Source organism: Providencia sp. PROV174, assembly GCF_028480685.1.
GTDB lineage: Bacteria > Pseudomonadota > Gammaproteobacteria > Enterobacterales > Enterobacteriaceae > Providencia > Providencia rettgeri.
On sequence record NZ_JAMPOT010000007.1, the window covers coordinates 230,686 to 343,939 of the forward strand.

The window sequence follows — 113,254 nt, forward strand, 5'->3', positions numbered from 1 at the left end:
TATACACCTATCAGCAATATGTATTTATATGTGAAATTTTATTAGGTTATATTTTATTCATGAGTCTTTGTATGTATCAAGCTGATTACAAATATCCATTTAAATCCGTGTTTTAACCAGATATAAATGAATTACTTATTAAATACTATCCAAATGAAAGAGTTATACCCTAAGAACCCCTCAAGACAAATTGTGACCAATATCACTATTGATAGGTAGTTTAATGCAACTGATGTAACGTGTTGTGACAGCGATCGTTTTAATTGACATAAAATTACGATAGCATTCGTATTATGAAAGATTTATGACAATTTAGAGTGATAAGTAATCAATTAAAAAAAACAGCAATTTAGTAGTTGTATTTTAAGTTAAATATTTAAATTTATTTGAGATGATTATTTCTCAGGGGCATCTTTTGTCATAAAAAAATGGATAAGAAATAGAGTGATAATTATTTTTTAATGGGTAAGTGCAGCGTCATTACTTAAACCTTAAGCTAAATAAACGCGTGATGTGGGTATCATGTCATTATCGATTAAATAATATATTTATGTGATCCCTATAAGGGATACCTCTATTCATAGAAATAAGTAAACACAAATGCAGACGAATACTGTATTAAATTTTTTAAAAAATGACTTATGTGTTTGAAATGGATGTATCTGTTTGTCTTTAAGTGAAATTATTTTATTAAGCTAAAAATAAAAATGGTGTTTTGTTGTTCATGGAAACATGGCACAGCATAAAATTAATTCAAATAATCATTAACTAGGTTAATTCCAATGAAAGTTAAAAATATTGCGTTATTAATGCTTTCTCCTTGCTATTTAGCTGTAGCAATGGCAAATGCCAGTAACTGGGAAGATTCTATCAAGGAAAATTCATTCATTGCGGATTCGGAGCTAGAGCTGTCAACCCGTAACATGTGGAAATACTTAAAAACAGAAAACCGTTTTGATAAAGACGAAAACCGTTATAGAAAACAAGTTGCGAATGCTTGGGGTCAAAACTTTCAAGCGGATTTCAAATCAGGTTATTTCGCTGATGTCATTGGTTTTGACGCTTCCTATTATGGTGGTATCAAGTTAGGCGCAAGTAAAGACTTCGCCTCCCGTGCAATTTTATATAATGATGATGGCCATGCGAAAGGGTACAATAAAATTGGTCAACGTTATGCAAAAGTGAAACTAGACCTTGAGCCAGTGAAATTTAATGCCAAAGCAGGTTGGTTTACACTGAAAAATACGGGTATTTTCACGAATTCACAGCGTTTATCATTGAACAGCTATAGCGGTTACTACACGAATACTGCGATCAGTGATTGGAGTTTGGATTTATTATATCTCGATAAAAAAGTTATGCGTCGTGATAGCCCAAATATTGATGCCATGTATTTTACTGATGCTAACGGTGTTCGACACAATGTTAATCATGTCATCACGGGTGGAATTAACTACAATACTAAGCCATTGAAAGTTTATTATTTCTATGGTCAAGCCGATGATTTATTCCGTCAACAAGGTTTAGAAGCGAAATATAAACTGACTTCAGATGTCACTTTAGGTACGCAGATTTATAACCATGAATATGGTAGTGACGGTAAGCGCACTGAGAAAAATGATGCCAAAGGAAAACGTAACTTTGATAAACGTGCTTGGCACTATGCAGGAACGGCAGAATGGCGTATCCCTGAATCGCCTTGGACGCTAAGCACAGGCTTAACTTACACCCAAGCGAAAAAAGCGAACGGTGTCGGACAATTTGCGCGTAACCCAATTGGTAACACGCGTGGCCGTTTTAACTCCCCAGCTTATGCAGATATCGACTACGTACGTGATGGCGAAACCATGATTGCAATGGCGGCTGAATATCGTATTAGCAAAGAACTGTCTGTTGGTGCCCGTACCAACTATTCAGAATTTAAATATGAAGGTGAAAGATTAAAACAAGGTCAATTTGGTCTGTTTAGCTATTGGAAACCAACTGAGAATCTATCCGTGTCATTAAGTGGCGGTCTGGGTTGGCACCACCAGCAAGAAAACGACTACACAACGCCAAAATTATATGATGGGCACTCACGTCGTGCACATTCGTTATCTGGATCAATGACAACGACTTACCGTTTTAAAATGTAGTCGATAGTTGAAAAAGATTAAAAAAGGTAGGATAAATGAAACATAAAATTGGATTACTCACACTGCTTATCTCTGGTGCACTCTTGGCGGGTTGTGCCCCCAAAAATACGGATACCGTAAAAGTACAAGTCATAGGTATTAATGATTTCCATGGTGCTTTACAAGCTCCGGGGGATGGTAAATTAGGTGGGATTGAGTCAATTGCAACACTGGTTAATCAATTAAGAGCGCAAAACGATAAAACTATCGTTGTTGGTGCTGGTGACTTAGTAGGGGCTAGCCCATTACTGTCATCAATGTTCTATGATGAACCCACAATTGAAGCACTAAGCGCGATTGGTATGGAAACTAGCGCAGTTGGTAACCATGAGTTTGATAAGGGTAAAGAAGAGCTGCTGAGAAAACAAAACGGTGGCTGCCACCCAACCGCAGGTTGTGTGGGTAAAGATTCCTTTGCGGGTGCTGACTTTAACTACTTAGCCGCTAACGTTATTGTTAAAGAAACAGGTGAAACTCTGTTCCCATCTTACTTTATTAAAGAGTTTGATGGCATTCCAATGGCGTTTATTGGTTTAACGTTAGAAGGTACACCAGCTATCGTAACGCCAAGTGGAACTGCAGGGTTAGAATTCAAAAATGAAGTTGAAACTATCAATAACCAAGTTAAGTTATTAAAAGCACAGGGTATTAATAGTATCGGTGTTTTGATCCATGAAGGCGCAACACAACAAGTTGACACTAAAGTTAAAGATATTAATCGTTGTGATAATATCAAAGGCCCAATTGTTGATATCGTTAAACAGTTAGATACTAATGTAGACTTTGTCGTTAGTGGTCATACACACCAAGCTTATAATTGTGAAATCAATGGAATGACAGTAATTTCTGCTCAATCTAATGGGACTTTATTGTCTCAATTAAATATTGAGATTGATAGAAATACGAAAGATATTGTTAGCATCAATGCAAAAAATATCCCTGTTGAAACTAGCCGTTATGAGAAAAACCCTGAGTTAACCACCTTCGTACAAAAATACGAAAAAATTGCCTTACCTATTTCACAGCAAGTGATGGGGTCTTTGACGGCTAACGTGGATAAAAAATTATTACCGGCAGGGGATTCTACCCTAGGTAAGATTATTGCAGATGGTCAATTATATGCAGCCTCCAGTAAAGAAGCGGGCGGTGCACAAATTGCATTTATGAACAGTGGCGGTATTCGCGCTGACATGAAAGCAGGGGAATTGACTTATGGTGATATCTTCACGGTACAACCGTTCTCTAATGTGGTTGTCACACAATCACTGACAGGTGCTCAAATCAAGCAAGCACTTGAACAACAATGGGATCGTGCTCGTCCACAAGTTATGCCTGTTTCTAAAGGTTTTTACTACGAGTGGGATGACAGCCGTCCAGTGGGTGACAAGGTTATTCAAAAATCAATGAAATTAAACGGTAAGCCGTTAGACATGAATAAAAGCTATCGTGTTGCTGCAAATGAATTCTTAGCAACTGGTGGTAGCCGCTTCTCTGCCTTTAATCAAGGTAAAGACCGTGTTTATAGCCTGCCAGACAACGAAGCGTTAATGCAATACTTTAAAGATAACTCACCAGTTTCAGTTCCAACTGATGTGCGTATCAAGAAAATTAAATAATAAAATTTAATATTTCATGAAAAACTCTGAGGGTGTTTATCATCCTTGGAGTTTTTTTTGTGCTTTATTTAGATGTATGCTGAAAATGAGTGGAGGGTAATTGATTATGCGCAACAAATAAAAAAATGATAGAATAATAATTCTCATTATCATTACGATTTTCATGGATTTAAACGATTGATTGATATAAATACCAAAAAGCTGACTCGATTCGTTTGGTAGAAAAAATGATTTGACGAATGTTATCGTAGTCATAATAATCAACTAAATTGATATGAATCAATATTTGGTATTACCAATAGACCACTCATGATATTCTAGTTGGTATGGAAGGAGCTGTGCCTAATTATTGTTATATAAGGCTTTTCTAGATGAGAAATCTTAAATAACATTAATATATTTTGTTTCGAGGGATTTATGACCTTATCTCAACCCAAAATCATCGTTGTAGGCGGTGGCGCTGGTGGATTAGAACTAGCAACGCGTTTAGGCCGTAAGTTGGGCCGCAAGAAACGCGCACAAATTACGTTGGTTGACCGCAACCCGAGCCATTTATGGAAACCGTTATTGCATGAAGTTGCGACAGGTTCGTTAGATGATGGCGTCGATGCGATAAGCTATCTGGCTCATGCTCGCCATAATGCGTTCAATTTCCAACTGGGTTCACTAACAAATATTGACCGTGAAAATAAAACAGTCGTTCTCGGTGAACTTTATGATAAGCATGGTGAATTATTAGTTCCTTTGCGTGAGCTTGAGTACGATATTTTAGTCATGGCATTAGGCAGTACTTCGAATGATTTTGGTACACCTGGTGTTAAAGAACATTGCATTTTCTTAGATAACCCACACCAAGCGCACCGTTTTCACGATGAAATGTTAAATCTATTTTTACGTTATTCAGTACGCGATAACGCAGAAGAGAGCGTTAATATTGCCATTGTTGGCGGTGGAGCTACGGGGGTTGAGTTATCAGCAGAACTCTATAATGCAGTTGAGCAACTAACGAGTTATGGTTTTAAAGGGTTAGATACGGATGCACTGAATGTCACATTAGTTGAAGCAGGCGAACGTATCCTACCCGCTTTACCTCCGCGAATTTCAAGTGCCGCACACCAAGAACTGAATAAGTTAGGTGTGAATGTATTGACGAAAACTATGGTAACCAGCGCTGATGCAGATGGCTTGAATACGAAAGAAGATGGTAAAATTCATGCAGACCTAATGGTTTGGGCGGCAGGAATTAAAGCACCTGATTTCATGAAGGATATCGCTGGGTTAGAAACAAACCGTATTAACCAATTAGTAGTAAAGCCGACATTACAAACATCTCGTGATGATATGATTTTTGCTATTGGCGATTGCGCATCTTGTGCTAAGCCGGAAGGGGGGGTTGTTCCACCAAGAGCACAATCAGCCCACCAAATGGCCAGCCTTTGTTATGACAATATTGTCGCTTTAATGAAAGGCAAACCTTTAAAAGAGTATGTATATAAAGACCATGGCTCATTAGTTTCACTATCTCGCTTTAGTACCGTTGGTAGCTTAATGGGAAATTTAATGCGTGGGGATATGATGGTCGAAGGGCGTATTGCGCGTTTTGTGTACATCTCTTTATACCGTATGCACCAAATTGCATTACATGGTTACATTAAAACAGGGCTAATGATGCTTGTTGGTAGTATTAACAGAATTATTCGACCAAAGTTAAAACTACATTAATCTACGAGTAGTTACTTGTTTAATCGGATTTTATTAGCGCCGTGCACCTGTGTATTCATATAACAGGTGCATTATTTTTTGTATTTTATAATGATAAATATGTATGCTAATAAAGTATATTAGCTAAATCTGTCAAGGCTTATTTATGTTAAATATTACTTGGAAAAACTATTTAGATCAAATTTAAGAGATTAAATATCGATTATATTGCCACTATTACTTATATATTGTATTTAAATGAAATTAAAGCCTAAAAATTAATATAAATTGAGTCAATATAATTTAGCTTACCTTAAGTTTAAAATAATTTAAGTATAAGTGTATTTATATAACGAAAAGTTACCATGGAAATTATATTTTCTATCTTATTGATTATTAATCATAAAACAATGCATTCAATTGAGGGGATATGTGAGGTTGCACTAATGGTGAAGTTTGTGGTTTCTAACACAGTTATAATAAATATTTGTTTTGATGATAAATTAAGATAATTCCAAAAAACAATACAAATAGTACGTAATTATCGAATTATTTTAGATTGTGGTTACAATAGATGCGGCATATTTTAATAAGGGTTAATACAATGAAGCTAAAATTTAAGTTGTTATTAGCAACTGTAGTGGCATTCATTATTGTATTGCTCGTGACTTTACTCAACCAAGAACCTGAAACGAAATTGGCGACAGTGTTATCTGTTGAGCCGATCAAAGCTAATCGCCTTGTTGAGTACCAAAATTGTACTGTAACAGGAGTTTTAGGCACGTTTAACCAACAATCTCTTTCTCGGTTTCATCCTGCACAAAGCGAATGCAAAATGATTTTCATGATTGAAGCATTACAAGGGAAAGGCTTTCCATCTCTGTTTGATATGCAAAATCAAACCTGTGTTAACACACAAAAAATGGAATTAGTTATTGTTGGATATGACGTCGTATATCAAATTGGCAAAACGATTGGAAAAGTTAGAACATCCTACGAGCCATCAATGTTTATTCCTTTGGATGACAAAGGACGCTTAGTGCTAACATCATCTAACTCAGTATGCGAAACCATACGCAGTGATATAAAAGAACTATTACCATTTTATTGTTTGCAGCAAAATGAATTACCAATCACCAGAAACTCATCAGCGGTCTTAGAGCTGCAACCGAATAAAAATACATTTGGTTTTATGGAATAATAATTATATAAAAATTATAGAGATAAAAGGCTACACGATAGTAGCCTTTTATCATTTTACAGCTTTAAACTTAGATAATTTGGTGTTCTTCAAACCCGATAAGTAATTGCTTAATAAATTCTAGTCGAGAGGCTCTTTCTGTTAAATCATGGAAAAATTTTAGTCGAACAGGGCCATCTAAGCGATAAGTTTGTGGCTGGTTTTGCAATAAGCTGATTAAAAAACTTGGGTCAACTTTATTTTTATCACCAAATTCAATAAAACCACCTTTTTCATGGGCTTCAATACGTTTAATGCCAAGGGATTGCGCTTGTAATCGAATAGCTGCGTTGGCTAACAGGAATTTACCTGCGTCAGGTAAACTACCAAAGCGGTCGATTAGCTCTGTCCGTAACTCGTCGAGTTCTTGACTGTTTTTTGCACTGGCTATTCGTTTATAGAAAGATAAGCGAATGTTCACATCGTGAATATAGTCGTCTGGCAGTAGAACAGGCATGCGTAATTCAACTTCAGTTTGTTGGCTAGTTAAATCTTCCAATGAAGGTTCGCGCCCCTCTTTTAGCGCATCAACAGCACTTTCTAGCAGTTCCATATAGAGGGTAAAACCAATCGTGGTCATTTGGCCACTTTGATCTTCACCAAGTAATTCACCTGCACCGCGAATTTCCAAATCGTGAGTTGCTAGAGCAAACCCAGCACCTAAATCTTCCAGTGAAGAAATGGCTTCAAGGCGTTTATGAGCATCAGTGGTCATCGCTTTTGGATGTGGTGTGAGCAAGTATGCATAAGCTTGGTGGTGAGAACGTCCTACTCGGCCACGCAGTTGGTGGAGTTGAGCTAACCCGAAATGGTCAGCACGCTCAATAATAATAGTATTCGCTGTTGGTATATCAATACCCGTTTCAATAATTGTAGTGCATATCAATACATTAAAACGTTGATGATGGAAATCCGTCATGACGCGCTCTAATTCACGTTCACGCATTTGACCATGTCCAACAACAAAACGTGCCTCAGGGACTAATTCTTCGAGGCGTGCTTTTGCCTTTTCAATATTTTCAACATCATTGTAGAGGTAATAAACTTGGCCACCACGTAAGGTTTCCCGTAAAATTGCTTCACGGACAACTAAGTCATCATATTGGCGAACAAAGGTTTTCACAGCCAAACGGCGAGCAGGTGGTGTGGCGATAATCGATAAATCACGCATGCCACTCATGGCCATGTTGAGAGTACGAGGGATCGGTGTGGCTGTCAGTGTTAAGATATCAACGTCTGCACGCATGGCTTTGATGCGTTCTTTATGACGGACACCAAAGCGGTGCTCTTCATCGACGACGAGTAAGCCTAAATCTTTCCATACTAAGTCGCTTTGCAGTAACTTATGGGTACCAATTAGAATATCAACTTTACCTTCAGCAGTTTGTGCAATAATTTGTTGTTGCTCTTTCGCTGTTTTAAAGCGTGATAACATTTCGATGCGGACAGGCCAGTTAGCAAACCTATCTTTAAAATTATCGTAATGCTGTTGGGCAAGTAGTGTCGTAGGCACTAAAACGGCAACTTGCTTGTTATTATTAATCGCTAGGAATGCGGCTCGCATTGCCACTTCGGTTTTACCAAAGCCTACATCGCCACAAACCAATCGGTCCATGGCTAAGGGTTGGCACATATCGCTGAGAACGGCATTGATAGCGACTTCTTGGTCAGGTGTCGTTTCGAAAGGAAAGCCTTGGCAAAATTCTTGGTATTGCTGTTTATCATGCTTGAATGCAAAGCCAGCTTTAGCCGCACGTTGTGCATAGATATCAAGAAGTTCAGCCGCGACATCGCGCACTTTTTCTGCAGCTTTCTGACGGGCTCGCCCCCAGCTATCACTACCTAATTTATGCAATGGGGCGTTTTCATCAGCCCCACCCGCATAACGGCTAATTAAATGGAGTGAAGAAACTGGAACATACAGTTTATCATTGCCCGCATAGGTTAAAATTAAATATTCAGCTTTAATACCACCTGCTTCTAACGTAATCAAACCTTGATAACGACCTACACCATGTTCAATATGAACAACGGGCTGCCCAGGGCGTAATTCAGCTAAATTGCGAATGAGGGTATCGGTATTAATGGTGCGGCGACTATCTGTTCGGCGGCGAACAACACGCTCCCCAAGTAAATCGCTTTCGCAAATTAATACCCTATGGATATCGGATTGAATAAAACCATGTTCAGCGGGCCCAATTGTGATGGCAAATCGGCTGTCAGTAGGGTGAGTATAGCTTTGAATAATATCAGGGCGAATTTTTAAACGTGCTAAGAGCTCGGTAACAGTTTCACGCCGGCCTTCACTTTCCACAGAAAAAACAATGGTTCCATCAAATTGTTCAGTAAACTGCCGCAATTTTTCGAGCGGTGTTTTACTTTGCCCCTGTGTGCTGATATCTGGCAATGGCAGGTAATCTAAATTGGTATTTGCCGCTTTTTTGGGCAGAGACTCGGGTGATAATTGAATACGAGGCCATTTTTTTAACGATTGATTAAGTTGTTCAACAGTTAGCCATAGCTCTGAAGGTGGGAGCAATGGGCGCATTGGGTCGACACCGCGGCTTTCATACCGCTGCTGAGTATCAACCTGAAAGCGTTCAGCCGCTTCTTGTAAGCTCTGCGAAACAATTAAACTTGATGGCGGTAAATACTCAAATAACGATGGTAGTGGCTGCGGGAAGAATAAAGGCTGCCAATACTCTATACCTGTCGGTAAGGTATTCTTACTGACCTGCTGATAAATATGCTCTGGATCACGGCGAACCTCAAAGCGCTCGCGCCATTGGCTGCGAAAACGTTCAATAGCGTCTTTATCGGTCGGAAACTCATGAGCTGGCAGTAAATTGATTTGTTCTACTTCTTCGAGTGTTCGTTGCGAGTCAACGTCAAAAGTTCGCAAGCTATCAATTTCATCATCGAAGAAATCAATACGAAATGGCAATGAGCTTCCCATAGGAAATAAATCGAGTAAAGCGCCACGAGTGGCATATTCACCATGCTCTAAAACTTGTTCTACATGGCGATAACCAGCGTTATCGAGCTCATTACGTAAGTTATCTCGAGAAAGTTTGTCACCTTTTGCCATCACTAAGGCATGACTAGTTAAAAAGTCAGCAGGACAGACTTTTTGCATCAGTGTATTGACAGGAAGAATTAACGCGCCTTTTTGTAAACTGGATAAGCGGTATAGTGTCGATAAACGATGAGAAATAATTTCCTGATGAGGGGAGAAATTGTCATATGGCAATGTTTCCCAGTCAGAAAGTGTCTCTATAGGGTGTTTTGTAAACTGTTGAATTTCATCTCTTAAACGTAATGCATTTTGCATATCACGTGTCACGATGATAACAGGCCCTTGATGACGTTGTATTATTTCTCCACATTCAAGTGCACCAGCCGCCCCGATAAGGCAACCTAAATGGCGAACATCGCCACTACGACTAGGGAGTTCATAACGAAATTTTGACAACATAGAAATCTTCGGTATCTCACAGCGGTTAGTAAGCAGTTAAACAAGAGTTAGCACAAATATAGCCAATTTTTGCACGAAAAATAGTTAAGTTAATTAATGGATAGTTAAACTACAAAATTCGTAACAAAACAATCTGTTTTAACTCGTAATTCGTCTGAAAGTCAGACAAAAAGGCATTCAAAGCAGAAAAAAAACCATCGAGTGGTTCCATTCATCAATCGTACCCTTTATTATCGCTGAACACTTCGCTTTGGCAACAGGGGCATCATAGATTTCATGCACCAATCTGTCTCATTATTTATAGGCCTACGCTATTTACGTGGGCGTGCTGCGGATAAATTTGGTCGTTTCGTTTCCAGTTTATCTGCTATTGGTATCACACTGGGGGTGACGGCATTAATAACCGTCACATCAGTGATGAATGGGTTCGAGCGATCGTTACAAGATAGCATACTTGCTTATATGCCGCAGGCAATTTTAACATCTGCCTCCGGAAATATAGACCCAGCAAAGTATCCAATAACCGATCTACAGCATTTAAACGGTGTCAGCCATATCGCACCTATTGTGCAATCTGACGTGGTATTACAAAGCCGAACCAATGTTGGCGTTGGTGTCATGGGGGGGATTGAACCTGAAGAACCTTCTTTGTTATTGGATAAACTGGTTGTTGGGGAGCGCAGTGACCTTAAAGAAGGCAGTTATAATGTTTTTCTGGGGAATAAACTTGCAGAAACGCTCGGGGTAAAACGTGGTGATGAAGTTCGCTTAATTATACCTGGAGTGAGTCAATTAACGCCAATGGGGCGTATTCCTAGTCAGCGCCTATTTACGGTGGCGGGTATTTTCCAAACAAATGGGGAAGCGGATACAAGTGAACTCGTCGTGGCACAGCAAGATGCCGCACGTATGTTACGTTACCCTACAGGGCATATTACTGGGTGGCGTTTATATTTGGATGAGCCCCTAAATGTTGATGTTCTAAGTCAGCAAGTGTTGCCGAATGGCCTAGTATGGAAAGATTGGCGAGAGCGTAAAGGGGAGTTTTTCCAAGCCGTTCGCATGGAAAAAAATATGATGGGCTTATTGCTCAGTTTAATTATTGCGGTGGCGGCCTTCAATATTATTACTTCACTATCATTGTTAGTGATGGAAAAACAAGGTGAAGTTGCTATTTTAAAAACCCTTGGCCTCAAACGTTGGCGAATTTTAATGATTTTTATGATCCAAGGCGCTGGAGCGGGGGTGATTGGTTCACTCATTGGTACAATATTAGGTACGATACTTTCTAGCCAGCTGAATGTCATTATGCCGCTGATTGGTTTATTACCTAAAGGTGTCTCTTTACCGATTGTGCTTGATTACTCTGGTATTTTAATTATTGCACTTAGTGCAATGCTGATTTCTCTGCTGGCAACGCTTTATCCTTCTTGGCGTGCAGCCGCGGTTCAACCTGCTGAGGCGTTACGTTATGAATAAACAACCACTTCTGGTCTGTGAAAATTTAAGTAAAACATATCAGGAAGGGACATTGTCGACGCAAGTGTTGAAAAATGTCAGTTTTTCCATGGGGCTAGGGGAAATGATGGCCATCGTGGGAAGTTCTGGTTCGGGGAAAAGTACCTTATTACATTTACTGGGCGGGTTAGATACCCCTTCAGAAGGGAATGTTATCTTTCGTGGCCAACATATTAATCAGTTATCTTCAGATGAGCGAGCTGCTATTCGTAATAAAGATTTAGGTTTTATTTATCAATTTCATCACCTTTTACCGGATTTTACCGCACTTGAAAATGTGGCGATGCCTTTATTAATCGGTGGTATTGCGAAAGAAACTGCATTTTCGAAAGCAACTGAAATGCTAGAAGCGGTTGGACTAGCGCATCGGGCTGGGCATCGTCCTTCTGAATTATCGGGAGGAGAGCGCCAGCGTGTTGCTATTGCAAGGGCGTTAGTGAATGAGCCTGCACTGGTTTTAGCGGATGAGCCTACGGGTAACCTTGATTTACGTAATGCAGATGCCATTTTTGAATTGTTGGGGGAATTAAACCGAACACAGCGGACCGCATTTTTAGTGGTTACCCATGATATGACACTGGCTCGCCGGTTATCTCGCCAACTGGAAATGCGTGATGGGCATTTGCAGCAGAATATTACCTTGGAGGCTCGGTAATGTCTAAGTTGCCTCTTTCATTACTCACAGCGCTGCGTTTCAGCCGTGGTCGCCGCCGAACCGGGATGGTTTCATTAGTTTCGATAGTTTCAACGTTGGGTATTGTTCTTGGGGTTGCGGTGTTAATTATTGGTTTAAGCGCAATGAATGGCTTTGAACGCGAATTAAATAACCGTGTGTTATCTGTTGTTCCCCATGGGCAAATTTATGCTGTTAAACCACCCTATAAGGATTTGGAATTTGCTGAACAAGTTATCCGGAAAACGCCAGGGGTTGAAGGCGTTAGCCCTTACATCAATTTTACGGGGTTACTTGAGCGTGGTGCAAATTTAAAAGCAATCCAAGTGATGGGGGTTTCACGAGAAACTCAGCCACAAGTCAGTGCATTACCACAATTCATTCTTAATGATGCTTGGCAGCATTTTGAAGCGGGCAAACAATCGATTATTTTAGGCCAAGGTGTGGCTGATGCATTGAATGTGAAAGTTGGGGATTGGGTGACAATTATGATCCCAAATACCGATGCCAGCTTAAAAATTCAGCAACCTAAACGTATTCGCGTACAAGTGACGGGTATTTTTAAGCTTAGTGGCTTGCTAGATCACCAACTAGCACTCGTTCCTCTCGCAGATGCACAAGAATATCTCGACTATGGTGATGGCGTGACAGGGTTTGAAATCAAAGCCACAGACCCATTTATTGCCGATCAAGTTGTTTATGATGCAGGCTTGAAAACCATGCATCATGTTGTTGTAAAAAGTTGGATAGGTGATTATGGCTATATGTACAATGATATTCAAATGGTTAGAAGTATCATGTACTTAGCTATGATATTAGTGATTGGCGTCGCGTGTTTTAATATTGTTTCTACTCTTGTTATGGCGGTTAAAGATAAAAGTAGTGATATCGCGGTATTGCGCACTCTAGGGGCAAAAGATAGGCAGATTCGTGCTATTTTCTTATGGTATGGTTTGTTGGGTGGCCTTGTTGGTTCTCTGATTGGTGCTGTACTTGGGGTCGTCATATCTTTAAATTTAACACCAATGATTAAGGTTATAGAGGCCATTGTTGGCCATCCCATTTTATCGGGTGATGTCTATTTTATTGACTTTTTACCTTCTGAATTGCATGTCATGGATGTGGTTTATGTTTTAATTACAACCATTGTATTGAGCTTACTTGCCAGTTGGTATCCTGCTCGCCGCGCTAGTAAGTTAGACCCTGCACGTATTCTCAGTGGGCAATAGCTTTTAGGGGTAGAGAGCCAATGATTTTTAGGGTACAAATCCAAAAATTTATTGGCTCTTTATATAATCACTGTGCTGCTAAAAACATTTGTTTATAACTACGAGTTTCTACCATTGCTTCTGTAAAACCATACTGTTTGGCGGTCGCCATCAACGTTTGATATAAACTATCCAGCAAATTCTGCTCATCAGTCATAATGGCAAATTCAGCAAACCAACCGATCCCACTCAAGTGATCAATTGTGATGTGGATATCATTCAGAAAATAAATGCTTCTTATTTTAGTTGTGGTTAAGTAGCAATGATATCCCAGTGTCGTTAACATATTTTGCACATGATTGCAGTCATCAATATTAATGGCTTTGCATTCAGAAGCTCCAGGGCCTTTGACTATCCATAACTTTATGCCTGATGGCACCATTTCACGTACACACATACTGACGTTCTTGCCAGCTAGTGGTGAATGTAGGCTTTCATAGAAATAATCTGTCTCTGTATTATTTTCCGTAAATGGTTCAGCCAAATCAGCTTTTATTTTGTGCAAAAAGGTGTCGGGGTCCGGCAATTGAAATTTAATTTCAGCTTCATATTTACCGACGAAATGTTGGCTCATGTAGAGTTCCTTGGTACAGGTATTTCAGACTATTGATGGTAACACAAAGCGGAAACTGGTGAGGGAGATAAAGATGAGATTAGCGAATAGATAAGTGCCTAGATGTTTAAATTAGGCACTTTGAGTATAAATTTTACCGTTTATTTCTTGGTCATTTTATCTAGATAGCCCATCACAAATGCAGATAATACAAAGGTCAAGTGGATGACGACATACCACATCAGTTTGTCATTTGAGACGCTTTTTAAGTCCATGAAGATTTTTAATAGGTGAATAGAGGAAATTGCCACAATGGAAGCCGCGACTTTATTTTTTAATGATGAGGCGTCCATTTTACCTAGCCAGCCTAGTTTTTCACTACTGTCAGGGATATCCATTTGGGAGACAAAGTTCTCGTAACCTGAAAACATTACCATCACCAATAAACCACCGACTAATGCCATATCAATCAATGATAATAGCGTCAAAATTAGGTCCGCTTCAGGAATTGAAAGGATATTTGGCAAAATATGGTATAGCTCTTGAAAGAACTTAATGGTTAAAGCCAATAGTGTCAGTGAAAGCCCAAAATAGATAGGCGCTAAAATCCAACGTGAAGCATACATTGCTCTTTCAAAAAACTTTTCCATGAAATCCCTTGTAGTGGTGAGTTAATAACACAGTAAAATCTGCGAGGCGTATTTTAGCGGTAGCGAGAGTGAAGGTGAAAGGTTTTTTTATTGTTTTACCATTGTGGATGTTTTGTGGCGTATTTATGAAATAACAATGTCATTTTTATGAATAAAAAGTGACAAAATCGATACCTTCGATATTTTTATTTGCATTCAGCAAGATGATGCGTTTTAGTATGTTAACATTTAGATAATGTCATCAGTTATGGTAAGGAAATAGTTAGTTTGCCAATAAAATAAACACTTGGAGCTTGATTATTTTAATAATTTCACACAATCAGCATTTCTAAATTCATGTCATAATGACATGATAAAAAGCAATTAATATTTAATATGATATAAATTTATTGGTTATATGGATGAAAGGAAGCTTTGATGTTGCGATTTCGTTATAGGTTAAAAAAAGCTCGTAAGAATAAATGTATACGCCGCCAGCGACTTCGTAACCGGTCTTTTTATATAGATAATAGATTGGATAACATGAAAAATATCAATATTGTCGTCTTAACAGGAGCGGGTATTTCAGCTGAATCTGGGATCCAAACATTCCGTTCTGCGGATGGATTATGGGAAGAGCATCGCGTTGAAGATGTGGCAACGCCTGAAGGTTTCGAACGTAACCCTAAATTAGTACAGCGTTTTTATAATGAGCGACGTCGACAGTTACAGCAAGAAAATATTAAGCCTAACGCTGCTCACTATGCACTTGCTCAGCTTGAAGAGCTTTTTGGTGACCGTTTTTTGTTAATTACGCAAAATATAGATAATTTACATGAAAGAGCGGGAAGTCAGCGAGTTATCCATATGCATGGTGAATTACTAAAAGTTCGCTGCAACTGGTCAAATCAAGTATTGGAGTGGAAAGGGGATTTATCTGTAGATGACCGTTGTCATTGTTGCCAATTTCCTCAGCCGCTCAGGCCCCATATTGTTTGGTTTGGTGAGATGCCAATTGGAATGGATTATATCTATCAATCCCTTGAATCTGCGGCTATTTTTATTTCTATTGGGACGTCTGGTCATGTATACCCTGCGGCGGGTTTTGTTCACGAGGCTAAATTGCATGGGGCACATACGGTCGAACTTAATTTAGAGCCTAGCCAAGTGGAAAGTGAGTTTGATGAGAAACACTATGGTTTAGCCAGCAAAGTTGTTGTTGAATATATCAATAAGCTTATTACGGAGTTACAGGTTAAAAATACCGCGCAATAAGCTTTCAATACATAATAATATAAGGGGAAACGTATTGTTTTCTCTTATAGGTTAGACATTTGTATCCATCATAGCTGGCATCGTAATTTCTTTGACACAGGTTGCATTGCTTGTGCTAGCGATAAAGCGTACGGCATTGACAACATCTTGTAATGGGATTAGCTGCCCATTACTTTTTTCAATGACTTCGTCAGCCGGAACGGCTAATGGGTATTCAGTTGCTAGATAACCTAAATTTATGACTGATATGGCTATTTTATCTTCACGTAGTGTTTCTCTTAACGACTGTGCTATACCCCTGAGGGCATATTTAGTGGCGGAAAAGGTGACTTCTTTACCATTATGGTTATCTAAACCCCATGTAGAACCGATCAATATAATCTTGCTATTTTTTGCTAAACGTAAATTGGGTAATAGCGCTTTTAAATTTAATAAACAGGCACTGATATTGGTTTGAATCATATTGAGTAACTCTATGTCATCAGTCGATTCAAATTGGTATTCTTCACTAAAAGCCAGTTTCTCCCAAATACCCACATTATAAATTAAGGTATGAATAGGTTGGTCCTGAATAATCTGCTTAATGGCATTCGCGCTATGAATATCATTTAAATCAGCAGGAATCCACGTAAAGTTAGTATGTTCAAAAGGAGGTTTTGAGCGAGACACTCCATAAATATGGTCTGCTTTTTCAGGGAATCCTTCGACCAATGCTTTACCTAAGCCTTTGCTAACACCATAAATTAAACATGTTTTTGACATGAGTTTTCCTGTTAACGAGTAAAATTTCGTTTTATTTATTAATCAGCTAATAAATAAAATAATAAGACTTCATATATAGCATACTATTTCAATTTAATGATTGATGATTCGTGTAGTAGGTGAGTGATATTTAACCAAATGAGAGGTATTTAAGTAACAAATAAATAATAACCTACTAATTAATACAATTTGATTATTACCCTTATTTATTATAGGTATTGATTGCCAGTGTAATAGGTAGCCTATAAAAATTACGCTAAAAAATAAATTTCACTAACGATTTCCTGCAAAAAATAGAGAGCATTAACAGGAAAGCTGATTTGAAACAATAATTGAATCTGTGATCTTTCCCATAATATGGACATTGATATTTTAGGGGGAAGGGTATGGACAAACTCTTAGAGCGGTTTTTTGAATATACCGCTTTCGATACACAATCAAAACCAAACGCCAAGACAGTGCCTAGCAGCGCAGGACAGCTAAAGTTTGCTCGTGCATTAGTTAGCGAGCTGAATGAATTAGGTTTTGAAAAAATAACGCTTAGTGATCAAGGTTGTGTGATGGCTTATTTACCGTCAAACGTTGATTGGGATGTTCCTACTATTGGGTTTATTTCACATTTAGACACAGCACCTGATTTTTCAGGTAAAAATGTGAGTCCACAAGTCCTCGAAAATTATCGGGGGGGGGATATCGCGTTAGGTATTGGTGATGAAGTGCTATCCCCAGTGATGTTTCCGGTGCTGCATGAAATGATTGGCAAAACCCTCATCATGACCGATGGTAAAACCTTACTCGGTGCCGATGATAAAGCGGGTATCGCAGAAATAATTACAGCTCTAGTGCGTTTAAAGGGTAAGAACATTCCTCATGGTAAAATCTGTCTTGCATTTACCCCTGATGAAGAGATAGGTCGTGGGGCTCGACATATCGATTTTAAACAATTTGATGCATTGTGGGCCTATACCGTCGATGGTGGTGGGGTTGGTGAGTTAGAGTATGAAAATTTTAATGCAGCTAATGTTTCTATTAAAATTGTTGGCAATAACACGCATCCCGGCACAGCTAAAGGCGTAATGGTGAATGCATTAGGGCTAGCGAACCGTATTCATTCGATGTTACCACCTGATGAAACACCTGAAAACACCGAAGGTTATGAAGGTTTTTATCATTTAACATCGTTAAAAGGGACAGTAGAAAAGGCAGAATTGAATTATATTATTCGTGATTTTGACTTAGCAGGCTTTGAAGCTAGGAAGAAAAATATCATTCGAATTGCTGAAAAAATTGGTGAAGGGTTACATCCGAGCTGTTATATCGAACTGACGCTTGATGATACCTATTATAACATGCATAAAGAAGTCATGAAGTACCCACATGTTATTGAATTAGCTAAACAAGCCATGCTTGATTGTGGTATTGAACCAATTATCCAACCCGTCCGTGGTGGTACTGACGGTGCGCAGCTTTCACATCGTGGTTTACCGTGCCCAAATATTTTCACTGGTGGCTATAACTTTCATAGTAAACATGAATTTATAACACAAGAGGGTATGGAGCAGGCGGTTAGTGTGATCATGCGTATTGCGGAACTAACGGCTATTCACGCAAGGCAATCGTGATATTTTATGATAAATAAGCGTGCTTATAACAATAAGCGCGCTTACATTTGCTATTGAAATAATACAGAAACACCACTAAGTGCCAGTAAAACTCCCATGACTAAATTAAAACGTTTTAATGTCTTAGGTTGTTTTAGTTTTTCTCTTAATTTACTGCCAAACATCGCCCAAATAGCAACACATGGCCAGTTGATGGCCGCAAATATAACGGCAACCTGTACCATTGATAAATAGGGGGCATTTATATTGGTATACATCGCCATTCCAGAGATAGCCATCATCAATGCTTTAGGGTTTATCCATTGAAATAATGTCGCTTCTAACAAAGTTAGCGGTTTAGTTTCTTGGTTACTTGTCTGTGCAACTGAATGGCTAATAGTCGTTTTCCATGCAAGCCAGAACAAATAAATAATTCCAAAATATTTTAATATTGAATAAATTATAGGGGATGTTTGAATCAAAGCTCCCACTCCAAGTCCGACAGCAATCAGCATAATAAAAAAACCAATTGATACTCCAAATGAATGCGGTAGTGTTTTGCTAAATCCAAAGTTAATACCTGAAGCAAGTAACATAATATTATTTGGACCTGGAGTTATGGATGTCACAAAGGAAAACAATGATAAAGCCAAAAGTGTTTCTATGTTCATGTTGTTATCATCTTTAAGGGGGTAATTAGTACTGTGTGAGATTGATAATGGTGAAGTAAAAACAGTTTAGAGTTGAATCAAATAATGTGCTTTATCTTTGCGTGCTTACGGGCAAGTAAGGATCATAATATGAGTATGTAAATGAAAAATAAAATATATAAAAAAATAAATAATTTAGTCATTAATAAGGATATTTTAATTGCAATCAGCGGCTTTTATTAATGGGTAATAGGGCGGGGTTATATTATGCCGATAATATTATTTTTAATAAAAGGCTCATAATTAATGAGCCTTTTTATCAAGTACCAATTTAATATTATAAGTACTGATTAATCATCAAAATACCAATAACCATTATTGACGAGTGCGGTAAGCAGTGCGATAAAGTTAACATCATCAATGGCATCAGCTAAAATTTGACTATTAACGGCATCATAACGACACAAACTATCAGCAGCCTCATAACACTCAGTTTCTAAGCATTCTCCATTAACAAAAAATTGGTCGCCAACGCGTAATGCTCTGAGACCATTTAATTTGTATAAGGTTTCTTGCTGAGTTTTCAGTAAATCATAAATTTCTTCTTGCTCATAAGGTGGTTCAGGTGGGGCAATGTCTAATTCGTGGCGTGATTGTGAGATAAACTCACCTAGCCATTTACGAAATAGCTCAGGGTCATTAATCAGTGATTCCATCATCTCGCGTAGTTTAATTTGTTCACCTTGCAAGATCTCAGCAGGGTTATCACGGAATGATAAATCAGGATCGCTATAACGATAACTGCCTAAGTCATTAGAAATTAAGTGGTCTGCAAAGCTACTGAGCAGCTCACGAGTATTTGGGGCACGGAAACCAACTGAGTAATTTAATGAAGGCTCAATGGCGTAACCTTCATGTGGAAACCCAGGTGGAATATATAAAATATCGCCGGATTCCATTTCTTCGTCGATGATGGCGTCAAAAGGTTGAACTTGTAGTAAGTCAGGGTGCGGGGAATGTTGTTTCATTGGGATTTTTTCACCCACTCGCCAATGACGACGGCCTTCACCTTGAATAATAAACACATCGTATTGGTCGAGGTGAGGACCTACACCACCGCCGGGGACAGAGTAGGAAATCATTAAGTCGTCCATTCGCCAGTCCGAAAGCACGCGAAATGGTTTCATCAATGCAGAACTTGGATGATGCCAATGGTCAACTGCTTGAACTAAAATAGACCAATTCTCTTCGCCAAGGTGGTCATAGCTTTCAAATGGCCCGTGACCAACCTGCCAAATCCCTTCTTTATGGCTAACCAAACGGCTATCAACCTCATCTTCCATCGCCAAACCTGCAAGTTCATCAGGCGAGATAGGATCAATAAAATTTGCAAACCCTTTTTTGATAAGCAGTGGGCGCTTCTGCCAGTGACTGCCGAGGAAACTTTGCCAGTCGAGATTTAGTTTGTAATCCATCTTATTGTCCCTTGGAGCTGCTAAGTATTGCTAATCAGTTTATTACAATATACCCGGTCCCAATACTGCAAAATGACCTTATGTGTGTAATGGTATGCTGTTAAATAAACTTTCTGAGAAACTGGTATTAAAGGTTTATCTTGAGAGGAACCAAGTACATTACCCTAAATTACTTTTTATAAAACACTTCATAAATAGTATACCGGAAATGGTTTGTAAAATAGGGGACAAGCGGACGCATATCACAGATTAACTATCTTCAATCATAGATTGCTGCTTAAATGTGACGGATAAACGAGCGCCACCAAGCGGGCTGTCACTAATTGTGATATCTCCATCATATTGATCGATAATATCCACTGCAATGGATAAGCCCAAACCTTGACCAGGGCGAAGGGTGTCTGCACGTTGCCCACGAACGAAAATCAAACTACGTTTGCTTTCAGGCACACCCGGGCCATCATCATCAACAACCAGTGTTAAGCTATCAATTCCAGCAATAGCGCTAACCTCGACGAATTCAAGGCAATATTTACACGCGTTTTCCATGATATTACCCATCACTTCCATAAAGTCATTTGGTTGACCCAGCCAAGTTGTTTCAGGAGAAACATTCACCGTAATAGAAACGCCTTTGTGCTGGTAAACTTTGTGGAGAGCACTCGCAAGGCTGTCTAATATTGATGGAACAGATGAAATTTCGCGTAGCATCATATTTTCATCACCTTGCGTTGATGCGCGGTGCAAATAATAACCCACCTGTTGAGATATACGGCCAATTTGTTCGAGCATGATGGGTTCAGCCTGCTCAATATTCATTTGCTTACCTGAACGAAGTAGCCGCAGCGTTGACTGTAAAACGGCTAAAGGCGTCTTTAAACTGTGTGTTAAATCAGAAAGTGTCGTGCGGTATTTACTGTATCGCTTACGTTCATTCGTTAATAAAATATTAAGATTACGTACTAGCCCACGAAGCTCATACGGAGGGTTCTCATCTAGAGTATCTCGTTCACCTTTTTCTAGGCTACTGAGTTGTGATACTAATGATTTAATTGGCCGTAGGCTCCAATAGGCCGCTAACCATAATAGTGGGATAACTAAGATTAAGTTAGCCAGTAACACATAACCGAACCATTCCCAAACTAAACCCGTATTTTGTAAGTCTTGCGGTAGTGTATCAACAACGACAATGGTGAGCGGAGGCAAGTTTTCACTAGCTGCATATTGGTTGACGGACACGGAGTGAGTAAGCGGTTCATCGTCGTTATCCATGTCATCTAATTTTGTATTGAATTCGGGGTTGTCATCTAGGAGTTGACGAGTTTCGCGAATGTCTGTATCAATTTCATATAATCCTTCTTTTTTAAGCCAGTCATTACGGATCAGCCGTTCAACGCTAGGTACATCACGTTGGCGCCATAACACAAGCCCTTGTTCATCATAAATAATGACCAAAGTCGGGTTGTTTAACGTGAAATTTGGGGGGACGCGAATGTCAATTTTCTGGTTTTGCCATTGGGCTAGGCTATAAATTAAATTACTTTGGCTACGTAATAGGGTGTAAGTGGTTTTATCGAAACTAATCAAATACCCCAAAATCGCGACGATACCGTAGGATAAGGTGAGTGCCAAGATCACCGCTGATGTTGCACAGAGAAAACGTGCTCGTAGCGAAAGGGGTTTGAACTTAAATTTACGTAGCTTCATATTAGCCATTCACATCAAAACGGTAGCCTTGACCACGTACTGTGACAATTACATCATCACTATGAAACTGTTGAATTTTTTTGCGTAAACGACCCATTAGAACATCAATAGTATGACTTTCTCTGAGTTCTGCATCTGGATAAAGCTGGCGCATTAACGAGTCTTTGCTAACCACTTTCCCGTTGTTGCGCAGTAGCGTCTCGATGATAGTGTATTCAAAAGCAGTTAATTTGACGGCTTCGCCATTAACGGTAAATTCTTTGCGCGATAGGTCAATCACGAAATTGCCTAATTCGAGTACTTGTGAGGCAAGACCACTGTTTCTGCGCATCAAAGCTTGCATACGGGCGACCAGTTCTTCTAGCTGGAAAGGTTTAGTCACGTAGTCATCAGCACCACTGTTTAGCGCTTGTACTTTTTCTTGCCAACTTTCCCGAGCGGTTAATACTAAAAGTGGAATATTGACGTGCTCACTACGCCAGCGTTTGATCATAGAAAGTCCGTCTTCATCAGGTAGGCCCAAATCGACAACTGCGATATCTGGACAGCTTTCGTGTAAAAAGTAATCAGCTTCTTTTGCGTCTTCAGCTGAATCAACCTGATGGCCAAGCTCTTTAAGCTGTACGGTTAAATGGTGACGAAGTAACGCGTTGTCTTCGACAATAAGAATTCGCATCGGAAACCCTCATATTGAAAAGAGATAGCTACAACTTATCGGATAGTAGCACTAGATACGCTATGGTAAAAAGAGTTCTGAATAACGACAAGGGATTAAGTAAATATAAATCAAACGAAGCGGAAATATAATTTATCTATATTTAGCTTTGAATAGTTTAGTATGAGGGATAGAACAGGGAATTCAGAATGGTAATTAAAAAAGGCGACTTATAAGCCGCCTAATTTGAAAGCATGAAAGCTATTTTAGCTCATCGATAAAAGTGACAGCGTAACCGATGTAGTTAGCAGGCGTCATTTCCTTCAAACGCGTTTTTTCGTGCTCTGGTAATTCTAAACTATCAATAAATTGTTTCATACCTTCAGCAGTAACACGTTTACCTCGGGTCAATTCTTTGAGTTTTTCGTACGGTTTTTCAATACCATAACGGCGCATTACAGTTTGAATTGGCTCTGCTAATACTTCCCAGTTTTGGTCTAATTCATCCAGTAAATGTTGTTCATTAACTTCTAATTTATTCAAACCTTTCATGGTTGATTGATAAGCAATCAATGCATAACCTAAGCCGACACCGAGATTACGTAATACTGTCGAGTCAGTTAAGTCACGCTGCCAGCGAGAAACGGGGAGTTTGCTAGCTAAATGGCCTAAGACGGCATTGGCTAAGCCTAAATTGCCTTCAGAGTTTTCGAAATCAATCGGGTTGACTTTGTGTGGCATGGTCGAGGAACCAATTTCACCTGCGATTGTTTTTTGTTTGAAGTGATTTAATGCGATATAGCCCCAAATATCACGGTCGAAGTCTAACACGATAGTGTTAAAGCGAGCGACGCAATCAAATAACTCAGCAATATAGTCATGAGGTTCAATTTGCGTAGTGAATGGGTTCCATTGAATGCCTAACGATGTGACGAAGGTTTCGCTGAATTCGTGCCAGTTAACTTCAGGATAAGCGACCATATGTGCATTATAGTTACCGACTGCGCCATTGATTTTACCTAGAATTTCAACTTGTTGTAGCTGGCGGAATTGGCGCTCTAAACGATAAGCAACGTTCGCAAACTCTTTACCAATGGTGGATGGGGTTGCAGGTTGGCCGTGTGTACGTGACAGTAACGGTAAATTGCGGTACTCATGAGCCATTGTTTTGATTTTATCAATGATTTGACGCCATTGTGGCAGCAAAACTTCTTCACGAGCGGTTTTCAGCATTAATGCGTGAGAGAGGTTATTGATATCTTCTGAAGTACAAGCAAAGTGAATAAATTCAGAAACTGCATGAAGAGCAGGGATGTCCGCTACCTTTTCTTTTAGGAAGTATTCTACAGCTTTCACATCATGGTTAGTTGTGCGTTCAATTTCTTTGATACGCATTGCGTCTTTTTCACAGAAGTTCGCGACAATTTCATCCAAGTAAGCGATTGCGTCAGCGTCAAATGCAGGAACTTCTTTGATTTGAGCGGTTGCAGCCAGTTTTTGTAGCCAGCGAACTTCAACTTGTACGCGAAATTTCAGTAAACCAAACTCACTAAAAATAGTGCGTAACGTGCTGACTTTATCACCGTAACGGCCGTCAATCGGGGATACAGCGGTCAGTGAGGATAATTCCATTGGTAGCAACTCCAGATTTAAAGGTGAGACAAAATATCTTTCGCCTGATTAGCCAGACGATTGCGAGAGAACATGAGTTGGATACGACTTCCACCAACTTGTTGCCAAAGCACTGCACAGCGAATACCTGCGAGCAAGGTGGCTCTAACTTTTGCTTGAACGAGTGTGTTTTTTAGGATGTCAGGGGAACCAGTGACTTGAATTCGCGGTCCAGCTGGGCTGACTACATCTACATAAATACCCGCTAGTGCGTTAAACACGCCTTCAGAAAGTGGCTCAAAATAACCCGCTTGGCGCTCAAATTGTTCAATACGTTGGCCTAACTGGTTCATCGCTTCTTGATTTTTATTGAGGCGACGTTCAAGTGTCATAATACTTAACATATATCGCGTCATTTCAGCGGATAAACCACTGTTACCGCCAGTCAGCATACCTAGCATGGCACTGAGACCCGTCTTTAAATTTTCGGCATCATTACCAAATACATCCAAAGTGGATTTTGGATTCATATTGGTGAGGCTATTGACCATGGTTTCAGTGTCTTTCTCAAGACAAACACCTTCATGTGCGAGTTTTTGAACCATCGCGCTTGCTTGGCAGATACCCGCTAAAGCAAGCGTAATGTCATAATAGTTTTTTGCCACATTTACTCCTGAATACGGGCTTCAATAATACCGCCACCGAGACAAACTTCATCGATATAAAATACAGCGGATTGACCTGGAGTGACAGCCGCGACTGGGTAGTCAAAAGTAACTTCAATGCGATCATCACTTAGTGGGGTAATCGTACAAGGGATATCCGCTTGACGATAACGTGTTTTTACTACGCAACGTAGTGGCTCAGTCATGGTTTTTCGGTCAACCCAATGTAATTGCTGGGCAATTAACCCAACAGACATTAAACGAGGGTGTTCATGGCCTTGAGCTACGATAAGGATGTTGTTTTCGACGTCTTTATCGACAACATACCAAGGTTCTTCGGAGCCTTCTTTTGTACCACCGATGCCGAGACCTTTTCGTTGTCCTAAAGTGTGGTACATCAAACCTTCATGCTGACCAATTGTTTCGCCATCAACAGTGACGATAGGGCCCGGTTGAGCGGGTAAGTAGCGGCCTAAAAAGTCGCGGAACTTACGCTCACCAATGAAACAGATCCCCGTGGAGTCTTTTTTCTTTGCAGTAATTAAGCCAATTTCTTCTGCAATACGGCGTACTTCAGGTTTTTCGAGTTCGCCAACTGGGAAAAGGCTTTTAGCTACTTGTTCGTGGCTCAGAGTATATAAAAAATAGCTTTGGTCTTTGTTGTTATCTAAACCACGTAATAATTGGCTTTTACCATTGATGTCACGGCGGCGCACATAGTGACCAGTAGCAATGTAATCTGCGCCTAAATCTTCAGCCGCAAATTCTAAGAAAGCTTTAAACTTGATTTCTTTGTTGCAGAGAATATCTGGGTTCGGTGTGCGGCCTGCTTTGTATTCAGTTAAGAAATGTTCGAAAACATTGTCCCAATATTCAGCAGCGAAATTAATGGTATGAAGTTCAATACCCAATTTGTCACACACAGCTTGTGCATCGGCAAGGTCAGTAGCAGCTGAACAATATTCTGTGTCGTCATCTTCTTCCCAGTTCTTCATAAACAGACCAGCAACCTGATACCCTTGTTGCTGTAGCAAATAAGCGGATACAGAGGAGTCAACACCACCGGACATCCCGACGATGACTTTTTTTTGGCTGTTATCTGACATGGTACTATTATTTGACATGGAAATATCTCACTGCGGAAAAATCAAGCCCCATACTTTAGCATGTTGTTCCCGCATTACACCAGAGTTACGGGGGAATATTATTGCTTGGTGAAATCTTCACCAAGCAGAAGTTGAGTGCTTAAAGATAATGATCGCCGTAAGCTGTTAAGATATCGAGAGGATAATGCTTTCCTGTGAGAAAACAGCGCAGACTTTCCGCCACTAATGGCGAACGCAGACAGTTGCTGTTTAGAATTTCTTGGGCAGTCAGCCAATGACAGTCGCTAATATCACTGTCTTGTGGCTGTGTCTCACAAATGGATTCAAGTTCTACGGCAAATAAAAAGCGGATAAACTGGGTTTTATCTGGGGCAATCCATTGATGAATCTTAATTAATTGTGTGGGTGTTGCTTTGATTCCCGTTTCTTCTAATAATTCGCGTTCAGCGGCTTGCAAAATAGTCTCATCAGCTTCTAAATGCCCAGCAGGTTGATTCCAAGTGGGTTTGTCATTTATCCACTCTTCCACGACTAAAAATTTGCCTTGTGCATGCACGACAGTTGCTACAGTCACATTGGGTTTAAACAACAGTTACCTCCTTCCATTCGCCAACTGAAAGATTTCCCAAATTAAATTCACCAATTTGATAACGAATTAGCCTAAGTGTTGGGAAACCTATATTTGCCGTCATACGACGGACTTGCCGATTACGTCCTTCATATAATGTAATTTTTAACCAGCTAGTCGGGATATTTTTGCGTTCCCGTATTGGCGGGGTTCTTTGCCATAGCCATTCTGGTTCGCCAACTAACTCGACTCCCGCAGGGAGTGTTGGACCATCATTTAATGTTAACCCCCGCCGAAATTTTAGTAGTGCGTCTTCATCGGGAATACCTTCTACCTGAGCATAGTATATTTTCCCTGTTTTTTTCTGTGGTTGAGTTAAACGTGCCTGTAGTTTTCCATCATTGGTTAATATTAATAGCCCTTCACTGTCTCTATCAAGACGTCCAGCGGCGTATACATCATTGATTGGAATATATTTTTTTAGTGTATCGCGACCTTGTTCATCAGTAAATTGAGGAAGAACATCAAATGGCTTGTTAAATAAGATGATTTTAGTTGATGCTTGCGAATGCCCCGAAACCCGTTTAGTCCTATGCTTTAAAGTAGTAGGGGGGGGCGAGTAACGATTTTTCTTCGCAACTGATTTTTTGTTCGGTCTGTTCATGGTCATTCAATGAGAATTTATGAGTTTTAATTTACGGCGATTTATTCCATCTAGTGTAGGAGATTTAACGGTTTGATCCTAGAACGGATTTTTCATGGCGATGTAATATTTAATTAACAACTTTAAAAACATTTAAATCAATAAAAACAATTTTCCATTTAAAAATAAGTACATATGAATTTGTTTGGATGGTGATAGTGTGAGCAAAACGTATTTTTAATTTGAGTTAACTTGCTAATATTATTTTTTGTTAGGGAAGTATTTTAACAAAAGTTGTGTCGTTCGCTCAAATGAGTCGTTGACAACTTTTCATCGCAGTTTGATTTATTTCTAATAATGGAATGCTTAAATTAATTTATTGATTTAACAGTGTTTATAAATAGATATTCGATTAACTTACAAGGTAAAACAGTACGTTAAATGCGATCGGCATTGAAGCTTAGATGAGTAATCATTGGCGTTCGACGCAGATTGAAGTAGTATTGACACGTCTCTTACAAAAAATTAACAAGCAAAATACGCAAGTGAAAGGAGAGGTTAATGGAAAGCAAAGTAGTAGTTCCGGCAGAAGGCGCTAAAATTACCATTGATGCAAAAGGCAAACTAAACGTTCCGAACAACCCAATTATCCCTTTTATCGAAGGTGACGGCATTGGTATCGATGTCACACCAGCAATGTTGAAAGTGGTTGATGCGGCAGTGAAAAAAGCCTACAACGGTGAGCGCAAAATTTCTTGGATGGAAGTTTACACCGGTGAAAAATCTACACAAATTTATGGTAAAGATGTTTGGTTACCAGAAGAAACTCTCGATTTAATCCGTGATTACCGTGTTTCAATTAAAGGCCCTTTAACAACTCCTGTTGGTGGTGGTATTCGTTCTCTGAACGTTGCATTGCGTCAACAACTTGACCTGTATATCTGTTTACGTCCTGTTCGCTACTACAAAGGCACTCCAAGCCCAGTTAAACAACCTGAACTGACTGATATGGTTATTTTCCGTGAAAACTCTGAAGATATCTATGCGGGTATTGAGTGGAAAGCGGGTAGTGCAGAAGCAGATAAAGTTATTAAATTCCTGAAAGATGAAATGGGTGTGACTAAAATCCGTTTCCCACAAGACTGTGGTATTGGTATCAAGCCTTGTTCAGAAGAAGGCACAAAACGTTTAGTTCGTGCTGCTATTGAATATGCTATTGATAATGGCCGTGATTCAGTGACTTTAGTTCATAAAGGTAACATTATGAAATTCACTGAAGGTGCATTTAAAGATTGGGGATACCAATTAGCACAAGAGGAATTTGGCGGCGAATTATTAGATGGCGGCCCATGGGTTAAAATTAAAAACCCTAAAACTGGCAAAGATATTATCGTTAAAGATGTTATCGCAGATGCTTTCTTACAACAAATCCTGCTGCGCCCAGCAGAATACGATGTTATCGCTTGTATGAACCTAAATGGTGACTACATTTCTGATGCATTAGCAGCGCAAGTTGGTGGTATTGGTATCGCTCCAGGTGCAAATATTGGTTCTGAGTGCGCCTTGTTCGAAGCAACGCATGGTACTGCACCAAAATATGCAGGCCAAGATAAAGTTAACCCTGGCTCTATTATCCTTTCTGCTGAGATGATGCTGCGCCATATGGGCTGGACTGAAGCGGCTGACCTAATCGTTAAAGGTATGGAAGGCGCAATCGAAGCTAAGACTGTAACGTATGACTTCGAACGTCAATTAGAAGGCGCTAAATTACTGAAATGTAGCGAATTCGGTGACGCAATCATTAAACACATGTAATTTATTACGTGATGTGATTAACAACGGGAGCTTAATAGTTCCCGTTTTTTATTGTCACATTTGAAACGGTTATCAAAAAGTTATCAAAACGAATTATCAAAACATCCTTGCTAACTATATAAAATTATATGAAATTTTGTCGATGTAAAGATTAAATGAATGTCATAAGGTGAGGTGAAAAATGAATTTTTTTTGGGTTAATGTTGGTACAAGTTTTAAAGAGATTAAAGAGTATAATTTTCTATGGGCTCCTCAATTTGGCACAAAAAAAAATGGAACAAAATATGTGTCTAAAGGGTGGGAAACAGTAAAAGAGGTAAAAAAAGGCGATCTAATATTTTGTCATAAAGATGGTGAAGTTATATATTTAGCAACAGCTATAACAAATGCATATGAATCACCAAGACCTGAAAGTAGAACATTTAAAGAGTGGAAGCATGATGGAACACAGATCGATGTAGATTTGTATATTTTTGACAGGCCTATCCCTGTGGACAATTTTCGTTCAATATTTATTGCTCATTATAATAAGCATTGCGAACCTATCGTATTCAATAGCAATGGTGCATGTCATCAGAATTATATGAGCAAAATTCCACAAGATGCAGCTAAGATGATTGCAACCTTCATCAATGAAGATGTTTTCTTAGATTTCAATGATAAAAACTCTAGCTTGATAGCACCAAAAGGAAGTAATAAAGAGGTAATGATACAAGCTAGAATTGGCCAGGGACGATATAGAAAAAGTCTACTTAAGTTATGGGGAAATAAGTGTGCAGTTACGGGAGTTGAGGATTCTGAGTTGCTAATTGCATCTCATATTGTGGCTTGGACCATTTCTAGTCCAAAGGAAAAAGTAGATCCATATAATGGGTTTCCATTAACCCCAAATTTGGATAAATTATTTGACCTTGGTTTGATCAGTTTTGATGATAACGGACAAATTTTGGTTAAAAAGAAAATTGAAAAATCTTTAAAAATATTGAATTTAAGTAAGGAATTAAAATTACGACATGTTTTTGAACAAAATATACGTTATTTAAAAAAGCATCGAGAACTTTTTAAGTTTGATTGACTGCTATAAATTAATTTTTATAAGAAGCCGTTATTAAATTTGAAATTGAAAGTGCCTAAAGATCTATTTACCAGGGAATTTAATAGTATACTCAGGTCAGCGATAGACAAAATTTTAACCTAAAATAAAGAGATATTAAAATACCTCTTTATTTTGCTAATTCAGTTAGGCTAGTTTCTTTAAATTGATATAACTAGCCAATCTTTACCCCGGTCATCATTATATTTGTCTGTCATTTTTTGTGATTTATGGCCCAGTAAATCTTTAGTATTTATCCCTTGCTCACGATACAGCCTTTCAGACAAAGAACGCTGTTCATGAAATGAAGCTGGTGTTCCTTCTCCCCAATCAATATCAGTTTTGTTTCGTGCCTTCTTGAAATTTGTTGTTATTGTATTTGCTGTAACTTGCTCGCCTCTATTTGCTTGAGAAGTCGTACGGAAGTAATGGATCAGATAAGGACTGAGAACACGGTCACGACATCTAGAAACAACATCCCTCAACGACATGTTTAACGCATCAGATCTTAATGCTAGTGGAATAGCCAGTTTACTTCCTGTTTTTTCTTGTGTTACATGCAAGTGGTCATCCCAAATATCACTAAATTTCATTGCTGAAATATCGCCAAGTCGCTGCCCGGTAATTATGGCTAATAACATCGCATTGCCTAAATACTTATGTTGCTTATCTGCTACTTCAAATATTTTTTGCCACTCATCTAAATTAAGGCGCTGGCGGGTAATTCGTCTTTTTGGTTGTTTAGTTGCGAGTGCAGGGTTATATCCTGGAGGGACTTCACCAGCATGCTGCGCCTCTTTGAACACATCGATTAATACAGATCGAATAACCTGAGCCATGCGATGTTGGCCATTAGATTTATATTCATCAAGTATTGATGCGATATCTCTCGCATCAACTGCAGGTAAAGGCTTCATTGCGAGAGAGTGGCGCATTAGGTCCACAGGTTTTCTTTTTTGCTTATATGTATTTTGTTTTATATCACCGTCAGCAAGGCGTTCCTCTTGTATTACCCAGTAGCGATCCAGCCAAGTATTTACGGTGATCTCTTTACCTTTAATTCTTGCTACTCTATCGCTGATCGCCATGACTTGACGGCTACGTTGTTCAGCTAACCGGTTATTAGCTTCAATCGCAATTTCACGAGCTTCAGCCTCATTGTCACCGAGGGCATGATATTTTCCAGTTATAGGGTGACGATAACGCCAATAAACCTTGTTAGCTTTTCTGCTAAATAGTGGGTAGAGATTAGGGATGTTGACGTTATTTTTACGTGGTCGGGCAGCCATCGTTTAAAATCCTTTGTAATTTTGGGTTATCACTCTTATTGATAACCGGTGATGTCAAATTACCGACTAAGTCGGCATCTTCTCTCACGCGCCAAATACCACCTTCTTTTTGTGCTGGTGGATAGAACAAGCCATTCCTAGCATAGCGTTGTAATGTCCCCAGGCGAGGAGGGCGACTTCTATAACGTTCGCTCGCCCATTCCTCCAAAGTTAGCATTTGCATAATTACCTCCACATTCTGCCGCATACAGACTTTTAATTTTTGACTATACTTATTAAGTAACACGCGATACTTGCTATTATTTGCCGGCATATTATATGTCGGTTTTTTTTGCTAATTTCTTGTTTATTTATATCTTTGGACTAAGCTTAAGTAATTCTACAGTTACTTATATTCCTATAGAATGAGCTGATCCCTGTGTGTTAATTATTTACCGCTGAATTTATTGGCGGTATTTTTTTATTTATTGATTTGGTTTTAATTTAAATACAATAAATAACTATCACTCAGACTTATTATTATCAGCAAAAATTAGTTTATAAATTTCTTCACGATGGACACTAATATCTTTTGGGGTATCAATACCAATCCGCACTTGGTTACCCTTTACTCCTAAAATTGTAACTTTAATATCATCACCAATAACCACAACTTCGGTTGGCTTTCGAGTAAGAATAAGCATTCCCATACTAAGCACTCCACACAGTTAATAAGGTTGCCTGAACTAACTTATCCACATCAGGCGGCTGTGGTTCCTGCTATTCCCCAACAGAAGGAACTTTGTTATATTCGAACGCCCCAACAATTTAGGATAAGTTAAATGTCTAATTACGCATCTTTATGGTTGTCTATAAGAAATTCGCTTTGCGACCACCATGACATCGCAACCAGCTCTTTTGACCATAATGACATTAAAGCCCAGCCAATAAGAAAAAAAGCATACCTAATATTTCTTATTGAAGTCGTAACATTTGAGTACAGAAAAAATGAAATAAATATATGGTTTAAGCAATCATTTGATGGAACATTAGGTTCGTTCATTTTCAACAAAATAGGTTTGCTTCCTGACCAATACGACAAATTATCTGATAGTGATAGAGTTGCCATTTTACAGAAGTACCTTACCGAATATCCTCTTCCCGAAGCGGTTCAAACTTACTTACAAAATCTTTTAAGGCCATCAGCTTCTGATAATTTTGATGTAGATCTTGCTGGAGGATGGACCCTTGGTAGTGGTTGGCAATATCTATAGCTGCATTAGCTGATATCTCCGCTGTTTCTATTGCTCTTTTCAAAGATTCAACACAAGAATTAACCCAAGCAGCACCTTGATGAAAGCTCACAAATGGGTAAAAAGTATTATTTACTGAACGGTGCAAATCAGAGCCTGTAAGCTCACCAGGGTCAATTTTGCTTAAATCGAATTGACCTTTTTTCTCGCCATTTTCGCCAATTACTCCACACATACCTAATACCCCACACATTATTCAGTTAAGCACTAACAGTAAGCGCACACATATCCAAGCACTCTGCAATTTCTTCGTCGAGTTTTTCGAGTTTAGATTGCAGCTCATCACGCTCGTTACGCAGTTTTTGCAGGTCATTAATTTGTTTGGCTTTTTCTAGTATCCACTCGCGCACATCATCCTGCGACATTGGCACACTAAAAGTAACGATTGGTTCATTTGAATTGGTTTGCATGACTTTTCTCCAACATGTTCGTTGGATTAATATTAGTTTACTTACATTTTAAGTCAAGAGAAAAATGTAAGTAAACTTAATTTACTTTTTGGCGGGGATTGTAGGGGCTAATCTAAGTTGATTATTACTTGTTTGACTCTACCAGCAATAACGCAGTCACCGTTAATTTGTATAGGGTGAAATTGAGGATTTAGAGGTGCTAGATATTTATTTGGGCCATCTATGATTAGTTTTTTGATGGTTGCTTCGCTACTCCCTTTTTGTTGAGCGACAACAATTTTACCATTGATATCATCAAGGTATCCGTATTCAGGTTCAACAATAACAACGGCACCCTCTGGTATACTTAAGTCTCCATTGGTAGTGGTCATTGACTGGCCCTTAACAACTAGAGCAAAGGCTTTTTCAGAGACATTTAAAGGAGTGTCAATGTATTCATGATCCCCTTTAGATGATTCATAAAAGTTATCAGCCCAATCACCAGCTTGAACCCAGCTAATTATAGGAACACTACTAAATCCAATAAGACTAGGCGTAACACCTTCTTCAGGAGTTCCTGTTCCGAGTAATAACCAACTTGGATTGCACCTAAGGATTGACGATAGTTTCAGCAGGTTTTCAGCGGATAGACCTGTGTTGTCATTTTCCCATTGAGTTACAGCTGACGCAGAGATACCTACTCGTTCAGCAACATCTTTTTGTGTCATCTTTAACTGACGTCGACGAAATTTAACTCTGCTGCCTACCGTTTCCATATTTAAATCCAGTTATTTTGCATGTAAGCAATCTTACATTTTATTGACATAAGTATCATGTGAGTCTAAATTGTAAGTATACTTACTTTATCGGAGAGTGAAATGTACAAAGCATCAGTTCTTAATCATTTTGGCGGAACAGTAAAAACAGCAGGAGCATTAGGTATTTCACATAGTGCGGTTTGCCAATGGGTCGAAATAGTACCTGAGAAGCAAGCCTTGCGTATTGAAAGGATAACGAAAGGACATCTCAAGTATGACCCAAGTCTTTATATCCAAAATAACAAAACTATTTAACTAAATTAACTACCAGTAACGTAACGAGATTGTAGGTATGCACAACATAAATGAATTAACGGTGCCTTATAAGACGCAGAAGATTATTTATCTTTGGGATCATATATTCAGGATTTTTGATTACAGGAAAAATCCAATCATCTTCGTAAAGTTCATTTTCTTTAAGAGCCTGAAAAAAATCATGTACGGCTGCATTGTAATTTGCACATTCTCTTTTTGTCAGGTGAAGGCGGAGAGCTCGAAAGTCGTCTTTATTGATTTTAGGCATATCCCTTATTCCTTCACTGCAGTCGTCGAGGAATTTATCCAATATCAAAAACAGAGGATCAGCAATAGCGTTGAATTCTTTGCGTTTATCCCGCGATCTGGCGAGATAATGGCCGAGCCAAGTACCCAAGAAAAAAGAAAAGACAGCCCAAAAGAAAGTAATAAAGCTGAGGCTGGACTTGAAAAACAAGGTGAGATTACTCAAGAGAACATCGAACATTTTAAATCATCCCTTATCGGTATGTTATTGGCGTCTTTAGTTATGGTCCCGCTAGGGATTATTTTTAGTTCACATATTAGCCCCCGCATATTAGCAAAGCGTAAGCGTTGGATGAAGCTACACAGACTCAGGGCTGAGAGGTTTCATAGAAATAATCCAAATAAGTATTACATCATCCCGCGTAAAACGCTTTGTCAGTGGCTTTGGTTTTAATAGGAAATTTAGATATGTGCAAACAAACATTAAAAGAAGTCGTGAAAGAAATGTGTAAGGCATACCCCGGTGGACGTTCCGCGATGGCAGGTGCATTGGGTATGACAGAAACTACGTTCAATAACAACTTGTACGAGAAAAACGGCTGTCGTTTTTTTGAGCGTGAAGAGCTTGAGGCAATGGAGGATTTATCTAACATATCATTTCTTGCAGGGTATTACGCAAACAGAAGAAATTTATTGCTGGTGGAAAAGATAAGCCCAGAGGATTTGGACGAACCAGAATTATTCAAATTACAAACTCGAGCATCAACAACTCGCGGTGAGTTAGTTGTATTCATTGGGAAAGCATTGGAAGACGGTGTTGTTGATAGGCATGAAGAAAAGCAAATTATGACAATGTTGGATAGAGCAATCGCAAGCACTAGAGGAGCTATCAATGCGCTCATCAAATTACATAAGAAAGGTTGACGCCCCAGATATGCGGTCCGAGGCGTCGGGTGCTAATAACAACTTGTGTGGAGTAACTAGCATGAGCAGTGTAACGAATTTACGCGGTAGAACGCAAGTGAGAGTTTCTATCCGTGATGGTCGTTTTGTCTATGAACTAAAGGTACCAGAAGGGCGGCAGGAGACCAACTACAAGTTTGTTGAGTGGTTGGTAGATGATTTTAATGCAAGTTGCGGGAGAGGGGAGCATGTCCAATGAAGACGCCAATAATCTCAATCGCATTTATCTGGATAAGCGCGGTATTCGTGTTCGCGTCATACGTTATGACCGAATCAAACAGTGGGTCATATTCATGCGTGACGGTTATGAACATGAATGCTTTGCCCCTTTGTACAAATTTAAAGCCGAATTCACAAGGGTGATGGAATGAGCAGCTTATTACTACTTAAAACACGCCCACAAATTGTTATACCTGAACTGGCGGTACGCTTGGGCTTGAATGAGGCTTTATTGCTTCAGCAAGTTCAGTATTGGCTATCTGAAACCTCGTCGGGCGTTGACCATGAGGGGCACCGCTGGATTTATAACACTATTGAAGAATGGCGTGAACAATTCCCATATTTTTCTGAATCCACAATTAAGCGTGCATTTAACAATTTAAAAAAGTTGGGTGTCTTAAATATTGAGCAAATCAATAAACGAACTCATGACCGTACTAATTATTACTCTATAAATTATGAACATGTGTTGTTATCCGATGAGGTCAAATTGAACCCATCGAATAGTTCAGCCGAGCGCATTCGAACAGGTCAAAATGACCATATCGATAAGCGCAAAATGAAGCGTTCGAATAATATCAAAATGACCCCATCGAACGGGGCAAATTGCCCTGATCTTACAGAGAGTACTACAGAGAATACTCAAGAGATTACAACAGAGAGTAACTCTTTTTGTCCGGCTCATGCTGAGCCAGACCAAGCGCAAATTGTTTTAGAACATTTCAATAAAGTCACGAATTCAAGTTATCGGGATGGGAAAACCACTATGGGCCACATCAGAGCCCGTCTATCTGAAAACTATACCTCGGATGATTTAATTCTGGTAACTGACTACATCACAGCCAAGTGGCTAAATGACTCAAAAATGTGTGATTACCTGCGGCCAAAAACATTATTTAGCCCTGAAAACTGTATGGAGTACTTCGAAAAGGCTCAGAAATGGAATGAGGCTGGTCGCCCTAAATGCGCCAACGGTAAATGGCTAAAGCCGGGTGAGGCGGCTATGAGTATCGACACTGTTGAACGTGACACTGTATTCACTCAAATTTTCTCAACGGGCTGGAAGCCAGCTAATAGGCTCCAAGAAATTGCCAAAGAAATGGCCAGCAAAAGCGGCTTAGGTCGACTTAATGAATTTGCGGGCCGTGCTGCATGGAAAGGCATTTGGCAGCAAGCAGCAGAACAAGCAGCAAAGGAGATGACAGTATGATTTCTTCACAGAAACGTCGGTATATCGAGTTCACAACTCACTTCAAAGGCCGACCGTTTAGTCGTGATGATTTGTTCAATGAGTTTAATATGAAAAAGCACTCTGGGGCGACAACTATCATCAAATCTCTAATCAACTATGGCTTGGTGTATCAAGGCAAAGATGGTCTTTATCACGTATCTGATGATTGTGAAAAAATGCTAAGGGATGGGAAGTTTCGTTCTCATGATACTTCAGCGAGTTCAAATGGGATTGTTGCTGAGACAGCTTTGTCCGCTTTAGTTCAACAGTTTGATGCATTATTGGCAGGGGTAAGAGCATGAGCATATTACTTGTATTGCCATTTCCACCAAGTGTTAATGCATGTTGGCGTAATGTGAATGGCAGAACGCTAATTAGCCAGAAAGGCCGTAAATTTCGTGGCAGTGCGATTGTCGCCATTTATGAGCAATTAAGGCGTAAACCGATAGCGATAACAGAGCCCGTTACAGTAAAAGTAAAAATGTACCCGCCAACAAACCACAAGCGGGACATAGATAACTATTTAAAAGCACCATTCGACGCATTAACGCATGCCAACATTTGGAAGGATGACGGCCAAGTTAAGCGAGTTGAAATGGAGTGGTGTGAAGTAGTCAAGGGTGGGCGCTTTGAAATAACAATCAGTATGCATGAAAGCGCAAGTAAGGTTGCGTAAATGTGGGGAATAGAATGAGTTACCAATGGATATTAACACCAATACTGGTACCAGAAATTGGAGCCATAATATTTAAGCCTGGTGCACATATGCATACATTCAACGGCAGAATGCTACTGATGACTTTGCCACAAGAGCTAAAGCACAAAGCATCGGGCCTTATCTCTCTTTCTGATCAATACCTCAACGACATAGCGAGTGGTGAGCGGGTATCAAAACCTGTGTTAAATTTAACCGTCGAACCCGAACCACCAGCTAGCTTGATGTTAAAGCCAAAATTACAGCGCTGGATTAATGATAACTACCTGCAGTGGGTTAAATCACAGCCATGTTGTGTTTGTAACTCTATCGCGCACGATGCACATCACCTAATCGGTCATGGTCAGGGCGGAATGGGCACTAAGGCCCATGATTTGTTCACTATTCCATTATGTCGCATTCACCACAGCGAGTTGCATAAAGATCCAAATGAGTGGGAGCGCGAGCACGGAAGCCAGTTGGTTTTGTTATTTCGATTCCTAGACCGTTCTGCGTCACTGGGTGTTTTTGGTTAATGCGTTATGCGGAACGCAGGAGACTTTTTGCATGAGAGATATTCAGTTAGTTTTACAAAAATGGGCTGGTTGGGCGAGTGATAATCCGGGGGTTGATTATTCTCATATTGCAGCAGGTTTTAAAGGTTTAATCGTAAATAAAGAGCCGTCAAGGGAATCATGCAGCGATGACGATGGAATAACCATCGACAGTGTTATAGCTAAGCTGAGACAAGTTCGAAAAGAAGAAGAATTAAATTTGATAGTATTGCATTACCTTTACGGTGTATCTAAGCGCAGTATTGCCAAGGAATGGAAAATGAGCGAAGGGCGAATTCGGCAAATGATGCAAGTCGCTGAGGGCTTTGTTGATGGCTGTCTGGCTATGTTGGGTGTAGCCCTAGAAATGGATTCTGATGTTATTAATAAAGTAAAAGTGATAGATAGTAAAAAAGTATTAGTGCGCTACGCAAATTCGATGCTATTGTGATAAGAGTAAATACGTTGTAATCGAACTTATAGAATGAAACCTCGCAATGCGGGGTTTTTTTTATGTCTGAAACAAACATAAGACTTGCTGTTATGATTGGTCAGAGTTACATGTGTAGTTATAAAGTAAGCTAGAAAATAAAATTTGCTATCGCTTAGGATGTGTGGCTTAATGGATTCATCGGTTTGGAAGTACAGGCCTATTTATGCTAGTCAGTTTAAAGTTGTTCACCATTTAGCGTTATCTAAGATACCTCTTCATTGCGAATTCCTTCTAATTAATTCCCATAAGTAAAAATAAAAAACAAACCTTACCTATGCCTTATGGCAAACTTAAAAATTAAAGGAAATTCTATGTCTAATTCAATGATTGGTTTAGTAAAATGGTTTAACGAATCTAAAGGTTTTGGTTTTATCTCTCCTGAAGACGGAAGCAAAGATGTTTTTGTGCATTTTTCAGCTATCCAAAGTGATGATTTTAAAACTTTATATGATGGGCAAAAAGTAAGCTTCTCATTAGAGACTGGCGCAAAAGGCCCAGCAGCAGCTAACGTAGTGGCGCTTTAAAAACATTATAAAAATTCGCTTCTATTACAAGTGCCCATGTTGTAACGGATCCCAGTATCGGACATCGCAGTTTGATATTTCGGTTAGCAATCCACATGGCGCCACATGTATATTTTGTAAAAATATAATGAATGCTCGCGCTATCTAGTATTTTAAACCTCGCAATGTCGAGGTTTTATTATATATAAGGGTGTATTTTTTTAACGTTTCGTATTTGCAACATTTTATTTGAAAAGTAGATGCAGATTTTTAAGAGAAACACCCCAAGGAGTAAACTATGAATTGGCTTGTTATTTACGACCGAATAATTAGTTATACCCAGAATATTATGTTTATAGCTATTATGTCCTTAATGGCTTTTGCAATACTAAACTGGCTTAAATAAGCCTTCTCCGCCATTAACTCAACTGGAAGAGTATTTAGCCTTATTAAGGCTAAGAGTCGAGGTTCGATGCCTCGATGGCGGACCACTCCACTAACTATGTTTAAAGGTTAAGATCATGAGGGGGGGGGATGTCTGGATTGAGTCAATCAAAGCTAATTAGTAGAGTATTGCAATGGATTAGTAGCGCTGCATTGCTTCTACTTGCAGTTATATTAATTATCTTTTTAATCAAAGAAACTATAGTATTGGCCGCACTTTTATTTGCGGTTAGCAATTCAACTTCAATTTACTCCCTAATTGATGGTCTTATCATTTATTTTTTATATTTTGAATTTATTGCATTGATTATCAAGTATTTTCAGTCTGATTATCATTTTCCATTACAATATTTTATCTATATTGCGATCACTGCGGTAATTCGGCTTATTGTTGTTGAGCACAACAGTCCTCAGTTGTTTATCATATATTCGGTCACCATACTGATATTAGTTATCGCATTATACTTTGCAAACTCCGAAAGATTAAAGCCGAATGAATAAGAATACCTTTTAGCAAGTGCCTTTATAATGACAACTCTATTTGCCAGCTTCTATCTTTCACATAGCGGCATTAAAGCGAGTAGGGTTTTCATTGTGGAGAATGCCAAGGCTGATTGGCTAACTCGCATGAGTTATCTGTACTTATCAGGATAGAAGCACACACGCCATGGGAACCTGAACGCATACACTCTCAGCGTATGCCTCCACAATACTTCTAATGTTATTAACGTTTAGATTTAGTTTAGTTACTTAACTGAACTTACAAGCCTCGACAGGTCTAAAACCTAACATAAATATGATTATGAGGTATGACATGAGGCCGTTTATATTAGTTTTTGCGGTAATACTTTCTGCTTGCACATCTTCTGGACAGGATATCAGCAAGGAAAAACCTAAAGATGATCCCTATGCTGAGAGTACGTTAAACAGCATTAAAGCTAGCCAGAAAGTGCAAATAGACCGACAAATATATAAAAGAGGTTATTAATTCAGTAGTTGATAATTACTCAAGGGCTGCGCATTGCGTGGGCTTTTTCTATTTAAGAGAGGTAGTTATGAAATTTGAAGACTTACCCGCTGATATTCAATTGGTTGCTGCTAATTGTTTATCTCGATTAATTATGGATAGATCTCATATGGAAAAAGAGCCAATGGAGAGATTGGCTCGGGATGTTAAGAATGCCTTTATTGAGTTGTTCGGCTCTGAGTCAGAATCAATTGACCATACTAAATCTACTCAAGTTGTCTGCCGCGTTAAAGATAAGGGCGGTTCGCTTGAAGTGTGCTCAGATGGGATTAGTCGTTTTCATTCAATAGCTTTGTGACCGTCTTATTCTAACTCTAGCGCTTCTATTCCAAGATAGAATGCAAGCCTAGACATTAAAAATGCAAAACAGATGAATAGTTTCACCCTGTTTGGTGTATTCTTATCGTTAATTGAATACTCATTAACAGCCAATCCATCCTGGTCTCTTACAAGCAAGGGGGCGTCTATGTTCCATTTATCTGACTGGTTTTCCAATTGAAACCCTTTTAATAAATTAACGAGTTTATTTATTGATTCGTCAGAAACTAAATTATGCCCACTTCCATGTGCTAAATTATTTCTTAGTGAGTTAATCATTTTAAGGCTGCTATATAATTCATCTGGAACACCTAAATTTCGAGCTAACTTAAATTTATCGCTGCAATTAATTCTTACTGAATAATTACCTTCTCCGAAGAAATTATCGGCATCACAAGCTGCGCAAATCCAAGCTTCAGCCAGTTGTTCACTTAATAAGTGAACGCGCAAAACCGCACCAATATCATCTTCTGTTCGAATGGCTTGCATCAATAGTTTATTGACGCCAATTTCATTAACTTTGTCTATAAATATCTGCTTGTTCATATCAGTTCCTTAGGAGGAAGCGTGGACCTTAAAAATATTATGATGATTAATATATCAGACACGGGCGTTTCGTTAACCTTTAATGGTGGAATGGCGAGCTATGATAAAAATGGGCATCTTGAAGGCTCCATAGGTAAACAATCTGTTATTCCAACTCATGTAAGCTTTGTTGATTCTCGCTCTAATCCACAAAACTCAAATCAATCTACTAAAACAACAAATAAAATCTAGCTGCTATTGCTGGTGGCTTTCTATTAACTAAATTTCGGGCACTCCGTAGGGGGTGGTATATGCGTATGGACAAATTAACAACTGGCGCCTCCTATGCTGCCTCTACGGGTTCAACATTCTATTGGCTAAAACAATTGTTAGATGGTTTCTCATCTGAGCAGTGGGCAGCGATAGGGGTGTTGGGAAGCCTGCTTTTAGGTGTAGCTACATTTTTGACAAATTTATATTTCAAACGAAAAGAAGATAAGCGCAAAGAGGCGGCTCATGCCAAAGATACCAAATAAAATAAAGATGGCCGCTGCAGCTGGTGGATTGATGACATTAACTGTTGCAATGGTTACTGAGTTTGAGGGGTATGACCCTAACCCTTATCTTGACCCCATTGGAGTACTCACGGTGTGTTATGGGCACACAGGCTCTGACATTATTCCCACAAAAACTTATACGAAAGCCGAGTGTGAAGCGCTGTTAGAAAAAGACTTGGCAATTGTCGCTAAAGCAGTGAATCCCTTAATTAAGGTCAATATTCCTGACTACACCAGAGCTGCACTTTACTCATTCACTTATAACGTAGGAACAGGGGCATTCTCACGTTCTACGCTACTAAAAAAACTCAACGCTGGTGACCAAGCTGGCGCATGTAATGAACTTAAACGCTGGATATATGCTGGGGGCATCAAATGGAAAGGGTTAATGACAAGACGGGAAGTGGAAAAAGCCGTATGCCTTGGCGAGTTCGCTTATGCATATCCGTTTTCATTATCGGATTCCCCATCTACTTGGCAACTGGCGTATATGTACTCAGAGACGATACCTGCAGTATTGATAAGGTAAGTTTAGAAAAGCGATGTCAAAAAGCCCTAGATCACTACCGAGGTAAGCAGGTGAACTTATGAAAGTAGATAATTCATTCTGGTTATTTTTGGCGCTATTTGCTGTGAGCTGGTGGGCTACAACGCTTTATGACAGCAATGTTTTAGTAAAAAAAGATATTGAGCGATTAGAAAATGAGGCGACTGCAAATCAATTCATATTATCCACCGTTTTAGAACTTTCGGTAACGTTTAATGAAATCTCACGAAATAACCTTAGGGAACGTGATGCGGCGGCAGTGGCTTCTGAAAAGGTCAAAACCATTATCAAAACTGTTCTTGTGGGTAATGAATGCGCTCCCCTTGATGCTCCTAGTGGCGCTACTATCGAGCTGCACAACCACGCGAATAGAATACGTTCAAACGCCATCAGTACCCATTCCAGCCCATCTACTCAATGATTGTTTGCCTGAGTACATCCCTGAGACATTTTCTTGGGGTGACTCTTTATTGATAAATGAGTTGCTACTCACAGTTATCGAGCAATGTAATTTAGATAAAAAGGCCATTAGAGAGATTGAAGCGGCTAGACATAGTAAATAACAAGGTGGGAATTATGTTTAATAATTTACCCGGACCAGGAACATTTCTTTCCCTTGGGCTTGTGTGTGCAGTTCTTGGTTGGGGAGTAATTGAAGGTCTGATTTATATCTGCAAGTGGATGTTTTAGACAAGAAGCCATTTGAGAAGTAGAAACGGTTAGAAGTAATTTAAAATTACATTGAGGTGAATGGCTTATCAATACCAACCCGTATGCGCTCTTGCAAAAAAAACTAAATTAATTAAGACAAGAACGCTTAATAAGTAGATAGAGAATTTTACAAAAATTGTTATTGTATTTGGTTCTCTTTTGTCTTTAAAAACAACAAGTAGAATGCATACAAGAATAGGAATGAGTATGAGTAAGACTTTAATTGGTTGATTATGCATGTGCATGGGTTCTTAAATTGGGCAATAGGGAATTTTCCAACTAGTTAAAGACAATCTTGACAAAAAAGCAATACAGAAAATTGAAGGGAAAAGGGTAAAAAAATAGCCCATACCACCGCCTAGTGGAATACGGGCATAACTATATGCACATCTATGTTTATTATTATCTGTATTTAAGAATAGTATATCAACAGATAAATAAGTGTAAAAAATCTTAACAAAGTATGTCTGTCTCGCAATAGTGGGGATTGTTGATATTAACAGGAGAAATACTATGGCAGCACAAGGCTTCGATAAACCAGCTCAATTCCGTGAAGAGTTAGATAAAAGCATTCTGAAAGAATAAAAAAAGCCCCTCGTTGGCGTGGGGCATAAAAATTCGGAATGGTTATTACTAGTTTTGTGAATGCCCAAATGTCAAATGGGGGTGCGCATCGTACCAACATAGGTTAAATAATCTAGGTATAAATTGTTCCGAAATACGGAAAAGAATATTGAAAAACGCGTATGCAAATAAAAAAAGCCTACACAGCGGTAGGCTAAAGTGTTGCTTTACGATGAATATCAGCGTTAAGCCTAGCAGGTTATTTCAAATGCGCAATTATATTTGGTGATTATTAAATGGCATAAAAAAGCCCCTCTACAGAAGGGCATATCTAATGGAAATGTAACTTTATAATTATTGTAGTAAGGCCAGCCATCCTTGACCAGCGGCGAGATATTATCACTACTTATTACTTAATCCAAATCGGGGTATTTATTAAATCTATTTTAGGGGCATGTAAAAGGATGGCTTAAGATCTGTGAGATTTCTGAGAAGGGGTGAAAATAAATACAAGCTTATTAAGTTTTATAGCTATTTTTTAATACCAACGAAAAAAGTAAATCGACTCATTGGATTTTGGTTATCTTCTTCAATAGTTTCATGAATTGTAACAATATTACCTCGTTTAAGGATTAGCTTTGGATCGTCTACTGATAAAGGTTGTCGATATTTTCTAGTTATATATTGATGGCATCCTTTATCAGCACGACCAGAAGGTTTTGCATTAATAATTTCTCCACTCACTAGAATAGATATTTCTTTTTTGTTGCAAACATTTCCACTCACCTCAAGACAAGACGTTTGTGCAGAGACATTCTCTAAAATATTAATATCTAGATTGCATGAGTTAATATAAGAAGCCCATGATAATTGAGGTGTTGATATTAAAAGTAACAGTAGAAGCTTGGGCATCATATACGTTCCTATAGTAGCTTATATTTATAACGGATTATGGTGATTAGTCAGTTTTTGGTCACTTTTATTGTAATTAGAAGTAACTCAGGGCGTTGAAATGGGAAGGATAAAAAAATAGCCCATCAATGATGAGCAAACAACACAGTATCTTCACTATATCCTTGTCACGGGATAGTAAACAATGAGTTAGCATAAATCTTATTGTTATTCCCAATGACACTGGGTGTACTGCATGAGGTCAATGACAGTACGTGTTTATTCAAACAATAGCCATCTTATATTTGTAAAGGTTCATAGCCATCAGCTAATCACTGGTGGCTTTTTCATTTATGGAGACAGACATGTCAGATAAAAAAGAAATAGCCACCCTATCTATAAAGATATCAGTTGATAGCACTGACTTAGATAAGCTGGAAGCACAATTAAAACGTATTGAAGGGCTGATGATTAGCACGGGACTGAAGCAGCCAGCAAGTGTTGGATTTAGCGCTGATAAGTTCTTTATTACAAATGGTCAGGTATTTATTGATAGCTCTTATATAACACCGGCACCCATTCCGAGCTTAAAGATAAAAGGCATAGCAATAGATAGTGCTATGCGACAGGCAGCAAAGGAGGGCGCTGAAGGCGGATTTTTAACGACTACAACTAAAACAGAAACAGACGAACAGCGTAGAATCAAAGGGTTGGAAACTAAATTTAGCCTATTGCAGTCATCTATGACATCAATACAACAGACCATAGCTGATTCAGATAGAGCATTTGCAGCTTCCCTAGAGCGAGTTCATGCCGATATTCAATCAGCTAAGTCTGGATGGCAATTATGAGCAACTCACAGCCAAGACAATCGGTTTGCAACAGTGAATCGAAGGGATTCAATGAGGTGCTCAAACTCATTGCTCTTCATTTAATAAAGACGGCTATCACAATGTTTGGTGATAAAGAGTTACCACCTGAAGTGGAAAAGCAAAGAGCAACTATTGATTCTGATATCAAAGAGCAGCAGATGATGGTTGATAGATTGCTGAATGCCGCACCACAACAAGCGACTGTAGGAGTTACCGATGCCGCCACGTATCCCTCGTGCTTGCCGAAAGCGCGGATGTACCAAGACAACGACTGACCGTAGTGGTTACTGCCAAGAACATATGAGTACAGGGTGGGAGAGCCACCAGCCCGGCAAGAGCCGACATGAGCGAGGTTACGGTTCTAAGTGGGATAAGATACGACCTCGAATCTTTCAGCGTGATAAATATCTTTGTCAAAACTGCTTACCTCGGGCTGTAGAAGCCAAGACTGTCGACCACATCATACCTAAAGCACATGGTGGTACTGATGATGATGGTAACTTGCAATCACTCTGCTGGCCTTGCCATAAAAGGAAGACAGCAACAGAGAGATTACGCAAATAGATGTTATATATGAATATTTATATTAATGATGATAATTATCATCTATGGGGAGGGGCGGGTAAAATCTCTACCCCTCTCGCCCTTTAGGACTGCCGCTTCAGGTAAATTTTTACGGACGCGAATTAAGGATTATTTTTTTCGAAACTTTTTAACATTTTTTAGGAGGCTAAATGGCAACTGGTATCCGTGCCTCGGGTGGCGGTCGACGCAAAAATTTACCTGCTAAAAACGGAAAAAGCAGTATTACTCGAATCGCCCCACCCGATGAATTGATGGGTGATGCGGCAATAAAATTGTGGAAAACACAAAGTAAGATTTTAATTGATCGCGGCACGTTCGAACTTGAAGATGCCCCATTACTTGTTGCTTATTGTAACGCTTTTCAACTAATGCTTACGGCTGAACAGGTTATTTTAAAGCACGCCAAAATGGACTTGGAAAGTGGTGGTATTACTGAAATGAGCGGATCTGGTGGGCTTAAAAAGCACCCAGCTGTTGCTGTTCGAAATGACAGCGTTTCGCAAATAGCACGATTGGGATCATTGCTCGGCCTAGACCCGTTGAGTCGAATGAGAAGCACTGGCGCAAAAGAGAAAGATGATGATGGAAACGAATTCGATGAGTTTTAATTATGGCTACTTATCCGAGCGTCAACGCGGCAAATCAATATGCTAGAGATATTGTTAGCGGAAAAATTCCATCATGTATCTATGTCAAACAGTCATGTCAACGGCATTTAGGCGACCTCCAGAAAGCGAAAGATAAAAACTGGCCATATCGATTTGATAAAGATAAGGCTGAGAGGTTTTGTCGTTTTGCTCAGCTTATGCCGCACACAAAAGGTGATTGGGCAAAGCGAAAGCTACGGATCACACTGGAGCCATGGCAGCTATTTATTTTCTGTGTGGTTTTTGGTTGGGTAAAAAAGAAGTGTGGCAATCGTCGATTTACAGAAATGTATGTCGAAGTACCCCGTAAAAATGGTAAATCACTCATTGCGGCTGCGGTCGGTAATTATATGTTTTGTGCTGATGGTGAGTACGGCGCTGAGGTGTATTGCGGTGCAACCACCGAAAAACAAGCATGGAAAGTCTTTGAACCTGCTTTAGCGATGGTCAAAAAGCTTCCATCATTAAGAAAACGCTTTCAAATCAAGCCATGGGCAGAAAAAATGACTCGCCCAGATGGTTCTGTATTTGCGCCCTTAATTGGTGATCCTGGTGATGGTGATAACCCAACGTGCGCGATTATCGACGAGTATCACGAGCATTCAACGGACGCGCTGTATACGACAATGACAACGGGGATGGGAGCGCGTGAGCAACCGCTTACACTCATTATCACGACAGCAGGTTTTGATATTCAAAGCCCTTGTTATGATAAACGCAGCCAAGTAACTGAAATTCTTGAGGGGATTCGTACTGGTGGGGCTAACGATCAAATCTTTGGCATCATCTACACGATAGATAAAGAGGATGACTGGAAAGCACCTGAAGCAGTCATTAAATCGAATCCTAACTGTGGCGTCTCTGTCAAATATGACTACCTGTTAGCAAAGCAAGAGCTAGGGATAACAACCCCCAGGCAGACCAATCAAATCAAAACGAAGCATTTCAATATTTGGGTAACCGCTAAATCAGCGTTCTATAACATGGACCACTGGCGAAAAGCGGAGGACAAGAGCCTAAAAATTGAAGATTTCTACGGCGAGGATGTTTATTTAGGGATCGACTTAGCGACAAAGCTAGATTTGAACTGTGTCGCACCAATCTTTAAGCGCGAAATTAACGGTAAAAAGCATTATTTTTCAGTGTCACCATTATTTTTTGCACCTGAAGATACTATTTATTCAACGGATACTGACAAATTACGAACAGCTGAACGCTATCAAAGCTTTGTCAATCAAGGTGCTCTCATTCCGAGCGATGGCGCAGAAGTTGATTATCGACTCATTGAGGACTCAATTTTAAAATTGAGAGCGCATTTCAACATCGTTTCAAGTCCTATCGACCCCTCGGGGGCTATTGCGCTTTCGCATCGATTGCAGGATGAAGGGCTGGAGCCTATTTCGATTACGCAAAACTACACAAATATGAGTGATCCCATGAAAGAGATTGAAGCCGCACTTGCTGCAGGTCGATTCCATCATGATGGAAATCCTATCATGACATGGTGCTTTCAAAATGTGGTCGGTAAATATTTGCCGGGTAGTGATGATGTTGTTAGGCCAACCAAAGATGGCAATGAAAATAAAATTGATGGTGCGGTTTCGACAATGATGGCGGTCGGAAGAGCGATGCTGCATGAAGATAAGCCTGATTACTCAGGATTCATAAATAACCCAATCATAGTAGGTATCTGATGAAGCATAACAAGAAGCCGGGGCGCGTTAAGAGCGCGCTTCTTAATTGGTTGGGCGTCCCAATATCGCTAACCAATGGAGAATTTTGGCAAGAATGGAGTGGCGTGAGCACTAGCGGAAAGCTTGTGACTGCGGATAAAGCAATGCAGCTCTCAACCGTATGGGCCTGTGTGAGGCTACTAAGTGAATCTATTTCAACTTTACCTATAAAAATCTACCAAAGCAGAAGTGACGGTTCGCGTACTTTAGCTAAAGAGCATCCCGTTTATAGGTTGCTATGCAAGCAACCTAATATAGAGATGACGCCATCAAGATTCATGCTAATGGTAGTAGCTAGTTTATGTTTGCGCGGGAATAGCTTTATTGAAAAAAAATACATCGGCCCAAAGCTTGTTGCGTTGGTTCCGCTACTTCCTCAAAACATGGTCGTAAAGCGTGATGAAGCTAGTGGAATGCTTGAATATAAATACACAGACCCTTTCACCAAAGAAGAGAGAATAGTACCCATTAAAAATATGATGCATATCCGTGGTTTTGGTATGGATGGCATATGTGGAATGATCCCCATTCAAACTGGGCGAAATGTCATTGGTTCAGCTTTATCAGTTGAAGAATCAGCCGCTAAAATATTCGAAAATGGGCTGCAGAGCTCTGGTTTTATTTCTTCAGAACTTCCTTTGAATGACGAGCAGCGAGAGCGCATTAGAAGTTATTTATTAAGCTTTGTCGGTTCAAAGAATGCTGGAAAAATGATGGTGCTTGAGGGGGGGATGAAATACAACAATGTCACTATGAACCCTGAAGCAGCGCAAATGTTAGAAAGTAGGGCTTTTAGTATAGAGGAAATTTGCCGCTGGTTTCGTGTTCCTCCGTTTATGGTTGGCCATATGGATAAACAAAGCAGTTGGGCATCCAGTGTGGAAGGCATGAACATGCAGTTTTTAACGAACACATTGAGGCCATTACTTGTCAATATCGAGCAAGAAATCAGTCGTTGTTTATTGAGTGGTGATGATGATTATTATGCAGAGTTTTCTGTCGAGGGATTACTTCGAGCAGATAGCGCAGGTCGAGCAGCTTACTATACAACATCATTGCAAAATGGTTGGATGAGCCGTAATGATGTGAGGCGCCTTGAAAACCTTCCGCCTATTGATGGTGGTGATATTTACACTGTTCAACTCAACTTAACCCCGATTGACCAGTTAGGAAAAGATATTTCTGGCAGTGAGGCTGAAAAGCTTAAGGCTCAAATCACCAACTGGCTATTCCCAGAAGGTGACCCAACAACTCAACCCCAAAAACCTCATTCCGAGGAGTAAATTTAATGAAAAGAAACAATTTGCCAGTTGCGCTGGAGGATCGCCCCTGCGCATCGATTAGCTATGAACTCAAACCAAGAGCACTTGATAAGTGGAATAGCAGCATCCGTGCCGCTAGCTCTGCCAACACGATTTCTGTTTTAGATGTTATTGGTGAGGATTATTGGGGGGAGGGAGTAACCGCTAAGCGTATTTCTGGTGCACTTCGCGCTATTGGGAACAATGATGTCGTCGTCAATATCAATAGCCCAGGTGGTGACATGTTTGAAGGGTTGGCTATCTATAACTTGCTTCGTGCTCACAGTGGCAAAGTCACCGTTAATATCTTGGGCATTGCCGCTTCAGCCGCATCCATTATTGCGATGGCAGGCGATGAAATTCATATGGGGCGCGGTGCGTTTTTGATGATCCACAACTGCTGGTCAATAGGGGTTGGTAACCGGCACGACTTTGCAAAATTAGCGGCAGACTTAGAGCCTTTTGATAAATCAATGGCCGATATCTATGTTGCTAGAAGTGGTCAGTCTGAAAGTGTTGTCAGCAAAATGATGGATGATGAAACCTATATCGCATCAAGTGATGCAATAGCAAAAGGTTTTGCTGACGGGGTGCTTGCGGCTGATGAAATTAATGATGGTGATGAAAGTCCCCAAGCCGCTATACGTAAGCTCGATGCAGCATTGGCTAAAGCGGAAATGCCGCGTTCCGAGCGACGAAAACTAATTAGTGCCTTAACGGGAAGTATGCCGGGCGCTACTTCCGATCCTAATGGTATGCCAAGCGCTACCAACGAAATAAACCCAAAAACCTTATCTGATTTGCAAGAGGCTGTAAGGGCCTTTGCAAAAACTAATTAATTATTGGAGACACTATGTCTGATACAAATGAATTATTGAAAACCTTGTCAGCAACAATCAAAGAAGCCAATGAAAAATTTACTGCTAAAGCGGAGGAGGCTTTAAAAGAAGCGAAAGCGGCTGGTAGCTTAAGTGCTTCAACTAAAGACACTGTTGATAAAATGGCATCTGATTTAAACGCTTTAAAAGCTGCTGAGACAACTTTAAAGGCTGCATTAGGTGATCTGGAGCAACATGTCGCTCAGATGCCGCTTAATAATGCGTTACAAACAGTGAAAAGTGTCGGTCAGCAATTTGTTTCTGCTGAAGTATTAAAAGATATCAACTCCAGTATTCAGGGAAATAAACGGATTTCAGTGCCGGTTAATGCCGCATTAATTTCTACCGATGTTCCAGAAGGTATAGTTCCTCCTCAACGATTACCAGGAGTCGATGTCGCACCAAAGCAACGTTTGTTTATCCGTGAACTTATCGCGCCGGGCAAAACACAATCACCTGCAATTTTCTGGGTTCAGCAAACTGGATTTACTAACAATGCTGCTGTTGTGCCTGAAAATACAGCTAAACCCTACAGTGATATTAAATTCGAGCCAAAAATTACCGCAGTAACTACCATTGCACATTTGTTTAAAGCATCTAAGCAAATCTTAGATGACTTTTCACAGTTGCAGTCACTGGTTGACGCAGAAATGCGCTACGGGTTGAAGTTTGTGGAAGAGCAGGAAATCTTATTTGGTGATGGTTCTGGAGCGCACTTACACGGCATCATTCCACAGGCGTCTAAATTTAAAGCGGAGTTTGAGGTAGAGAAACAAAATGGCATTGATGATCTGCGACTTGCCATGTTGCAGGCTCAGTTAGCACGATTCCCAGCCTCTGGTCATGTGTTGCATTTTGTTGATTGGGCGAAAATTGAGTTAATGAAAGATACCTTAGGCCGTTATATTTTAGCGAATCCAGCGGCACTAACGGGACCTACTCTGTGGGGATTACCTGTTGTTGCCACTGAAACTGCCGCTTTCAAAGGTAAGTTTTTAACTGGGGCATTCAATGCAGGGGCTCAGTTATTTGACCGTGAGGAAACTAACGTTGTCATTTCTACTGAGAATACTGATGACTTCGAGAAAAACATGATTTCCATTCGTTGCGAGGAACGATTGGCATTAGCGGTAAAACGACCTGAAGCCTTTATTTATGGTGATTTTACGGCACCAAAAACAGGTGAATAATCCATGAAAGCGGTCAATAGGCCGCTTTTTCTTTTTGGGGTGATCTATGAAACTAAAGATATTACGTGCAATTTATTTTGGTAATAAGGTAGTTGTAGAAGGTGAAGAAATAGAAACACTGGAGCAACATGGCCGTGAACTCGTTTTAAAAGGCTATGCAGTTGAAATTGAAGGTGAACAGAATCTTGTAGAGCCAGAGCCAGAGCCAGAGCCAGAGCCAGAGCCAGAGCCAGAGCCAGAGCCAAAAAAAGAAACTAAAGGCAAAAAGGAGAAATAATGCTTTCTCTTGAACTTATCAAACAACAACTCAGATTAGAGATTGATTATGTTGAAGAAGATGATTTGTTAACACTTTATTCAGCAGCGGCGCTTCGTTTGATTGAAAGCCATACAAGGCGGACATTAGTTCAAGAGTCTGAGGCAGATATCGACCCTGAGTTGAATTTGGTTTTTAGTGGTGACGTACGCCTTGCGGCACTGCTGATCATTGGTCATTGGTATGCTAATCGAGAATCTGTTGTTGTTGGCGCGTCTGGCGCTCAACTTCCGCTGGGGTTTGATGCTTTATTACAACCTTATGTGAGGTATGGGATATGACATCGATTCAAGCCGGCGAACTCAATAAACGTATTGCGTTATCACGCCCAGAAGAAATCAGGGACGATTTTGGTGAACCTAAAACAGAGTTAGTAAAAGTCACTGACGTATGGGCCAAAGTGGAGGCGATGTCTAATCGCAAAATTCGCACTGCAGATCAGCAACAAGTTATCGAAACCTACCATTTCACCATTCGACCCCGTAGCGATATTGATGATGGATGGATAATTGCTTATCAAAAGCGCAATTTCACGGTGCGCGCATTAGATAGAAACCAGTCAGACCGTTTAATTATTACAGCGGAGGTCGACAGTCGACATGATAGAAACTGATATCAAGGCAGACTTAGAGCGACTAACGGGATTGAACGCTTACCCTGTCGCGCTTCCTTCAAATGTGCTTGAGGGGGTGACTTATCAGAAAATAAGTGACCCCAAAATGATAACCGGCCTAGCTAAAACATCTCTTGTTCAAGCGCGATTTCAAATTACCTTTCAGATCCCTAATGACTATTCAAAAGCCTTAAAGCTTGAAAAAGTAGTGCTCAATGCATGGGAAAACATCATTCATGGTCACATTGGTCGTTATCCCGTTCAAACAGTTCAGCGAGGTAATTTCATGCAAAACAGAGAAGAACAGACGGATAAACGGGTTATTTGGCGTGTGATGCGTGATTTTATTATCACTTATCCAGAGGGGGCTGAATGAGGGCAACTGTTGAGATAAAAGGCCTTAAAGAATTGGAGTATGAGTTAAACCGTTTAGGGGAGGACATAACGACAAAAGTGCTACGGCAAGCTGGACGTGAAGCGATGGTACCTGTGCTGGAGGATATGAAACAACACGCAGGCTATGATGCAACCAGCGAATCAGAGCACATGCGCGACAGTATCAAGATCCGCACAACGAGCCGCATGAAAGACCAAAAAACGCTCTCTGTCATGACCGTTCGTGTAGGGCCAAGCAAAGCTCACGCAATGAAAGCCAAAGCACAAGAGTTTGGCACAGTAAAACAAATCCCTAATCCCTTCATCCGTCCAGCATTGGACTATAACCGCCAATTTATTTTAAACACGCTAGCCGCTGAGATACGCGCCAGCATCGAAAAATATCGTTAATTCATTTATTTGGAGTAAAAATATGGCTGATAAATCTTCGCCAGAATACGCCATGCTTCCAGCTGGGACTATCGTTAAATGGGGTAAAGTGGGTGATTTACCAACTGCTTTGAAGCCGCTGGAAAACTGTAAAGCCATTGGTGCTACAGGTCTAACAGGTAGCTTTGTGGATTGCACCACGCTAAAGGATAAAAATAAGCAATTTATTTCTGATATGCCAGAAGGCCCTGAAAAAACACTGGGCTTTATCGATGATCCTGAAAATGCAGATTTTGCGGCTTTTTTGAATGCGGCACAGGCGCGTGAAACGGTGCAGTTCTTCATTGAACTTCCTAATAAACGTACCGCGACGATGATCTTAGCGTTATCAGGTTGGGAAATGGCAGATATTAGTGCGCCAGCAAGTGAAGTTATCCAGATCTCAGTCAAAGGTAAGCAAAACAACCTAACTTGGGGTGTGGTAGCGTCAGGAGATACAAAATAATGTCATTGAAAGCCTCACTGTTGAAAGCGTCCCCACATGTTGAAGAACATCCTATTTTAGGGGTAACAGTTTTTATTCGTCGTTTGACTATCGCTGAACTCGATGAGTATGAGCATGATTTACAAGAAGCTCAGAAAACGGGATTCAGTTCTGATGCGAGTAAAGCGGGTGCCAAACTTATCTTAAAGGCCATTTGCGATAAAGATGGTCAGCCTCTTTCGAGTGAAGAGCTACCTACCGCGGATGAGCTTATTCAGGCACACGACACACCGACCCTGCTATCAGCAATGTCATTCGTGCAAAAATTTAGTTATGGCTCCGTTGAGGAAGCGCAAAAAAACTAACCAACTCACCCTATCTTAAGTTTATTTTCCAATTGGCTGACCGATGGGGTGAGCCAGATCCGAGAAAAATTGCTCAATTGCCTGCCGACATTATCACTCACTGGCAGGCATTTTTTATGCCTGGGCAAGGAAATACCACCGAAAACCAACAAGCAACTGCATCAATAGCGAGTGTTCGCACTGATTTTGAATCGCAGTGTCATGATGTTATGAGGGCAATAAATGGCTGACGTTGCAAGTTTAGCGGTTGCGTTACACCTCAACGCAGCCTCTTTTAAATCCCAAGTGTTTGATGCCTATGATTCTGCCAGTAAAGAATCGAAAAAGTTTGCACAAGCTGCCTCTAAAGATGCAGGACAGACTGCGACTAAATTATTGGAAGTTTCGGCTAATGCACGAAAAGCGGGGGCGGATTTATCCGCTTCTGGCCAGTTAGCACGCCATTCTCAAATGGGGTTTGCTCAACTCCGTACGGCATTAACCAATGTTTCAGCTGGCTCTAATGTGGCTACCAGTAGCTTAATTGGCGGTTTCATTCCTGCGCTTGAGCGCTCTTTAGAAAATGTGAACAACGTTAAGTTTTCTTTAGCAGAGCAACAACGTGTAGCACAAGAAGCCGCACGTGAGGCTATTAATTTATCACGCGCGCAGATTGAGGGGGCGCAAGCCGATAGAAAAAGCGCACAAGAAAAAATTAACCTTGCCGCAAAAATGCGAGATGAAGCTATTGCGAGGCGGGAGCAAGCTTTCTCACTCGATGAATATTTAGAGCGACAGGTCGAAGTTAATAAACAACACGGTATTTCTGTCAGTTATGCAGAAGAACATGCCAAGAATGCGCGAGTTATCCGAGAAGCTAATATTGCTGAGGCTGAAGCCAAAAAACGGATGCAAAGCGCATCCATTGAGGTTATTTCAGCAAATAAAAGTGAGATTGATGGCAAGAAAAACCTTACCACGGCAACCAATCAATTATCCGAAGCCAGCAAGGAACTGACGTTCTCACAACGCGCCGCGGCCAATAGTGCAAGTTTGTTTAAAAGCGCATGGGGGATGATGGGGGGCGCTGTTGGCATTGGAATTATGGCATCAGCGGGAGCTTTCACTTATCTCTATTCGCAGTACCAGCAGGCCGAAGAACGCCAAAAGGCCTTTAATGCTGCGCTGCAAAAAGGCGGATTAGGGCTAACAACAACGGCCTACGATCTGCGTAATCTTGCCAATGAATTAGGGGGTACCGCGGAAGCCTATAAATCAGTTACCGCAGCTGCCTCAGCAGGTTTTTCTGGTGATTTGCTACATCAAGTATCAGAACTTGGCATCCAGATGGAAAAGTCTGGTGGCAGTGTTGACTTGCTTATTAGTAAATTAGTTTCCATAGGTGAGCAACCATTAACAGGGATAAAAAAATTAATTGACGAAGGCGTTATTGTTGAATCGGGTATAGTGCAACGAATCGCTCAACTTGAAAGGGAAGGAAAGGCAAGAGAAGCTTCTGAGTTAGCTCAGATATCGACATTGCAAGCTAAGACAAAAGCAGAAAACACTCAAAGCGAAGCGCTGAAAGTACAAAAAGGAGAAGTAGAATCTCTTAGGCGCAGCTATCAAGGGTTATATGACATAACCAATGGTAGTAATTATGCAAAAATAAATACTCAGATGAATAACGCCTTCTTAGAGGAGGCAATAAGACTCAAAAAAGAGCAGTCTCAAGTACAGGAAAAACAGTTATTAGAGCAAAAAGAAGCTGCATATAAACAACTTGAGATAACGACGAATTTTAACTCGGCATTCAAAGCAGGAACAGATCAGCAAAAAGAACGCTCTGAAAGACAGAAGCAATTTAAGGACATGCTCGATAAAGGCACTATTTCGGCAACGGAGTATCAACAAGCATTAAAGGGATTGGATAAGCTATTTACGACGCCCAAAAAAATGGGGGGTAGTGCTGTTGTTGATGAAGGGAAGCAACGAATAGAACAGCTTTTACAACAAGGTGCGGCGTTACGTGCTCAGTTAGAGGAAACCGAGGGGTTAACAGCGTCTGAACGTAAGCTTGCTTCATTTGAGCAAGAGTTAATTGGATTACAGGGGCAGCATTTAAACGCTCGGCAAAAAACCATTCAAGCCCATTCATCCGAAATTCGTGCACAGTTAATAAAAAATGCAGAACTAGAAAAGGAAATAAAATACAAGGAACTACGGAAAAAGTTTGATGACCAGAATTTTGAAGTGATGCAACGAACATCAAAATTAAGTCAGGATTCATCAAATCAAATGTTACAAATGACCATGAGCCAACCTGCATATGAGCTTATGCTGGAGGAACAAAGGGTTCGTGATGATTTTCGCCAGCGTCGTTATCAGTTAGATAAAGAAGTATCGGATAAAACCACTCAACTCTATGCAGATCAAACGCTCTTTTTATCTCAAGAAGAACAAAGGCAATTAGATATTGTTAGGCAATCTTCTCGCGATAAATTAGCGATGAATCGAAATGCAACAACTGGCATGGCGAAAGGTATTCAGGATTTTGGTAATTCTGCTGAGAATGTGTATGACCAAATGCGCACAATCAGCAATGGCGCACTAAGTGATATGTCTGGAATGCTAGCTAATTTTGTCGCCACTGGAAAACTAAACTTTGCAGATTTTGCGCAATCTATTGTGACTGAAATTACAAAAATGATTTTTCAGATGATGATATTTAATGCGTTAAAGGCTGGGTTTGCGGGTACTGCATTTGGTGATGCTATTGGTGCAGGGGCGGCTCCTACCCCAAATGCTAAAGGTGGTACATACAACTCACCAGGGCTAAGTGCATATAGTAACACTATCGTAAAATCACCCACATTATTTCCGTTTGCAAAGGGCGGAGCACCTAAAATGGGATTGATGGGAGAAGCTGGTGCGGAAGCAATTATGCCATTAACCCGTGCGCGTGATGGTTCTTTGGGGGTAAGGGTGCTTGGTTTAGATACACAACAGCAAACCCCGAATATTATCATCCAACAAACTTTCCATTTAACAGGAAATGGCGATCAGGCTTTGCAAGAGGCCATTCAGCAGGCGGCAGAAATGGGAGCAAAGCAAGGTTCACAGGATGCTTTAACTAAGATTCAGCGGGACTTTCAAAATAATGGCACATTAAGAAAAAGCCTTGGGAGGTAAAACAATGGTACTTGAATGGCCTGAGAATGTCGTACCTTCCTCAATGAACTGGCAGTTAATCAGTAACAGTAAAACATTTACCTCGGCATTTACAGGGAGTAGTCAAACGGTGAGGTTTTCTGGAAGCCGCTGGCGCTGCACTTTAACGTTCAATAATCTCACTGAAGCCATATCTAGAGAGTTAGAGGTTTTAATGGCACAACTGGACGGCGAAAGCGGGCGAGTGAAAATTAGCAATTGGATCAGGCAGGGATTACAAGGCAAGGGCTCACCACTTGTTAGTATAGGAAACCAAATGGGAAAATCGCTACAAACAAAGGGATGGCTAAAGAATTCAGTTGTAGTGCGCAAAGGGGATTACATTACGGTGAGTAATGAGCTAAAAATGGTCACTGAAAATGTGATAAGTGATAAAGATGGGAATGCAATTATTCCTATCTCACCCATGCTTAGGTTGTCACCACAAGTTAATGAGAAAATAGAATCCGTGAAGCCATTTGGAATTTTTAAATTAACAAGTAATGATCAAGGAAGTTTTCAATATCGCCCTGGTGTATTCTCCAATGTCACCATCACATTTGAGGAGGCTTTATACTGATGTTGTATCATCCTTTTTCAAACGCAATGGTAAAGGCCATTAATGATGGTTTCGAACTGGTTATTGCAGCCAAACTGGATCTCAAATCAGGCGTGACAAGAGCTCATACCGGGCTTGGTAATTTAATTATTGCGGGTGAGGTGTATCAAGGTGTTGGATCTTTGGGAAGTATAGAGCCAGTTACCGAAAGTAACTCAACCAGTCCACAGCAATTAATATTATCGCTTTCTGGTTTTGACTCTCTCCTTATTGCAGATGTTATGAATGAAAGAAGTCGTGGGCGCAATGTTAGCTTGATGCTGGTGGCTTTAGATTTCGACGGCAAGCCAGCATTGGCTGAAATTATTTTTGCTGGGCAAATTTCCAATATTGGCGTTACCACGGGTAATAATAATGAGGTTGCAGTCACGGTTTCTAATCGTTTTGAAAGATGGTCTCAGGGACTACCGGATAGGTTTACGGACGAGTCATGGACAAAGCGCCATAAAGGGGATCGTATTTTTCGGTATGTAGCACAAATGGCTGAGCGTGCTATATACTGGGGTAGCAAAAAAGATGCGCCAACGTTTATTTATAAGTGATTTATCGTTACTCTTAAAAAAACTGTATAGGGTAGTCTAGTGAATAAGCAATTGATTATTAGTTTTGCTGTAGTGGTCGGCATAGTTGCAGCTATTTTCATTTATCGAGAGGCATCAGTATCTCAGTCATCTATATTTAATGCAGTAGAGAAGAAAGTTTCAAGTAAAATGAAAGATCCTTCCTCGGCAATTTTTAGGGATCTAGAGTCTCATCCGGCTGAGTCTAATGATAAATTAACGAATACCACCGTATGTGGATATGTGAATTCTAAAAATACATATGGTGCATATGCTGGCAGCAGGATGTTCATATCTACAGTCACAATTGATGGATACAATATAGAGGTTGGCTCCGTAACCATTTCTAATAGTGTGGAGCAAGATAAGATCATTCTAGAAATGTGTAAAAAATAAATTTATCAATCTTTAAGACCCGCTTCGGCGGGTTTTTTTACGCCCGGAGATCAGCAAATGCGACACCCAAATTGGACAACTCAACTTCCTGAAACCTTACGCCAAGCCATGCAAAAGCCGTTTGTTTGGGGGGAGCATGATTGCTGCTTGTTTGCTGCTGATTGCGCGATTGCGGTGTGCGGTGTTGATATCGCAGAAAAGGCGCGCGGTAGGTATAAAACCAAATCAGGGGCTATGCGAGTTTTAAAATCTGAGTTCGGGGATCTGGAAACTGGCCTCTCGGATTTCTTTCAAGAAATAGCCCCTAATGCCGCGATACGTGGTGATCTTGTTATGTTTGATGGTGACGATGGCAAAACCCTTGGTGTGTTATGGGCTAATAAAATATGGGCTGTCACTGAGAATGGCGCGCGACCAGTTAATCATAAACCTATTAAAGCGTGGAGAGTTGAGTAATGGGTAAAGTTGTCTCTAATGTCGTCTCTGCGGGTTTAATGATCGCAGGTGTAATGGCAACCGGCGGGTTGGGTACCGCTTTGATAGTTGCCGGAATTGCTGTTCAAGCGGCTAGCACGTTTATTTTCCAAGAAAAAATGCCATCGATGCGTTATCGGGACCAGTCAGAGCGCAAACAGATGTTACGTTCAGCAGTGGCGCCAGAGACCATTGTTGTCGGTAAAACAGTTCAGTCAGGTTTGCTGTTTTTCGCCGAAGAAGAAAAGGGCGATCAAACAGATGGCGAACGTTTATTTATGGCCATTGCACTTGCGGCCCACCCGATTCATAAAATTGGCCGCATTTGGTTAAATGATGATTTGATAGAAACCTTTGGCGACAAGGTCAGTTACGAGTTTCATAACGGCCGCACCACAAGTGACCCGTATTTATTGAAGCATGCCCCGTCATGGAAAGATGACATGATCGGCGAAAATTTAGCGTGGTTGCGGTTAACACTGAAATACGATGCGGAAAAATTCCCTTATGGTGTGCCTAATGTCAAAGTTGAAATGTGGGGCAAAGAGGTTTTCGATCCGCGCATTGGTAAAGATGCTTGGACTGACAACGGAGTATTGATTGCGCTTGATTACTATCGCAGTTATCTCAATGTGCCTGATTTAGAACTAAATTTTGATGAATTTAAAACGGCAGCAGATTTAAGCTATGAACCAGTTGTAACCCCAGAAGGGAATACTGAACCCCGCCATACTATCAATGGCGCTTATGAGCTTTCTGAATCACCATCATCACTACTTGATCACATGCACCGGTGCATTGCTGCTGAGCCGACTTATGTTGCAGGCAAGCATGGTATTTTAATGCAGGCTTATAATGGCCCTGCAGTATTACGCATTGAACCGAATCAAATCATCGACACAGTTAACATCACACCTGAACTTGCGCTACGTGATGCAACTAATGCGATTTACGGTACCTTCGTCGATGCCGAGCAGCAATATGTTAAAACTGATTTTGAACCAGTCATTGTTGATGAATGGATTGAGGAAGATGGGTTAGAGATTAAAGAAAATATCGATTACCGCTTTGTCACTAGCCCATACCAAGCAGCACGCCTTTCTAATTTATATCTACGCAAAAAACGCGCAGGTCGTCGCATTCAATTAAAAATGGACATGGATGGTTATGCGTATCGACCAGGGGATGTTTGCTTGCTGAACTTACCACATATTGGCATACAGAACTTTGAGTGTCGCGTTGCTGAGTGGAAGTTTCACCCACAAGAAGGTGTTGATATTCTCCTCGAGGAAGACGGCGCCTATATCTATGAGGATATAATTGGCAAACCTTTTGTTAGACCGCCATTCACTGTTTTACCGACTGGCGGGGTAGCACCACCACTTAACCTTGTATTTGTGGCCACCAATATTGGTGAGGTCGTTCAGGGTTATTTGAGTTGGCAATCCGCTGCTGCGGATGTTCGCTATAACACAGTAAACATCATTGAAAGCGGCAAAGTAATTCAGTCTATTCAGGTACCACAAGATAGAGTAGATTTATCAGGCCTTGTGCGCGGTTCATATCGTGCCGAAGTCCGTTCTATTAATGCGGCTGGCGCAATGTCAGCCCCTGCCATTGTTGATTTTGATATCCAAGCCCCACCTAAACCAGTTAGCGTTGAAATGGTTGGCGGTATGTTCTCTCTGACTTGCATTCCGCACGGTGGCGAAACCGCACAGCATGGCTATACATTTGAGTTTTGGTTCAGCGACAAAAAACTGGCCAGCACGAATGACACCGAAGTGACAACAAAAGCCAATCGCCAAGGTCAGGGACAATTCTGGACTAAGGAGAATTTAAAAGCCGGTACTGATTATTGGTTTTATGTTCGAACAGTTAACAGCTATGGCAAGTCTCCGTTTGTTGAAGCAGTAGGCCAAGCGAATGCGACAACGGAAGAAATGATGGAAGAGTTAAAAAACAACTTCCTATCAACAGAAGCCGGCCAAGAGTTACAAGAACAAATCGAATTCAACAAAGACAATCTCTCCGACTTACAAATCGACAATGACGACTTCAAGCAAAAAGTTATCAGTATTGATCGCGAGATAGAAGCTGTTAACGAAGCCGTAATGATGAACACCAAGTTTACGACTGAAGTTCACTTTAGCTTAAAAGAAGAAGTTGCAGACCGTAGAGCTGAGATATTCCGCATTGAGCAAGTGCAGGTTACTGACAGAGAAGCTGCTGCACGCTGGCAAGAACAAATCACCGCAAAAGTTGACTTCAACGCATCTGAAATTCTGAATATTAAAGATGCACAGGCGACTTATGAGAAAGCGACAGCGCAGCAAATCAGCCAAGTCAAAGCAGATCTAGGGGAAACAAACAAAGAAGTCGGTACCATCAAAGGCCGTGTCACTACTGTCGAAACGGCAACAGCAGATTTAAAACAAGCGCAAGCGAAGTTTGAACAATCGACGACAGCCCAGTTCGGTGAAATGACCGGTTATATCACTAACATTAATCAAACTATCACTAACCTTGAATTTTCTTTCTCTGAAGCACTAATGCAAACCAATGCACAAGTGAATGAAACTAATTCAGAGCTATTGAAAACAAAAGCAGAAGTGACTCGATTAGCAACGGCAACCGCAACCAATGAAAAGGCCACATCTGAATTAGCTGAGAATGTAAAAGCGCAGCATGAACAATCTGAAGCTGAATTTGTTGATGTGCGTAAATCAATCGCGGAGAAAGATAAAGCCCAATCTGAGCGCACAGAACAAGTACGTGCAGAGCTTGGCAAAGATATCAATGCTAACAAAGAAGAGTTATCTAACATCAATGCGGTAGTGACTCAGCACACCGAGTCTATTGCGACACTTGAGGAAACGACAACTCGGGTTGAACAGACGCAACAGAGTCAGCACGAAGAGACCCAAGCAAACATCGGCAAGTTAACTGAAACGACTGCAAATACGGATAAAGCATTAACGGAGGCAAAGGAACGGTCAAAAGCACGCTTTGACGATAATGAGGCATCAATTAATCATATCGAACAGACGATGGCAAACACTGAGGGCTCACAAGTTGAAGCTATCGGACAGTTAACAGCTCAGCAGAATGTTCAAGGCACGGAAATCTTACGCACTAAAGCGTCAATCACTCGTATTGATAAAGTTGTTGCTGATAACAATCATGCGTTTGCACAGTCGATAGAAAAGTTAGAAACACAGTTTGATGATGTTAATGCGAGTATAACAACTCTCAAGAAAACGGTATCTGATAATGAGAAATCACAAGCGGAGGTTAACGAACTCATTAAATCAGAAATTGGCGATAACAAGGCAGCAATTGAGAAACGAGCAGAAACTTCTGTAGATCAGCAAGGAAACTCTCGGGCTTACTTCAGCATTAAAGCGGGTGTATTGCATAACGGGCAATACTACGATGTTAAAATGATGATGAGTGCACAGGTTAAAAACGGGCAAGTTGTCACTCAAATCGCTTTTGCCGCTGATGAGTTTATTATTCTTAATAACGCTAATGGTCAACTTGTTACTCCATTTGCAATAAAAAATAATCAAGTGTTTTTAGGTCCAACGTATATCGAAGATGGCTCAATAACCAATGCGAAAATTGGCAATGTTATTCAGTCTAATAGCTATAAAGCAGGGGATGATGGCTGGAAAATTGATAAAGATGGCGATGTTGAGCTTAACAATGCAATATTCCGCGGTCGGATTGAGGGTGCTGACGGTTATTTTAGTGGTACCGTTGATGCAAAAGAAATTTTGGGTGATGTGTATTATTCAACAGCAACGAAAATCACAGGAACAATTCATCGAGCAACATTAAATGTTGGAACTCTAAACACTGGCTGGATAAAAGCAGTTGAAATCAACTCTGAAATTTTTAGCAGAGTATTTGATGCAGATTTAGCGTGTAACTTGAAAATGACCAGGGTAGAAGGTGGCTGGCAATACTCCGCATATGTTCGAATTCAGGTTGGTGTTGATGATGGTAATGGAGGTGTAGCGACTGCGTACAGTGAAACGGGTAAATATACAGGAAATGGTGGATTAGATTTAACTGTCAATGCAGGCCCTATTCAGTTGCCTGTTTCACCCCGAGGCGGTAAGAGTTATATCTATATTCGTGCAGTATCCACAGAAAGCGACCCAAATACGAATGCAACAGCAAGCGTTATTTTGAGTTACTCAAATCTGAAGAGGGTGGAAGTTTTCAAAGTTGGCACATCGACAGTAAAAGCACTAACCATTTAAACCTCAGAATAATTAACAGGCCGCTTAATTGCGGTTTTTTTGTATCTAAATTTCGGAGAATCAATCATATGTACAACACAGGCACAGTTACCACTACAGCAAATAGCACTAAATTAATCGGTACCGGCACTAAATGGCTCAATAACATTAACCGTGTTTCAGCAGAGCAAGCGATTCAAATTCAAATTGGTACCACGGTTCACAACAATAGTATTCAGTCGATTCAATCAGATACTGAACTCACGTTAAATTTCCCATTACCAGCTGCAGCAACAGGGGCGAAGTACGTCATTCTCACGACAATGGTTCATTCTGTTTCAGATGCGATGAATAAAATAGTGTCAATGAACGTCTCGAACGTTCAGTTCAGCGACATATTAACGCGCTGGATGACAGAGCAGGGCATTATTACTGTTACATTGCCAGACCAAACAACACAGCAGCTGCGCACAACAAAAGAAATGGATAAGCAGCTAGATGGGAAGTTTGATAAAAATGGGGGAGAGGTTGTTGGAAATGTCACAGTCAAAGGGTTGCTTACTGCGATTGACAGTAATGGCAAAGCAATACAAGTAACTCCAGCGGCAATTAGAACAAAAACAGGAACGGTTTGGATTGACCATGTTATTCCAGGATCTGGAGGCACGCTAATGCAAGTTGGTGATTTTGGGGTAGGATCATTGAATCCGAGAACAACTGGGGCGCAACTTAAGAGTAACACGCCCTCTGGTTTCTTTGGGCAGGGTGGTGGGGCTTCAGATGACACAAGTACATTCGGTACGTGGGGGGCTGGATTAACAGCATCATATGATTCGACTCGCAGCTATGGTTTATTTTTCCGCGGTGATCGCAAACAAATAATGCATTACTCTTGCGTCAATGGAGATCTAAAAGCAGATGTTATTTACTCAACAGTAAATACAACAAAAGACTCAAACGGCAACTTAAAAGCAGCATCACCGATTATTCGGGTATTCGCTGACCATGTCGATCCAAACGATGAGGCAGAAGGTGTAACACTCAAAAAACTACATACAGGTATTTACCAGTTGCATGGCGTTCTTGGCTTGCACTCTGATGCGAGTTGGGGTGGTATCAATGGCGGCATCACAATTCCATGCGGTATTAACCAGCTTCCACTTGTTTTCGTTAAATATGATGTGCTAGAAAAAGGAACGCCGCACCCTTTCGATCTTCATATCGTTGAACCGGACGAAGACGGTGATATTGTTCTGTATACGTCGTATAGGCCGCACGAACTACCACAAGACATTCAATATGAGCGCTTTAAGCTTTATCCTGAGTTTTTACGTGATGCAGGAGAAGATGAAGAACCGCTGCCGTTATTTGACGGCAAAGTAGAATTAACACCAGGAGCGCTCTGTGACATTCCACGTGGCCACTGGATTGACGTTCGTGTAAACATGCCATCCAACTCTATCTACAATCAAAAGCAAGCTGAAGCTGAGAGACTCGCTAAGATAGAAGCAGAGCGATTAGCGCAAGAAGAAGCTAAAAGTGCAGCAGAGGAAGCGGAAAGGGCAGAGCAGGAAGCTACGGAACAGGTAGAGCAGCAATAAAAACTAATGCGCCAACTCGAGTGGTTGGCGCATTTATGCCACCACCCAATCAGACCTGTTTGCGATATCAGAGCGTAAAAGATGTTCGTATATTATGATTTTTACTACTAGGTCTAATTCATGCCAATGAACAAGTTTGATACCAACAGATTGATAAGTCGAATTTTTAGCAATAAGCTGTTCATTTTCTATTGTTGTAGTAATATTTACTGAAGAAAACTCAATAATTTTCTTCTCAAATAGATGATAATTCCACTGATTTGTTTCCCTCATGTTTCCAATTAAAGCTGTAATACTTTTATGGATTTTTTGGTGGTGTTCTCTGACTACTTTATTTTTTTGGTAAATCCCGTTCATTTCTTTAATTGCTGCCACAGCGTTTTCTGAGACATAACCCGTGAATGTTGTGTGATTCTTTAAAACTCGATTAAACACTTTAGTTACTAGACAGCGTAAATCACGGTTAGTTACTTGAGGTTTTGTGTCAGCACAAATTTGGATTAATTCAAAAACATCTTTGAGAGTAATACTCATTTTTATACCTGATAATATGAAGTATTTGATTATTCTTTATTATACTCATACCCCTGCGGAAACCGCTTGCTCAATTCTCTGTAATGAACTAAACGCTCACGAAAGTACTCGCGCAAGTATTCGGGTTGTTGATTTTCGACTTCGATATCAATAATTGCCTTGCCGAGTCTTTCTTTGTATGCGACACCAGAAGCAGCTAAATCGACATTTACTTTGTCTTTATCCTCTTTTGGTAGCTCTGCGAGATTGTACATGATGGTTTTCTGTGTGGGGGGATGATGAAACGAGTATAGCATGGAGGGAAAATCACTGTGACGAGCTGTGCCGAAATTGTGACACAAAAATGAGAGGGCAAGCAAAAGGCCAAGCAATTTGGCCTAATCAATGTATTTTTCTATCAAGGTTGATTCTTTCACTGATAACATACCTGCGATACTCTTCAAATCATCTACGTAGATAGATACCTCGCCATTTTCACACTTTATATATTCAGCTTCAGAAATCGTGAGGTTCTTTGCTATTTCTGAAGTTGATATATTTTGTGAGATACGCAAATGTTTAATAAATTCACCAATAGTTTTATTCGACATGTTTTCTATCTTTAGCCTTTTCCGATGACAGATGAAGATACGTTTCAATAAAGCTCATCACTTTACGAATCCTTTTCTCGTCAACGAGTTGCCAATTTTGATTCAGCATAAACTCGTCAATTGAAATACCTTTGTAATCTATCTCAGTTCTATAAAAAACGTAAATCTTTGACAGCTCCGTGTGAGATGGCTCTCTATTTTCGTTGATACAGTTTAGTGCAAGTAAAAGTAATTGATTGTTGTTCATGTAACCTCCGATTATGAGGTCGTATGATATGTGAGCCACAGGGTGGATTATATCAAGAACAGTCGGAAAAATATAAATCTTGCTTACTAGTATGATGTAGAGGCATGTAAAAATAGGGCTTTACATACGCATAAAATGATCAAATAATACTGTTTATACATACAGTATTATTGGTGTCGTATGAAACTAAGATTAATTGAAACAGATGATTTACTAGCAAGCTTCCCTCTCTTTCTTGACCGAGTGCCAGCAGGTTTTCCATCACCCGCTGCGGACTATGTTGAAGACCGCATAAATTTAAATAGCGCCCTCATTAAGCACCCTGAAAGCACATATATGCTCAGGGTCGAAGGCAATTCAATGATTGATGCGAATATCAATGATGGTGATGTTGTTATTGTTGACAGCGCGGTCAAAGCAAAAGAGGGAGATATCGTTATAGCTAGCTTCGAGGGCGAGTTTACGGTCAAGAAACTACATCTCAACCCGCCTATGCTACTGCCTATGAATCCCACTTATTCGCCGATCATTATCAGCGATGAGCAGGATTTTCAAATATTTGGTGTTGTTACCTACATTATTCATCGGGCGCAATAATGTTTGCGCTTGTTGATGTAAATAGTTTTTATGCAAGTTGTGAGAAAGTCTTTAGGCCAGATCTGGCAGGGAAGCCGGTAATTGTTTTAAGTAATAACGATGGCTGTGTGATTGCACGTTCATCAGAAGCGAAAAAACTTGGCGTAAAGATGGGGGAACTGTATTACGAGCGCCACAGTTTTTATAGACAAAACAACATTAATATATTTAGTTCTAACTACGTACTTTATGCTGACATGAGTAATAGAGTCATGTCACTATTATCAACATTCGCGCCCCGTTTAGAAATCTATTCAATCGATGAGGCCTTTCTTGATTTTGCAGGTATGAATAATACTTTTAATCTTGAGGAATACGGCCGTGAAATTCAATCAACTATCCTCCAAAACACTCACCTCCCTGTAGGTATAGGCATTGGCCCTACAAAAACTTTAGCTAAATTAGCCAACCATGCGGCAAAAACATGGAAAAAAACAGGTGGTGTCGTCGAGCTCTCCAGCGAGCAACGGCAGCGAAAATTATTATCTCTTATTCCAATCGAAGAGGTGTGGGGTATTGGCCGTAGAATATCGGCAAAATTAAGGATCATGGGTGTAAATACCGCTTTGGATTTAGCAAATACGCCAGTAGCAACCATCCGTAAAACGTTTGGGGTTACATTAGAAAGGACATTGAGAGAGCTCAATGGTGAGCCGTGTATTGAATTAGAAGAAGTCCGAAAAATAAAACAACAAATTCTTTGTTCACGTTCATTTGGGCAGAAAGTTTTAGATATAGAAACAATGCGCAAGGCGGTGTGTGATTATGCTGAACGCGCAGCAGAAAAATTAAGAGAAGAAAAGCAACACTGCAAAATTATTGGGTTATTTATTCAAACCAGCCGCCACGCATCAGGCGAAGATTACTCGAATAGTATCAATATAAAACTCGAATACCCCAGCAGTGATACCAGAGATATTATCAATGCAGCAATGCGTGGGTTAAATACTATTTGGCGTGACGGTTACCGGTATTATAAAGCAGGCATCATACTATCTGATTTTACTGATTCAGATATTGCTCAGCTTGATATGTTTTCAACACAAAAGCCATTTCGTAATAGCGATGAGTTAATGAAAACATTAGACGCGATTAATAAGAGCGGACAGGGTAAAGTTTGGTTTGCAAGTAAGGGCGGTGATAGTGGATACAAAATGAAAAGAGAAATGTTATCACCTGCTTACACGACAAATTTTGATGAATTGCCAGTGGTTAAAAGCTAGGACATGGGTTGGATGCTTTAAACGTAGGAAGAAGAGCTGTGAAACACAAACAATATGGACTTTGTTTTTTGGCCTGACACTGCTGGGACACAGAGCCAAATTGAATCTAACGGACAACTCTGTGTCAAAGCAGGAGTTAATGTCAGCATCTTTAGACAAGGTAGAACATGATGACATGCGTAAAATTGTACCTTATTAGCCATAAGGTACTAGAAGTATTATCAGAACAATACAAGGTGCAAACCTGACTTAAATCTCGGTACTATTTTTCTCATATCCATATAAATTAATCCTACCCGACAAATACTCACCTAAATATACTTCACTAATTTTACTGAAACCTTGTTTCGATATATTGTCTTCTAACCACTCAATATCTTTGTTGATAATTTCGAGTAGGTCATGGTTAGCTAAGCCATCAACAATAATTGGATAACGTATATTTTCATCACCGCTTTGGATGATTGTTAATTGTCCATTTTGTTCGAGAACAACGCGTTTTAGCTGCTCTATTTCGTAAATGCCATTTGATCTTAGTTTGAACATCAAATCATTAGCGGAAACGCCATTTTTTAGACACTCTTTAACATTAACACTGCCATTATGTATCAAGGTTATAGGTTTACCATCAATAATTCGCTTAATGAAAGGATTATTCTCTTTTAAAAATTTAAGGGCGAAAACAAGCAAAGTCCAGATGATTAGCACGAGTATAAATTGCAGTACTGTTATTGATTCATTGTAAATGACACCACCAATAATACCGCCTAGAACATAGTTTTGAACCTGATCCATTGCTGATGAGGGGGCTAAATTGCCTTTGCCCATGAGGTTTATTTGAACAATCAAACATAGGATTCCCAATCCAAGTTTGATAATAATAGGTGTATAAATAATCATTTTATGCCTTATTTTTTTATGATTGTTATTTTGGGATTTGTTAACCAAACTTTTTCTAAGCTGTAAGTTTGTTGATCTAAGCTTAAGTGAATACGGTAATACCGGTCATCAATTTTAATGATGATGCCATCAGATAATTGTACCGAGTTAGAAAATATAGAATTGACATCTACACCTTTCTCTTTTGATAATAACCTTACGAAATTAACCATTTGTGATGATTTTGAGTGTATATTTTGGCTATCAGTATAATCTTCATACTGAATACCTGAAATGAAGAGTAAAAATAAGAAGGCGATAATCGTTAAATCCCGATATTTAGTTTGTAGGCGGTGACGCATATACAAGATAAAAAAAACTATTAAAACAAACAAAGTTCCAAAAATAACAATATATTTTAAATAATCATTTATATTAGACTGCGTTTGCAAGTAATCTATCCCATAAAAATTCATATAGACATCATTCCTGATTGTTTACGATATTCATCTTCATTATAGTGATTTATTGCCATTTTAACTCTGGAATTAAAAAATAATTAAGAGTTGTTATACCTTATCCAGGGTTTGTTGGTGATTTCTTTAGCTGGAGTTAAATCACAAAGCATGAATAATATCTATCCATTACTTAAACTATCTCTTTGTGTTCTCTGCATGCTGGCGGTTGAATGCCAATATTGGACTTTGCTATTAGGCAGGTACAATGAGTAGCGCGATACAGCACTGTTACTATCGATGTAAATAAAAACATGTTTTAAAAAACAGTATTGACCTTAAATCTCAAATGAGTAAATTAATAACCAGCAGCACAATAAAAGTAGTTAGAAAATGGAAAGAAGTTCTGGGAAAGCCATTTTGCTTTACAGGCCACGAAGTTTGTTATTTGGGATCTAGTTGCTTTCAGGCCTTGTAGTGATTGTGCTGATCTGCAAAATGGTAGTATTAGTGCGACGATGTAAGGCCTTGTTTTTAGTTGATGCTGACGGTTTTTTATTTATGGTAACCGTATGAGCAAAGGGCAACGCATCAAAGAGTATATGTCGCGAGGGGGATGTGCTTGTTTAGATTGCCAGGCTTAGGTTCTGAAAGCGCAGGCAGATGTATGATGAGATAAATAGAGGGAGGATTTTAGTATTAATGCCTAATATTATCTATAGTAAACGGGTACATTTGAAAGCAGTATAAACGTAGTATTATTTTTTTAAGTTCATTAATGTTAAATTTGAAGTCTGAAGTACCTTAAAAGCCCTAACCGCAATGGTTAGGGCTTTTTAATATTACTTCCTCGTCTTAATTGTAAGTTCTCCCAACAAATCAATAAAACTAACTTTGATAATTTTCTCAGATGGCTCCTTGATACCTTATAGGTTTGGCTAGGTTTAATTAAGATAAGCAAGCTGTAACAGCCTACTCATTGGTTATATTTCCTAAATGTTAATCTTGCGGTTACAGTTGCTAGAAGAACTGTGAACGTCTGTTCTTCGCTCAAATCAGACTGTCGACTTTAGTTAACTGATAATACAGTAAAGAGATTTTGAGCAACTATATAAGACGATTGTTGTAAGAGGGTTTTAATCCTAGTTTTGTCCTACTTGAAATTTAGACAAAAACGGAAGTGAATATCTGCTCTTCTTTTTGAAGGTTGGCTGACATGGCAGGATTTGAATCTATAGAAATCGACTAATTTGCGGTCAATGTTTGATAATTAGTAGTTATCAAAACTAAGTTAATCATTTGTGTTATCAATAATTTAAAAGTCGCTATTTTTACTATGAGAAAGATAAAGTATTAATGATAATATTATAAATATCAGATGATTATGATTAATGCAGCTATATACTGCTGCGCCATATGGGTTGGACTGAAGCAGCTGACTTAATCGTTAAAGGTATGGAAGGCGCAATCGAAGCTAAGACTGTAACGTATGACTTCGAACGTCAATTAGAAGGCGCTAAATTACTGAAATGTAGCGAATTCGGTGACGCTATCATTAAACACATGTAATTTATTACGTGGTGTAATTAATAACGGGAGCCTAATGGTTCCCGTTTTATTATGGTTTGATAACTTGGTACGGGCGCTTCAAACTCTTACTACACCCAAGTTTTCAATGTTTTTGTCTGTGTCACAGAAAATACTGCCACACATCTGTCTCATACAGATTTAAAATTAAATAATATCGCTATCAGGTTTAATTAAATTTGGTGGATAATATCTACCAGCACGTGGGTATATTTCATTTTATTCTCCCTCCATGTTTATTTAGAAAAAAGTAAATTCATAAATCGTGCGAATTCCTCTAAATCACAATCAATAAAATTAGCGCTATATGCGCTGATTGAATGATTTCGTGCAAATAGAACGCCAAATTTCATTTGTTTTTTTGTTGTATAACGAGTCACTACTAACAGTGATAGAACAATGTGATGTAGATAAAAAGGCCATTCGAGAGATTGAAGTGGGAAGGCATAAAATTGAATTATCTTAGAATGGAGTAACAGTATTTTTTAGTGTTTATATTAAACATGATATAAAATAGCTATACAGTTTGTTTAATAAAAAATGTTTTCTGGCTAACAAGTTTATTCACTGAATATAATGGGTGTTATGTCACCCTTTTGAGAGCGATAAATGAAATTTTTTGTTTTTTTTAAAAGGATACTACTAGTAGTCTTCATTGCTCATCTATCATCTTGTGCTACTTTCAAAGGCGGTGATCCTATAGATGGAGGGGTAATCGATTATTTGGAGACTCAATATCCCGAAGATTCACATATCAGAACGATAGTGGCTAAAGGGGTCATCGAGTTAGATTTAGCTCAGATCCGATTTTTGGCACTAAGAGAATTTTGTGAGAGCAATGGCGGAAATTTTCAGCAATCTTATATTTCTTTGGCTTGGTGCTTGAATAAGAACAATGAACCTACATTCATAGTGCACTCTTCTAGGCACGACTATATGATCGCAGTGGTTGAAAGAAATAAAGGGATTAGCGTTAATGAATGGATAGATTCCGCTAAAGATATTTTCCCAGCTATATGGAAGAATCCTAATGAAAATAATTAAAAATAAATTGCTTCATTATTTATTTCTAATAACGACTATATTCATTGTTTCTGGTTGCTCAAATGGTAAATTGCGCCTAGGGGAGCCAAGAAATAATGGCACTATACAATACATTGAGAAAAACTTACCAGGCGCAGCTGGTGGGATGACAGACAGCGGCCCAATTTCAATACTTAATCTTCGTGAGGATATTTTTTTAAAACTAAAAGAATATTGTGAAGAAAAAAATTACACATTTGAAAACCCATTATTATCTATGGGATGGTGTATTGATAAGGGTAGCATACCTGTGTTTGTTTTTTATGATAGTTTGTATGGGATGAGCATTTATGAGCGTTCAGCGGAAGGTACTGAAGAAGAATGGATAGCCTATACTAAAAACAGATTCGGTATACTTTGGGTTATGTCAAATGTAATGAATTCAAATTAATTATTGGCTCTGGTGAATATGATGAGATGAAATAACGGGGGAAATAATTCGTCAAAGTGGAACTATGCTACTGAGAGCATTTATACTGTATCTAATTAATGCTCTCAAGGTAGCGATATGAGTGATTTTATGATTTTTATTTTAGTTTTGTTTATTTGCGTGGCTATGATGCGCCATCAAGTAAAATCAATGGCCACATATAAACACTTTTTGTTATTTTTTATTGGCATATCAATAGTAATGGTTGTCTACATTGTAAATGCTATATATATGTGGCTGAAATTTGACCTTACTCTAGATTATTGGTTAGTTCTTACTTTATCTATAGTGCTTATAACTTCTGTATTTTCCCTCATTAGAATACTTAGAGATTGATTATATTTAATTCTACAAATGCTATTCATTGAGTAGAATTTGGTATACCAGATTAACTACCTATGACTGCTTTCATTGCTTCGTTTTGTTTCGCAACTGCACTCAGGTAGGCGGGACTCGATTTTAAATTATCATGATGGTTAATAACATTTTGAGGTATTTTGAATCCTAAATTCAAAACCCATTGAGTCGTTTGGAAAAGGAAAATATCGGCGATAGAAAATTTATTATTAGCGATGAATACATTCCTGTTTAATGCTGAGGAAAGAACTTCAATCGATGAAAGGTATTCTTCTTTAGCTATAGGGATTATATCAACAACTCTCTTTGACTCGGGAAGAAACATTGAATGCTTTAAGATGGTCCATAGTGGGGATTCAAGTTCGTTAATGATAAAAGCAAGCCATTGGTTTATTAAAGCTTTTTCATTGATATCAATTGGAGATAAAAGGTTGCTTCCATACTTCTCAGATAAATAAGTACAAATAGCGGAAGATTCAAAAAATACTAAATCGCCATCGACAAGAGTAGGAACTTTCATTGTAATGCTTGGATTATCTTTATTTTTGTTCATCACATCAAAAAAGATGCATTTGTATTCTAAACCAAGAGCTTCAGCTGTCCACGTTACACGAATAGATCTAGATTTAGGGTAAGTATAGATTTCCATCATTAGCATCCTTTTAGTTGATTTTTTACTCTAGTATATAATCAACTTATCTCAAATTAGACCAGTAGTGTTTATAGAAAGCTCTTGGGAAGACGACAGATAGAAAAGAATTCTGTTTCTCGCTATTTCTAGATAACAGATATAATCAAATCTCTTGTGATGTAGAGATTTAATTATGATTGTTATTTTGAAAGTGCTGCAAAGATTGCCGTTTCCATTTTTTCAGGGGGTGTATTGGGTGCAAAGCGCTTGAGCGGGGCGCCGTCACGACCAATTAGAAACTTAGTAAAATTCCACTTAATCCTCTTACCTAACAAACCGGGCAGCGCGTTCTTAAGATAGTGAAACACTGGATGTGTAGCGGCTCCATTGACTTCTATTTTCTCGAACATCGGGAAACTTACACCATAGTTAATGTAGCAGGTTTGTGCGATTTCATCAGCGTTGCCAGGTTCCTGCTTCCCAAACTGATTGCAAGGGAAACCTAGCACCACCAAACCTTGGGCGGCGTATTTCTTGTAGAGTGATTCAAGTCCACCGTATTGTGGAGTAAAACCGCAATGACTGGCTGTATTAACGACTAGAACCACCTTACCTGTGTAGTCTGCCATAGAGACAAGCTGACCACTAAGACTTCTAGCTGTTAGTTGGTAAAAGGTATTCATATTCTAGTCCTCAAATGTGTGCGATGTAGCATTGAAGATATTGATGATACAGTTTAGTGCTTTAATTTTATTATTTACATAAATAATTATTCGCAATTGCCATCTCGATTTTTGTCATAAAGCTTAAGAAATTACAGCTTGTGATAATCATAACCTCTATGAACTTAATCAGCTCCAGCGAGAATTTGACGATCTTTCTTTCAGGAACAGGGGCAACTTTGAGCAATATTTTCCCTTCCAGTTTTATGGGGGAATAAGTTCGGCTTACTGCAGCAACGGATTGCTGGAGCGTGGACTTATAATCTTCGTTATGCTTTTTTGATTTAAATCAAAGTTGCATGCTATTTGCAATTTATTAATTGACCATTAATTACCCTTTAAATTATAAATGATAATGATACTAATTATTATTATCATAAAGGTTAACTATGCGTACGGATATTAATGGAACATTTTTACTCAGCTCATTAGCGCTTTTTGTTAGTCAAGGCGCCTTCGCTGCATCAACGCCTTCACCGCGTGCCCATATTGATGCCAGTGAAACGATGGTTGTCACATCAACACGAAGTGAAAGTAGTTTATGGAATAGCCCAGTAACAATGCAAGTCATTGATAAACAACAGCTTGACAGTTCGACAAACATAGCGTTAGCAGATGATTTACGCGATATTCCAGGTGTTGAAATTACCGATAATGCCTTAGCGGGACGTAAACAAATTCGCATTCGTGGGGAAGCCTCTTCCCGAGTATTGATCTTAATTGATGGGCAAGAAGTCACTTATCAACGGGCAGGGCAAGACTATGGTGCTGGCTTGCTTATTGATGAATCCGCATTGGAACGAATTGAAGTGGTGAAAGGCCCCTATTCAGTACTTTACGGCTCTCAAGCTATTGGTGGTATCGTTAATTTCATAACCAAAAAAGGTGGCAATAAGCCATTGGGAGGCACTGTTAAAGCGGTATATAACTCCGCAACGACAGGGTGGGAAGAGTCAGCAGCGGCATGGGGGAGCATAGGCAAGTTTGATTATCGGCTCAACGGAAGTTACTCCGATCAAGGTGACAGAGATACTCCTGAGGGGCGCCTAAAAAATACAAACCATCGCAATAATAGCCAAGGTATGTGGTTAGGTTACACCGAAGGTAAACATAAATTTGGTCTTTCCCTTGATAGATATAAATTGTCGACACAAACATGGCATGAAGACCCAAGCTATGAACACTTCAGTGTCAAAATTCCTGATTTAACTCGTGAAAAAATTGGTCTTTTTTATGATTATCAAGCGGATGGTGAATATATTAAAAATATTCATTTAGATGCTTATGAACAAACTATTGAGCGTGATTTTGAAAATAAGCTGGCGGTTGTGACACCAACAGGGAGCCCAATGATTGGCGATTTACGGGTGGCTAATCAGACTCAATCGAATGACAAACAATATACTCAAGGGATCACACTACAAACAGATATTACATTACCCGCGAATAATCAACTGGTTGTGGGAGCTCAGCTTCAGCGCGACCGTGTAAAGCAGTCTTCAAAAAGTTCAACAGAATCCCAAAGCTCAACGCAGTTCCCTCCTGCCGTCAATTATACAAAAACCAGTGATTCACATAATCGAACAGAGCAAACAAACTGGTCGATATTCGCTCAAAATCAATATGCTTTTGCAGATGATTGGAAATGGACATTAGGGGCGCGGCAGTATTGGTTAAGTTCGGAGTTGTTAAGTGGTTTTGAAAATACAAATCACTCAACAACGGGGAACACTTATCATAACCTTAAAAGCTCAAAAACTCATGATAATCAATTTATTACATCAACAAGCTTACGATATTCAGGGTTTGAGAATACAGAGCTGCGTATCGCATTCGCTCAAGGTTATGTATTTCCAACATTGAGCCAGTTATTTATGCAAACCTCAGCGGGGGGAAGTATCAATTATGGAAATGAGGGACTGAAAGCTGAGCGTTCTAATAACTATGAAATCGGTGCGCGTTATAACGGTAATCAATGGTATATCGATAGCGCTTTATATTATTCCGAAGCGAAGGATTATATCGCCTTAGTCACATGTTCAGGGCAGTCAATATGCAGTGGAAACAGTAATTCTTCACGAACACGATATCACTATTATGACAATATCAATCGTGCAAAAACATACGGACTAGAGATGACCGTCGAATACCAAGGATGGGATATCACTCCCTATGCCACAGGGAATTATTTACGTCGTCAATTTGATGGTGTGAATATAAAAACTTGGGATACCGGAGAGCCTAATATTAGTGGGCGCTTTGGGGCTAAACATCAACTGATTTTAGACCAAGTGAACTTAACCTCAGATTTATATCTTCGAGCCGCTGCAAAAGCACAGGATAAAACGGGTGAAAAGCCAACAAGCACAGCAGGCTGGGCCACTCTTAACCTTGCGTTTAATACAGAATTTGGCTCAGACGATCAGTACCAAATTAACTTATCGTTAAATAACTTAACCAATAAAAAATACCAAACTGCCCACGAATCAATCCCTGCTTCTGGTTTTAGCGCTGCAACAGGCTTTGTATGGAAATTCTAAAAATGAAAAAAATGATAGCTGCACTATTTGTACTCAGTTTTTCAATGGTGAGTGCTGCGAGTGAAAGAATTGTTGTGGCAGGAGGCTCTCTCACTGAGTTGGTATACGCTTTAGGTGCTGGAAACCAAGTGGTTGGTGTTGACGAAACAACCACTTGGCCAGTAGAAACAGCAAAATTACCTCATATTGGTTATTGGAAACAGTTAAGTACTGAAGGGATTTTATCTTTGCATCCAACGTTGTTTATCACTTGGCAAGATGCAAGCCCTCAACTGGTTTTTGAACAGCTAAAACTGCAAAAAGTCAGTGTATTAACGTTACCTCGAATACCAGCCACAGTTGAACAAATGTATCTCAATATTCATACCTTATCGGAGGTGTTAGATAAACCGGAACAGGGGAATGCGTTGGTTAATCAGTTACGTAGCCGGTTGGATAATATTGCTCAACTGAATGAAAAGAAAGGCAAAAAAATCAATGTGTTATTTATTCTTTCCGCGGGTAGTAGTGCGCCACAAATTGCAGGGAAAGGTAGCGTTGCCGATATCATTTTGACACTGGCGGGTGCGAACAATCTTGCGCAACACACACAGTACAAAAGTTATAGTGCAGAAGCTCTGATTGCGGCAAACCCTGAAGTGATCATAGTAACCAGCCAGATGGCAGAAAAGGGACTTAACCAACTAGAACAAGTTCCCGGACTTACCCGAACTTCTGCTTGGAAAAATAAACGTATTGTGAATATCGATCAGGCACTCATTTTAGGTATGGGGCCTCGAATTGCGGATGCCGTCGAGATTTTACACCACAATCTTTGGCCAGATGAAACGGATAGTGAGTGATAATATGAAATATGATATTGATTTATCGCCTTATTTTGCATTAGAAGGCCATCAACCATTTAAAGATAGGCATGCAACAATGCCTTGGCGCGGGGCGGTACCAATTAGTGCTGATAAACGCCAAGACACATGGCAGAAAATAACCAATTCGACGTTTGAACCACGTAAGCGATTGGTGTACCTGCATATTCCTTTTTGTGCAACACATTGTACTTTCTGTGGTTTCTACCAAAATCGCTATGATGCCTCTGAAAGCCATATTTATACAGAGTATTTGATCCGGGAAATTGAAACGGAAGCTGACAACGTATTACACCAGTCTGCCCCGATCCATGCTGTTTATTTTGGCGGTGGAACCCCCTCTGCACTTTCTGCTAATGATTTAGCGCGTATTATTAATGTGTTACGCCTTCGTTTACCATTAGCCCCTGATTGTGAAATAACCATTGAAGGGAGAGTTCTTAATTTTGATGATGCACGTATTGATGCATGTTTAGATGCAGGAGCAAATCGTTTTTCAATTGGTATTCAGTCATTTAATAGCAAAATTCGTAAAAAAATGGCCCGGACATCAAATGGTGAGGAAGCTCGGAAATTTATGGAAAAATTGTGCCATCGAGATAGAGCAGCGGTGGTTTGTGATTTGTTATTTGGTTTACCAGAGCAGACAACAGCGTTTTGGGGTGAAGACCTGAGAATTGCAAGCGAGATTGGCCTAGATGGTGTCGACCTTTATGCACTTAACTTGATCCCAAGTACGCCACTTGGCAAAGCGGTTGAAAATAATCGAGTCACAGTTCCTGATCCTGCCAAGCGTCGTGACTTGTATTTACAAGGCTGCGAATTTATGGATAAACAAGGCTGGCATTGCATCAGTAATAGCCACTGGGCGCGGACAACACGGGAACGCAATTTATATAATTTGTTGATTAAACAGGGGGCTGATTGCTTGGCGTTTGGCTCTGGTGCAGGGGGCTCTCTCAATGGATATTCATGGATGGGAGAGAGGAATCTGACCTCATACTATGAAGCAATCAATGCGAAAAAAAAGCCACTCATGATGATGATGCAGACGACCGATCCGCAGTATCAATGGCGCCATCGCTTACAGGCTGGTATTGAAACAGCGCGAGTTGTACTTGAACAATTTACCCCTCATGCACAAATGCTGTCTCCACTCTTACAGCAGTGGCATCAATCAGGATTAACACAAGATACTTCGACGGATTTAAGACTAACGAATGAAGGCCGTTTTTGGGCAAGTAATATTCTTCAATCACTTCAAGAGATTATCGTGAATCTTAATTCTATCCAATTCACGCAAGAAAAAATATCGTAAAGGAACATTTAATGAGTAATGTAGCGTTAGCTGATTTTTTGAAAACAGAGCCCGATGGAACATTAGAAACTATTGCAAAACAATATGATACCACCTTATTGGATGTAGTAAGACATTTGCCCGATATGGCTTTGACGACAGGAAAACATTTTGACTTGGTTTGGGATGCTGTCCATACATGGGGCAATGTCACCACGCTGGTTCATACGCAGGATGTTATTTTAGAATTTTCAGGTGAATTACCTTCAGGTTTTCATCGCCATGGCTATTTCAATTTACGCGGCAAAAAAGGCATGACAGGGCATATCAAAGCTGAAAATTGTACATATATTGCACTAGTTGAACGAAAATTTATGGGAATGGATACCGCCTCGATTTTATTTTTTAATCAATCAGGGGATGCCATGTTTAAAATTTTCTTAGGGCGTGATGAACATCGCCAATTATTACAGGAACAACTTGAAGCTTTTCGTTTATTAGTTAAGCAACTTAAAGAGAATAATTAATGGCAAAATGGTTAGTTTTTGGCGCTGGTGGGCAGGGTGTTGGCAACATGATTGCTCAACTGGCAATCGCGGATAAGCAGTCAGTGGTTGCGGTCGTTCGTAATGCAGGAGCCGCCGATAAACTATTAGCGATGGGTATACAGGTATTTGTCGGGGATGCTTGTGACAACCAGGTGGTCACGGAGGCATGCCAAGCTGCAGGTACTCAGGCGACTGTAGTTTCTACCATAGGTGGGGCGCAGGATTATTTAGCTCATCGCACAATCATTGATAATGCTGAGCAAACGGGTATTACTCGCATGGTTTTAGTGACATCGTTAGGGTGTGGGGATTCATGGCCTTATTTGTCATTGCGCGCTCGGGCTGCATTTGGTCAAGCTGTTCGTGAAAAAACGTTAGCTGAATCATGGCTGCAAACGAGCGCTCTCGATTATGCCATCATTCGTCCTGGTGGCTTACTCAATGGAGATGCAACTGGAAAAGCAATTCTACAACAAGGTATTGAGGTGCATGGCTTAGTGATGCGAGCCGATGTTGCTGCGTTAGTATACCAAGTTGGCCAACAGCCAGAGCTGAAAAAACAAATTTACAGTGTTATTCAACCAGATTTAGTACCTGCTTGAATTAATTGCGGCCAATTTGGTTAAGGCCGCCTTATTTGTCGTGAGTTAATGGAATATGAATGAGTTACGTGCATCTTCTTCTGTATTGTTAGGGTTGACTGTCGTTTTAGGAATATTAGTTTTTATTGCATCAGGACAAGGCGCAATTAAGCTCTCATTTGCCTCTTTGCAAGATGAACAATACCGTGATATTTGGCTTAATATTCGTCTTCCACGGGTATTGCTGGCGGTTTTAGTGGGTGGGGCACTTGCCGCATCAGGTGTAATTATGCAAGGCTTATTTCGTAATCCTATGGCAGACCCTGCTTTACTCGGCGTCAGTAGTGGGTCGGCACTAATGGTTGGCATTGCGATTGTCATTCCATTCTCTTTTCCAGCGATTTTAATTCTTTATGAGCAAATGATTTATGCCATCACTGGTAGTTTGATTGTTTGCGCTATTATTTATCTGATTAGCCGTCGTTACACGCATGGTGGCGTGATGCAGTTATTATTAGCAGGGATCGCAATCAATGCATTATGTGGTGCCGCAATTGGTGTATTGAGTTATGTAGGAGATGAGCAGCAATTACGCCAACTCACTTTATGGATGATGGGTAATTTAGGACAAGCGCAATGGCCGACCTTGTTGGTTTGTGTTTCATTTATTTTCCCTGCCTTAATCGCTGCAAGTTACCTGAGCCAGCGGCTCAATCTTCTGCAACTTGGTGATGAGGAAGCTCATTATTTAGGTGTGAACGTAAAACGAACTCGCCAGCAATTGTTGTTAATTAGCTCATTATTAGTAGGAGCAAGCGTTGCTGTTAGCGGAGTAATTGGCTTCGTCGGGTTAGTTATCCCCCATTTAGTGCGCATGACGATAGGTGCAGATCACCGTTGGTTATTACCATGTTCAGCGCTTGCAGGGGCTTGTTTATTATTAGGAGCAGATACATTAGCGAGAACAGTGGTTCAACCAGCGGAAATGCCAGTAGGATTACTAACCAGTTTAATTGGCGGGCCTTATTTTCTTTGGTTAATTTTACGTGTACGGAGAATGGCATGATTGTCGCGAAAAATTTGAACTATAGCGTGGGCAATAAAAAATTAACCGATAACGTCTCGTTAGTTTTACCTGACGGTGAAATTGTCGCAATTTTAGGCCCTAACGGAGCCGGTAAGTCGACACTTTTACGCCAATTAACAGGTTTTTTACCTTCAGATAGTGGTGAGTGTATGTTGTTGGGGAAATCTCTTAAAGAGTGGCAACCCGAGGCATTAGCTTGTGTTCGAGCCGTTATGCAGCAAAATAGCAATATGGCTTTTTCTTTTCGTGTGCGGGAAATTGTTCTAATGGGATGCTATTTGTCTCCTTCATTAAAAAAGAAGGATAATGCTCAATATATTATGGAATTGTGTGACTGTGCGAGTTTAGCTCACCGTGACTATATGAGCTTGTCAGGAGGAGAGCAGCAACGGGTGCAATTGGCTCGGTTATTGGCTCAGCTTTGGGAGGATGAACCTGTATCTAAATGGTTATTTTTGGATGAACCGACATCAGCGCTCGATATTCACCACCAACAACATCTTTTTCGCTTGCTACGGCAACTAGTCAATACACGAAAAATAAATGTGTGCTGTGTATTACACGATTTAAATCTTGCAGCTCGCTTTGCTGATCGCATTATTTTAATGCATCAAGGGCAAATTATTGCTAATGGATCCCCTAAAGAAATTTTAACCCAGCAGCAAGTGAATACATTGTACCAAGCCGATATTTCAGTTATTGATGACCCTCATTGCGGAGTGCCTTTCATTATATTAAATCCTTAGTCCTCTAGCTAACAAGGAGCGGCCTTTTTACTGGAACTACCCAAATTATTGCGCTTCATGCAGCCAGCCGCTAGCTTTTTTGCATTTCTTGTTCGCTTGATTTAGGTAAAACAATTGTTTTCTTCAAGTTTAAGTATGAGGCAAATCAGGGTCAGAAGGTTAAAAGGCTAGTAGGAGCCAAGCCTTCTGACACAAGTGGTATTATCTAGTTTTTCAAATAAACATTTAATAATACATTTATATTGATATTAAAAATTTTAGATATGGATATTAAATGGTCTGCATAAATTGAAGTGTCCCCATGCTCATACTCTATGTAATGATTTTCTGTAATATTCAGATGGCTTGCCATTTAATGAGTTGATATCGTACTTTTTACTCTTATAGTTTTTATATATTCACCAAGGTTCTTATTCCTTTGTGTGATTTCTTTCATTATTATTTTTTTATCTGGCATATTGGTGTTGTGCAGTATTTTTTATTTGAGAATAAATATCTTCATAAATAAAGATATTGGTTTCTATTTGGTGATGAGTTAGAGTATAATTTTAATCCTAAATCAATAATCTCACCTTCACTCTCCAATTCTTTTAATAAAGAAACAAAGAAGGATTCTACACTAATATTTAATTGTATTAAAAATAGTAGAATTAGACTGAATGATATAGTATTAACACCATTTTCGTAACGTGAAACCTGTTGTTGGCTGACATGAAGTAATTTGCTTATATCTTCACCGGTCAGGTCATTTTCAATTCGTTTCTGTCTTAAATAATTTCCAATTAAGATGTTTACTTTGCTATTTAAAATAGCACGATCCATATTAACTCCTATAATGAGTAAGAACTTTCTGAGATAAAAAATTAGTCAAATAATAATACTAAGTACAATCGTTTAAAACGCTCAATGGTATATTTTTCATAGGTACAATCGATTGAAATGGAATAATCAATCGTTTGATTTTAATCTTCATTTTGTTATAAATGGATGATAAATAAAAATTAAATTGGTTTTTGTTGTTTTTTTAATATTGCGACATAAATGAATTGACAATCGCAAATACTCGCATAAAGAGTATTTACGATTTCATTTTTGTATGATACTTTGAATATTAATTTTAATGATTAAATTATGCTTATTGTTTAGTGTTTTATTTATTCTACTTTTTATTCTATATTTCCATTTAATTTATACATATATAAATATTCTTATTTACAATGTCATATCATGTTTGTAATAAAATATTACCAATTGAAATATTTTGTTACAAATTAATTGATTGGATAATAATAAATCAGCCCGAGAAATTTTATTATGTACGGATTTTACTGTAAGTAATAACGAACCTATATTAAATCTAGTCGTGATTATTTAGAATATCGGCAGTGGTTTTGCATACTTGAGTAAATTAATCGTGAAGGGTGAAATTTTCCTGTCTCGTTTCAATATGGAACGATGCGTTTGTTATTCATTTTCTGCTGAAAAATAAAACGGTATAACCATTCATGTTTTCAAAGGTAAAGATTATCTTTAGTGTTTATTGTTATATTCTTTAAATAATTACTTCCTATGTGAATTGAATTGGTGCGTTTTTAACTAAATGTAAAAATCAGCACACTCAAATATTAACTTTCTTATAAAATAATGGGTAAATATACATATTAAAGATTGATTAAATACACATAATTGATGTTTTATCAGTTGTAATTTCTGTATCAGATTTTATCTGCCATGATAGATACAACATCGAATGATAATAGCGAATTTTAACCGAAAAGGGGTCATGTAAGTGCAAAACAGATATGGTTTTCTTCAAAGGATAAGCAAATCACACGCTAAATAGGGGTTATGATTGCCCTAAACGTATATTAGGAATACATTACAAGCAATTAATTTCAGGAGTGGTAGCTTGCTGTGTACACCAAAATTTTGCGAGTTTTATGTGTTTTATTGTTGATATTATTAGCCTTTATCATAGGTGTTTCAATAAACTTTAGTAAAAAACCAACCCTTATTGATGGCGCTAAACAAACAGTAGTGGATTTTATGCACCAACCGAAAGCTGCTGACATGAGAAATGTTAAATTCTATTCACATGGTTCAATGATGGGTCATAAGGTTGTTGGAGATGTATGTGGTGAAGTATTTACATTTAAAGATGATTTACCATATAAGTATAAGCGGTTTATTGTTGAAGTTGCTGCTAATCATGAAGGCCAGTGCGTGTTTTCCATTCCTTTATTTGATTTCGAGGGGGAAATGATCCCTGAGCCGGATTTTCAGAAGATTTGGGATAATCGATGTCAGTAATTAAGCACATTATTCACTACAATGGTGTTGTGGTTGCTTGGGATCATTAAAGTGATTTCTATTTAGTAACTGTTCTTTGTTAATTTATCGTTCGAAAAATAAATATCGGTGCGATAGTTCCTCTAGAAGATTCACTGGTAATATTCTTGTTTTCATAAGAATTTTAGTAAAAAAACCCCTTTAAGTATAACTGCATGAATAAAGATATTGTTACAGAGTGAGCGAGAAGGCGTATAATTCTGTAGGTAAGTAATTTTATTTAATCATCATTGATGAGATGGAATGATAAAATGAACAGAAGTGAATTGATTGATTATATTCAGTATCATTATGGTGTGGAGCCTGAAAGTCCATGGATGAAGTATCCTGAATATATTGTTTTTAGACGAAAAAATAACGCAAAATGGTTTGCAGTTATTATGTGTATTTCATCTAAAAAATTAGAAATAAATAAAAATGAGGAGGTAATTAATATTATCAACCTTAAAGCTCCACCTGAACTTATTGGTTCATTGCGGTTAAAAGATGATATTTATCCAGCGTATCACATGAATAAAGAGCATTGGATTACGATAAAGTTGCCAGGGCGCCTTACTGATGATGAACTCAAGGAGTTAATCGAAGATAGTTATAGGTTAACAGCATAGTATTTCATTATATTGCTAGACTATCCCATCCGTGGGAAAAGTTTCCATACTAATTAGTTAAGCATTCTTGCGATGATAAACAATCGAGGAAATGGCATTAAAACATGGCCATTATCTTGTGTTGGGTAAGCTTCTGTTAATAATTCATGGTAACGCGCGAGAAATTGTTCGGTTTGTTTTTTATCTAGGTTTTCAACGTAGGGTCTTAATCCTGTCGCGCTTAACCAATCAATGATTGAATCAATAGATGGCATGACGTGATAATAAGTCGTTTGCCATATATCAACAGAACAATGGGCTGCTGAAAGCAAATCATAATATTCAGCTATTGATAAAAGCGCTGTTCTATTGACGGCGGAAATAGCGTGCTCACTGGCCACTTTGCGCATTAAAGCATGTGTGGGTTCATTCCAATTATTTGGCATCTGGATGGCTAAAATACCGTTGCTTTTTAATTGATTAACTAGATGAGGGAATAATAGGTTGTGATCAGGTAACCATTGTAGCGAAGCATTAGCAAATATAAGGTCCTGTTTGATTTCAGGAACCCAGGTTTCAATGTTTGCATCTATAAACTGGCAGTCAGGAAGGTTCTTTTTCGCTTCAACTAGCATGGCAGGAGAGTTATCGACCCCAATTATTCTTGCTAATGGGTATATTTCACGAAGTATTTGAGTTGAATTACCCGGACCACAACCTAAATCGGTTAAATTACATACGTTATCGGCATGAATATGGCTGATTAAGTCGTATGATGGACGCGTTCTTTCCTGTTTAAATTGCAGATACAAATCTGGGTTCCAATCTTGCATGTGCTAGCCTCATTGTTTTATTGAATAATTAAATCATAATTTATGGCCTAAGATATTGTCTTTCTAGTTAAATATGTATTGATCGAGTTCCCATCATGGCGGCTTGGCCGCCAACTTTCACTTGAGTAATATTTTTCGCTTGTGAGTGAATGTTGACTTGAATCGATGAGGAGCATCCCATGGCACGACCTTGCTCAAATAGAAATTGAGTTTCATTTGGTAAGACATAATTGACCAAATAACAGCCAAGCGCTCCGCTAGCGCTGCCTGTTGCCGATTCCTCATTTATTCCATAGAGCGGTGCGAAATTTCGACAATGTGCTGTGATTGAGGTGTCTTGATTTAACTCAAATACATGAAAGCCGATAGCATTTGATTCTCTACTTATTGTGGTTATTGCGTCATAATTAGGCTGTAGTAAATCTAAATGACCTGTTTTTACAGGAATTATAATGTCGGGTAACCCAGTTGAAATTATCATGATAGGTAAGCTTGTTTCAGTGATAATTTCACTCGTTATGCCAAGGGCTGCTGCAACTTCATTGATATTAGGCCCATCTCGCAGGGTGGGTAGCGCCTGCTCCATAACGATATTGTTCGGGCTAACAGACACACTTAGAATACCGGCCTTGGTTTTTTGGGTGTAACACCCAGAGGAAATCAGCTTAAGTGACGCTAAAGTAAAAAACACCGCTAATGTGGCATGACCACAAAAATCGACTTCACCTTCGGGGGTGTAGAAATCTACTTCAAAATCAGTTTGTTCACCATTATAGACAAATGCTGTTTCTGAAAAACCGACTTGTTGCGCAATAGCTATTTTTTGTGAAGTATTGAGTGCTGGCGGGTTGAGAACAACACCAGCAGGGTTACCACCAGTATTATTTTGTGTGAAAGAATTTACAAGGTATACCTGAATATCTTGCTCAATTTCGCCGGTATTTTTAATTTGCATTTATTTTCCCGAGTTCTAAATAGATATCTTAAATTTTCGAGTGTACCTTACTCGTTGGTTTAAATTTAATAAGAGATAGAAACGCCATATTAACATTAACGCATTGTGTAATAGAGTCATTATGATGCTATTTTTTATTGATAGTTTAATGAACTCATAAATAAAGTATTAATAACCTGCTTAAACTAACATAGTGATGATACTTCACTCAAAATGACATAAAATTTAGTTGAAGTTGGTTAGGAATTTGATATAAGGTGGATGATATTATTTTTGATTTAGGTGAAAATGACTAGATTATGTGCTGATATAACTAACGCAGGAGAAATAACTTATGTTTCCAGAGTACCGCGATTTAATTTCTCAACTTCGTCAATCAAACCCACATTTTCGTGCTCTTTTTGAAAAACATAATCAGTTAGACCATGAAATTGCAAGATTGGAACATTCAGACCGAAGAGGGTATGGCGATGAGGTGGTTGAGTTAAAAAAACAGAAACTACGATTAAAAGAAGAAATATATAAAGTACTTAAAAACCCTGATGAAGAGTAAAAATTTATTTATATGGCAATAAATTTTATTATTGCCTAGAAGTAATCGTATAATTTAACCATTAGAACAATGTTCAAAGTTATGTTTAAGTTGTTTAATGGCATACTTTTCTATATCCCTTAAACTCATATTCATGGTATCCAAACCTTTTATATCCATTTTAAGTGTATGAACAGAACTATCATCACCGAGTAAAGTTATATGTAACCCTGTAATCTTTGTGTTTTCTTCTAATATATTTACTTGAGTTAGATTAAATCGCATAAAAATACCTTTTATAAAAGTTATAATTATTAATTAATCTACTCTAATTGCATGTTTATTTCCTTTACAAATAGTTAAAGATTGTAACTGTCATTTATCTTAATATTGTCATAATAGAAATAAAATCCCTCAATACTTATTAATTAAGTCGTGAGGGATTGTTGTTTACTTAAAGTTTATTCTTTATAAATAGATACATGAGGGATACCGTCATTACCTATGGTTCCACGGTACATACCTTCTGAATTAAATTCCATTGCGTAATTGCCAGATTTATCCAACACAATCACACCGCCACTGCCTCCGATAGCTTTAACGTCATCGAGTGCATTACGAGATGCATCAGAAAGGCTGGCTTTATTATATTTTACCTGTGCTGCAATATTATGAGCCGTAGCTGTTCGAATAAACATTTCTCCAGAGCCTGTTGCGGAAACAGCTACGGTATTATTATCTGCATAATTTCCTGCACCAATAATAGGGGAGTCGCCAACGCGACCATACCGTTTGTTTGTCATACCCCCTGTTGATGTACCAGCTGCAAGGTTACCTTGTTTGTCTAAAGCAACAGCTCCAACAGTGCCATATTTATAATCGTATAACATCGGGTCTACAAATAGGGCAGCTGTTTTCCCATCATGATCTAATACGACTTTTTCTTTTTCTTTCGCTTTTTGCAATTGCTTCCAGCGAAAATCAGTACGGAAATAAGCTGGATCGACAATTTCAATGCCTTGCTCAGCAGCAAATTGCTCAGCACCTTTAGAAACCATCATCACGTGAGGGCTTTTTGTCATAACAGCATAGGCGGCATTGATTGGGTTTTTGATAATGGTAACACCAGCAACGGCGCCTGCTTTCAGGTTACTACCATCCATTATTGAGGCATCCATTTCATTTTTTCCATCGTGAGTGAATACCGCACCTTTGCCTGCATTAAATAAAGGCGAATCTTCCATTACATTAATGGAAGCTTGTACTGCATCAAGGCTAGAACCTCCTTTATTTAATATGTTATAACCTGCTTCTAGCGCTTCATTTAGTTTATCTTGGTATGCTTTTTCTTGTTCAGGCGTGATTGTATTTTTCGTAATAGTACCTGCACCACCGTGGATAACTAGTCGGATCGGCGTTTCAGTAGCGGCAATTGCTTGCAAAGAAAAAGAAGCAGTAAGTATGCATCCTAACAAAAGTAACTTCATGATTAACCTCTTTAGGTGGTTAGCTAAGATATTTTCATAATGCTTAAAAAGTATGGGATTGGAGTATGATGTTAGCAATTAGGAGAGTCGTAAAATGAGGAAAAAGTCACAGGTTATCAATAATGGTTCTTTAGGGGATGAAATTATTTAATAAAAAAAAGCCCCTGCATGCAGGGGTATCTAATGGAAATGTATATTTATAGTTATTGTTATAAGGTGTCTATTGCTTAGATAGACCATTAGATAATACCAGTGATTAGTACTTAATCCAAATCAGAGTAATCATAAAAATGGTAAATTAAGTGGTGTTTTGTAGATTAATTTACGGACAAATAAGAAATTATTGAAATATAGTATAGGAATAAAATTAAAAAGATAATAAATTGGTTTTTGACTTGAAATACAAAATAATACTCCCATAACAATTATTAATGCTGTTTTTATGATAAGGGATAAAATATGACTAATGCACAGTGGGTAACACAAGCATTAAATGCGGTATTAGGCGAGGATATAGGTTCATTGTCTGTGGCTAAGCAATATTTTTCAGACAAATATATCCAAGTTGTTGATGGGAAACAACTTGATTTTAATGAGTTTATTGCCCATTTGCAGGTATTGAAAGAAGCCACTGAATCAATCGTTATTACTATAAAATCGATCGCAGAAGGGAATGGGTGTGTTCATACTCAGCATCTGGCAAAAGCGACTAAAAAAGATGGTTCAATAAGTGAATTTGAGGTATTTGCTTGTTTTCAAATAGAAGATGGGAAAATTATCCGTTGCGAGGAAATGACAAGAATGGTTAAAGGCAGTAATACGGATGAAGATTTGGGTTCAAGAACCTAAATTTTGATTGTTTTTGTAAGGGCTTAATATTACTGGTGTAGGTAAAACATAATGTAACACTAGGTTTTACCTTATTCTATTTTGTGTTAACTGGTTTTATATTAACTTGAGTAAGTTAACTGTAATCCTGTGCCAACTTCTTGTACGGGCGCAAATTTCGCTAAATGTATTTTGGCGTTAAGATCGGTACAGTGACATGGGTGTATAAATTTTAAATCTTGCTGGCGAAAGTAATTACCTGTTTGTTCTAAAACTTCTTCTGAGGCTTGCTGCAAATGAAACCCGCCTATCACAGTCACAATGTTATTGATGCCAGTTACATGCTTTGCATATTCAGTAATATTGCAAATTCCAGAATGAGAGCAACCCGTTATCACAATTAGGCCTTCCGATGTTTTAATGGCAAGTGCAGAGTCATCAAAGACATAGTCGTCAACGATATTATGGTTGAAGTCGAGGGTAGTACCAATGGGTTCTTTTCCTTCAAAGCTATTGGCTCTAGGAATTTGGCCTAAAAATATAATATTTTCAGAAAGATAATATGGCTTAGTCGTTTCAATACAATGAAAATAAGAAGCTAAAAACTCTTTAGGTGTATTTGCTCCGATGACTTTAGATTGAAATTTTTTGGGAATTAAGGCATCTGGATGGTATATCAGGTGCTTAGCTTCTTGTGTTTCAATGTTACGGCGGTCAAAATGTTGAATTAAGTGACTTAAGCCCCATGTGTGATCGTTGTGGCCGTGAGAAAGAACCAGATCAGTGATATCAGCAAGGTCAATATTTAAGATATGTGCATTATCAATAAATATATCTGAATAGCCTGTATCGAATAATATTTTTTTATTATCAGCTTCGATATAGTAGCAAACACCGGGCTCACCGCAAAAATAGCTATCAATCAGGGTATTATTATCTACAAGAACAGTAATTTTTATTGTCATCATGAACTCATGTTTAATAGAAGTAATCGTAATCAGTTATATCAGATAAACTGTAAAAAGTTATTAAATGGCGATAAAACATAGTAACAAAAATTGGAGGAATGAGAGGGACATGAGAAAATTATCGGAGGCGACTATCGAAAGCCAACCTCCTAAATAAACGGCATACAAAATAATACATGATTAGACAAATTGTTTTACTTTTTTCACTTCGTGGTGAATATCACTGTCAACTTCATGGTCAGTTTTCGGTTCAGTGTGAAAAATAGAAATAATATCTTCTAATAAATCTGATTGAGATTCTAACGCTTTTAAGGATGATTGTAATTCGCGAGTCATAGCCGCATTCGCTTGTGTGGTATTATCTAACTCATTAATTGCTAAGTGTATTTGGCTTACCCCATGGGTTTGCTCATTTGAAGCAAGTGCAACACTTTGGATCATTTCATTGATATTAGATGTGTCTTGTGCAATTGAAACGATATTATCATTTGCATCCGCAGCTAATTGGAAACAGTGATTAATTTTATCGTTTGAATTATTAATTAATAACTTAATTTCTTTGGATGCTTGAGTACAACTAATTGATAATTCGCGTACTTCATTTGCGACAACCGCAAAGCCTTTGCCATGTTCACCTACTCTGGCAGCTTCTACAGCGGCGTTCAATGCTAATAAATTAGTTTGAAAAGCAATGTTATCGATGGTGGAGGTGATTTTACTGATTTCTTTGGAAAAATCGACAATATCATCCATGTTTTCTACAACATCAGAAATAAGTTCATTACTTTTATCAATCGTTACACTCGTCTCGGACATCAATTGGCACGATTGATTAGTGTGGGCCGTATTTAATTTAAAAGATGAATCGAGTTCTTCGACACTGGCTGCTGTTTCAACAATGGCTGCGGCCTGTTGATCTGCTCGAATAGAAAGATCGTGATTCATCTGAGTGATGTCACCAAGTTCAACTTTTATATGGTGAGTGTTGTCATAAATATTTTTGACGATATCAATCAGTTTACTTTGCATATTAGACATATGCTGTTTAAGTAACTTGATCTCATATAACCCCTTATTATCAAAGCTATGATATAAAACGCCTTGGCTAACTTTTTCAATGCCATCAATAACTTGGTTTAGCGGACGAATAAAGAAAAGTTGTAGAATAAATCGAATAAATAGAGCTAAGAGGATAACTATTGAAATAGTAATAATTAAACCAATCAAACTTTGTTTATACAGTTGCTCACTTGCAAGAGCAATATCATGATAACTACTATTTAATTGTTGATGATAACTTACGTAGTTTTTTTCAAATGTATCCTGAAATCCTTGAGTAGGCTGATTTAAAAAGTCATATGTTTTTCCTTGAACTAAAAAGACTGAAAGCTCATTCAATGCAGCATATAACGCTTTATATGATTTTTCTAACTCAGCAAATTCACCGCTGTTTTTGTAGAGTGAGGTGGCAGTGAATGCATCCCAATAATTACCTGTTTCTGCCATTTTTTTATGATAAAACTCGATAAGGCTATCTATGTCAGTATTTGAAGTTTTCATCTTATTGATAATCAATAAATGGCGAGAGCTAGCACGATTTAAGGTATTTCGTGCCTGCAATAAAGACTGCCATGTATTATTCAACTGTGTTTGTTCGTTATAGATAGTATCGAGCTTGGTTAATGTTTCTTGATATTGTTTTAAAGAACTAAAGAAAAACCAACAAGTTGAAAGAAGAAGGGCGATAAGTAGGCCTGCAATAAACCAGACTAGGGTTGTTGTCTTAAAACCAGAAAAAGAGACTTTAGCTGAACTAAAATTAATTTTTTTTAAATTACCAGACATCATTGATTATTTCCTTTCATACCATCGAGTAGTATGTTTGTACGCATACTAAGAACGACTTCTAAACATAACGTTATTAACCATGAGCAAATCGAAGCTGTCCGATAGCTAAAAAGTTATATGTAGTCACGCGAAAGCATCAGGCGTAGGGACTAAGTAAATGTATCGGCACTAATTCTGGATACTTTATATTCAACAATTTGACTTAGCTCATAAAATTGAAAGGGATTAGGCAACCTTTACTGATAACGAGGGAATTAAGAGGAAATAATTGTTGTAGATTGCTACCTATAAGAGAGTTAATTTACGAGTGATTTGTGATAATAATAGTCAACGTTTAAAATTTGAGTCTTGAGTACGGTATGCTTTCTTTATTCTTTAAATGCCTTTTAGGTGCTTTAGCCGTATTGATTATTGCACTATTTTCACGTAGCAAAATTTACTATATTGCAGGTTTAGTTCCGTTATTTCCTACATTTGCATTAATTGCACATGTTATTGTCGTTCAAGAACAAGGAACAGAAGCTCTCAGAAAAACTGCACTGTTTGGGCTCTGGTCTCTCATTCCTTATGCAATGTATTTACTAACGGTATATTTATTAGCAACGAAAATGACTGCTTGGGGAAGTTTAAGTATGGCAACCGCTATTTGGATAATAACAGCGGCAATATTAGTTTATATATGGCAACTAACTCAATAAATAACATAGAGTGAAATAATTAGCTATAAAACATCATAAAACTAAACTCTTTCGATATGCTGACGGCTTAAACACACTTGGTTATAGTCGCAAAAATTTAAGTATTAACTATAATGATAAGCAGTGTTTTCTATTGAACTGTACCACTAAAATGTTATTAAGAACCCTGGTATTACTGTTAGTTGCTGGCTGTGCGTATATTGCAGGAATTATGACTGAAGTTAAACTTGATGCTGAGTTAGATACCGAAAGCCGAGTGAAAAGTTCTGTCGAAGATTTTCTTGCTTACCCCTCGGCTGCAAATTATAAAAATGTTCAATATTATGTATTGACGAAAAGTGAAGAAGGGGATGAAACGGGCTATTATTGCGGTGAAGTCTTTGGTTTTGAAAATGAATTACCCCATGGCTATAAAAGGTTTATCGTTAGGCTTCATAAAAATAGAGCTGGAAAAGTAATGATATCCATTCCTTTTGTAGAAAAAACAGATGATATTATTCCCGCAGAACAATTCGAAGCTGTGTGGGATAGATATTGTAAAAGAAGCTAAATTAATGATAGCTCGTTGAGTTGCTAGCAAAACGAGCGTCACTAATATTAATTTGATTTAACTGCCATCGTCGTTAGGAATGTGGGTAGATAATTATCAACGACAAACCGTGGATTAGGTTGCCAGTCCTCTTTAAAGCCAGTGATATGAAAGCCTACCTTTATTTGCCCACCAATTAGATCTGTCAGTGAGTGACCAAATACAAAAGCTTCTTGCCTTGCCTGTTTTTGTGCTATTTGCTCTGCTGATAAAGTAGATAACTCGGAGTAAGGCATAGTATAACTTGGCTTTATTATGCCTTGTTCGTCATATTGTTTATCACGTGCTCCAATAAAAACAACAGGATTAAAAAAACTGGATAACAGCCGTCCATTTGGTTTTAAAACACGGTAGCATTCTTGCCAGACAGGGTTAACATCTGGAATATATAGATTAGAAATAGGATGAAATATAATATCAAATGTTTCATTAGCAAACATGTGTAATGATCGCATGTCACCTTGAACGATCTCTAAGGTTAAATTATCTCTTTCTGCCACCATTTTGTCTTGATCAAGCTGTTTCTGAGAAAAATCAAAAACAGTCACATTTGCTCCTGCTGCCGCGAGTACCGGCGCTTGCTGTCCCCCTGCAGAAGCTAAGCAAAGAATTTTTTTATCTTTTACATTCCCTAACCAAGCATCATCAACAGGAGTTGGTGTTAAATGAACTTGCCATTTTCCCTGTTTGGCATCATTGATAGTTTTGGAATCAACGGGGGTTGACCAAGCAAGTTGTGATTCAGCTTGTTTATCCCATGCTTTTTGATTTGCACTAATGAAATCTGTCATAAAATGACTCCTGTATACAATAATTTGTCACAGTGTAGCAAAAAATAAGCAAATTAAAATAAAAATGTACTAGTTAGTACACAATTAACTCCCAACCATTAGATGATATGTGATGCCATTAAATTCAAAATTAGTGGCATTGCTCATGCCTATTTTTTGATGTGCCATAAGTGATCTGAGATTGTCTGCATTAATAAAGGCAACAGGTTTTCCTTGATTGTATGAACAAATTTTATCAAAAAGAGATTTGAGAATATTTTTCCCTCGATAATCACTATCGATACAAACAGGGCCATAGAACCAGTTATCTTGTATAATTTCTGCATGCTGTTTAATGATCAAATGCGCTATAGCGGGTAGGGATGAAGAGTTAGCGTCAAAGCTAAATACGACAGCAATAATTTTATTTCCATCTCGAGCTACAACGGTAGTCAGACTTCCAGTAAACATTGCATTGACTTTGGCTTGAGGATACTCACCGAGTAACCCACCTTGTTGGGATTCAGAATTAGATTGCAATAATTGGGCGACAGCAGGACAATCTGGTTGTGTCATTAATTCATATTTAATATTCATTATTACCTCGTAATGATTGCTAAATACGTTTAAATTTATGATATGAAGTGCAGGGGTATTTATGGGAGCACATTGTCGTGTGTTAATTCTAACCTCATAATATCGGTTATTTATTCTTTGTCTATTGAATCAGCATGTTAACTAAATTTTACCCAGTATTCTTACTTATTATTTCAAATGTATTTATGATGTTTGCTTGGTACGGGCATTTAAAGTTCACAACAAAGCCGTTGTATGTTGTTATTTTCTTTAGCTGGTTAATTGCATTGGTTGAATACTGTTTTGCAGTGCCAGCTAATCGGTTAGGGCATCAGTATTACAGTGCGGCTGAATTAAAAACAATGCAAGAGGTGATAACACTCTGTGTTTTTGTTCTTTTTTCGGTATTGTATTTAGGTGAAAGCTTTACCATTAACCATTTAATTGGTTTTATTCTTATTTTTGCTGGCGCCTTTTTTATCTTTAAGGGGCCATTTTAATTTAAAAAGAGCAGCTTGAACTGCTCTTTTTGGGTTAACTTAATTTATGCCCACCCTTTTTCATGAAACTGCTTTAATATCACAACAAATTGCTGCATTTCTTCGGGGGTTCCTAGTGTGAGTCTATTCCAGCCAATGGCTGGTGGGAATTCACGGCCAACCATAACATGAGCTTCAGCCATACGTTGTTGATAGGTTTTTACGTCACCTTTAACTTTATGGAAAATAAAATTAGCCTGAGATGGGGCATATTCTAACCCAATCTCATTTAATGCTTTTTCTACGATTTTTCTCGAAATATTGTTAGATTTTAGGCTGTATTCAATAAATGATTTATCCTTTAGAGACGCGATTGCAGCGACTGCTCCTGCTGTATTGGTATTATCAATAGATAAAAATTCGTCTACAGCAGCAATAATTTCGGGAGCCGCAACACCATAGCCAACTCTTAAACCTGCTAAGGCGAAAATTTTTGAGAAAGTACGTGTGACAATCAGGTTACTTTGGCCTTTTTTGACTAATTCAATAGCACTCGTAAAATTCGGGTCTTCAACAAATTCGGCGTAAGCTTCATCAACGATAAAAAATGTGTTGTCAGACTCTTTACCCATCCATTTAACCAACTGGCTATAAGGCGTGATCATTGCTGTCGGATTATTCGGGTTACAAATATAGACCATTGATAAACCGTCAAAATCATTAGCCGCTTTTTCCATTCCTTCTAAATCAAATGATAAATCAGTTTTTAAAGGAATTTTCGTTATCGTAATACCCAATGGCAGAGAATAAAGTTCTGCATAATTGAACGTTGGGTCAGGAGTGACTAGTTGAATTTTTTTACCGAGTTTGTTTGCTTTATTTGCCAACATAGCGACAGCAGCTTGAATCGTTTCAGATGATCCATTACCCATGCTAATGTGCTTATTAGATAAACTGTAGCGCTCACCAATATTATGCTGTAATTCAGCGCGAGCGTCATCCGGATAACGAAATGCATTAGGTAACGCTTTGATAATGGCCTCTTTTGCACTCGGTGACATCCCTAATGAATTTTCATTAAAATTCAGCAAGAGAGGTTGTTTTTCACTTGGTATATTTATGTTGTTTGTTTGCGCAATGGCTTGATTAAAAAGCGAGTTAAGTGCAATTCCACCTGCAACTATTGATGTGGATTTAAGAAACGAACGGCGATCCATAGTTATTCCCTGAAATTATTATCTTTGAAAGTATTAGATTACTCAAAATAGTCTTAAAGTAAATAATTATTTACTTTTTATGATTACTTATTCATTTGATTGGCTTGTGAACTATTGCAAATTTATCTATGGTAAATATGAAAAGAAACATGCCAAGGTAGCAAAGTAAGGGAGAGCAATTATATGGGGGGTATAACCATTGAAGTGATATAAACAAAAAAGGGTAGTGTTATTCTACCCTTGGTAAAAATTATTGGCCTTGTACAGGGGGATTAGGTGTAATTTCTACAACCGCAACTTTAACCATATATTGTTTACCATTTTCTCCTTTAGGAGCATCCGCAGCAATTTTTTTCAGTGTTTCATCTGGTTGAGTAGTTTGAATTGATGTTGAATACTGCATCATACCACGGTGACGATTTGCATAATTAGAGTGGCGGTAATTATCGCAAGGCCTATCATTATATTGCTGTTGGTTTTGGTACCCTCCGCGGTGCCATGAACCATTGCCATCTCCTGGGTAAGCGAATGTTGAAAAGCTAACCGCGATTAAACTTGCACTGAGAATTAATGGCTTTAATATATTCATGTTATATCTCCTTTAGATATTTATTAATTATTATTCTGCCATTTGAATTAATTAATTCAATTGTATTTACTTATCTAAATGAATAAACCATAATTCAGTCATGTTTCTTCCATTATTTTCTCATAATGAAAATTATTTGTTAAACAAATGAATTTTACGTTAAATTGATATTTTTTAGTTAGTTTTATTTTGTTGGGTTTCATGGAAGAATTTGGCTAATTTGCTAATTGATACAATTGATGCGACAGCTATATCTTTATTATAATCCTCACATAAGGCTAATAGTCTATCGATAGCATCTTCTTGCTCAATAGAGAAAATATAATCGCCTAATGCATTTATTGCCGCTATTTTAACATCATTGTTGGTTCCATGAGTCAGGCTAACAAGGTTTTTAACGATTTTTTCTTTCATAAAAATATATTAAATCAGTCAGGTAGTATATAGGCCAGTATAAAACTAACTAAATAAAAAATGTTTTTTTTATTAATGTTAATTTAATAGATATACATTGAATCAATAATAACAGGAAGGATATTGGTAATATTCTCAGTTTTTAAAAATTAATTATTATAAACTAGTGTCAACTGGTTAGGACAAACGTAAATGAGTAAGGCAAAAGCTCAAATTGTTTACTCAAATTGATATAATACACCTATACTAGGTTGAGTTGTCATAAAATAGAAAGGGTGATGCGTTGAAACGTATAAAAACAAAATTATTAATTGTATTGCTATTGGCTTTAGGCGTATTTGCATACCATTCTTATACCAGTATTGGTGACTCAGATGTTAAAAATGAAGCGCAAAGCATGGTGGAAAAGAAGCTAGGAAACGCATCAGCGATTGAGTTCAGTGATGTGGATATAGTACAAAAAAGTGAGTTTAAGGAAGGAGAAAGTTATCGGGTTTGTGGCTTATACCGCTTATCGACCCAAGATAGCTCGCTACCATTTGTTGCAAATGTCAGCATTAAAGAAGGGCGTTTCTCTGAGCATGGGCAATTGATTATTAGTGAAACACCTGAATTACAATTCTCGATTGAACAGTTGTGTATTAAAAAACCAACCAATTAATAAAAAAACGCTCAAATTTTAGTTTGAGCGTTTTTTCTTTTCTAAAAAATTAAATCATTAAGATTTATTCAAAAGCAGTTCAGTTTGAATTTTACAAGCTGAAATAGAGTCATTTAGTGATTTATTGAAGTCGGCTTCATTAGCAAACTTAGATTTATTGCTACGTACGGCGTCAATCGCTGATGTTAGATTTTCGCGTAGGTCTGACTCTACAGTGGCTAATTGCTTGAGGTCGACATTTTCACTTTTCAATTTAGCAATAGTTGATTGGGTTAATTCACTGCTAGTTTTGTCAGTGCTGTATGCTTCACTTAGTGCTTGACCAGTGATCTCACAATAATCTTTGGCTATTTCACTAATATTTAATGGGGCATTATCAGCCATAACAAGGGCTGGAGCCAGGCAAAAAGCCAGTAACAAACGCTTCATAGTCATACCTCTATTTTGCACACAATGAATAATAACTCTATCTGGTACTAGAAAAATACTATAGCAGATTAGGCCTAAAATGGGGGATGACGAGTAGGTTTTTAGCATGATTTCATAAAAAAGAGCCAGTATAAATACTGGCCGCTATAATTAGCAAAAGCAATGTAAATGAAAATTACGTTATACACATTATCATATAGCGGTGTAAGGTAAAGCGATTTTAACTTGTTTTGGTGAAAGTTAAGGTTAAGTATGATCTTGATCAGAGTTTGAACCCATATTAGAGGCGTGTTATCGAAATATGGGCGAAATAAAAAATAACCAGCTAGAGGTCAGGTAGACTCATAGCTGGTTTTGTTCATGTAACCTAACAGGGAGATTACTGTTTTAACCAATGGCCATGTTTTAAGACATCTTCGACAAGTTCATGTAAGACAATATGTGCTTCGTTATCATCATGAAAGCCTTTAGTTTGAAAGGTTGTTGGGCCATTATCATGAGTAATCAAAAGATAGCTGCCAGGGTAGACTTCTAAAACACGTGCTTTTAGCTCAGCAATGAAGGACTCATATGATTTTTCAGGGAGCTGAGAAAGTGGGTCATCAGATAACTTGATATTAATTTCCATACGTTAACCTCTTGTCTATAAAATTTAATTAGGCTCAGTTTATTGTTAAGTGAAAGTATAAGCAACTATCTAATTACGATGGTTGTGCGGTGACGGTTTTTTTGATTATAAATTAACCTCATTCATTGATTAGATATTCCAAATAATAAATAAATTAAACAAAAGAAATATTATAAATATTTTTGTTAAGAAATAAGCTAATTAAGAATGAAACGATGAAATGAATAATGTTTTTTTATTTATTCAAGTAACTTGCTGGTTAAAATAAATACTGAAAATCAATCATTTGATTAATTTCTTACTTAATCATAAAGAATTTTTTCTTGGTTAGGTTTTTCAAGGTGTTATATGTGTTTATTTGGGAGTGTCTAACTTGTTTTAATTAAAGCACAATGTAGTTAACGATTGATGAAACGGAAATTAATTTACATTAAAGAGAAAAAAATATAATTTCTGATAATCATATTAAGATGATTGAGCTTTTGTAAGCTAAACTCCTTTTTCTGGGGGTATGTTTTAAATGTGAGGGGTTGATTTTCGATTAATACATTATTAATCGTTCTAATAAAAAAGGAGTGTAATTTGATAGAATTTATAAACTCATTAACTAATATTATTTGGGGTTCGTTACTTATTTATTTATTACTGGGGGCAGGCCTGTATTTTACGCTTCGATCAGGGTTTATTCAAATTAGGCATTTTGGCCATATGTTTAGTGTCTTAAAAAACAGTAAACAATCGGATAGCGCAGGTATTTCCTCTTTTCAGGCACTATGTACAAGTTTAGCCGCTAGAGTCGGTACAGGAAACTTAACCGGGGTCGCAATTGCACTAACAGCTGGCGGACCCGGTGCTATTTTTTGGATGTGGGTCGTAGCTATACTCGGAATGGCAACATCTTTTATTGAATGTACTTTAGCACAGTTATATAAAACCAAAGATGATAAAGGAAATTATCGTGGTGGGCCTTCATATTATATGCAAAAAGGCTTAAACCAACGTTGGATGGGGGTGTTGTTTTCAATATTCCTGATTATTGCCTTTGGTTTAGTATTTAATGCAGTACAAGCTAATTCTATTGCTCAAGCAACCGCAGTCGCCTTTGATTTCAATCCAATTTATGTTGGCATTGGCTTAGTTTTATTAAGCGGAGTTATTATTTTTGGTGGATTGAAATCCATTGCGAGGGTTGCTGAATTAGTTGTTCCTGTCATGGCGTTAGCCTATTTGTTATTGGCATTTTGGGTTGTTGGGCACCATATTGAACGATTACCTGAAGTTTTTATGCTGATAATCCGAAATGCATTTGGTTTGCAAGAGGCAGCGGGGGGGGCTGTTGGCTATGGTGTTGCTCAGGCTATGACACAAGGTATTCAGAGAGGGCTATTCTCTAACGAAGCCGGGATGGGGTCAGCACCAAATGCAGCGGCATCCGCAGCACCTTATCCACCTCATCCTGCATCTCAAGGATATGTGCAGATGCTTGGTGTTTTTATGGATACTATTGTTATTTGTAGTGCGACCGCAATTATTATTTTGTCATCTGGTGTTCTAGAAAGTGGGATGGATAACATTAATGGCATTGAATTGACACAACTTGCGCTATCTTCTGCCGTTGGTAGCTGGGGAAGCACCTTTATTGCGATTGCTATCTTCTTTTTTGCGTTTACATCAATCATTGCTAACTATGCATACGCTGAAAGCAATATGATTTTTCTAGAAAATAATCATACAGCGGGTTTATTTATTTTCCGTTTAGCTGCATTAGGTATGGTGATGTTTGGTGCACTTGCTGAAATGCCATTTATTTGGAAACTTGCTGATTTATCCATGGGGTTAATGGCAATAACAAATCTAATCGCGATCCTTTTATTATCGGGTATCGCTTTCAAACTCGCTAAAGATTATAACCAGCAATTGGTTGCAGGTAAAATACCGACTTTTGATATTAATCAGCACCCTGAATTAAAGAAACAGTTTGAGGAGGGGATATGGGAAAAAGAAGAAGTCGATAAGTGGGTTGAGAAAGAAACATCTCGCTAATATAAAAAACGTAAAGCATAAAATTCTTAGGTGAAAGCCTGAGAATTTTTTTTATGCAATATTATCAAGGTTTAATAAGAATAAACGCTTGTTTTATAATTCTTTGAGCTATAAGGTTTTTTAAGGTGATGAAATAAATGTATTATCACAGTATATATCCTATTTCTAATTTAAATAGCCGAGAGAGTTATGAAATTGAATCAGTACGCCGCAACGCTGTATGGAGTTATTTCAATCTTGTTGTGGAGCACAATGGTTGGGCTGATCCGCAGTGTAAGTGAAAATTTTGGGCCTGTCGGTGGTGCAGCATTAGTTTATACAGTCGGTTCCCTTGTGTTAGTACTTGCCATGGGGGTGCCTAAAATAACGAAGTATCCCAAACGCTATTTACTCTGGGGAACGGTACTGTTTGTTAGTTATGAAATCTGTTTTGTATTGGCGTTAGGCTTAGCCAATAGCCGGCAGCAAGCTATTGAACTTGGTATGGTGAATTATTTGTGGCCAAGTTTTACTATCGCACTGGCGGTATTTTTTAACCGTCAACGTTTCACTTTATTATTGGGATTAGGGTTAGTTTTAGCATTTATGGGGTTGATCTGGGTAATTTCAGGAAATCAGCCATTGTCGGTGCAAACGATTTGGGAAAATATTCAAAGCAATCCACTGTGTTATTTTTTAGCCTTTATTGGGGCTATTGTTTGGTCGTTTTACAGCAATGTCACTAAGCGTATTTCTGGAGGTCACAATGGTATGGTACTATTCTTTATCATGACCTCTATTGGGTTATGGATTCTGTATTTTTTCAGTACCCCAACACCGTTTATTATCAATAAAGAAAGCCTGTTATTATTACTGGTTGCCTCAATTGCGACTGGCGGAGCGAATGCATTATGGACATTTGCGGTTATCAAGGGCAATGTGGCTTTTTTAGGGACACTTTCTTATTTTACCCCAGTTATATCAACTGCATTCGCGTCTATGTTATTAAGCACGGCATTAACGTTAAGTTTTTGGCAAGGTGTGTTAATGGTGACAATGGGGTCGGTGATTTGCTTTTTAGCGACGAGGCAAAAACCAATAAGTGGTTAAAAGGTGCAGCGCGTCCAGATAAGCGCTGCAACAGAAATTAGACTAAAGTGAATTTTTGCGGACTTATACATTAATAAATTTATTAATGGCGACAGCAACGCCATCTTCATCATTAGTTGTGGTCACAAATTTAACCATTTGGCGAATTGGCTCTAAAGCATTGCCCATTGCGACAGAAACACTGGCGTATTGTAGCATTTGGATATCATTATTTTGGTCACCAATACTCATGACTTTGTCAGGTGTAATACCCAGTTTTTCACAGATACATTGCAATGCCGCGCCTTTACTTGAGGTTTTATTTGACACCTCTAGGAAATACGGGCTTGTTCGGGTTAAAGCGTAATTATCGAAGACATTCTCTGGAAGATAACTGATACCAATATCTAATTTCTCTGGATGGTCAATCATCATAAATTTAGTAAATTCCAAAGAAGAGTCCATTTCATTAACGGGGCAATAGATTAGTGGAGTATGAGTTAAATAAGCATCTGCAACTGTATAGTGACTAATATGGCGGTTTGCCGTGAACATGCTGTTATCCGCAAGAGCATGCATGTGAACCCCGACATTTCTAGCTAGTTCTTCAAAATATTGGAAGTCAGCGAAATCTAACAAATTCTCTGCCAGATGACTTCCATCATTGGCTTGGTGAATGACACTACCATTATTGCTAATACAATAGTTATCTGCGGTATTTAAATCTAATTCCCGTAGGTAAGGGGAGATCCCCGAAAATGGCCTACCTGAGGCTAAGACAATATGTACACCTTTTTGTTTGGCTTGAGTGATAGCCTCTTTTACTGCGGGAGATATTTGGTGTTGGGAGTTAAGTAATGTGCCATCTAAATCAATGGCGACCAGTTTGATTGACATCCAATGCCTCCTAAAATGCGTGCTTTCTGCCAATACCTTACTCCAATTATTCAGAATGTAAATTATACGAATAGTTATAATTTTACTCACAATAGAATAATGGGTGTTTGATATGAAATTGAACAGAATACAAAGCAGGAACTCTGTTCAATAGTCGAAGCTTGAAATGACAATGTTTTATAGCATTAGCATGTGAATCAATAGATTAATGCGGCTAAAATATTCTCACTCATAATTATGAATTAAATGAAGCGGTTGCTTCACATCTAATTGAATTTGGTCATTCTGTCTAAAATCAAATGGCGTAATGCCATATTCTTTACGGAACATATAGGTAAAGTGGGATTGTGACCCAAAACCAAAATCCAGAGCGATATCGAAAATAGACTGGCTGCTATTGCGCAGTAAGTTAACCGCACCCGCAAGACGGCGTTGGCGGATATATTTACCCAGTGAAATCCCTGTGACTTCTTTAAAGATTTTTTGCATATGCCAAAGTGAATAGCCTGAATAAGCCGCGAGCTCTTCTAAGTGGATCACGCGCCCTAAGTGTTCTTCTATCCATTTACTCAAAGCATAAACAAGTGCTAAGTGGTTATCTTGTGGCATCTCAAATGTTTTCTAGTTTTACGGTAGCAGAAGTATACACAACTTCATTTCATGATGACAAAGGCTGCTTGTGCGGTATTTCCCATTTTTAGGGTAAAAAAAGCACAATCAGAATAAGTTAATGACCAATAGCGCCTAAAATGAGCGGAATTTTTGTAAAAAGAGGTCAATTGCATATTTTCCTCAAATTTGATGCTCTAAATTAGAGTACCATTTGTTCTATAAACGCATTACGTGCAATGCCATAAATGATATCTATCATAAAATGGCAGTACCTTAATATTGTAATCATTTGAAAAATAAAATCATCATAGAAATATGAAGGAATTGTCGGTGTTTGGTCGTAAATTAATTATTGCTGTAAGTGCTGTCTTAGCGTGTCTTTTTTTCTATCTCTTAGCGATGGACAACCTGTGTGATCAGGGGGGAGAAAACTTTATTTTTGGTATTTGTCGTGTAACTGACTTGTTACCATTTTGAATTTGCTTTTTAATGCACAATCCATGATATTGAGTTGGGGTAACTATCCTGCGGTATCATTTTGTTATGTGATGAAAAAAAATAACTAATAGCACCTGCTTTTGGGCCGTAAAATATGGTAAAAACAGCGCCAGAAGAATGTAGTGTTAATAAGAAAATTCAAATAAACTTGTGTCATTATCATTATTTTGGACGATAAAAAGCAAGTAAGAGGACGAAAGGGTAAAGTTATGGCGCAACAGCAACAGACGCTAAAGCGGGGATTAAAAAACAGGCATATCCAATTGATTGCTTTGGGAGGCGCTGTTGGTACAGGGTTATTCCTCGGAATAGCAACAACCATACAAATGGCAGGGCCATCGGTTTTACTTGGTTACGCACTGTGTGGGTTTATTGCTTTTCTTATTATGCGCCAGTTGGGAGAAATGATTGTTCAGGAACCTGTCGCGGGTTCGTTTAGTCATTTTGCATTTAAGTATTGGGGTGGCTTTGCAGGTTTTCTCTCAGGGTGGAACTACTGGGTCATGTTTATCCTTGTTGGGATGACAGAACTAACCGCCGCAGGTAAATATATGCAACATTGGTGGCCTGAACTCCCGATATGGGTTTCTGCCGCGGTGTTTTTTATTGCTGTGAATGCGGTTAACTTGGTCAATGTGCGCTCTTATGGGGAAACTGAGTTCTGGTTTGCATTAATCAAAGTCATTGCAGTCGTTGCTATGATTATTTTTGGTTGCTACTTACTGCTCAGCGGTCATGGCGGCCCACAAGCGAAAGTCAGTAACTTATGGGAATATGGTGGTTTCTTTGCTAATGGCTTTAATGGGCTAATAATGGCTTTGGCAATTATTATGTTTTCATTTGGGGGCTTAGAGCTTGTCGGTATTACCGCTGCAGAGGCCGAAGACCCAGATAAAAGCATTCCAAAAGCAATAAACCAAGTGGTATATCGCATCTTGATTTTTTATATTGGCTCGTTAGCGGTATTACTCGCGTTATATCCTTGGGTTGATCTTGATGGCAAAACAAGCCCATTCGTCTTGATTTTCCATGAATTAGGCGATTTACTGGTTGCTAATTCATTGAATGTGGTTATTTTAATTGCTGCGTTGTCTGTGTATAACAGTGGGGCTTATGCAACAAGCCGTATGTTGTTTGGTTTAGCACAACAAAGTAATGCACCTAAATTTCTTGCGAAAGTGAATAAAGGTGGCGTCCCCGTCATGGCATTATTCATTTCAGGTATTGCGACTTCTGGTGGAATTTTAATTAACTTTGTGATGGAAGGTAAAGCTTTCGAATTGTTAATGTCATTGGTCGTGACAACCTTGGTTCTGAACTGGATTATGATTTGTGTTTCAAATTTGAAGTTCAGAGCAGCAATGAACAAACAAGGTGTTGAAACGAAATTTAAAAGCATTTGGTATCCATTTGGAAACTATCTGTGCTTAGCATTTTTACTGTTGATTTTAGGGATCATCCTGACAATGGACGGCTTGCGCATTTCGGTATTAATTATGCCATTATGGATAGCAGTTCTATGGGTTGGGTATCAATTCTCAGGGGCTAAAAAGCAAGACTTAGCCAAAAGCCAACAATTAAGCTAGATTTGGTTTTTTTCTTATAATAAAAAGACCGGTGGGAATACCCGACCGGTCTTTTTATACTGCGATGAAGTCGTTAGGTCACCACTGCCAACGTAGCCAAGCAAATAATACGTTACCGTTATTATAAGTTCCTGGAATATAAGTGGCTTGCAGCGAAAGCTTGTCATATTCCACTGATACTAGCGGGAGCGGTGCTGGGATTGGAATGTAGTACATATCCCTACGGGCAGTGACACTTAGAGTGAAGCCTGCTCCCATACGAAAACCATCAATGTCCCCTGGGATCCACATTTTTTGGAATGCATAACCACCAATTGGTTCCCAATCATTATGTGAATCTTTAAATGCCATTGCATAGATAGCATGCCAGTCATTGTCTTCATCATAACGATATTTACCAAGGCCAAAACCCCAAGGTCGCTCGTTATACTCATCCGTTTTTTTCTTGTCGTACATTGCACGGTTGTGCCAAGTCACCGCTGGAACATATAACTCATATTTGTCAGAGTCCCATGTGGTACTGACATTATTTTTAAATTTATCCCATAAATTTGCCGATTGCTCTTGCGCAACGGCAGGCGATGATATGCAGATTGAGGCGCTCATGAGTAGCGAAGCACCTACGGCCAACTGTATGTTTTTATAAACTCTCATTGTAAATCCAGTTCTGTATCGCAGATATAAAAATGATGATTAGCTCGCTAATGATTATCAGATTAGCATTATTATTATAATTTTGAGCTCAATTATTTTAATTAAGATGTACAGAATATAACAGTATTAATTACATAGTTAAGGATAATAACTAGCTGGTCATATTAGAACTGTTTAATTTTGCCTATTTTTAAGGGGGATAACTGACAGTAAAAAGGGATATTAGCTGATCAAATTGGCTATTGAATAGGTTAATTCTCCTAAAAAACCAATAATTGACAAAATACTCCATTTTTAATTAGATAATGTGATTACTTGATGAAAATAAATGAGCTGAATTGAGTTAGTAAAGATAAGGAAAACCAATGTATCACTCATTCTAGATGTGGCTAACTTTCTGTAATAAAGAGGTATTTCGTATTATTTAGGTGATAACGACTAGTAATGTTGATAGAGCAGACATTTATGAAAAATAGCGTGCAAACAAATCCAAAAAGTATGACGCACGTCAAATAATGACTTGTCTCAATGGGATGAAATGGAGGATATAGGCGGCGGTTATAAGTTGCTGCATGTCAACACGGCTAGGAGCTAGTTCTTGAAAGTCTACGGCATATACATTGCTGTAAGCAACGTTAGCTTCTAACTAAAAAAGGAACATCACCATGATGAAACGTCAAGAACCACTGACAGAATACCAAGCTAAATGCTTGGCTATCGCCACAGATAAAATATTATCACCAAAACAAAAAGCCAATTTTTTAGCGGTAGAGGCGGATAGCCACATTCCCTATCTTGCGATGAGCCAACCCCTCGCAGAGGCGTTAAGTGAACGTGTTATTTGTGATATGTATGAAGGAAATGCACCGTATAAGCCACGCTATGTGTTGCCTGATTATGTAAAATACCTCAACCAAGGTTCAGCATACCTAGAATTAGCTCCTGCTGAGGACTTTGATGATGCGCTTAATCATCTGATGATTTTATATCATCACGTTCCATCGGTAACCAATTTCCCTGTATTTTTAGGGTACTTAGATAAAGTACTCATGCCATATGTAGGGGAATTGACAGAAGAACAATTGTATCCAAAATTAAAAAGATTTTGGATACAATTAGACCGAACTCTACCTGATGCCTTTATGCATGCCAATATTGGGCCGGATGACAACGTGATTTGCCGTTTGATTTTACGTATCGATGCGGAATTGAAGCAAGTCGCACCTAACCTGACATTTGTTTATCACCCACAGCGCACACCTGAATCACTTTTCTTACAAGCGATTGAAAATATTTGTGAATGCAGCAAACCGCATATTGCGAATGATATCATTCATCGTGCTGCATTTGATGAACAAGGTTACGGCATTGTCAGCTGTTATAATGCATTGCCTGTTGCAGGCGGAGGAAGCACTTTAGTTCGTATTAATTTGCGCGAGGTTGCATTACGCAGTCAAAATTCAGCTGATTTTTTAAATGTGCAATTGAAAAAGTATTGTGAGTTACAAATGGAACTCATTGAAACACGTAGCGCATTTTTATTTGAGGAATCAAACTTCTTCCAAACCAGTTTTCTTGTCCAAGAAGGATTAATAGAGCCAGAACGCTTTGCTCCGATGTTTGGTATTTATGGTTTAGCTGAAGCCGTGAATATCCTTATGGAAAAAGATGGAGCGAAAGGTGCGTATCAAGCAAATTCACCTGCCTTGCCACTGTCTTATCAAATCAGTGAACAGTTGGCAGACTTTGTCGAAACCACACCTGTTAAATATGGTTATAAAAACCGAGCCATGCTCCATGCCCAATCTGGGATCAGTTCGGATATAGGGACTACACCGGGGGCTCGCATTCCATACGGTGAAGAGCCCGATCCTGTTTCGCATATCCAAGCCGTAGCGCCTCATCACAAACACTATTTGTCTGGGATCAGTGACATTTTAACTATCGATGAAACGATTAAACAAAACCCGCAAGCATTAATGCAATTGTGCAAAGGGGCATTTAGCTGTGGAATGCGTGAGTTTACTGCAAACGTGGCGAGTAATGATTTAGTCCGTGTTACTGGCTACATGGTACGTTTGTCGGATATCGAAAAATACAAAGAACAAGGTTCTAGAAGTAACACTACCTGGTTAGGAGAGGAAGCGACTAAGAACTGTAAAATTACAGCCCGTCAGCAACGAGTAATTAGTCATGAGCAATCGATGCGCTACGCTGAATAAGGTTATTCCTTTTTCCTGTGTAGATGGCCCTGGTAATCGGCACGTTATTTTTTTGCAAGGTTGCAATTTACGGTGTTTGAATTGCCATAATCCATATACCATGTCGCTTTGTGACCATTGTGGGGACTGTGTTTTAACCTGTCCTCACAATGGGTTATCGTTTGTGGATGGTAAGGTTATCTGGGATAGCGATGCCTGCCAGCTTTGCGATACCTGTTTGCAAACGTGCACTAAAAATTCAAGTCCGATGACGGTGCCATTAAGTGTTAATGACGCTATTAATGACTTGAAAAAAAAAGTTGTTTTCCTGAATGGCGTAACCATTAGTGGTGGGGAAGCAACAACACAATTACCTTTTATTATTGAATTATTTAAAGCAATTAAGGCCACACCGGAGCTCAAGCATTTAACCTGCTTTATTGACAGTAATGGACATCTGGCTTCTGCGGGCTGGAATAAAGTGATTGAGTATACGGATGGCGTGATGATTGACCTAAAATCATGGAGTGATGAGTATGCTTTAAGGCTAACAGGAAAAGATAACCAGCGTGTTTTTCAATCGATTCAATATTTGGCGCAAGCAGAGAAATTGTATGAATTGCGCTTATTGTATATTCCTCAGCAAACAGATTACCTAGAACATATTGATGAACTTGCTGATTTTCTAAATCAACTTCCTACGAGCACACGGATAAAGATTAACGCCTTTCAACAGCATGGCGTAAAAAATGAAGCAGCTAACTGGCCTGCGGCAACCCAAATAGAAGTGGAGGCATTCGCTCAACTATTACAGCAGCGAGGTGTTGATAATATTCATTTGCCTAATGTGTACTTATAAATTATGTTAATTCTCCCTGCGTGAGATATCCTCTCTTTTTATCTAACTCATTAAAATTCATTCACTAACCGCTGGTATTTGTTAAATGTTATGAGACAATTAAGGCGGTTTTATTGTTTGATTTAAAATGATTTCAGTAAACCTTGCTTATCAATCTATTCAATTGCTTTAGCCGACGAAAAGGGGAGTCACACATGAGGATCAATGCGTTAACCATAGCCGGAACAGACCCATCGGGTGGGGCGGGTATTCAGGCAGACTTAAAAACGTTCTCTGCGTTAGAGGCTTATGGTACGAGCGTGATGACAGCATTGGTGGCTCAAAATACTCGAGGTGTGCAATCTGTTCAAGACTTACCCCCTGAATTTGTGGCGGCACAATTAGACTCGGTTCTCAGTGATGTGCGAATTGATAGCGCAAAAATCGGTATGTTGTTTAATCAAAGTAATGTCGCCGTTGTGGCGAATGCGCTGAAACAATATTCTATCCCGTATGTGGTATTGGACACCGTCATGGTGGCTAAAAGTGGCGACCCGTTGCTATTACCAGATGCGGTTGATGCGCTGCGTCAACAGTTATTACCCCTCGTTTCTATTATTACACCAAATCTACCCGAAGCAGCGGTATTGTTAGACGAAAAAGTCGCACAAACAGAAAGTCAAATGCTGACTCAAGGGTATAAATTGCTTGAAAAAGGTTGCCAAGCGGTATTAATGAAAGGCGGGCACCTAAGTGATGCTGAAAGCCCAGATTGGTTAATCACACCAAAAGGCGAATGGCGTTTTACTTCTGTTCGTATAAATACTAAAAATACCCATGGTACAGGGTGTACTTTGTCAGCAGCTTTGGCTGCGTTGCGCCCTCGTTGCGCGGATTGGCAAGAAACCGTTACGCAGGCTAAAGCGTATTTACAAGCCGCGTTAGAACAAGCGGATAGCTTAGAAGTTGGAAAGGGAATAGGTCCTGTGCATCACTTCCATGCATGGTGGTAACCTTAAAAGATTGAAAGCCCAAATACTCGGGCTTTCATATTATGCTTTAAGTTAATAAGTTACATTGAGGAGGTAACCGGCACTGAATGGCGTTTGGCTGCACTGAGAACGTAAAGGTATCTCCCGATAGTGGCTCACCATCAAGGTTTAAGATCATATCGTGAGGAGATGAAATTTTTACCCATGATAATTGCTTTTCAACTAAGTGTTCGTTTTTATCAGCTGAAAATAAATTCGATAAAAATGCGGGTATCACATCCCTTGCAGGAATAATCAGTAAATTTAATGCACCGTCATTAATGAGTGCCTGTGGTGTCAGTTGCTGGCCTCCACCTGCTTGCCGGCCGTTTCCGATAGCGATCACTAACGTCTCCCCCTCCCAACTAAAATTTTCCCCTTCAATATGGCAAATGTCCGTTTTCAGTGTGTCAGGACGCAGTAAGCCATTTATTACGTAAGCCGCTCCTCCTAACGCCGACTTTAGTGCTTCTGGTGTTTCGGTGGTAATACGTGTCCCAAAGCCGCCAGTGGCCATATTAAGGAAATAATATTGCTCATTGACTTGCACAATATCAATAGGCACAGCTTTGCCTTTTAATGAGAGTGCTAGTGCTGATTCAATATCCATTGGAATATTCGCGCTAGTGGCAAAATCATTTGCTGTGCCCATCGGGAGGATCCCTAAAGTAGGACGGGACTCGCTAGGGAATTTCATCAGGGTACTGGCAACCGCATTCACTGTGCCATCACCTCCGGCGGCAATGATGGTATCAACACCGTATTTTATCGCCTGAGAAATAAAATAATGCGTATCATCCAGCTCCCAAGGAATACGGACTTGAATTTGATGGCCTTCTTTACGCAGGTGAGTAATGGCTTTTCTCAGCTCAATGTGATTTGCTTGTTTACCATTAAGAATAACCATGGCTGACTGATATTGATTCATAAATACCCATCCATTTGGCTTAACGTATGTCAAATATTCGTTAAAACGAGTATAAATGGATTAATAAAATATGGATGAGTTTTTTTTGATTTTTTTACAGAAATAGCGTTAACAAGAGAAATGAAATAAAAGTAGCAGATAAAAGAAATGGCTAGCTCAAGGGAGATTGAGCCAGCCAAGGAGGTGGTTCCTAGTCTTATTTTATGACTTTCTAGTTCTTCGTTTTCGAGAGTGACTATACGATATTGAATAACCAATTGATGTGATCTGTTGCATAAAATTGGATATTCAGCGCATTTTTTAATGGAAATGTCAATAACGCGAATGATTATCATATAAGAAAAAAGCATATAAAGTGAAATAATATCGTTTTATAGATAAAAAAAAGCCAAAATATCAAAGTATTAAACGATGAAGTTTTGGCTTATAGTGAACAAGCTATTTAAAAATAACTAAGTGGTGATTAGCCTGCAATTTGCTTTTCTGGCTGAGTTTGATGAGGTGCCCGGGTGGTTGTTCCTGCTAGGTTACGGATCAACAAACCAAAATTGACATCAACATCTTCAGGGATTGGTAGATAAACC

Annotated in this window: 127 protein-coding genes, 1 tRNA gene and 2 pseudogenes (1 of these 130 cut by a window edge); 82 read left to right on the forward strand and 48 right to left on the reverse strand. The window is 38.8% G+C overall.

The window, feature by feature from the left end; genetic code table 11:
• Positions 1 to 782: 782 nt before the first annotated feature.
• The 4 genes from PSE60_RS04685 (at position 783) to umoD (ending at position 6,692) form a co-directional block, all read left to right on the forward strand.
• Positions 783 to 2,135: an OprD family outer membrane porin gene (locus PSE60_RS04685; RefSeq protein WP_210837779.1), complete on the forward strand. Its 1,353-nt coding sequence runs from the start codon at positions 783 to 785 to the stop codon at positions 2,133 to 2,135.
• A gap of 35 nt (positions 2,136 to 2,170) precedes the next feature.
• A complete protein-coding gene (locus tag PSE60_RS04690; protein ID WP_110731989.1) occupies positions 2,171 to 3,790 on the forward strand; it encodes a bifunctional metallophosphatase/5'-nucleotidase in 1,620 nt (539 codons plus the stop codon).
• A 417-nt stretch (positions 3,791 to 4,207) separates the two neighbouring features.
• On the forward strand, positions 4,208 to 5,512 hold the full coding sequence (locus PSE60_RS04695) for an NAD(P)/FAD-dependent oxidoreductase (RefSeq protein WP_272664690.1): 1,305 nt from the start codon (positions 4,208 to 4,210) through the stop codon (positions 5,510 to 5,512).
• Between the two features lie 583 nt (positions 5,513 to 6,095).
• On the forward strand, positions 6,096 to 6,692 hold the full coding sequence (gene umoD / locus PSE60_RS04700) for a UmoD family flagellar biogenesis regulator (protein WP_210837775.1): 597 nt from the start codon (positions 6,096 to 6,098) through the stop codon (positions 6,690 to 6,692).
• Between the two features lie 70 nt (positions 6,693 to 6,762).
• On the opposite strand, the gene mfd is transcribed toward umoD, so the two are convergent.
• Entirely contained in the window at positions 6,763 to 10,206 is a 3,444-nt protein-coding gene (mfd, locus tag PSE60_RS04705) for a transcription-repair coupling factor (protein WP_272664691.1), read from the reverse strand.
• Between the two features lie 276 nt (positions 10,207 to 10,482).
• On the opposite strand from mfd, the gene lolC reads away from it, so the two are divergent.
• The 3 genes from lolC to lolE are packed head-to-tail and all read left to right on the forward strand — an operon-like array spanning position 10,483 to position 13,626.
• A complete protein-coding gene (lolC, locus tag PSE60_RS04710) occupies positions 10,483 to 11,685 on the forward strand; it encodes a lipoprotein-releasing ABC transporter permease subunit LolC (protein WP_272664692.1) in 1,203 nt (400 codons plus the stop codon).
• On the forward strand, positions 11,678 to 12,379 hold the full coding sequence (lolD, locus tag PSE60_RS04715; RefSeq protein ID WP_272664693.1) for a lipoprotein-releasing ABC transporter ATP-binding protein LolD: 702 nt from the start codon (positions 11,678 to 11,680) through the stop codon (positions 12,377 to 12,379). Before lolC ends, lolD begins: the two co-directional genes overlap by 8 nt.
• On the forward strand, positions 12,379 to 13,626 hold the full coding sequence (gene lolE / locus PSE60_RS04720) for a lipoprotein-releasing ABC transporter permease subunit LolE (RefSeq protein ID WP_272664694.1): 1,248 nt from the start codon (positions 12,379 to 12,381) through the stop codon (positions 13,624 to 13,626). Before lolD ends, lolE begins: the two co-directional genes overlap by 1 nt.
• A 67-nt stretch (positions 13,627 to 13,693) precedes the next feature.
• On the opposite strand, the gene PSE60_RS04725 is transcribed toward lolE, so the two are convergent.
• Both PSE60_RS04725 and PSE60_RS04730 read right to left on the reverse strand, forming a co-directional pair.
• On the reverse strand, positions 13,694 to 14,239 hold the full coding sequence (locus PSE60_RS04725; RefSeq protein WP_272664695.1) for a class IV adenylate cyclase: 546 nt from the start codon (positions 14,237 to 14,239) through the stop codon (positions 13,694 to 13,696).
• Positions 14,240 to 14,379: 140 nt separating this feature from the next.
• Positions 14,380 to 14,868 carry a TIGR00645 family protein gene (locus PSE60_RS04730; RefSeq protein WP_094960443.1) on the reverse strand — a complete coding sequence of 163 codons (489 nt, stop codon included), beginning with the start codon at positions 14,866 to 14,868 and terminating at the stop codon, positions 14,380 to 14,382.
• A gap of 420 nt (positions 14,869 to 15,288) precedes the next feature.
• Here PSE60_RS04730 and cobB point away from each other — a divergent pair, with 420 nt between their 5' ends.
• Entirely contained in the window at positions 15,289 to 16,122 is an 834-nt protein-coding gene (gene cobB / locus PSE60_RS04735) for a Sir2 family NAD+-dependent deacetylase (RefSeq protein WP_272664798.1), read from the forward strand.
• Positions 16,123 to 16,173: 51 nt separating this feature from the next.
• Here the strand turns inward: cobB and PSE60_RS04740 are convergent, their stop codons facing one another.
• Positions 16,174 to 16,884: an SDR family oxidoreductase gene (locus PSE60_RS04740; protein WP_272664696.1), complete on the reverse strand. Its 711-nt coding sequence runs from the start codon at positions 16,882 to 16,884 to the stop codon at positions 16,174 to 16,176.
• Positions 16,885 to 17,270: 386 nt separating this feature from the next.
• On the opposite strand from PSE60_RS04740, the gene pepT reads away from it, so the two are divergent.
• The gene (gene pepT, locus PSE60_RS04745; RefSeq protein WP_272664697.1) at positions 17,271 to 18,506 is read left to right on the forward strand and encodes a peptidase T; all 1,236 of its coding nucleotides are present in this window, start codon (positions 17,271 to 17,273) and stop codon (positions 18,504 to 18,506) included.
• Between the two features lie 50 nt (positions 18,507 to 18,556).
• Here pepT and PSE60_RS04750 read toward each other — a convergent pair whose 3' ends face one another.
• The 9 genes from PSE60_RS04750 to rluE form a co-directional block, all read right to left on the reverse strand.
• The gene (locus PSE60_RS04750) at positions 18,557 to 19,156 is read right to left on the reverse strand and encodes a LysE family translocator (RefSeq protein WP_272664698.1); all 600 of its coding nucleotides are present in this window, start codon (positions 19,154 to 19,156) and stop codon (positions 18,557 to 18,559) included.
• Positions 19,157 to 19,485: 329 nt separating this feature from the next.
• A complete protein-coding gene (locus tag PSE60_RS04755; protein WP_272664699.1) occupies positions 19,486 to 20,610 on the reverse strand; it encodes a ribosomal protein uL16 3-hydroxylase in 1,125 nt (374 codons plus the stop codon).
• A gap of 249 nt (positions 20,611 to 20,859) precedes the next feature.
• Positions 20,860 to 22,317: a two-component system sensor histidine kinase PhoQ gene (phoQ, locus tag PSE60_RS04760; RefSeq protein ID WP_272664700.1), complete on the reverse strand. Its 1,458-nt coding sequence runs from the start codon at positions 22,315 to 22,317 to the stop codon at positions 20,860 to 20,862.
• Between the two features lies 1 nt (position 22,318).
• Positions 22,319 to 22,993 (reverse strand): two-component system response regulator PhoP, encoded by a 675-nt coding sequence (gene phoP, locus PSE60_RS04765; protein ID WP_210837758.1) that lies wholly within the window; start codon positions 22,991 to 22,993, stop codon positions 22,319 to 22,321.
• Between the two features lie 240 nt (positions 22,994 to 23,233).
• Complete coding sequence (purB, locus tag PSE60_RS04770) at positions 23,234 to 24,604, reverse strand: adenylosuccinate lyase (RefSeq protein ID WP_272664701.1); 1,371 nt, start codon at positions 24,602 to 24,604, stop codon at positions 23,234 to 23,236.
• A gap of 17 nt (positions 24,605 to 24,621) precedes the next feature.
• Entirely contained in the window at positions 24,622 to 25,248 is a 627-nt protein-coding gene (gene hflD, locus PSE60_RS04775) for a high frequency lysogenization protein HflD (RefSeq protein ID WP_004911750.1), read from the reverse strand.
• Positions 25,249 to 25,250: 2 nt separating this feature from the next.
• Positions 25,251 to 26,354, reverse strand: coding sequence for a tRNA 2-thiouridine(34) synthase MnmA (mnmA, locus tag PSE60_RS04780; RefSeq protein WP_272664799.1), 1,104 nt, complete (start codon positions 26,352 to 26,354; stop codon positions 25,251 to 25,253).
• 139 nt (positions 26,355 to 26,493) lie between these two features.
• On the reverse strand, positions 26,494 to 26,943 hold the full coding sequence (locus PSE60_RS04785) for an NUDIX hydrolase (protein WP_210837753.1): 450 nt from the start codon (positions 26,941 to 26,943) through the stop codon (positions 26,494 to 26,496).
• Complete coding sequence (rluE, locus tag PSE60_RS04790; RefSeq protein ID WP_336298606.1) at positions 26,936 to 27,586, reverse strand: 23S rRNA pseudouridine(2457) synthase RluE; 651 nt, start codon at positions 27,584 to 27,586, stop codon at positions 26,936 to 26,938. The genes PSE60_RS04785 and rluE overlap by 8 nt, the downstream gene beginning before the upstream one ends.
• A 540-nt stretch (positions 27,587 to 28,126) precedes the next feature.
• Between rluE and icd the strand changes: the two genes are divergently transcribed.
• The gene (gene icd / locus PSE60_RS04795; protein WP_004911741.1) at positions 28,127 to 29,380 is read left to right on the forward strand and encodes an NADP-dependent isocitrate dehydrogenase; all 1,254 of its coding nucleotides are present in this window, start codon (positions 28,127 to 28,129) and stop codon (positions 29,378 to 29,380) included.
• A gap of 181 nt (positions 29,381 to 29,561) precedes the next feature.
• Positions 29,562 to 30,455, forward strand: a complete 894-nt coding sequence (locus PSE60_RS04800; RefSeq protein ID WP_272664702.1) for an HNH endonuclease — start codon at positions 29,562 to 29,564, stop codon at positions 30,453 to 30,455.
• A 179-nt stretch (positions 30,456 to 30,634) separates the two neighbouring features.
• Here the strand turns inward: PSE60_RS04800 and PSE60_RS04805 are convergent, their stop codons facing one another.
• From PSE60_RS04805 to csrA, 3 genes are all read right to left on the reverse strand, one after another.
• Positions 30,635 to 31,762: a phage integrase Arm DNA-binding domain-containing protein gene (locus PSE60_RS04805; protein WP_272664703.1), complete on the reverse strand. Its 1,128-nt coding sequence runs from the start codon at positions 31,760 to 31,762 to the stop codon at positions 30,635 to 30,637.
• Positions 31,743 to 31,985 (reverse strand): excisionase, encoded by a 243-nt coding sequence (locus tag PSE60_RS04810; protein WP_004911710.1) that lies wholly within the window; start codon positions 31,983 to 31,985, stop codon positions 31,743 to 31,745. Before PSE60_RS04810 ends, PSE60_RS04805 begins: the two co-directional genes overlap by 20 nt.
• 280 nt (positions 31,986 to 32,265) lie before the next feature.
• Positions 32,266 to 32,445, reverse strand: a complete 180-nt coding sequence (csrA, locus tag PSE60_RS04815) for a carbon storage regulator CsrA (protein ID WP_272664800.1) — start codon at positions 32,443 to 32,445, stop codon at positions 32,266 to 32,268.
• Between the two features lie 138 nt (positions 32,446 to 32,583).
• On the opposite strand from csrA, the gene PSE60_RS20595 reads away from it, so the two are divergent.
• The gene (locus tag PSE60_RS20595; protein WP_420704865.1) at positions 32,584 to 33,015 is read left to right on the forward strand and encodes an ECs1072 family phage-associated protein; all 432 of its coding nucleotides are present in this window, start codon (positions 32,584 to 32,586) and stop codon (positions 33,013 to 33,015) included.
• A gap of 239 nt (positions 33,016 to 33,254) precedes the next feature.
• On the opposite strand, the gene PSE60_RS04825 is transcribed toward PSE60_RS20595, so the two are convergent.
• Together PSE60_RS04825 and PSE60_RS04830 are read right to left on the reverse strand one after the other, a co-directional pair.
• Positions 33,255 to 33,464, reverse strand: coding sequence for a hypothetical protein (locus PSE60_RS04825; RefSeq protein WP_272517526.1), 210 nt, complete (start codon positions 33,462 to 33,464; stop codon positions 33,255 to 33,257).
• A 107-nt stretch (positions 33,465 to 33,571) separates the two neighbouring features.
• On the reverse strand, positions 33,572 to 34,219 hold the full coding sequence (locus PSE60_RS04830) for a LexA family protein (protein WP_272517527.1): 648 nt from the start codon (positions 34,217 to 34,219) through the stop codon (positions 33,572 to 33,574).
• 102 nt (positions 34,220 to 34,321) lie between these two features.
• Between PSE60_RS04830 and PSE60_RS04835 the strand changes: the two genes are divergently transcribed.
• The gene (locus PSE60_RS04835; RefSeq protein WP_272517528.1) at positions 34,322 to 34,516 is read left to right on the forward strand and encodes a Cro/CI family transcriptional regulator; all 195 of its coding nucleotides are present in this window, start codon (positions 34,322 to 34,324) and stop codon (positions 34,514 to 34,516) included.
• Positions 34,517 to 34,571: 55 nt separating this feature from the next.
• On the opposite strand, the gene PSE60_RS04840 is transcribed toward PSE60_RS04835, so the two are convergent.
• On the reverse strand, positions 34,572 to 34,784 hold the full coding sequence (locus tag PSE60_RS04840; protein ID WP_272517529.1) for a hypothetical protein: 213 nt from the start codon (positions 34,782 to 34,784) through the stop codon (positions 34,572 to 34,574).
• 108 nt (positions 34,785 to 34,892) lie between these two features.
• Between PSE60_RS04840 and PSE60_RS04845 the strand changes: the two genes are divergently transcribed.
• From PSE60_RS04845 to PSE60_RS04910, 14 genes and pseudogenes are all read left to right on the forward strand, one after another.
• Positions 34,893 to 35,216 carry a hypothetical protein gene (locus PSE60_RS04845; RefSeq protein WP_272517530.1) on the forward strand — a complete coding sequence of 108 codons (324 nt, stop codon included), beginning with the start codon at positions 34,893 to 34,895 and terminating at the stop codon, positions 35,214 to 35,216.
• Positions 35,217 to 35,230: 14 nt separating this feature from the next.
• Positions 35,231 to 35,686 (forward strand): YmfL family putative regulatory protein, encoded by a 456-nt coding sequence (locus tag PSE60_RS04850; RefSeq protein WP_272664704.1) that lies wholly within the window; start codon positions 35,231 to 35,233, stop codon positions 35,684 to 35,686.
• Positions 35,687 to 35,747: 61 nt separating this feature from the next.
• Entirely contained in the window at positions 35,748 to 35,924 is a 177-nt protein-coding gene (locus PSE60_RS04855; RefSeq protein WP_196723636.1) for a hypothetical protein, read from the forward strand.
• Positions 35,914 to 36,096 carry a DUF4222 domain-containing protein gene (locus PSE60_RS04860; protein WP_115167084.1) on the forward strand — a complete coding sequence of 61 codons (183 nt, stop codon included), beginning with the start codon at positions 35,914 to 35,916 and terminating at the stop codon, positions 36,094 to 36,096. The genes PSE60_RS04855 and PSE60_RS04860 overlap by 11 nt, the downstream gene beginning before the upstream one ends.
• Positions 36,093 to 37,154: a conserved phage C-terminal domain-containing protein gene (locus tag PSE60_RS04865; RefSeq protein ID WP_109913340.1), complete on the forward strand. Its 1,062-nt coding sequence runs from the start codon at positions 36,093 to 36,095 to the stop codon at positions 37,152 to 37,154. The genes PSE60_RS04860 and PSE60_RS04865 overlap by 4 nt, the downstream gene beginning before the upstream one ends.
• Entirely contained in the window at positions 37,151 to 37,477 is a 327-nt protein-coding gene (locus tag PSE60_RS04870; RefSeq protein ID WP_109913341.1) for a hypothetical protein, read from the forward strand. Before PSE60_RS04865 ends, PSE60_RS04870 begins: the two co-directional genes overlap by 4 nt.
• Positions 37,474 to 37,851 (forward strand): RusA family crossover junction endodeoxyribonuclease, encoded by a 378-nt coding sequence (locus tag PSE60_RS04875; protein ID WP_272517532.1) that lies wholly within the window; start codon positions 37,474 to 37,476, stop codon positions 37,849 to 37,851. The genes PSE60_RS04870 and PSE60_RS04875 overlap by 4 nt, the downstream gene beginning before the upstream one ends.
• Positions 37,852 to 37,865: 14 nt before the next feature.
• Positions 37,866 to 38,405 (forward strand): DUF968 domain-containing protein, encoded by a 540-nt coding sequence (locus PSE60_RS20600; RefSeq protein ID WP_109913343.1) that lies wholly within the window; start codon positions 37,866 to 37,868, stop codon positions 38,403 to 38,405.
• Between the two features lie 31 nt (positions 38,406 to 38,436).
• Entirely contained in the window at positions 38,437 to 38,874 is a 438-nt protein-coding gene (locus tag PSE60_RS04885; protein WP_004911675.1) for an antiterminator Q family protein, read from the forward strand.
• A gap of 353 nt (positions 38,875 to 39,227) precedes the next feature.
• Positions 39,228 to 39,440 (forward strand): transcription antiterminator/RNA stability regulator CspE, encoded by a 213-nt coding sequence (gene cspE, locus PSE60_RS04890; protein WP_004911672.1) that lies wholly within the window; start codon positions 39,228 to 39,230, stop codon positions 39,438 to 39,440.
• 7 nt (positions 39,441 to 39,447) lie between these two features.
• A pseudogene (gene ymcF, locus PSE60_RS04895) lies at positions 39,448 to 39,570 on the forward strand (cold shock small protein YmcF); the annotation flags it as partial.
• Between the two features lie 262 nt (positions 39,571 to 39,832).
• Positions 39,833 to 39,910: transfer RNA gene (locus PSE60_RS04900), tRNA-Asn, on the forward strand.
• Between the two features lie 43 nt (positions 39,911 to 39,953).
• Positions 39,954 to 40,364 carry a phosphate-starvation-inducible protein PsiE gene (gene psiE / locus PSE60_RS04905; protein ID WP_109913125.1) on the forward strand — a complete coding sequence of 137 codons (411 nt, stop codon included), beginning with the start codon at positions 39,954 to 39,956 and terminating at the stop codon, positions 40,362 to 40,364.
• 554 nt (positions 40,365 to 40,918) lie between these two features.
• Positions 40,919 to 41,188, forward strand: coding sequence for a hypothetical protein (locus PSE60_RS04910; RefSeq protein ID WP_109913124.1), 270 nt, complete (start codon positions 40,919 to 40,921; stop codon positions 41,186 to 41,188).
• Between the two features lie 5 nt (positions 41,189 to 41,193).
• Here PSE60_RS04910 and PSE60_RS04915 read toward each other — a convergent pair whose 3' ends face one another.
• The gene (locus tag PSE60_RS04915) at positions 41,194 to 41,754 is read right to left on the reverse strand and encodes a hypothetical protein (RefSeq protein ID WP_115167086.1); all 561 of its coding nucleotides are present in this window, start codon (positions 41,752 to 41,754) and stop codon (positions 41,194 to 41,196) included.
• Between the two features lie 21 nt (positions 41,755 to 41,775).
• Between PSE60_RS04915 and PSE60_RS04920 the strand changes: the two genes are divergently transcribed.
• Genes PSE60_RS04920 through lysC form a run of 5 tightly spaced genes read left to right on the forward strand, consistent with a single transcriptional unit; the run spans position 41,776 to position 43,400 of the window.
• Positions 41,776 to 41,985 (forward strand): hypothetical protein, encoded by a 210-nt coding sequence (locus PSE60_RS04920; RefSeq protein ID WP_115167087.1) that lies wholly within the window; start codon positions 41,776 to 41,778, stop codon positions 41,983 to 41,985.
• Positions 41,986 to 42,044: 59 nt separating this feature from the next.
• Complete coding sequence (locus PSE60_RS04925; protein ID WP_004911666.1) at positions 42,045 to 42,269, forward strand: class II holin family protein; 225 nt, start codon at positions 42,045 to 42,047, stop codon at positions 42,267 to 42,269.
• Positions 42,250 to 42,819 carry a lysozyme gene (locus PSE60_RS04930; RefSeq protein ID WP_196723634.1) on the forward strand — a complete coding sequence of 190 codons (570 nt, stop codon included), beginning with the start codon at positions 42,250 to 42,252 and terminating at the stop codon, positions 42,817 to 42,819. Before PSE60_RS04925 ends, PSE60_RS04930 begins: the two co-directional genes overlap by 20 nt.
• A 58-nt stretch (positions 42,820 to 42,877) precedes the next feature.
• The gene (locus tag PSE60_RS04935) at positions 42,878 to 43,258 is read left to right on the forward strand and encodes a hypothetical protein (protein ID WP_272664705.1); all 381 of its coding nucleotides are present in this window, start codon (positions 42,878 to 42,880) and stop codon (positions 43,256 to 43,258) included.
• Positions 43,164 to 43,400, forward strand: a complete 237-nt coding sequence (gene lysC / locus PSE60_RS20605; protein ID WP_419181578.1) for an Rz1-like lysis system protein LysC — start codon at positions 43,164 to 43,166, stop codon at positions 43,398 to 43,400. The genes PSE60_RS04935 and lysC overlap by 95 nt, the downstream gene beginning before the upstream one ends.
• 1,243 nt (positions 43,401 to 44,643) lie before the next feature.
• Here lysC and PSE60_RS04940 read toward each other — a convergent pair.
• Positions 44,644 to 45,027 (reverse strand): hypothetical protein, encoded by a 384-nt coding sequence (locus PSE60_RS04940; RefSeq protein ID WP_109913120.1) that lies wholly within the window; start codon positions 45,025 to 45,027, stop codon positions 44,644 to 44,646.
• Between the two features lie 341 nt (positions 45,028 to 45,368).
• Here PSE60_RS04940 and PSE60_RS04945 point away from each other — a divergent pair, with 341 nt between their 5' ends.
• The 23 genes from PSE60_RS04945 to PSE60_RS05055 all read left to right on the forward strand — a co-directional run bounded on the left by PSE60_RS04945 (position 45,369) and on the right by PSE60_RS05055 (position 65,841).
• Entirely contained in the window at positions 45,369 to 45,854 is a 486-nt protein-coding gene (locus tag PSE60_RS04945) for a hypothetical protein (protein WP_272664706.1), read from the forward strand.
• Positions 45,855 to 45,910: 56 nt separating this feature from the next.
• Positions 45,911 to 46,150 (forward strand): hypothetical protein, encoded by a 240-nt coding sequence (locus tag PSE60_RS04950; protein ID WP_164561056.1) that lies wholly within the window; start codon positions 45,911 to 45,913, stop codon positions 46,148 to 46,150.
• Positions 46,092 to 46,439 carry an HNH endonuclease gene (locus PSE60_RS04955; protein ID WP_272664707.1) on the forward strand — a complete coding sequence of 116 codons (348 nt, stop codon included), beginning with the start codon at positions 46,092 to 46,094 and terminating at the stop codon, positions 46,437 to 46,439. The genes PSE60_RS04950 and PSE60_RS04955 overlap by 59 nt, the downstream gene beginning before the upstream one ends.
• Positions 46,440 to 46,609: 170 nt before the next feature.
• Positions 46,610 to 47,068, forward strand: a complete 459-nt coding sequence (locus PSE60_RS04960; protein ID WP_117162334.1) for a phage terminase small subunit P27 family — start codon at positions 46,610 to 46,612, stop codon at positions 47,066 to 47,068.
• A 2-nt stretch (positions 47,069 to 47,070) separates the two neighbouring features.
• On the forward strand, positions 47,071 to 48,801 hold the full coding sequence (locus PSE60_RS04965) for a terminase large subunit (protein ID WP_117162333.1): 1,731 nt from the start codon (positions 47,071 to 47,073) through the stop codon (positions 48,799 to 48,801).
• Positions 48,801 to 50,123: a phage portal protein gene (locus PSE60_RS04970; RefSeq protein ID WP_117162332.1), complete on the forward strand. Its 1,323-nt coding sequence runs from the start codon at positions 48,801 to 48,803 to the stop codon at positions 50,121 to 50,123. Before PSE60_RS04965 ends, PSE60_RS04970 begins: the two co-directional genes overlap by 1 nt.
• Before the next feature lie 5 nt (positions 50,124 to 50,128).
• A complete protein-coding gene (locus tag PSE60_RS04975) occupies positions 50,129 to 50,980 on the forward strand; it encodes a head maturation protease, ClpP-related (RefSeq protein ID WP_272664708.1) in 852 nt (283 codons plus the stop codon).
• 14 nt (positions 50,981 to 50,994) lie between these two features.
• Positions 50,995 to 52,209 (forward strand): phage major capsid protein, encoded by a 1,215-nt coding sequence (locus tag PSE60_RS04980; protein WP_272664709.1) that lies wholly within the window; start codon positions 50,995 to 50,997, stop codon positions 52,207 to 52,209.
• Between the two features lie 46 nt (positions 52,210 to 52,255).
• A complete protein-coding gene (locus PSE60_RS04985; RefSeq protein ID WP_227528784.1) occupies positions 52,256 to 52,486 on the forward strand; it encodes a DUF7210 family protein in 231 nt (76 codons plus the stop codon).
• Positions 52,486 to 52,806, forward strand: a complete 321-nt coding sequence (locus tag PSE60_RS04990; RefSeq protein WP_117162328.1) for a head-tail connector protein — start codon at positions 52,486 to 52,488, stop codon at positions 52,804 to 52,806. Before PSE60_RS04985 ends, PSE60_RS04990 begins: the two co-directional genes overlap by 1 nt.
• A complete protein-coding gene (locus tag PSE60_RS04995) occupies positions 52,803 to 53,138 on the forward strand; it encodes a phage head closure protein (RefSeq protein ID WP_272517538.1) in 336 nt (111 codons plus the stop codon). Before PSE60_RS04990 ends, PSE60_RS04995 begins: the two co-directional genes overlap by 4 nt.
• Complete coding sequence (locus PSE60_RS05000; protein ID WP_264967607.1) at positions 53,125 to 53,514, forward strand: hypothetical protein; 390 nt, start codon at positions 53,125 to 53,127, stop codon at positions 53,512 to 53,514. The genes PSE60_RS04995 and PSE60_RS05000 overlap by 14 nt, the downstream gene beginning before the upstream one ends.
• Positions 53,511 to 53,924, forward strand: coding sequence for an HK97-gp10 family putative phage morphogenesis protein (locus PSE60_RS05005; RefSeq protein WP_272664710.1), 414 nt, complete (start codon positions 53,511 to 53,513; stop codon positions 53,922 to 53,924). Before PSE60_RS05000 ends, PSE60_RS05005 begins: the two co-directional genes overlap by 4 nt.
• A 22-nt stretch (positions 53,925 to 53,946) precedes the next feature.
• Positions 53,947 to 54,408 carry a phage tail protein gene (locus PSE60_RS05010; protein WP_272664711.1) on the forward strand — a complete coding sequence of 154 codons (462 nt, stop codon included), beginning with the start codon at positions 53,947 to 53,949 and terminating at the stop codon, positions 54,406 to 54,408.
• On the forward strand, positions 54,408 to 54,752 hold the full coding sequence (locus PSE60_RS05015) for a phage tail protein (protein ID WP_196732006.1): 345 nt from the start codon (positions 54,408 to 54,410) through the stop codon (positions 54,750 to 54,752). The genes PSE60_RS05010 and PSE60_RS05015 overlap by 1 nt, the downstream gene beginning before the upstream one ends.
• Positions 54,753 to 54,784: 32 nt before the next feature.
• On the forward strand, positions 54,785 to 54,982 hold the full coding sequence (locus PSE60_RS05020) for a hypothetical protein (protein ID WP_272664712.1): 198 nt from the start codon (positions 54,785 to 54,787) through the stop codon (positions 54,980 to 54,982).
• Positions 54,975 to 57,923 (forward strand): phage tail tape measure protein, encoded by a 2,949-nt coding sequence (locus PSE60_RS05025; RefSeq protein WP_272517542.1) that lies wholly within the window; start codon positions 54,975 to 54,977, stop codon positions 57,921 to 57,923. The genes PSE60_RS05020 and PSE60_RS05025 overlap by 8 nt, the downstream gene beginning before the upstream one ends.
• Positions 57,924 to 57,927: 4 nt before the next feature.
• Positions 57,928 to 58,521, forward strand: coding sequence for a hypothetical protein (locus PSE60_RS05030; RefSeq protein WP_112308338.1), 594 nt, complete (start codon positions 57,928 to 57,930; stop codon positions 58,519 to 58,521).
• Positions 58,521 to 59,102 carry a hypothetical protein gene (locus tag PSE60_RS05035; protein ID WP_272517543.1) on the forward strand — a complete coding sequence of 194 codons (582 nt, stop codon included), beginning with the start codon at positions 58,521 to 58,523 and terminating at the stop codon, positions 59,100 to 59,102. Before PSE60_RS05030 ends, PSE60_RS05035 begins: the two co-directional genes overlap by 1 nt.
• Positions 59,103 to 59,141: 39 nt before the next feature.
• Positions 59,142 to 59,516, forward strand: coding sequence for a hypothetical protein (locus tag PSE60_RS05040; RefSeq protein ID WP_272517544.1), 375 nt, complete (start codon positions 59,142 to 59,144; stop codon positions 59,514 to 59,516).
• A gap of 57 nt (positions 59,517 to 59,573) precedes the next feature.
• Positions 59,574 to 59,972 (forward strand): DUF6950 family protein, encoded by a 399-nt coding sequence (locus PSE60_RS05045; RefSeq protein ID WP_272664713.1) that lies wholly within the window; start codon positions 59,574 to 59,576, stop codon positions 59,970 to 59,972.
• Positions 59,972 to 64,261: a phage tail tip fiber protein gene (locus tag PSE60_RS05050; protein WP_272664714.1), complete on the forward strand. Its 4,290-nt coding sequence runs from the start codon at positions 59,972 to 59,974 to the stop codon at positions 64,259 to 64,261. The genes PSE60_RS05045 and PSE60_RS05050 overlap by 1 nt, the downstream gene beginning before the upstream one ends.
• A 68-nt stretch (positions 64,262 to 64,329) precedes the next feature.
• Entirely contained in the window at positions 64,330 to 65,841 is a 1,512-nt protein-coding gene (locus PSE60_RS05055; protein WP_272664715.1) for a phage tail fiber protein, read from the forward strand.
• 33 nt (positions 65,842 to 65,874) lie between these two features.
• Here PSE60_RS05055 and PSE60_RS05060 read toward each other — a convergent pair whose 3' ends face one another.
• The 4 genes from PSE60_RS05060 to PSE60_RS05075 form a co-directional block, all read right to left on the reverse strand.
• The gene (locus tag PSE60_RS05060) at positions 65,875 to 66,375 is read right to left on the reverse strand and encodes a hypothetical protein (RefSeq protein WP_272664716.1); all 501 of its coding nucleotides are present in this window, start codon (positions 66,373 to 66,375) and stop codon (positions 65,875 to 65,877) included.
• A gap of 29 nt (positions 66,376 to 66,404) precedes the next feature.
• Complete coding sequence (locus PSE60_RS05065) at positions 66,405 to 66,632, reverse strand: DNA polymerase III subunit theta (protein ID WP_272664801.1); 228 nt, start codon at positions 66,630 to 66,632, stop codon at positions 66,405 to 66,407.
• A 120-nt stretch (positions 66,633 to 66,752) separates the two neighbouring features.
• Positions 66,753 to 66,965, reverse strand: coding sequence for a helix-turn-helix domain-containing protein (locus PSE60_RS05070; RefSeq protein WP_272664717.1), 213 nt, complete (start codon positions 66,963 to 66,965; stop codon positions 66,753 to 66,755).
• Positions 66,955 to 67,212, reverse strand: a complete 258-nt coding sequence (locus tag PSE60_RS05075; RefSeq protein ID WP_165879804.1) for a hypothetical protein — start codon at positions 67,210 to 67,212, stop codon at positions 66,955 to 66,957. Before PSE60_RS05075 ends, PSE60_RS05070 begins: the two co-directional genes overlap by 11 nt.
• Positions 67,213 to 67,392: 180 nt before the next feature.
• Here PSE60_RS05075 and umuD point away from each other — a divergent pair, with 180 nt between their 5' ends.
• Together umuD and umuC are read left to right on the forward strand one after the other, a co-directional pair.
• Entirely contained in the window at positions 67,393 to 67,809 is a 417-nt protein-coding gene (gene umuD, locus PSE60_RS05080) for a translesion error-prone DNA polymerase V autoproteolytic subunit (protein ID WP_264967307.1), read from the forward strand.
• Positions 67,809 to 69,071 (forward strand): translesion error-prone DNA polymerase V subunit UmuC, encoded by a 1,263-nt coding sequence (gene umuC / locus PSE60_RS05085; RefSeq protein WP_264967305.1) that lies wholly within the window; start codon positions 67,809 to 67,811, stop codon positions 69,069 to 69,071. The genes umuD and umuC overlap by 1 nt, the downstream gene beginning before the upstream one ends.
• A gap of 249 nt (positions 69,072 to 69,320) precedes the next feature.
• Here the strand turns inward: umuC and PSE60_RS05090 are convergent, their stop codons facing one another.
• Together PSE60_RS05090 and PSE60_RS05095 are read right to left on the reverse strand one after the other, a co-directional pair.
• The gene (locus tag PSE60_RS05090; protein ID WP_264967303.1) at positions 69,321 to 69,971 is read right to left on the reverse strand and encodes a DUF421 domain-containing protein; all 651 of its coding nucleotides are present in this window, start codon (positions 69,969 to 69,971) and stop codon (positions 69,321 to 69,323) included.
• A gap of 8 nt (positions 69,972 to 69,979) precedes the next feature.
• Entirely contained in the window at positions 69,980 to 70,426 is a 447-nt protein-coding gene (locus tag PSE60_RS05095) for a DUF3290 domain-containing protein (protein WP_109913094.1), read from the reverse strand.
• 1,380 nt (positions 70,427 to 71,806) lie between these two features.
• Between PSE60_RS05095 and PSE60_RS05100 the strand changes: the two are divergent.
• The 3 genes and pseudogenes from PSE60_RS05100 to PSE60_RS05110 all read left to right on the forward strand — a co-directional run.
• A pseudogene (locus PSE60_RS05100) lies at positions 71,807 to 71,974 on the forward strand (isocitrate/isopropylmalate family dehydrogenase); the annotation flags it as partial.
• Between the two features lie 627 nt (positions 71,975 to 72,601).
• The gene (locus tag PSE60_RS05105; RefSeq protein WP_272664718.1) at positions 72,602 to 73,036 is read left to right on the forward strand and encodes a hypothetical protein; all 435 of its coding nucleotides are present in this window, start codon (positions 72,602 to 72,604) and stop codon (positions 73,034 to 73,036) included.
• Positions 73,023 to 73,466, forward strand: coding sequence for a hypothetical protein (locus PSE60_RS05110; RefSeq protein ID WP_210836859.1), 444 nt, complete (start codon positions 73,023 to 73,025; stop codon positions 73,464 to 73,466). The genes PSE60_RS05105 and PSE60_RS05110 overlap by 14 nt, the downstream gene beginning before the upstream one ends.
• 427 nt (positions 73,467 to 73,893) lie before the next feature.
• Here the strand turns inward: PSE60_RS05110 and PSE60_RS05115 are convergent, their stop codons facing one another.
• Positions 73,894 to 74,514: a glutathione S-transferase family protein gene (locus tag PSE60_RS05115; protein WP_272664719.1), complete on the reverse strand. Its 621-nt coding sequence runs from the start codon at positions 74,512 to 74,514 to the stop codon at positions 73,894 to 73,896.
• Positions 74,515 to 74,693: 179 nt separating this feature from the next.
• Positions 74,694 to 75,176, reverse strand: coding sequence for a glutathione peroxidase (locus tag PSE60_RS05120; RefSeq protein ID WP_210836861.1), 483 nt, complete (start codon positions 75,174 to 75,176; stop codon positions 74,694 to 74,696).
• A 428-nt stretch (positions 75,177 to 75,604) separates the two neighbouring features.
• Between PSE60_RS05120 and PSE60_RS05125 the strand changes: the two genes are divergently transcribed.
• From PSE60_RS05125 to PSE60_RS05155, 7 genes are read left to right on the forward strand one after another with little or no spacing between them, the layout of a single operon-like run.
• A complete protein-coding gene (locus PSE60_RS05125; protein WP_272664720.1) occupies positions 75,605 to 77,755 on the forward strand; it encodes a TonB-dependent receptor in 2,151 nt (716 codons plus the stop codon).
• Positions 77,743 to 78,597, forward strand: a complete 855-nt coding sequence (locus PSE60_RS05130) for a heme/hemin ABC transporter substrate-binding protein (RefSeq protein ID WP_371031541.1) — start codon at positions 77,743 to 77,745, stop codon at positions 78,595 to 78,597. Before PSE60_RS05125 ends, PSE60_RS05130 begins: the two co-directional genes overlap by 13 nt.
• Positions 78,598 to 78,601: 4 nt before the next feature.
• Positions 78,602 to 79,936 (forward strand): heme anaerobic degradation radical SAM methyltransferase ChuW/HutW, encoded by a 1,335-nt coding sequence (gene hutW / locus PSE60_RS05135; RefSeq protein WP_272664722.1) that lies wholly within the window; start codon positions 78,602 to 78,604, stop codon positions 79,934 to 79,936.
• Positions 79,937 to 79,947: 11 nt separating this feature from the next.
• The gene (gene hutX / locus PSE60_RS05140; protein WP_272664723.1) at positions 79,948 to 80,442 is read left to right on the forward strand and encodes a heme utilization cystosolic carrier protein HutX; all 495 of its coding nucleotides are present in this window, start codon (positions 79,948 to 79,950) and stop codon (positions 80,440 to 80,442) included.
• On the forward strand, positions 80,442 to 81,065 hold the full coding sequence (locus PSE60_RS05145; RefSeq protein WP_272664724.1) for an NAD(P)H-binding protein: 624 nt from the start codon (positions 80,442 to 80,444) through the stop codon (positions 81,063 to 81,065). Before hutX ends, PSE60_RS05145 begins: the two co-directional genes overlap by 1 nt.
• Positions 81,066 to 81,120: 55 nt before the next feature.
• A complete protein-coding gene (locus PSE60_RS05150) occupies positions 81,121 to 82,110 on the forward strand; it encodes a FecCD family ABC transporter permease (RefSeq protein ID WP_210836867.1) in 990 nt (329 codons plus the stop codon).
• A complete protein-coding gene (locus PSE60_RS05155; RefSeq protein ID WP_272664725.1) occupies positions 82,107 to 82,877 on the forward strand; it encodes a heme ABC transporter ATP-binding protein in 771 nt (256 codons plus the stop codon). Before PSE60_RS05150 ends, PSE60_RS05155 begins: the two co-directional genes overlap by 4 nt.
• 498 nt (positions 82,878 to 83,375) lie before the next feature.
• Here PSE60_RS05155 and PSE60_RS05160 read toward each other — a convergent pair whose 3' ends face one another.
• Positions 83,376 to 83,699, reverse strand: coding sequence for a helix-turn-helix domain-containing protein (locus PSE60_RS05160; RefSeq protein WP_272664726.1), 324 nt, complete (start codon positions 83,697 to 83,699; stop codon positions 83,376 to 83,378).
• A 1,092-nt stretch (positions 83,700 to 84,791) separates the two neighbouring features.
• Between PSE60_RS05160 and PSE60_RS05165 the strand changes: the two genes are divergently transcribed.
• Positions 84,792 to 85,187, forward strand: coding sequence for a hypothetical protein (locus PSE60_RS05165; protein ID WP_115167124.1), 396 nt, complete (start codon positions 84,792 to 84,794; stop codon positions 85,185 to 85,187).
• Between the two features lie 290 nt (positions 85,188 to 85,477).
• A complete protein-coding gene (locus PSE60_RS05170) occupies positions 85,478 to 85,834 on the forward strand; it encodes an MmcQ/YjbR family DNA-binding protein (protein WP_272664727.1) in 357 nt (118 codons plus the stop codon).
• Positions 85,835 to 85,887: 53 nt separating this feature from the next.
• Here PSE60_RS05170 and tam read toward each other — a convergent pair whose 3' ends face one another.
• Both tam and PSE60_RS05180 read right to left on the reverse strand, forming a co-directional pair.
• Positions 85,888 to 86,646 carry a trans-aconitate 2-methyltransferase gene (tam, locus tag PSE60_RS05175; protein WP_272664728.1) on the reverse strand — a complete coding sequence of 253 codons (759 nt, stop codon included), beginning with the start codon at positions 86,644 to 86,646 and terminating at the stop codon, positions 85,888 to 85,890.
• A gap of 67 nt (positions 86,647 to 86,713) precedes the next feature.
• Entirely contained in the window at positions 86,714 to 87,601 is an 888-nt protein-coding gene (locus PSE60_RS05180) for a PhzF family phenazine biosynthesis protein (RefSeq protein ID WP_210839794.1), read from the reverse strand.
• A gap of 334 nt (positions 87,602 to 87,935) precedes the next feature.
• Here PSE60_RS05180 and PSE60_RS05185 point away from each other — a divergent pair, with 334 nt between their 5' ends.
• The gene (locus tag PSE60_RS05185) at positions 87,936 to 88,154 is read left to right on the forward strand and encodes a YdcH family protein (RefSeq protein ID WP_004911507.1); all 219 of its coding nucleotides are present in this window, start codon (positions 87,936 to 87,938) and stop codon (positions 88,152 to 88,154) included.
• A gap of 54 nt (positions 88,155 to 88,208) precedes the next feature.
• Here PSE60_RS05185 and PSE60_RS05190 read toward each other — a convergent pair whose 3' ends face one another.
• The gene (locus PSE60_RS05190; RefSeq protein ID WP_272664729.1) at positions 88,209 to 88,418 is read right to left on the reverse strand and encodes a hypothetical protein; all 210 of its coding nucleotides are present in this window, start codon (positions 88,416 to 88,418) and stop codon (positions 88,209 to 88,211) included.
• A gap of 176 nt (positions 88,419 to 88,594) precedes the next feature.
• The gene (locus tag PSE60_RS05195; protein ID WP_210839798.1) at positions 88,595 to 89,620 is read right to left on the reverse strand and encodes an isoaspartyl peptidase/L-asparaginase family protein; all 1,026 of its coding nucleotides are present in this window, start codon (positions 89,618 to 89,620) and stop codon (positions 88,595 to 88,597) included.
• Between the two features lie 459 nt (positions 89,621 to 90,079).
• On the opposite strand from PSE60_RS05195, the gene PSE60_RS05200 reads away from it, so the two are divergent.
• Complete coding sequence (locus PSE60_RS05200; RefSeq protein WP_272664730.1) at positions 90,080 to 90,469, forward strand: nuclear transport factor 2 family protein; 390 nt, start codon at positions 90,080 to 90,082, stop codon at positions 90,467 to 90,469.
• A gap of 101 nt (positions 90,470 to 90,570) precedes the next feature.
• On the opposite strand, the gene PSE60_RS05205 is transcribed toward PSE60_RS05200, so the two are convergent.
• Positions 90,571 to 91,413, reverse strand: a complete 843-nt coding sequence (locus tag PSE60_RS05205) for an MBL fold metallo-hydrolase (protein WP_210839802.1) — start codon at positions 91,411 to 91,413, stop codon at positions 90,571 to 90,573.
• Between the two features lie 183 nt (positions 91,414 to 91,596).
• Positions 91,597 to 93,264 carry a methyl-accepting chemotaxis protein gene (locus PSE60_RS05210; protein WP_272664731.1) on the reverse strand — a complete coding sequence of 556 codons (1,668 nt, stop codon included), beginning with the start codon at positions 93,262 to 93,264 and terminating at the stop codon, positions 91,597 to 91,599.
• Between the two features lie 359 nt (positions 93,265 to 93,623).
• Between PSE60_RS05210 and PSE60_RS05215 the strand changes: the two genes are divergently transcribed.
• The gene (locus PSE60_RS05215) at positions 93,624 to 93,962 is read left to right on the forward strand and encodes a GlpM family protein (RefSeq protein ID WP_004911490.1); all 339 of its coding nucleotides are present in this window, start codon (positions 93,624 to 93,626) and stop codon (positions 93,960 to 93,962) included.
• Between the two features lie 151 nt (positions 93,963 to 94,113).
• The gene (locus PSE60_RS05220; RefSeq protein WP_210839804.1) at positions 94,114 to 94,512 is read left to right on the forward strand and encodes a hypothetical protein; all 399 of its coding nucleotides are present in this window, start codon (positions 94,114 to 94,116) and stop codon (positions 94,510 to 94,512) included.
• Between the two features lie 47 nt (positions 94,513 to 94,559).
• Here PSE60_RS05220 and PSE60_RS05225 read toward each other — a convergent pair whose 3' ends face one another.
• Together PSE60_RS05225 and PSE60_RS05230 are read right to left on the reverse strand one after the other, a co-directional pair.
• Positions 94,560 to 95,342, reverse strand: a complete 783-nt coding sequence (locus PSE60_RS05225; RefSeq protein ID WP_210839806.1) for a class I SAM-dependent methyltransferase — start codon at positions 95,340 to 95,342, stop codon at positions 94,560 to 94,562.
• 84 nt (positions 95,343 to 95,426) lie between these two features.
• A complete protein-coding gene (locus tag PSE60_RS05230) occupies positions 95,427 to 95,918 on the reverse strand; it encodes an N-acetyltransferase (RefSeq protein WP_272664732.1) in 492 nt (163 codons plus the stop codon).
• 134 nt (positions 95,919 to 96,052) lie between these two features.
• Between PSE60_RS05230 and PSE60_RS05235 the strand changes: the two genes are divergently transcribed.
• The gene (locus tag PSE60_RS05235; protein ID WP_115167132.1) at positions 96,053 to 96,397 is read left to right on the forward strand and encodes a DMT family protein; all 345 of its coding nucleotides are present in this window, start codon (positions 96,053 to 96,055) and stop codon (positions 96,395 to 96,397) included.
• A 44-nt stretch (positions 96,398 to 96,441) separates the two neighbouring features.
• Here PSE60_RS05235 and PSE60_RS05240 read toward each other — a convergent pair whose 3' ends face one another.
• The 3 genes from PSE60_RS05240 to PSE60_RS05250 form a co-directional block, all read right to left on the reverse strand.
• The gene (locus PSE60_RS05240; protein ID WP_272664733.1) at positions 96,442 to 97,593 is read right to left on the reverse strand and encodes a pyridoxal phosphate-dependent aminotransferase; all 1,152 of its coding nucleotides are present in this window, start codon (positions 97,591 to 97,593) and stop codon (positions 96,442 to 96,444) included.
• Positions 97,594 to 97,843: 250 nt separating this feature from the next.
• Positions 97,844 to 98,182 carry a hypothetical protein gene (locus PSE60_RS05245; RefSeq protein ID WP_210839812.1) on the reverse strand — a complete coding sequence of 113 codons (339 nt, stop codon included), beginning with the start codon at positions 98,180 to 98,182 and terminating at the stop codon, positions 97,844 to 97,846.
• A gap of 174 nt (positions 98,183 to 98,356) precedes the next feature.
• On the reverse strand, positions 98,357 to 98,596 hold the full coding sequence (locus PSE60_RS05250; RefSeq protein ID WP_272664734.1) for a HEAT repeat domain-containing protein: 240 nt from the start codon (positions 98,594 to 98,596) through the stop codon (positions 98,357 to 98,359).
• A 283-nt stretch (positions 98,597 to 98,879) separates the two neighbouring features.
• Here PSE60_RS05250 and PSE60_RS05255 point away from each other — a divergent pair, with 283 nt between their 5' ends.
• Positions 98,880 to 99,257 carry a hypothetical protein gene (locus PSE60_RS05255; RefSeq protein ID WP_210840507.1) on the forward strand — a complete coding sequence of 126 codons (378 nt, stop codon included), beginning with the start codon at positions 98,880 to 98,882 and terminating at the stop codon, positions 99,255 to 99,257.
• Between the two features lie 57 nt (positions 99,258 to 99,314).
• On the opposite strand, the gene PSE60_RS05260 is transcribed toward PSE60_RS05255, so the two are convergent.
• Positions 99,315 to 99,686 (reverse strand): hypothetical protein, encoded by a 372-nt coding sequence (locus PSE60_RS05260; protein WP_109912418.1) that lies wholly within the window; start codon positions 99,684 to 99,686, stop codon positions 99,315 to 99,317.
• A 379-nt stretch (positions 99,687 to 100,065) separates the two neighbouring features.
• Positions 100,066 to 100,314 (reverse strand): DinI-like family protein, encoded by a 249-nt coding sequence (locus PSE60_RS05265; RefSeq protein WP_004253462.1) that lies wholly within the window; start codon positions 100,312 to 100,314, stop codon positions 100,066 to 100,068.
• A 582-nt stretch (positions 100,315 to 100,896) separates the two neighbouring features.
• On the opposite strand from PSE60_RS05265, the gene PSE60_RS05270 reads away from it, so the two are divergent.
• On the forward strand, positions 100,897 to 102,357 hold the full coding sequence (locus tag PSE60_RS05270) for an alanine/glycine:cation symporter family protein (protein ID WP_210836343.1): 1,461 nt from the start codon (positions 100,897 to 100,899) through the stop codon (positions 102,355 to 102,357).
• 189 nt (positions 102,358 to 102,546) lie between these two features.
• On the forward strand, positions 102,547 to 103,446 hold the full coding sequence (yddG, locus tag PSE60_RS05275) for an aromatic amino acid DMT transporter YddG (protein ID WP_210836340.1): 900 nt from the start codon (positions 102,547 to 102,549) through the stop codon (positions 103,444 to 103,446).
• A 63-nt stretch (positions 103,447 to 103,509) separates the two neighbouring features.
• On the opposite strand, the gene yidA is transcribed toward yddG, so the two are convergent.
• Positions 103,510 to 104,322, reverse strand: coding sequence for a sugar-phosphatase (gene yidA, locus PSE60_RS05280; protein ID WP_272664735.1), 813 nt, complete (start codon positions 104,320 to 104,322; stop codon positions 103,510 to 103,512).
• A 225-nt stretch (positions 104,323 to 104,547) separates the two neighbouring features.
• Positions 104,548 to 104,931, reverse strand: a complete 384-nt coding sequence (locus PSE60_RS05285) for a helix-turn-helix domain-containing protein (RefSeq protein WP_004911441.1) — start codon at positions 104,929 to 104,931, stop codon at positions 104,548 to 104,550.
• 333 nt (positions 104,932 to 105,264) lie between these two features.
• Here PSE60_RS05285 and mgrB point away from each other — a divergent pair, with 333 nt between their 5' ends.
• Positions 105,265 to 105,411, forward strand: coding sequence for a PhoP/PhoQ regulator MgrB (mgrB, locus tag PSE60_RS05290; protein ID WP_004911439.1), 147 nt, complete (start codon positions 105,265 to 105,267; stop codon positions 105,409 to 105,411).
• A gap of 230 nt (positions 105,412 to 105,641) precedes the next feature.
• Positions 105,642 to 107,018 (forward strand): amino acid permease, encoded by a 1,377-nt coding sequence (locus PSE60_RS05295; protein WP_272664736.1) that lies wholly within the window; start codon positions 105,642 to 105,644, stop codon positions 107,016 to 107,018.
• Positions 107,019 to 107,096: 78 nt separating this feature from the next.
• Here the strand turns inward: PSE60_RS05295 and pagP are convergent, their stop codons facing one another.
• Positions 107,097 to 107,672 (reverse strand): lipid IV(A) palmitoyltransferase PagP, encoded by a 576-nt coding sequence (gene pagP / locus PSE60_RS05300; RefSeq protein ID WP_109912424.1) that lies wholly within the window; start codon positions 107,670 to 107,672, stop codon positions 107,097 to 107,099.
• Positions 107,673 to 108,337: 665 nt separating this feature from the next.
• On the opposite strand from pagP, the gene PSE60_RS05305 reads away from it, so the two are divergent.
• From PSE60_RS05305 to thiD, 3 genes are all read left to right on the forward strand, one after another.
• Entirely contained in the window at positions 108,338 to 109,894 is a 1,557-nt protein-coding gene (locus PSE60_RS05305) for a YjjI family glycine radical enzyme (protein ID WP_272664737.1), read from the forward strand.
• Entirely contained in the window at positions 109,866 to 110,732 is an 867-nt protein-coding gene (locus PSE60_RS05310) for a YjjW family glycine radical enzyme activase (protein WP_272664738.1), read from the forward strand. The genes PSE60_RS05305 and PSE60_RS05310 overlap by 29 nt, the downstream gene beginning before the upstream one ends.
• A gap of 194 nt (positions 110,733 to 110,926) precedes the next feature.
• Positions 110,927 to 111,724 (forward strand): bifunctional hydroxymethylpyrimidine kinase/phosphomethylpyrimidine kinase, encoded by a 798-nt coding sequence (gene thiD, locus PSE60_RS05315; protein WP_272664739.1) that lies wholly within the window; start codon positions 110,927 to 110,929, stop codon positions 111,722 to 111,724.
• A gap of 46 nt (positions 111,725 to 111,770) precedes the next feature.
• Here thiD and yegS read toward each other — a convergent pair whose 3' ends face one another.
• The gene (gene yegS, locus PSE60_RS05320; protein ID WP_272664740.1) at positions 111,771 to 112,670 is read right to left on the reverse strand and encodes a lipid kinase YegS; all 900 of its coding nucleotides are present in this window, start codon (positions 112,668 to 112,670) and stop codon (positions 111,771 to 111,773) included.
• A 463-nt stretch (positions 112,671 to 113,133) separates the two neighbouring features.
• A protein-coding gene (trhP, locus tag PSE60_RS05325; RefSeq protein ID WP_272664741.1) for a prephenate-dependent tRNA uridine(34) hydroxylase TrhP crosses the window boundary here: on the reverse strand, positions 113,134 to 113,254 show its end. It continues 1,265 nt past the right edge of the window; 121 of the gene's 1,386 nt are visible here — the last part of the coding sequence; its start codon lies beyond the right edge, outside the window — the gene reads right to left on this strand; the stop codon is at positions 113,134 to 113,136.

Bases quoted from the DNA above. Each gene is read 5' to 3' on its own strand.
- PSE60_RS04685 (WP_210837779.1), top strand. From the start codon at position 783: ATGAAAGTTAAAAATATTGCGTTATTAATGCTTTCTCCTTGCTATTTA.
- PSE60_RS04690 (WP_110731989.1), top strand. From the start codon at position 2,171: ATGAAACATAAAATTGGATTACTCACACTGCTTATCTCTGGTGCACTC.
- PSE60_RS04695 (WP_272664690.1), top strand. From the start codon at position 4,208: ATGACCTTATCTCAACCCAAAATCATCGTTGTAGGCGGTGGCGCTGGT.
- umoD (WP_210837775.1), top strand. From the start codon at position 6,096: ATGAAGCTAAAATTTAAGTTGTTATTAGCAACTGTAGTGGCATTCATT.
- mfd (WP_272664691.1), bottom strand. From the start codon at position 10,206: ATGTTGTCAAAATTTCGTTATGAACTCCCTAGTCGTAGTGGCGATGTT.
- lolC (WP_272664692.1), top strand. From the start codon at position 10,483: ATGCACCAATCTGTCTCATTATTTATAGGCCTACGCTATTTACGTGGG.
- lolD (WP_272664693.1), top strand. From the start codon at position 11,678: ATGAATAAACAACCACTTCTGGTCTGTGAAAATTTAAGTAAAACATAT.
- lolE (WP_272664694.1), top strand. From the start codon at position 12,379: ATGTCTAAGTTGCCTCTTTCATTACTCACAGCGCTGCGTTTCAGCCGT.
- PSE60_RS04725 (WP_272664695.1), bottom strand. From the start codon at position 14,239: ATGAGCCAACATTTCGTCGGTAAATATGAAGCTGAAATTAAATTTCAA.
- PSE60_RS04730 (WP_094960443.1), bottom strand. From the start codon at position 14,868: ATGGAAAAGTTTTTTGAAAGAGCAATGTATGCTTCACGTTGGATTTTA.
- PSE60_RS04740 (WP_272664696.1), bottom strand. From the start codon at position 16,884: ATGTCAAAAACATGTTTAATTTATGGTGTTAGCAAAGGCTTAGGTAAA.
- pepT (WP_272664697.1), top strand. From the start codon at position 17,271: ATGGACAAACTCTTAGAGCGGTTTTTTGAATATACCGCTTTCGATACA.
- PSE60_RS04750 (WP_272664698.1), bottom strand. From the start codon at position 19,156: ATGAACATAGAAACACTTTTGGCTTTATCATTGTTTTCCTTTGTGACA.
- PSE60_RS04755 (WP_272664699.1), bottom strand. From the start codon at position 20,610: ATGGATTACAAACTAAATCTCGACTGGCAAAGTTTCCTCGGCAGTCAC.
- phoQ (WP_272664700.1), bottom strand. From the start codon at position 22,317: ATGAAGCTACGTAAATTTAAGTTCAAACCCCTTTCGCTACGAGCACGT.
- phoP (WP_210837758.1), bottom strand. From the start codon at position 22,993: ATGCGAATTCTTATTGTCGAAGACAACGCGTTACTTCGTCACCATTTA.
- purB (WP_272664701.1), bottom strand. From the start codon at position 24,604: ATGGAATTATCCTCACTGACCGCTGTATCCCCGATTGACGGCCGTTAC.
- mnmA (WP_272664799.1), bottom strand. From the start codon at position 26,354: ATGTCAGATAACAGCCAAAAAAAAGTCATCGTCGGGATGTCCGGTGGT.
- rluE (WP_336298606.1), bottom strand. From the start codon at position 27,586: ATGAACAGACCGAACAAAAAATCAGTTGCGAAGAAAAATCGTTACTCG.
- icd (WP_004911741.1), top strand. From the start codon at position 28,127: ATGGAAAGCAAAGTAGTAGTTCCGGCAGAAGGCGCTAAAATTACCATT.
- PSE60_RS04800 (WP_272664702.1), top strand. From the start codon at position 29,562: ATGAATTTTTTTTGGGTTAATGTTGGTACAAGTTTTAAAGAGATTAAA.
- PSE60_RS04805 (WP_272664703.1), bottom strand. From the start codon at position 31,762: ATGGCTGCCCGACCACGTAAAAATAACGTCAACATCCCTAATCTCTAC.
- PSE60_RS04810 (WP_004911710.1), bottom strand. From the start codon at position 31,985: ATGCAAATGCTAACTTTGGAGGAATGGGCGAGCGAACGTTATAGAAGT.
- csrA (WP_272664800.1), bottom strand. From the start codon at position 32,445: ATGCTTATTCTTACTCGAAAGCCAACCGAAGTTGTGGTTATTGGTGAT.
- PSE60_RS20595 (WP_420704865.1), top strand. From the start codon at position 32,584: ATGTCTAATTACGCATCTTTATGGTTGTCTATAAGAAATTCGCTTTGC.
- PSE60_RS04825 (WP_272517526.1), bottom strand. From the start codon at position 33,464: ATGCAAACCAATTCAAATGAACCAATCGTTACTTTTAGTGTGCCAATG.
- PSE60_RS04830 (WP_272517527.1), bottom strand. From the start codon at position 34,219: ATGGAAACGGTAGGCAGCAGAGTTAAATTTCGTCGACGTCAGTTAAAG.
- PSE60_RS04835 (WP_272517528.1), top strand. From the start codon at position 34,322: ATGTACAAAGCATCAGTTCTTAATCATTTTGGCGGAACAGTAAAAACA.
- PSE60_RS04840 (WP_272517529.1), bottom strand. From the start codon at position 34,784: ATGCCTAAAATCAATAAAGACGACTTTCGAGCTCTCCGCCTTCACCTG.
- PSE60_RS04845 (WP_272517530.1), top strand. From the start codon at position 34,893: ATGGCCGAGCCAAGTACCCAAGAAAAAAGAAAAGACAGCCCAAAAGAA.
- PSE60_RS04850 (WP_272664704.1), top strand. From the start codon at position 35,231: ATGTGCAAACAAACATTAAAAGAAGTCGTGAAAGAAATGTGTAAGGCA.
- PSE60_RS04855 (WP_196723636.1), top strand. From the start codon at position 35,748: ATGAGCAGTGTAACGAATTTACGCGGTAGAACGCAAGTGAGAGTTTCT.
- PSE60_RS04860 (WP_115167084.1), top strand. From the start codon at position 35,914: ATGTCCAATGAAGACGCCAATAATCTCAATCGCATTTATCTGGATAAG.
- PSE60_RS04865 (WP_109913340.1), top strand. From the start codon at position 36,093: ATGAGCAGCTTATTACTACTTAAAACACGCCCACAAATTGTTATACCT.
- PSE60_RS04870 (WP_109913341.1), top strand. From the start codon at position 37,151: ATGATTTCTTCACAGAAACGTCGGTATATCGAGTTCACAACTCACTTC.
- PSE60_RS04875 (WP_272517532.1), top strand. From the start codon at position 37,474: ATGAGCATATTACTTGTATTGCCATTTCCACCAAGTGTTAATGCATGT.
- PSE60_RS20600 (WP_109913343.1), top strand. From the start codon at position 37,866: ATGAGTTACCAATGGATATTAACACCAATACTGGTACCAGAAATTGGA.
- PSE60_RS04885 (WP_004911675.1), top strand. From the start codon at position 38,437: ATGAGAGATATTCAGTTAGTTTTACAAAAATGGGCTGGTTGGGCGAGT.
- cspE (WP_004911672.1), top strand. From the start codon at position 39,228: ATGTCTAATTCAATGATTGGTTTAGTAAAATGGTTTAACGAATCTAAA.
- psiE (WP_109913125.1), top strand. From the start codon at position 39,954: ATGTCTGGATTGAGTCAATCAAAGCTAATTAGTAGAGTATTGCAATGG.
- PSE60_RS04910 (WP_109913124.1), top strand. From the start codon at position 40,919: ATGAAATTTGAAGACTTACCCGCTGATATTCAATTGGTTGCTGCTAAT.
- PSE60_RS04915 (WP_115167086.1), bottom strand. From the start codon at position 41,754: ATGAACAAGCAGATATTTATAGACAAAGTTAATGAAATTGGCGTCAAT.
- PSE60_RS04925 (WP_004911666.1), top strand. From the start codon at position 42,045: ATGCGTATGGACAAATTAACAACTGGCGCCTCCTATGCTGCCTCTACG.
- PSE60_RS04930 (WP_196723634.1), top strand. From the start codon at position 42,250: ATGCCAAAGATACCAAATAAAATAAAGATGGCCGCTGCAGCTGGTGGA.
- PSE60_RS04935 (WP_272664705.1), top strand. From the start codon at position 42,878: ATGAAAGTAGATAATTCATTCTGGTTATTTTTGGCGCTATTTGCTGTG.
- lysC (WP_419181578.1), top strand. From the start codon at position 43,164: ATGCTCCTAGTGGCGCTACTATCGAGCTGCACAACCACGCGAATAGAA.
- PSE60_RS04940 (WP_109913120.1), bottom strand. From the start codon at position 45,027: ATGATGCCCAAGCTTCTACTGTTACTTTTAATATCAACACCTCAATTA.
- PSE60_RS04945 (WP_272664706.1), top strand. From the start codon at position 45,369: ATGTCAGATAAAAAAGAAATAGCCACCCTATCTATAAAGATATCAGTT.
- PSE60_RS04955 (WP_272664707.1), top strand. From the start codon at position 46,092: ATGCCGCCACGTATCCCTCGTGCTTGCCGAAAGCGCGGATGTACCAAG.
- PSE60_RS04960 (WP_117162334.1), top strand. From the start codon at position 46,610: ATGGCAACTGGTATCCGTGCCTCGGGTGGCGGTCGACGCAAAAATTTA.
- PSE60_RS04965 (WP_117162333.1), top strand. From the start codon at position 47,071: ATGGCTACTTATCCGAGCGTCAACGCGGCAAATCAATATGCTAGAGAT.
- PSE60_RS04970 (WP_117162332.1), top strand. From the start codon at position 48,801: ATGAAGCATAACAAGAAGCCGGGGCGCGTTAAGAGCGCGCTTCTTAAT.
- PSE60_RS04975 (WP_272664708.1), top strand. From the start codon at position 50,129: ATGAAAAGAAACAATTTGCCAGTTGCGCTGGAGGATCGCCCCTGCGCA.
- PSE60_RS04980 (WP_272664709.1), top strand. From the start codon at position 50,995: ATGTCTGATACAAATGAATTATTGAAAACCTTGTCAGCAACAATCAAA.
- PSE60_RS04985 (WP_227528784.1), top strand. From the start codon at position 52,256: ATGAAACTAAAGATATTACGTGCAATTTATTTTGGTAATAAGGTAGTT.
- PSE60_RS04990 (WP_117162328.1), top strand. From the start codon at position 52,486: ATGCTTTCTCTTGAACTTATCAAACAACAACTCAGATTAGAGATTGAT.
- PSE60_RS04995 (WP_272517538.1), top strand. From the start codon at position 52,803: ATGACATCGATTCAAGCCGGCGAACTCAATAAACGTATTGCGTTATCA.
- PSE60_RS05000 (WP_264967607.1), top strand. From the start codon at position 53,125: ATGATAGAAACTGATATCAAGGCAGACTTAGAGCGACTAACGGGATTG.
- PSE60_RS05005 (WP_272664710.1), top strand. From the start codon at position 53,511: ATGAGGGCAACTGTTGAGATAAAAGGCCTTAAAGAATTGGAGTATGAG.
- PSE60_RS05010 (WP_272664711.1), top strand. From the start codon at position 53,947: ATGGCTGATAAATCTTCGCCAGAATACGCCATGCTTCCAGCTGGGACT.
- PSE60_RS05015 (WP_196732006.1), top strand. From the start codon at position 54,408: ATGTCATTGAAAGCCTCACTGTTGAAAGCGTCCCCACATGTTGAAGAA.
- PSE60_RS05025 (WP_272517542.1), top strand. From the start codon at position 54,975: ATGGCTGACGTTGCAAGTTTAGCGGTTGCGTTACACCTCAACGCAGCC.
- PSE60_RS05030 (WP_112308338.1), top strand. From the start codon at position 57,928: ATGGTACTTGAATGGCCTGAGAATGTCGTACCTTCCTCAATGAACTGG.
- PSE60_RS05035 (WP_272517543.1), top strand. From the start codon at position 58,521: ATGTTGTATCATCCTTTTTCAAACGCAATGGTAAAGGCCATTAATGAT.
- PSE60_RS05045 (WP_272664713.1), top strand. From the start codon at position 59,574: ATGCGACACCCAAATTGGACAACTCAACTTCCTGAAACCTTACGCCAA.
- PSE60_RS05050 (WP_272664714.1), top strand. From the start codon at position 59,972: ATGGGTAAAGTTGTCTCTAATGTCGTCTCTGCGGGTTTAATGATCGCA.
- PSE60_RS05055 (WP_272664715.1), top strand. From the start codon at position 64,330: ATGTACAACACAGGCACAGTTACCACTACAGCAAATAGCACTAAATTA.
- PSE60_RS05060 (WP_272664716.1), bottom strand. From the start codon at position 66,375: ATGAGTATTACTCTCAAAGATGTTTTTGAATTAATCCAAATTTGTGCT.
- PSE60_RS05070 (WP_272664717.1), bottom strand. From the start codon at position 66,965: ATGTCGAATAAAACTATTGGTGAATTTATTAAACATTTGCGTATCTCA.
- PSE60_RS05075 (WP_165879804.1), bottom strand. From the start codon at position 67,212: ATGAACAACAATCAATTACTTTTACTTGCACTAAACTGTATCAACGAA.
- umuD (WP_264967307.1), top strand. From the start codon at position 67,393: ATGAAACTAAGATTAATTGAAACAGATGATTTACTAGCAAGCTTCCCT.
- umuC (WP_264967305.1), top strand. From the start codon at position 67,809: ATGTTTGCGCTTGTTGATGTAAATAGTTTTTATGCAAGTTGTGAGAAA.
- PSE60_RS05090 (WP_264967303.1), bottom strand. From the start codon at position 69,971: ATGATTATTTATACACCTATTATTATCAAACTTGGATTGGGAATCCTA.
- PSE60_RS05095 (WP_109913094.1), bottom strand. From the start codon at position 70,426: ATGAATTTTTATGGGATAGATTACTTGCAAACGCAGTCTAATATAAAT.
- PSE60_RS05105 (WP_272664718.1), top strand. From the start codon at position 72,602: ATGAAATTTTTTGTTTTTTTTAAAAGGATACTACTAGTAGTCTTCATT.
- PSE60_RS05110 (WP_210836859.1), top strand. From the start codon at position 73,023: ATGAAAATAATTAAAAATAAATTGCTTCATTATTTATTTCTAATAACG.
- PSE60_RS05115 (WP_272664719.1), bottom strand. From the start codon at position 74,514: ATGATGGAAATCTATACTTACCCTAAATCTAGATCTATTCGTGTAACG.
- PSE60_RS05120 (WP_210836861.1), bottom strand. From the start codon at position 75,176: ATGAATACCTTTTACCAACTAACAGCTAGAAGTCTTAGTGGTCAGCTT.
- PSE60_RS05125 (WP_272664720.1), top strand. From the start codon at position 75,605: ATGCGTACGGATATTAATGGAACATTTTTACTCAGCTCATTAGCGCTT.
- PSE60_RS05130 (WP_371031541.1), top strand. From the start codon at position 77,743: ATGGAAATTCTAAAAATGAAAAAAATGATAGCTGCACTATTTGTACTC.
- hutW (WP_272664722.1), top strand. From the start codon at position 78,602: ATGAAATATGATATTGATTTATCGCCTTATTTTGCATTAGAAGGCCAT.
- hutX (WP_272664723.1), top strand. From the start codon at position 79,948: ATGAGTAATGTAGCGTTAGCTGATTTTTTGAAAACAGAGCCCGATGGA.
- PSE60_RS05145 (WP_272664724.1), top strand. From the start codon at position 80,442: ATGGCAAAATGGTTAGTTTTTGGCGCTGGTGGGCAGGGTGTTGGCAAC.
- PSE60_RS05150 (WP_210836867.1), top strand. From the start codon at position 81,121: ATGAATGAGTTACGTGCATCTTCTTCTGTATTGTTAGGGTTGACTGTC.
- PSE60_RS05155 (WP_272664725.1), top strand. From the start codon at position 82,107: ATGATTGTCGCGAAAAATTTGAACTATAGCGTGGGCAATAAAAAATTA.
- PSE60_RS05160 (WP_272664726.1), bottom strand. From the start codon at position 83,699: ATGGATCGTGCTATTTTAAATAGCAAAGTAAACATCTTAATTGGAAAT.
- PSE60_RS05170 (WP_272664727.1), top strand. From the start codon at position 85,478: ATGAACAGAAGTGAATTGATTGATTATATTCAGTATCATTATGGTGTG.
- tam (WP_272664728.1), bottom strand. From the start codon at position 86,646: ATGCAAGATTGGAACCCAGATTTGTATCTGCAATTTAAACAGGAAAGA.
- PSE60_RS05180 (WP_210839794.1), bottom strand. From the start codon at position 87,601: ATGCAAATTAAAAATACCGGCGAAATTGAGCAAGATATTCAGGTATAC.
- PSE60_RS05185 (WP_004911507.1), top strand. From the start codon at position 87,936: ATGTTTCCAGAGTACCGCGATTTAATTTCTCAACTTCGTCAATCAAAC.
- PSE60_RS05190 (WP_272664729.1), bottom strand. From the start codon at position 88,418: ATGCGATTTAATCTAACTCAAGTAAATATATTAGAAGAAAACACAAAG.
- PSE60_RS05195 (WP_210839798.1), bottom strand. From the start codon at position 89,620: ATGAAGTTACTTTTGTTAGGATGCATACTTACTGCTTCTTTTTCTTTG.
- PSE60_RS05200 (WP_272664730.1), top strand. From the start codon at position 90,080: ATGACTAATGCACAGTGGGTAACACAAGCATTAAATGCGGTATTAGGC.
- PSE60_RS05205 (WP_210839802.1), bottom strand. From the start codon at position 91,413: ATGACAATAAAAATTACTGTTCTTGTAGATAATAATACCCTGATTGAT.
- PSE60_RS05210 (WP_272664731.1), bottom strand. From the start codon at position 93,264: ATGATGTCTGGTAATTTAAAAAAAATTAATTTTAGTTCAGCTAAAGTC.
- PSE60_RS05215 (WP_004911490.1), top strand. From the start codon at position 93,624: ATGCTTTCTTTATTCTTTAAATGCCTTTTAGGTGCTTTAGCCGTATTG.
- PSE60_RS05220 (WP_210839804.1), top strand. From the start codon at position 94,114: ATGTTATTAAGAACCCTGGTATTACTGTTAGTTGCTGGCTGTGCGTAT.
- PSE60_RS05225 (WP_210839806.1), bottom strand. From the start codon at position 95,342: ATGACAGATTTCATTAGTGCAAATCAAAAAGCATGGGATAAACAAGCT.
- PSE60_RS05230 (WP_272664732.1), bottom strand. From the start codon at position 95,918: ATGAATATTAAATATGAATTAATGACACAACCAGATTGTCCTGCTGTC.
- PSE60_RS05235 (WP_115167132.1), top strand. From the start codon at position 96,053: ATGTTAACTAAATTTTACCCAGTATTCTTACTTATTATTTCAAATGTA.
- PSE60_RS05240 (WP_272664733.1), bottom strand. From the start codon at position 97,593: ATGGATCGCCGTTCGTTTCTTAAATCCACATCAATAGTTGCAGGTGGA.
- PSE60_RS05245 (WP_210839812.1), bottom strand. From the start codon at position 98,182: ATGAATATATTAAAGCCATTAATTCTCAGTGCAAGTTTAATCGCGGTT.
- PSE60_RS05250 (WP_272664734.1), bottom strand. From the start codon at position 98,596: ATGAAAGAAAAAATCGTTAAAAACCTTGTTAGCCTGACTCATGGAACC.
- PSE60_RS05260 (WP_109912418.1), bottom strand. From the start codon at position 99,686: ATGAAGCGTTTGTTACTGGCTTTTTGCCTGGCTCCAGCCCTTGTTATG.
- PSE60_RS05265 (WP_004253462.1), bottom strand. From the start codon at position 100,314: ATGGAAATTAATATCAAGTTATCTGATGACCCACTTTCTCAGCTCCCT.
- yddG (WP_210836340.1), top strand. From the start codon at position 102,547: ATGAAATTGAATCAGTACGCCGCAACGCTGTATGGAGTTATTTCAATC.
- yidA (WP_272664735.1), bottom strand. From the start codon at position 104,322: ATGTCAATCAAACTGGTCGCCATTGATTTAGATGGCACATTACTTAAC.
- PSE60_RS05285 (WP_004911441.1), bottom strand. From the start codon at position 104,931: ATGCCACAAGATAACCACTTAGCACTTGTTTATGCTTTGAGTAAATGG.
- PSE60_RS05295 (WP_272664736.1), top strand. From the start codon at position 105,642: ATGGCGCAACAGCAACAGACGCTAAAGCGGGGATTAAAAAACAGGCAT.
- pagP (WP_109912424.1), bottom strand. From the start codon at position 107,672: ATGAGAGTTTATAAAAACATACAGTTGGCCGTAGGTGCTTCGCTACTC.
- PSE60_RS05305 (WP_272664737.1), top strand. From the start codon at position 108,338: ATGATGAAACGTCAAGAACCACTGACAGAATACCAAGCTAAATGCTTG.
- PSE60_RS05310 (WP_272664738.1), top strand. From the start codon at position 109,866: ATGAGCAATCGATGCGCTACGCTGAATAAGGTTATTCCTTTTTCCTGT.
- thiD (WP_272664739.1), top strand. From the start codon at position 110,927: ATGAGGATCAATGCGTTAACCATAGCCGGAACAGACCCATCGGGTGGG.
- yegS (WP_272664740.1), bottom strand. From the start codon at position 112,670: ATGAATCAATATCAGTCAGCCATGGTTATTCTTAATGGTAAACAAGCA.